Genomic DNA, 115343 nt, shown 5'->3' on the forward strand with positions numbered 1-115343 from the left:
TCTGGCGCGGACGCGGAATATCGACCGGCCAGTTGTTCAGCGTGTTGTCGTTCGCCTTGATGACCTTCACATCCTGGTAGACATACGACGCGACCACCGACAGGTTCGGCGTGACCTTGCCGGTCGCGCTCAGCTCGATCCCGCGCGAACGCACTTCGCCCGTCTGCACGGACTTCGTGCCGGTGTCGTCCTGGCTCGGCAGCGCCGGCGTCAGCACGTTGGTCTGGTTGATCTGGTAGATCGCCGCGTTCAACATCAGGTTCTTGCCGGGCGGCTGCCAGCGCAGGCCGGCCTCGATCTGCTTGCCGCGCGTCGGCTGCGGCAGCCCGCCGCCGAGCAGGTTCACGCCGATCAGCGGATTGAACGACGTCGCGTAGCTGATGTACGGCGACAGCCCGTAATCGCCCTGGTACGTGAGGCCGACGCGGCCGGTGAACGCCGTGACGTCCGCCTTCGTCGACGTGCCGGCCGCGCGGTCGTCCATCCGCATGTTGACCCAGTCCTCGCGGCCGCCGAGCGTCAGCGTCCAGCGGTTCCACTTGATCTGGTCCTGCGCGTACAGGCCGAACGTGTTCATCGTCGTGTACGTATTCGTGCGGTACGTGGTGTTCGGATCCGAGAACACGGCCGTCGTGACCGGCGTATAGACCGGGTTGTACAGGTTCAGTGTCGGCGCGGCGGCCAACCATTCGCTGTCGGTCGTGGTCTGGCGGTTGTACTGGAAGCCGAGCAGCAGCGTGTGCTGCAGCGGCCCCGTCGCGAACCGGCCCTCGAGGTTGTTGTCGATGTCGAAGCGGCTGTAGTTCATCTGGAACACGCCGGCCCAGCGATTGACGGTGGTCAGCGTGTCGTCCGAGAAGCCGTTGCCCCACACCGAACCGTTGTCGAGCGACAGGTGCATCAGGCGCGTGTTCTGACGGAACGTCCAGGCCGGCGTCAGGTTGCGCTCGAACTGGTAACCGACCGACCACTGCTTCTTGCGGTAGTAGTTGAAGTTGCCGTCGCCTTCGTAGATGTCCTTGTCGATCTGGCCGTTCGGATTCGGCAGCACCGTGCCCTGCGCCGGCAGGAAGTTCGACGAGATGTCGCCCCAGTCCTGCAGGTAGGTCGCGGACAACGTCAGCGACGTATCCGCGTCCGGGCGCCAGCGGAACGACGGCGCGAGTGCGACGCGCTGATCGTTGTTCGGTCCCGTCAGTGCATTGCCGTCGCGCGCGACGCCGACGAACCGGTACGCATACTTGCCGTCCGGATCGAGCTTGTCGCCGACGTCGATCATGAACTGCTTGCGTGCGTAGTTGCCGATCTGCACGCCCGCTTCGCGCACGCGCTCGCCGTCGGCGAGCTTGGTGTGCACGTCGATGATCGCGCCCGGATCGCCCGCGCCGTACAGCACCGAGGTCGGCCCGCGCAGCACGCTGATGCTGTCGATCATGTACGGATCGACGCGCCAGCTCGCGAGGTTGATCGTGTTCGGCACCTGCAGCCCGTTCACGTAGGCGGTCGGCGTGAAGCCGCGCAGCGCCGCGTACCAGTCGGAGCGGTTGTCCGATCCGTACGACGAGAAGCCCGGCACGTAGCGCAGCGCCGCGTTCACGTCGGTGGCGCCGGTCATCTCGATCTGCTGCGCGGTGACGACGTTGATCGTCTGCGGGATCTCGTTGAGCGGCGTGTCGGTCTTGGTGCCGGTCGTGCTGCGCTTCGCGACGAGCCCGACCGTGCCGTCTCCCGCCGAGGCCGCGTTGACGGTGATCGCCGGCAGCGTGCCGTTTTGCGCGCCCGTCGACGGATTCGCCGTCGCGCCGTTTTGCGCACTGCTCGCCGACGCCGCGGCGCCTGCGTTCACGGCCGGCGCCGTCTGGGCGTAAGCGTGCCCTGCCGCCGCCGTACCGAACGCCACGCTTGCCGCGGCTGCGATCGCACGCAAACGCGTGCCTGTTGCCCACTCCATCTTCTTCTGCTCCACTTTTTTCATGCGGTCTCCGACCGCGCCTTTGTCAAAGAGCGAAAGCCATCCGGCCCGCGCTCACCCCGTTGTTCGGTCGTTTTTCATGCGTTGCCCGGGCCGCGCCTTCGTCATGCGCGGACGCGATCCCGTCTTCGAGCGACGCGCAGATTTCGTCCGCGCGGCGCGCCAGTACCGACAGCAGCGTGTCGGACAGGCCGTGGCTGTCTTCGCAGCAGCCTTGCAGATAGATGCGCGGCGCGAAGTGCTCGGGCGTCGCGAGCAGGTAGTCGCGCGTCACGTCGCCGCGCGCGAGCGCATCGCCCAGATGCGGCGCGAGGCCTTCGAGCAGCGCCGAATGCGTGTCGCGGCGGTAGCCGGTCGCGAGCACGAGCGCGTCGAAGCGCTCGACGCGCGTGATGCCGCTCAACCGGTCGCGCAACGTCAACTCGATGCGGCCGTCGGCGGTGCGCACCGCGGCCTCGATCGCGCTGTTCGCGAGCAGCGCATGACGCGGCGTGCCGTCGATGCGCTGCAGGTACAGCATTTCGTAGATCTGCTCGATCAGCGGCCGGTCGACCACCGCGTAGTTCGTGTCGCGATAGCGCTCGAGCAGCGCACGGCGCGCATCGTGCGGCTGCGCATAGACGACGTCGGTGAATTCGGGGCTGAAGATTTCGTTGACGAACGGGCTGTCGTCGGCCGGCTTCAGCGCGCCTGCGCGCATCACGAGGCTCGCGTCGACGTGCGGGAAGCGGCGCGCGAGGTCGATGAACACCTCGGCCGCGCTCTGCCCCGCCCCGATCACCGCGACACGGCGTCGCTCGCCGTCGGGCGACGCGACGAGCCGGTCGATGTCGGTCAGGTAGGATGACGAATGGATCACGCGGTCGCGGCCGAGCGCGGCGAACGCATCCGGAATCGCCGGCGTGCCGCCGACGCCGATCGACAGCGCACGCGTGACGCGCTGGCGCTCGTGGCCGGCCGCGTCGCGCGACAGCACGCGCAGTGCGTCGATCCTTGCCCCCTCGCCGCGCACGGGTTCGATCCCGAGCACGGTCTCGCTGTAATGGACGCGATCGTCGAACGCGTCGGCCACCCAGCTCAGGTAGTCGTGGAATTCGACGCGGGTCGGATAGAAATTCTTCAGGTTCACGAATTCGTTCAGCCGGCCGCGTTCGAACAGGTAGTTGATGAACGTGTAGCGGCTTTTCGGATCGCGCATCGTGACGAGATCCTTCAGAAACGAGATCTGCATCCGGCAGTCGTCGAGCAGCATCCCGCGATGCCAGCCGAATTCCGGCTGGCGCTCGACGAAGCAATGGGCGAGCGCGTGCACGCCGCCGCGCTCCGCGAGGCGCACGGCCAGCGCCAGATTCGACGGCCCGAAGCCCACGCCGATCAGGTCGAATACGGTTTCTCTCTGCATGTCTCAGCTCCCTTGTCGGTGAATCCGGCCCGTCAGACGTGACGACCGGAGAAGAACGTCTCGCGCAGCGTGCGCATCCACAGCGGCTGCGCGTCGGCCAGCGCGAGACGGCGCTGCCGCGCGAAGCCGTGCCGCGCGAGATGGTCGGCAACCCGCGTGTGGCCGGCCGGAACGGCACAGCCGACCGCATCGGTACGCAGGTCGTCGAGAAACAGGTAATGCACGACGGACGGCAGCCAGCCGGCTACGCGGTGCGGGCCGCGCCAGCGCGGCTCGCCGACCAGCATCCGCAGCCCGCGGTCGTAGTCGCGCGCAGCGACGTGCGGCGCGAGCGCGTCCTCCTTCAGCCAGAACGCTTCGAAATACGCGAACGGCTCGCCGTCGAAGCAGCCGACGAGCGGCGTGACGTGCGGATCGGTTTCCTGCGGGCCTGCCGCGCCGCATGGCGCGGGCCGTGCGCCCGGCCAGCCGTCGCGCACACGCGGTTCGTCGAACCAGCGCGCGAGCCGCTCGGCATCCTCCGCCGGCTGCCAGCCGCGCAGCGTGAAGCGCACGCCGAGCGCCGGCAGGTCGCGCGCGTAGACGTCGCCGCGCGGCGCGGGCGGCCGGAGCGGATGACGCCGGCCGTCGGTGATCGTCGGCAGCATCGCGCACGGCGGAGGCGCGCCGACGCGCCACAGGTCGGCCTGTTGCGCCCAGCCGTCGCGCACGCAGCGGCCGCCGTCGGCGAGGACGCCGCTCGCGCGCAGCGCGTCGAGCGCGACCGCCGGCCAGGCGGCCGGGTCGAGCCGGATCGCCGCGTGGCGCGCGCTGTCCGAGAACGCCGCGGCCAGCGCGGCCAGCAGCGCCCGCCGCTGGTCGGCCGGCGCCGCGCGATGGTTGTAGGCGACGAGGCGCAGCGCGCCGTCGTCGCCAAGCTGCACGCGCAGCAACTGCGCGCCGATCCCGTCGCCCTGCGCGACGCGGATCTCCACGCCGTCGCGCACGGCGAACAGGCCGTCCGCGAACGCGAGGCGGTAGGTATCGAGCATCGTGAATCCGTCCGGACGCACCTCAGCCAGCATGGCGCGCCTCCTGTCCCGTTTGCGCTTGCGCATCGAGCCGCGCGCCGAGCGCTGCGAGCGTCGGCGCCGCGAACACGTCGGCGACCGTCAGCGCATGGCCGGCACGGCTTGCGGCGTCGACGAAGCGCACGACGTCGAACGACGTCGCGCCGGCTTCGAACAGGTCCGCATCGGGCTCGGGGGCGGCCGTCGCGAACGTGTCCGACCACAGCGCGGCGAGCACGGCAGCGGCATGCGACGGCATGGCGTGGATCCGTGTCGCGCCGTCGGCGCGCGCGCCGAACGCGACGTGCGTATCCGCGCGCTCATCGGGCGCGCCGAGCACGGCTTCCGACGCACCGGCGAAACGCGCGACTTCGTCGTGATACAGATCGACGAGCGTGTCGACGAAATCGCGCGCGAGCAGTTCGTCCGCATACGAGAACGCGGCGCTCACGCGGCCGTCCGGATGCTCGACGACGTCCAACTCCAGCGTAAACACGACACGATGGCGCACGTCGTCGAATTCGGCCAGCGACAGGCCGGCCCAGTCGCGCGCGGCCGCACCCGTCGGGCGCAGGTAGTTGAACATCACCTGGAACAGCGGATTGGCCTGCGCGGCACGCGGCGCACGCAACGCGGCCACCACATCGGCGAACGGCACGTCGGCATGCGCATACGCGGCGAGCGCCGTGTCGCGCACCTGTGCGAGCACGTCCGCGCGGCGCGCGGCCGGGTCGATGCGCGTGCGCACGACGACCGCGTTGATGAACAGGCCGAGCGCCGCGCGGGCCGCGTCGCCCGTGAGCGCGCGCGTCGACGCAAGCACGCCGACCGGCTGGTCGGCCACGCCCGTCGCGCGGAACAGCGCGGTGTTGAGCGCCGCGTGCAGCAGCATCGGCAGCGTGGCGTGCGACGCCGACGCGGCGTCGCGCGCGGCGCGAATCAGTTGCCCATCGAATTCGAACGCGATGCGGGCCGCGCGCCATTGCGGCACGGCCGGCGCGTCGGCACGCTGCGGCAGCACGCGCGACGGCAGATCGGCGAGCGCATCGCGCCAGTACGCGATGCGCGCCGGATGGCAAGGCGCCGGCAGCACGAGCGGCAAGGCCGGCTGCACGGCTTCGGCGGCCGGCACGGCGCTGCGCTGCACGCGGGCGACATAGCGGGCGCGCACCGCGTCGAGCCACAGCTCGATCGATTCGCCATCCGACACGATGTGGTGAATCGTCAGCGACAGCACGTGATCGTCCGCACCGAGCCGCAACACGCGAGCGCGCCACAGCGGCGCGTCGGCCGCGAGGTCGAACGGTGCGAGCGCATCCGCGTCGGTCAGCGCGGCCGCGCGGGAGAGCGCATCGGCGTGGGCCGACAGGTCGGTCACCGGCAGATCGATGGCAACGTCCGCGTCGATCCGCTGGCCCGGCAGCGCGCCGTCGCGAGCGACGAGCCGCGCACGCAGCGCCGGATGCACGGCCGCCGCGTCCGAGAACGCCGCGCGCAGCGCCTCGACATCCAGCGGGCCGCGCACGCGCAGCGCGACCGGAATGTTGTACGCGGCGCTGTCCGGTTGCGCGCGCCACAGGAACCACAGGCCGAGTTGCGCGGGCGACAGCGGCCATACGCCGTGCGCGTCCGGTTTGACCACCGCGACGCCCGGCGCCGCGGCGCCCGCATGCGCGGCGCGCGGCGCATCGGCCACCTGCAGCGCGTATTGCGCAAGCACGGGCGCCTCGAACAGCGCACGCACCGGCACGTCGCGGCCGAGCCGTTCGGTCACGCGCGTCGCGACGCGCACGGCCGCGAGCGAATGACCGCCGAGATCGAAGAAGTGATCGCCGCGGCCGACGCGCTCCAGGTTCAGCACGTCGCACCAGATCGCCGCGAGCACGGCTTCGTCGCCGTCGTGCGGCGCCTCGTACTCACGTTCGATACGCACCGGCGCCGGCAGCCGCGCGCGGTCGACCTTGCTGTTCGCGTTGCGCGGCAGCGCGTCGAGCACGATCAATTGCGAGGGCACCATGTAATCGGGCAGCGTGCGGCGCAGATGCGCGTCGAGCGTCGCGGCTTCGACCGGCTGCGCGGCTGCCTGCGCGTCGGCGGTCAGTTCGACGTACGCGACGAGTTGCGCGAGCGCGCCCTGCCCGTGCACGACCGCGCATGCTTCGCGCACCGCGTCATGTGCGGCGAGCTGCGCTTCGATTTCGCCGAGCTCGATGCGCAGGCCGCGCAGCTTCACCTGGTGATCGACACGGCCGATGAAATCGAATACGCCGTCCGCGCGGCGCCGCACGAGGTCGCCGGTGCGGTACAGTCGCGCGCCCGGCGCGCCGTACGGATCCGGCACGAAACGCTCGGCCGTCAGCGCCGGGCGGTCGAGGTAGCCGCGTGCGACGCCGATCCCCTCGCCGCCCAGATACAGTTCGCCGATCACGCCGACCGGCAGCGGATGCAGCCGCGCGTCGAGTACGTGCGCGGTGCGCGCGCCGACCAGCGTGCCGATCGGCAGATACGCGGCGTCGCCGAGCTTCGCGAGATCGTCGCCGGGGCGAAACATCCACAGCGTCGGCGTGATGACCGTTTCGGTCGGGCCGTAGCCGTTGACCACGCGCACGTTCGGCAGCGCACGGCGCAACATCGCGAACGCCTCGCGCGACGTCGCCTCGCCGCCGACGGTCAGCGAACGCAGCGTCGGCGGCGCGCCGTGCGCGAGCGCCCATTCGGCGAGCTGTGCCGCGCAGCCGGGCGGCACGTAGGTCATCGTCACGCCGTCGCGGATCATCATCGCGCAGGTCTGCGCGGGCGGCCACAGCACGTCGGCCGTCACCGACACGGCGGCGCCCGACATGTATTGCGAAAACCAGCCTTCGTGCGCACCGTCGAAATTGACCGACTGGAACAGCAGGAACACGTCGTTCTCGCTCGCGCCGTAACGCTCGGCGATCGCCGCGCAATGCAGCGCGAACGACGCGTGGTCGACGATCACGCCTTTCGGCTTGCCGGTCGAGCCCGACGTATAGATCGCATAGGCCGCGTGGCCGGGCAGCACGTCCGGCAACGCGACGTGCGCGGCTTCGTCGAGCGCATCGATCGCATCGGCGCGCCACACGCGCAGCGCAGGCAGTTCGGGCAGCGACGCGGCGCTCGCGGCGTCGGTCAGCACGTGCGCGATGTTCGCGTCGCCGACGATCTGCGCGAGCCGTTCGCGCGGGTGAGCCGGGTCGAGCGGCACGAACGCGGCGCCCGACTTCAGCACCGCGATCAGCGCGACGAGCAGGTCGACCGAGCGCTGCAGCGCGACGCCCACGCGCATCTCGGGCCGCACGCCGGCCGCCACCAGATGGCGCGCCAGGCGCGCCGCGCGGTTATCGACTTCGCCGCGCGTCAATGCGCGATCGACATCGGCGACGCCGCGTGCGTCGGGCCGCGCGTGCGCATGCGCGGCGATGCGCACATGCACCGGAACGAACGGCTCGGCAGCGGTCGCGCCGGCCGGCGCGTTCCACGCGAAGAGCTGCGCGCGTTCGTCGGCAGGCAGCCAGTCGAGATCGCCGATCGGCATGTCGGGGCGCGCGAGGGCATCGGTCAGCAGCGTGACGAAGCGCGCGGCCAGCCGTGCAATCGCATCCGCGTCGAACAGATCGAGCGCGTAGATGAAAGCAGCGTCGAAGGTGCCGTCCGGCGTCGCTTCGACGGACAGCGTCAGGTCGAATTTCGCGGACGGCGTGCCCGACGGCAGCAACGCGGCCGATGCCGAGCCGAGTGCCGGCAGCGCGCGGCGTTCGCCGTACGCGGCCATCACCTGGAACAGCGGATGGTGGCTTGCACTGCGCGGCACGCCGAGCGCGTCGACCACCTGCTCGAACGGCACGTCCTGATGCATTTGCGCATCGACGAGCGCGCGCTGCGTACGCGCGACCAGCGACGAGAAATCGCCGTGCGCGGGCACGTCGACGTCGATCGCCAGCGTGTTGACGAAGAAACCGATCAGGCCCGCGACTTCCGCGCGCTCGCGGTTCGCGGCCGGCACGCCGACGCAGATCCGTGCGTCGCCGGTCGCGCGCGCCAGCAGCGCGTCGAGCGCGGCGAGCAGCACCGCGAACGGCGTCGCGCCGGCCGCGGCCGCGAACGCGCGCAACCGCGCACCGATGCGCGCATCGAGCGAAAACACATGACGCGCGCCGCGCGCACTGCGCCGCGCCGGCCGCGCGGTCGCGCCGGGCAGCGTCAGCACGCCGCGCTGCGGATCGAGCCGCTCGCGCCAGAACGCGAGCTGACGGTCGCGCTCGCCGGCGTCGAGCCAGCGGCGCTGCCACAGCGCGTAGTCGGCGTACTGGATCGGCAGCGGCGCGAGCGGCACCGGCTCGCCCGACGCATACGCGCGATAGAACGCCGCGAGTTCGTCCAGCATCACGCCCGACGACCAGCCGTCCGACACGATGTGATGCACGGTGAGCGCGAGCCAATGATGCGTCGCGTCGAAGCGAATCAGATGCGCGCGCACGAGCGGCGGCGCCCCGAGATCGAACGGTTCGGCTTCGTCGGCCGTCGCGAGCGCTTGCGCGCGCGCCACGCGCTGCGCATCCGGCAACGCGTCGAGATCGGTTTCGCGCCACGGGCAGCGCAACGGCGCGTGGATCGTTTGCGCGACGCCGTCCTGCGCTTCGTCGAAGGTCGTGCGCAGCGCCTCGTGGCGCGCAATCAGCGCATCGCATGCGAGACGCAGCGCATGCACGTCGAGCGGGCCCGTCAGCGCCAGGCGCTCGGTGATGTGGTACGCGTCCGGCGCATCGATCAGCCGCGCGTGCAGCCACAGCCGCGTCTGCGCGAACGACGCCGGCACGCGGTCGCTGCGCGGCGTGCGCGGCGGGATCGGCAGCACGCGGAAGTCGATGCCGGCCGCGCCGAGCTTGTCGATGAAGACCGCGCGCTGCGCGTCGGGCAGTTGCGCGAAACGCGTCGCGAGCGCGAGCCAGTCGGGTTGGACCTTCGTCATCCGTCGTCCTTATTGGGTTTCCAGTTCGCCGAGCAGCGCGTCGATCGCGCTTGCCGCATCGGTTGCGCCGCGTGCCGCGCAGGCCGCGTCGATCGCTTCCGCGCAGCGCGCCAGCGTGCGCGTGTCGAACAGCGTGCGCAGCGGCAGCGCGAGCCCCCAGTGCAGGTTGGCCTGCGCGTGGGCCTGCGTCGCGAGCAGCGAGTGGCCGCCGAGCAGGAAGAAATCGCCGTCGCGGCCGATCGCGTCCACGTGCAGCACGCGCTGCCAGATTTCCGCGAGCGCACGCTCGGTATCGGTCGCGAGTTCGACGGCTTCGGTCGCTTCACGCACCGGCGCGGGCAACGCATGGCGGTCGCACTTGCCGTTCGGCGTGACGGGCAATGCATCGAGCTCGATCAGTTGCGACGGCACCATGTACGCCGGCAGTTGCGCACGCAGCGCGTCGAGCAACGCCGCGCGGTCGAGCGGGCCAGCGCCGCCGCGGGCGACGTAGCCGATCAGTTGCTCGTCGCGCACGATCACGACCGCATCGTTGACGCCCGGCGCCGCGCGCAGCAGCGCCTCGATCTCGCCCGGCTCGATTCGCTGGCCGCGCAGCTTCACCTGCGTGTCGACACGGCCGAGGTAGTCGAGCGCGCCGTCCGCGCGCCGGCGCGCGAGGTCGCCGGTGCGGTACATGCGGCCCCCCGGCACGAACGGATCGGGCACGAAGCGCTCGGCGGTCAGCGCCGGACGGCCGAGATAGCCGCGTGCGAGGCCCGCGCCCGCGAGATACAGTTCGCCGGTCGCGCCGGCCGGCACCGGCTGCCACGCGGCATCGAGCACGTGCAGTTGCAGGTTCGCGATCGGATGGCCGATCGGCACCGCGGCCGCACGCGCGTCGTCGGGGCCGCAGGTCCAGTGCGACACATCGATCGCGGCTTCGGTCGGCCCGTACAGGTTCACGAGCGTCGCGTTCGGCAAGAGGCGCGCCATCTTCGCGACGAGTTCGGGCGCCAGCGCCTCCCCGCTCGCGACGATCAGGCGCACGCTGTCGCATTGCGCGGCGGCCGAGAAATCGTCGAGATGCGCAGCGAACGCGGCGAGCATCGACGGCACGAAATGCAGCACCGTCACGCCGTGCGCGTGGATCGCGGCGGCCAGACGCGCCGGATCGCGGTGATCGCCCGGCGCGGCGATCGCGAGCTTCGCGCCGATCGCGAGCGGCCACACGAATTCCCACACCGACACGTCGAAGCCGAACGGCGTCTTGTGCAGCACGACGTCGTCGCGCGTCAGCCGGTACGCATGCTGCATCCACGCGATCCGGTTCGCGAGCGCGCCGTGCGTGTTGCCGGCGCCCTTCGGCTTGCCGGTCGAGCCGGACGTGTAGATCAGGTACGCGAGCTGCGCGTCGTCGATCGCGGCGGCGTGATCGTCGGTATCGCCCGCTTCGTCGGCCAGCAGTTCCGCGACCGTCAGCAGTTGCGTCTCGGCGCCCTCGCCCAGCGCGGCCTCGACCTGTTCGCGCAGATGCGCCTGCGTGATCGCGACGGCCGGCCGCGCGTCGCGCAGCAGGTAAGCAATGCGTTCGGCCGGATAGTCGGGATCGACCGGCAGATACGCGGCGCCGGCCTTCAGCACGCCGACGAGCGCCATCACCATGTCGAACGAGCGCTCGACGCACAGCGCGACCGGCGTATCGGGCTGCACGCCGCGCCGGCGCAGCGCAGCGGCGATGCGCGACGTCGCGGCGTCGAGTTCGCGATAGGTCGCGCGCTGCACATGGCCGCGAGCGTCCGCGTATTCGAGCGCGGTCGCGTCGGGCGTCGCCCGTGCCGCGTCGCCGAATTGCAGGTGCAGCGGCTGCCGTCGTTCCACCGGCCAGGTACGTGCGGTGTCCTGCGCACCCGTCAGCGCATCGCGGGTCGCATCGTCGGCGATCGACAGCGTGCCGAGCCGCGCGTCAGGCGTACGGGCCAGCGCATCGAGCGCGCAGGCGAAGGCGCGGTGCCAGGTCTCGACCTGACGCGCGTCGATGCGCGCGGTGTCGTAGCCGTAGTCGATCGTCAGTTCGACGCCGGTTTCGATCACGAGCGTCAGCGCGAAATCGGTCGCTTCGATGCTGCGTACGCCGCTCAACGCCAGCGCGCGCGGATCGGCATCGCGCGCGGTGTCGTCCACCGGATAGTTCTCGAATACGACCAGCGTATCGAACAGTGCGCCGCCCGCCCCGCGCGCCCAGCGCTGGATGTCGGCGAGCGGGGTGTGCGCGTGTTCGGCGGCGGCCGCGTTCTCGCGTTGCAGCGTTTGCAGCCAGTCGGCCGCCCGTTGCTGCGGCGCCGGCGCGGTGATCACCGGCAGCGTGTTGATGAAAAGACCGAGCACCGAGTCGACGTCCGCGAGCGCATCGGGACGGCCCGCGACGGTCGCGCCGAACGCGACGGCCGGCTGGTGCGTCATCCGCTGCAGCGCGAGCGCCCATGCACCCTGCACCAGCGTGTTGACGGTCAGTTTCAACGCGCGGGCGGTCTGCGCGACGCGCGTCGTCGTGTCGGCATCGAGCGTCGCGCGCCACGTGACCATCTCGGCATCCGCGCGGTCGGCCGTGCGTTCCGCGATCAGCGTGGGCGCGTCGAGCCGCGCCAGGCGCTCGGTCCAGAAGCGCTCGTCGGCGTCGCGATCGCGCGTGCCGAGCCACGCGATGAAGTCGCGATAGCGCAGCGCCGGACGGCTCGCGAACGGCGACACGGCGTCCGGGTCGCGGTAGTCGCGCAGCACGTCGGCGAGCAGCCGCGCGGTGCTCCAGCCGTCGAGCAGCACGTGGTGACGCGTCCATACGACGCGCCATGCGTCGTCCGTCACGCGGATCAGCGTGAGCCGCATCAGCGGCGGCTCGCGCCAGTCGAAGCCGCGTGCGCGGTCGGCCGCGAGCCACGCGTCGAAATCGGCGTCGAGCGTGTCGCCGCGCGTGCGCCAGTCGAGCTGCTCGACCGGCATGCGCGCGTGGCGATGCACGCACTGCAGCGGCGCGGCTTCGTCCGGCATCACGCTCGTGCGCAGGATGTCGTGACGCGCGACGGATGCGTCGAACGCAGCCGCGAGCCGGTCGGCGTCGAGCGCCGTTGCGGTCGCGACGAGCTGGTTCACGTAGCTCGCGTGGCCGGGCGCGAACAGCGCATGGAACAGGATGCCCTGCTGCATCGGCGACAGCGGATACACGTCGTCGATCGCGCGCCAGTCGAGCGGTGCGCGCTCGATCGCGGCCTGCGTGAGACCGGCCGCCTGCGCGAGCGGGAAATCGCCCGGCGTCGCGCCGGCGCCGCGATGCGCGACGCGCGACGCGCAGGCGTCGGCGAGTTCGCGCAGCGCGGCCGCGAAGCGTTCGGCGAACGCGTCGATCGTCGCGCGTTCGAATTGCGGCGCACCGTAGACCCAGTGAACCTTCAGCGTGCGCGCGCCGTCGCCGTCCGCGTCGAGGTACGCGTGGATCGCGAGCGTATTGCCGAGCGGGCCCTGCGGGTCGCGCTCGACGCCGGTGCCGCCGAAACGCGGGACGAGCATTGCATCGCGCGGCGCGTCGAACTGGCCGAGATAGTTGAACGTGACGCGCGGGCGCGGCACGGCGGCCAGCGTCGCGCGCGTCGCCGTATCGCCATGGTGCGCGAGCACGCCGAAGCCGAGCCCCTTGTGCGGCACCGCGCGCAGCGTGTCCTTGACCGCGCACAGCGTGTCGCGGGCCGTCGCTTCGACCGGCAGCGTCACCGGGTAATGACTCGTCAGCCAGCCGATCGTGCGGCTGGCATCCGCGTCGTCGAACAGCGCCTCGCGGCCGTGTCCTTCCAGCTCGATCCGGCACGATGCGGCGCCGCGCGCGCCGGCCAGCGCCAGCGCGAGCGCCGCGCCGAGCAGCTCGATCGTCTGCGTGCGATAGGCCGCGTGCGCGTCGGTCAGCGCGGCGCGGGTCAAGGCCGCGTCGATCGTCTGCACGACGACTGCCGCATCGGCGTTCGTCGCCGCTGCGTCGGGGTGATCGGGCACGATGTCGTCGCCCTGCGCCATGCAGGCCCAGTAGGCGGCTTCGGCTGCGAACGGCGACGCCGGCTCCGTTGCGGCGCGGGCGAGCCGCGCGGCCCATGCGTCCGCGCGCAGGCCCGGTTGCGACAGGCGGATCGGCGTGCGCTCGCATGCGGCGCGATAAGCGGTGTCCAGGTCGTCGAGCAGGATCCGCCACGACACGCCGTCGACGATCGCATGGTGAATCGCGAGATAGAGCCGCGTCGAACCGTCCGGCAGCCGCGCCGCGCACGCGCAGGCGAGCGGCCCGCTGCCGAGGTCGAGACGGCGTTGCAGCGCGTCGAAACGTGCCAGCGCGTCGGCTTCGTCGCGAGCGGCGGCTTCGACGAACGGCAGCGCGTCGTACGGCTTCGCCGCATCGCTCGCGTGCCACGTGCCGTCCGCGCCGCGCGCGAAGCGCTGACGGAATGCGTCGTGATGCGTGAGCAGCGCGTCGAATGCGCGGGCGAACGCGTCCGCGTCGAACGCGCCGCGCACATCGAACGACACCGACTGGTTCCAGTGGCCGCGGTGCGGGATATCGAGCGCGAAGAAGCGTTGCTGCGCGGGCGTCAGGATCGACGTGGCAGCCGGCAGCGCGACGGCAATCGCGTCTGCGCTTGCAGGCCGGGCGGCGATGGCCGTGTCGTCCGTTTTTGCGATGCGTGCGAGTTCGGCGACGGTCGGCCCGTCGAACAGTTGCTTCGGCGTGAAGCGCACGCCGCGCTTGCGCGCACGGGCGATCACCTGCAGCACGAGGATCGAATCGCCGCCGAGTTCGAAGAAATTGTCGTCGCGGCCGACTTTCGGCGCCTTCAGCACGGCTTGCCAGACGTCGGCGAGCACCGTTTCGACCGCGCCCTGCGGCGCATCGCCGGACGCGACCGCGACCGGCACGGCCGCCAGCTCGCGCAATGCCGCGCGATCGATCTTGCCGTTCGCCGTCACGGGCAGGCGCGCCAGCGCGACGAATTGCGCGGGCACCATGTAGTCGGGCAGCTTCGCGGCGAGCGCGGCGCGCATCGCGGCCTCGTCGAATGTCGCGCCGTCGCGCATCACGACGAACGTCGCGAGCCGCAGGCGGCCATCGTGCTCGATCGCGAGCGTTTCGGCCTGCGCGATCGGGCCGGCCGCGCGCACGGCCGCACTCACCTCGCCCGGCTCGACGCGGTAGCCGCGAATCTTCACCTGGTCGTCGATACGGCCGAGGAAAACGAGCCGGCCGTCCGCGCGCAACCGCACGCGGTCGCCCGTGCGATACAGCCGCGCGCCGGGCGTGAACGGATCGGGCACGAACCGTTCGGCGGTTTGCGCGGGGCGTCCGAGATAGCCGCGTGCGACACCCGGCCCGCCCAGATACAGCTCGCCCGTCGCGCCGGCCGGCACGCAGGCGCCGAACGCGTCGAGCACCAGCGCGCGCGCATTCGGCAGCGGCACGCCGAGCGGCACGCCGCTCGCGGGATCGCGCGCGTCGGCGGCGATCGACGCCGTGTCGCACGCGATCGCGCCGACCGTCGCTTCGGTCGGCCCGTAATGGTTGATCACGCGGCAGGCCGGTGCGAGCGCGGCCAGCCGCGCGACCAGCGCCCACGTGAGCGTTTCGCCGCCCGTCACGAGCGCGTGGCGCGGCAGCACGTCGGCCGGCGCGCGCGCATCGAGCAGCGCCTGCAGGTGGCTCGGCACGATCTTCAGCACGCCGACGTCGCGACGGCGCATTTCGTCGGCGAACAGATCGGGATCGAACGCACACGCGGCCGGCAGCAGGTGCAGCGTGCGGCCTGCGCACAACGCGCCGAACAGCGTCGTGTGGCCGAGATCGGCCGCGACGGTCGAGACCATCGCGAACGACGCGTCGGGTGCGAACGCGAGTTCGTCGAGCATCCCCTGCACGTAGTCGGCCAGCGCGCCGTGCGAGACGACGACGCCCTTCGGCGCGCCGGTCGAGCCCGACGTATAGATCAGGTACGCGCCCTGTTCCGGGTGCGGCGCGGTGCGCACGCCGGCCGCATGGGCCAGCGTCGCGTCCTGCACGAGCGCGTCGACGTCGAGCGGCTGCGCGTCGGTACCCGCCGGCCACGCAGCCGGCTCCGCGACGAGCGCCCAGCGCGCACCGCAGTCGGCAGCCGCCGCGGCGAGTCGCGCGGCCGGCTGCGCGGGGTCGAGCAGCACGGCCAGCGCGCCGGCTTTCAGCGCGCCGAGCAGACCGACGACGAAACGCGCCGAGCGCTCGATGCAGACGACGACGGCCGCCTCGGCGGCCACGCCGCGTTGCGCCAGCGCCCGCGCGATGCGGTTCGATGCGTCGTCGAGCTCGGCGAACGTCAGCGAAGTCGATGCGTCGGAAAGCGCGATGCGATGCGGATACGCGGCCGCCTGCCGGGCGAATGCGGCGACGATATCGGCATGTTCGACTTGCAGCGCACGGCCGTCGCGCGGCTGGCGCGACGCGGCCGAAGCATCGCACGGTAGCGTGGCCGTCGTGTGCTGCGGATCGCGCGCGGCCGCGCCGACGAGCGCCGCATAGCTGTCGAGCCATGCGCGCGCGGTATCGGCGTCGATGCAGTCGGTCGCATACGCCGCGACCAGTTCGATCCCGTTCGCGTCGTCGGTGAAATCGAGCGCGAAGTCGAAGCGCGCGGCGAGATCGGGGCCCGGCGTCGCGACCGCCGTGGCGCCCGGCAGCACGCTGTCGTGCCGTGCGTCGAACTGCTGCGCGAACTTCACCCGCAGCCATTCGTCGCCGCGCTTGACGGGCGGCTTCACCGCGTCGACGACACGCTCGAACGGCACGTCCTGGTGCGCGACCGCGTCGAGTGCCGCGGTACGCGCCGCGTCGACGAGCGCGCGGAACGGCAGCGTCGGCGCCACGCGTACGCGCAGCGCGACCGTATTCAGGAAAAGGCCCAGCAGCGCACGCGTTTCGGGACGCTGGCGATGCGCGACCGGCACCGCGACGACGACGTCCGTTTCGCCGGTCAGGCGCGACAGCCATGCGTCGAGCGCCGCCAGCAGTACCGTGAAGACGGTTGCCCGTGCGTCGCGTGCGAGTTGCCGTACGTCGGCCGCGACCGCATCGGGCAGGCGCACCGACACGCGCGCGCCGTGCAGCGTGCGTACCGCGCCCGGCTGGCGATCGACCGGCAGCGCGAGCGGGCCCGGCACGTCGCGCAACGCGCCGCGCCAGTAGTCGAGCTGGCGCTCGCCCTCGCCGCCGGCCAGCACGTCGCGCTGCCAGTCCGCGTAGTCGGCGTACTGGATCGGCAATTCGGGCAGCGACGGTTCGCGGCCTTCGGCATACGCGCGATACGCAGCCGACAGTTCGTCGAACGCGCAGCGCGAGCTCCAGCCATCGGTGATCGCGTGATGCGCGGTCAGCAGCAGGCGATGACGATCGTCGGCGAGCGCGATCAGCGTCGCGCGCAGCAGCGGGCCGCGCGCGAGGTCGAACGGCTCGGCCGCGTCGCGCTCGGCGAGACGGGCGGCTTGCGCGTCGCGGGCGGCCGGCGGCTGGTCGCGCAGGTCGACCGCGACGATCGGCACCGGCAGATGCGCATGAATCCGCTGCATCACGACGCCGTCGTCGTTGTCGACGAGCGTCGTGCGCCAGGCTTCGTGACGGCCGATCACGTGATCGAGCGCCCGCTGCAACGCGTCGCGGTCGAGCGCGCCGTCGATCGTCCAGTGTGCGGCGATGTGATACGCGGCGCTGGCGCCGCGTGTTTGCGCGAGCACCCAGAAACGTTGCTGCGCGAGCGATGCCGCACGGTCGATGTGCGGCGCACCCTGCGCACCCGGCGCCGCCGCATCGGCCGCCGCACGGCGCGCGGCAATCGTGGCCACCGGTTCGCCGGTCTCGCGTTCCGCCCGGTCGAGTGTTGCGGCCAGTTCGGCGAGCGCCGGATCGGCGAACAGCGTATCGAGCCGCAGATTCACGCGCACGGTGGCGCGGATCGCGGCCTGCAACTGCATCGCGGCGAGCGAATCGGCGCCCAGCGCGAAGAAGCGATCGTCGCGCGACGGCGTGACGTCGAGGCCCAGCAGCGTCTGCCAGAGGCCCGCGATCTGCCGTTCGGTCGGCGTGCGCGGCGCATCGCCTGCGCCTTGCGCCGTGTCGCGCGCGGCGGCGATCCGCTCGCGCAGCGCGGCACGGTCGAGCTTGCCGTTCAGCGTGTACGGCAGCGCATCGCAACGCACGAACCGGTGCGGCTGCCAGGCGGCCGGCAATTGCGCGGCCACGTGCGCCTTCAATGCGGCATCGTCGGCCGCCGCGCGCAGCGCGACGCACGCAATCAGCCGCGTCGGCCCGTTGGCGGTTTCGGCCACCACGGCCGCGTCGGCCACGGCCGGGTGCGAGCGCAGGCATGCGGCGATTTCCGCCGGCTCCACGCGCACGCCGCGCACCTGAACCTGATCGTCGAGGCGGCCGAGAAAGTCGAACGCGCCGTCGTCGCGCAGGCGTGCGAGGTCGCCCGTGCGATAGACGCGCGCGCCGGGTTCGCCGTGCGCATCGGGAATGAAACGTTCGGCCGTGAGCGCCGCGCGACCGTGATAGCCGCGTGCGATGCAGACGCCGCCGAGCAGCAGCTCGCCCACGCCATCGGCTGCGGCGCCGCCGATGCGTGCCACGCGCGGGCCGATCGCGCGGCCGATCGGCAGCGACGCATACGCGTCGTCCGCGGCCAGCACCGGCGTTTCGCCCGGTTCGACCGGCCACAGCATCGGCGAGATCACGGCCTCGGTCGGCCCGTAACCGTTGATCAGGCGGACTGCCGGGAACGTGCGGCGCACGAATTCGAACGCCTGCTGCGGCAGCGCTTCGCCGCCGAACGCGAGTACGCGCAGTGCCGGCGGCACGCCGTCGCGCGCGGCGACGGCCGCGAATTCGCGCAGGTACGCGGGCGGAAATGCGGCGACGCTGACCGCTTCGCGCACCATCAGCGCATGCGCGGCGTCCGGCGCGAACGGCTGCGGCGGCGCGACGACGATGCCGGCGCCGACCGCGAGCGGCGCGAGCCAGCATTCGTGCGCGGCGTCGAAATTGACCGACGCGAAATGCAGCAGACGGTCGCCCGCCTCGATCGGCAACGCGGCCGCGAGCGCGTCGCAATGCGCGGCGAGCGGCCCGTGCTCGACGACCACCGCCTTCGGCGTGCCGGTCGAGCCCGACGTATAGATCATGTACGCGGCCGAACGCGGGTGCACGGTCGTCGTGTCGTCATCGAACGCATCGTCCTGCGCGACACCCGATGCGTCGGCCGTCGCGTCGAACGCGTGTTCGAACGGCGTGCCGAGCGCCGCACGGCCGGCGGCGTCGACGATGCCGTGCCGCAGTTGCGCGTCCTGCACGATCCAGTCGAGGCGTGCGGCCGGATGGCGCGGATCGAGCGGCACGAACACGCCGCCCGCCTTGAGCACGGCCAGCAGCGCGACGAACAGTTCGCACGAACGCTCGACACATACGCCGACCCGCACTTCGGCGCCGACGCCGGCCGCGCGCAGGCGCCGGGCGAGTTGCGATGCACGTGCGTCGAGCGCACCGCGCGACAGGCGCAGGTCGTTCTGGAAAGGCACCGCGATCGCAGGTGCGTCAGGCGCGATGCGCGCCAGTGCGCGGATTCGGTGATGCAGCGCAGTCGGGAAACTCGTCATGTGCGTGAAGTCCTTCGGTCCGGCCGCTTCGGCCAAGTCTCGGGGCCGCTTGGGGCGGCTTCACTGGTGTGACGAACGACGCGGCCGATTTTTTACCGTTTTGCGCGCAAAGTGCGTGCGACCGCTTTTTTTGACGACGGGGCTAAATATTTGCGCGGCCCGTTCGTCTATCAGGGAGGAACGCCGCAACGGGGCAAGCTCCGCCCGCTGCGTTCGCGCCAGATTCGCCGTTTTTCGCGTTATTGCCCGCCTTCCCTTTACCGACGTTGCCGATGACAGCCGCCCACGAGCCCTCCTCCCCGCCGTCCCTCGACGCTTCCCCCGCCCGCCCCGCGGCGCGCCTGATCCTTGCGCTGCTGCGCGAAAGCCGCGTGTCGCTCGCGCTGGCGCTCACCGCGTGCGTGCTGAACGGCGTCGCGAGCGTGCTGCTCGTCGCGACGCTGAACCGCGCGCTGTCGCAACCGGGGGCGGCCGATGCATCGCTCGCGTGGCGCTTCGCGTTGTGCGCGGTGATCGCGCTCGTCACGCGGATCGTGTCGGGCACGCTGTTTGCCCGCCTGTCGCAGGACACGATGGCGCGGCTGCGCGTGCATCTGGCGCGGCGCGTCGGCGCGGCCGAATTGCGCGACATCGAGCGAATCGGCGCCGCACCCGTGCAGTCGGTGCTGACCGACGACGCGACCAACGTGTCGATGCTGTTCTTCGCGTTGCCGAACCTGGTCATGCATGGCTCGATCGTGTTCGGCTGCCTCGGCTATCTGGCGTGGCTGTCCTGGCCCGTGTGCGTGCTGGCGCTGGCCGCGATCGTCGCCGGCTCGCTCGGCTATCACACCGGCGACCGCCGCGCGATCGCGTCGCTCGAAGCCGCCGGCCACGCGCAGGACCGCCTGTTCGGCTATCTCGGTTCGCTATTCTCCGGCGCGAAGGAGCTGAAGCTGCACGATGCGCGCGCCCGCCAGTTCGTCGACGGCCAGCTCGGCGCCGCGATCGGCGAGGTGCGCGACCACCGCCGCCGCGCATTCAGCGCGTATGCGGTCGGGGTCGGCTGGATCATCTTCCTGTTCTACGTGTTCCTCGGCGTCGCGTCGTTCTGGCCGCAGCTCGGCGTGCATGCCGACCCGGCCGCGGCCGCCGGCTACGTCGTCGTGTTCCTGTTCATGCTCGTGCCGCTCGACGGCCTGCTCAACAACCTGCCGACCGTCAACGCGGCGCGCGTGTCGCTCGCGCGGATCGAAGGCGTGATGGCCGAATTCGGCGCGCTGCGCACGGTGCCGCCCGCGGCCGATGCGCCCGACGTGCCGCCGGCCGGCGCCGTCACGCTGCGCGGCGTCACGCACGCGTATTTCCACGAGCGCGACGAACGGATGTTCAGCATCGGGCCGATCGACCTGACGATCAAGCCGGGCGAGCTCGTGTTCATCGTCGGCGGCAACGGCAGCGGCAAGACGACGCTCGCCAAGGTGCTGACGGGGCTCTACGAGCCCGAGCAAGGCACGATCGAGGTCGATGGCCGCACGATCGGCTGGCGCGAGCGCGCAGCCTACCGGCAGCGTTTCAGCGCGGTGTTCAACGATTTCCATCTGTTCGATGCGCTGCTCGGCATCGTCGACCCCGACGATCCGTCGCGCGCACAGGCCGATGCGCGGGCGAACGCGCTCGTCGCGAAACTCGCGCTCGACCACAAGGTGAAGGTGGTCGACGGCGCGTTCTCGACGCGCGCGCTGTCGACCGGGCAGCGCAAGCGGCTCGCGCTCGTCGTCGCATACCTGGAGGATCGTCCGTTCTACCTGTTCGACGAATGGGCGGCCGACCAGGATCCGTCGTTCAAGGCCGTGTTCTACGAGCAATTGCTGCCCGAGTTGCGCGCGCGCGGCAAGGCCGTGATCGTGATTACGCACGACGACCGCTACTTCGACCTCGCCGACCGTCTGCTGAAGCTCGACAACGGGCGCATCGTCAGCGACACGCAACCGGCGCGCGTGCGTGCGCAGGATGGCGTCGATGCGCTGAGCGCGTAACGCGGCGGTCGATCGAAACATCGCCGGCACGCTGCACTGGCAGTGTGTCGGCGATTGTCGGATTGTCGTTTCGCAGGGAATGGAGCGCGAAGTGTGGCGAACGGGAAAAAGCGGAAGCCACGCGTCGTCAGCCAGCACGACGCCCTGCCGGCATCCCCCGGCGCCATCCTCCGCGCACTCAGCGCACGGCCGGCAGCTTCAACATCGTGTCGGTCATCACGTCGGCCAGCTTCAGCGCCGACATCGGGCCGCCGAACCCCCAGATGTTGCGCTCGATCAGCGCGATCCGGTGCGCCTTCAGCGCGGGCACGAAACGCCACACCGGCGAATCGAGTTTGGCCGACAACGGCACGTCCATCTCCGACGCGGTCACGAACAGCACGGCGAGATCGCGCTGCCGCAGCAGATCGGCCGACGTCACGTACAGCGTGCCTTCCCGCGTCGGCTTCTTCGGCCACGGATCGAGCCCGAGCGCCCGCGCGAGGCCCGCGGACGTACTGTTGCCCGTATAGGCCCAGTAACGATCGGGCAAGCCGAGATCCTGCAGCAGCGCGACGCGCTCGCCGTTGCGGCCCGCGGCCGCGAGCCGCGCCGCATTGCGCGCGATGCCGGCGTCGAGTTGCGCTTCGACTGCCTGCGCGCGCGCGTCGCGCCCCGTCACCGCGCCGATCGTCCGGAAGATCTGCCGCATCCAGTCGAGCTGCGTGACCGGCACGCCGCCCTCCGACACGTTCGGGCTGAACTGGAACAGGATCGTCGGCGCGATCCGGTCGAGCGCGTCGAAGATCGGCGCATGCCGGAAACCGACGCCGATGACGAGATCCGGCTTGACCGCCGCGATCGCCTCGAGCCCGGGCTCCTGCCGCGAGCCGACGTCGGTCACGCGCGCGAGCTGCTCGCTCCGGTAGCCGAGCCAGCCCGGGTAGAACGCCGTATCGGCCATCCCGACCGGCACGATGTCGAGCGCGATCACGCTTTCCGCGAACATGAAGTCGAGCGCAACCACGCGCTGCGGCCGCACGGGCATCTTCGCGCTGGCCTGCGACACGACGGGATTGCCGGCCAGCGACACGGCGCCTTGCGTACCGCCGGCGCCCCCGGCCTCGGAAACGGCGGCCGCCGATGCGGACAACGCGCCGCAGCACGCGGCGCCGAGCGCGGCGAGTGCGCCGAGCGCGTGCCGGCGGCCGGGGCGCGTCACCGGATCGCGTCCTGCTCGGCCAGCGCCGCGTCGTCCATCGTCAGTAGCAGGGGGCAGCTTCCACACAGTTGCGTTTCTCCAGGAATTTCGTAGCGCAGGCAGCACACGCGGCGCGCGCGAAACGGCGTCGGCAGCAGCGGCGAGCGCGGCAGCGCGTCGCGCACCGGCATGCGCAGCGGATTCGACTCGCCGTGCATGCAGGTCGAACCGAACAGCCAGTTCGCGTCGCCGACGGGATCGGCCGCGCACGGCAACGCACGACAGGTCTCGAGCAGATAGTCGAGCAGATTGCCCGCGTTGCTCCACAGCACGCGCGGCGTGACGCGCCCCATCGCCGCGAGCCGGTCGATCACCGCGCCGAGATGCGCGATGAGCCCCGCATAGCGCGGCTCGGGATCGTCGCACGGCGCACCGAGCGCGTCGCTTGCGAAATACAGCGCGGCCGGCATCCCGCCATCGAGCGCGACGAACGTACGCTCGGGCGTCATGTCGAGCGGCCGACCGAGCGTCAGCGCGGCGACGACGCCGGCCGTCGCCGCGCGGCCGAAATAGTATTTGCTCCACTGCGACATCAGCGCACGCGCATGCTGAGTCGGATCGCCGCCGTAATGGTCGACCATCGCGCCGAGCACGGCGTCGCGGTGCGCGGGCAACGCGCTGACGGGCACGACGATGCGACCCGGCGCGTGGGCATCCTCGGGCATGCCGAGCCACACGACGTCGAGGTGTTCGGCGAACGGTTGCGGCGCGAACGCCGAAAAGCGCATGGCACGCGCGCCGTCGAGCGACGGCGTCATCGCCCCGCGCGCCGGGCGCGGCGCCCCTCGAGAACCAGCAGCCCGAGCAGGTACGGTGCGCCGATCAGCGCGGTCAGCACGCCGGCCGGCACTTCGCGCGGCGCGACGACGATGCGCGCCGCGAGATCCGCGGCGCCGAGGATCAGCGCGCCGCACGCCGCCGCGAGCCACAGCCGCGTGCGATGCCGGCGCGCGCCGAGCATCGTCGCGACGTGCGGCGCCATCAGCCCGATGAAGCCGACCGGCCCGACCGCCGCGACCGCCGCGCATGCGGCGAGCGTCGCGATCGTCAGCGCGAGCGGCCGCAGCGCCGCCACCGGCAGGCCGAGCGCAGCGGCCTGGTCGTCGCCGAGCGCGAGCATGTCGAGCGGTTTCGCGAGCCACGCGAACACCGGCACCGCGAGCGCGCACCACGGCAACAGCATCGAGACCTCGCCCCAACTGCGGCCATACGTGCCGCCGACGAGCCACACGACGAAGCGCGCGGGCTGCACGCTTTCCTGCGTGATCAGCCACTGCGCGAGCGTGGTCCACAACGCGCCGATCACGATGCCCGTCAGCGCGACCGCGAGCGGCGCGTAGCGATGCCGGTGATTCAGCGCGAGCGTGATCGCGAGCGACAGCCCGCCGCCGATCAGCGCGGCGGCGGCAAGCGTCACGTGGCCCATCAGCGGCCACGTCGACAACGCGAACAGCGTGACGAGCCCCGCGCCCTGCGTGACGCCGAGCACTTCGGGGCCTGCGAGCGGATTGCGCACGACGCTCTGCATCGCGACACCGCTGACGGCAAGTAGCGCGCCGGCGAGCAGCGCGCACAGCAGGCGCGGCATGCGCAGGTCGATCAGCATGCGCGCGAGCGCATCGTGACCGGACAGCGCGGCCGACCAGCGCGCGGGCGACAGCCACTCGGGCCCGGCCGACACGCCGACCAGGACCACCAGCACGCCCGTCGCGACGAACAGCGCGGTGCGCAGCGGCCAGCCGAGCCGTTCGAGCCAGCCGACGAGCCGCGTCGAGCTGCCGCCCGCCGCGCGTTCGGCATCCGCGTGCAGCACGCCTGACCACGCGGCGCCGCGCCGGATCATCGCGAGCATCAGCGGCGTGCCGACCAGCGCGATCGCGACGCCGGTCGACAGCGTCGCGTCGAGGCCCGACGCGAGCACCGCGCTGTCGGTGACGAGCACGAGCGCGCCGCCGGCGAGCGCCGACAGCGGCACCAGCACGCCGAGCCGGGCCGCGCGCGCGCCGCGCACCTGGCGCAGCAGGTTCGGCGCGACGAGGCCGACGTACGACAGCGGGCCGGCGATGCTGACGGCCACGCTCGTGAACGCGACCGCGACGATCGTCGCGGCGAGTCGCGTCGCATCGACGCGCACGCCGGCCGCGGCCGCCGCATCGTCGCCGAGCGTGAGCGGATTCAGCGGCCGGATCACCAACGGCAGTGCGATCAGCGGCACCACGAGCCAGCGCACGGCGAGCGCGAGGCCCGTCGCGCCCGGCTGGTACAGGCTGCCGTTGGTCCACAGCGCGGCGCCTGCGATGTTCTGCTCGAAGAACGCGAGCACGAGCGTCGACAGTGCGGCGAACAGCAGCATGCACACGCTGCCCGCGAGCACGAGCCGCAACGGCGTCGCGCGCCAGCCGCCCGCCGCGACGATCGCGCACGCGGCGGCGGCGAGCCCGCATACGAACAGCAGCGGCACCGACGCGACGCCCGCCAGCGCCGGCACGAGCATCGCCGCGAGCAGGCCGAGTTGGGCGCCCCCCGTCACGCCGAGCAGGTCGGGCGATGCGAGCGGATTGCGCGTGAGCGACTGGAACAGCGCGCCGGCGATGCCGAGACAACCGCCCGCGACGAGCGCAGCCGCGACGCGCGGCAGATTGAGGTCGAACAGGAATACGTGCGCGAGCGACGCGGCATCGCTGCCGGGCGCCGCGTCCCACCACACGCGCAGATCGGGGGCAATCCGCAGCGCCGCGAGCAGCGCGATCAGCACGACGAGGCCGAACGCGATCGCGCCGGCCCGCCCTGTCGTCGCCCCGTTGCCCGTCGCCGCGAGGCGCTTGCGCATCGCGAACGTCGTCATACCGCGAGATCCCGGTCGAAGACGCCGGCCGCCTGCGGCGCGCCGTCGGTCGACGGCCCGTAGGCCGGCACGCACATCGGTGCGCCCGTGCGCGGATGCGCGAGCTTCAGCATCTCGACGCCGAACGCCGCGCGCAGCCGCGCCGGGTCGAGCATCGCGTCGGGCGTGCCCTGCGCGACGAGGCGGCCCGCGCGCATCAGCACGATCTCGTCGCTGTACGCAGCCGCCTGGTTCAGGTCGTGCAGCACCCACACGATCGTCAGCCCGCGCGCACGGTTCAGCGCACGCAGTGCATCGAGGATGTCGAGCTGGTGATGGATGTCGAGATAGGTCGTCGGTTCGTCGAGCAGCACGATCGGCGCCTGCTGCGCGAGCGCCATCGCGATCCACGCACGCTGGCGCTCGCCGCCCGACAGCGCGCCGACGTCGCGCTGCGCATCGTCGGCGAGGCCACTCGTTTCGAGCGCCTCGTCGATTGCCGCATGATCGATCCGCGACAGGCCGCGCAGGAAGCCGCCGTACGCATAGCGCCCGTACGCGACGAGCTCGCGCACGGTGAGGCCCGACGGAATCTGGTTGAACTGCGCGAGCATCGTCAGCTCGCGCGCGAGCGCGCGACGGCGAAACGATGCAAGCGGCTTGCCGTTCACTTCGACATGACCGGCGCGCGCGGGCTGCAGGCCCGCCAACGTGCGCAGCAGCGTGCTCTTGCCGCAGCCGTTCGGTCCGCACAGCGCGGTGACGCGGCCGGCCGCGATCGACAGGTCGAGCCCGTCGATCACGACATGGTCGCGATATCCCACCGACAGCCCGCGCGCGGCAAGCGCGGCGGTACTACGCGTCATCGATCCTCCGTTCGGTCGCGCGGGACCGTGTAACTCTGGGCCATCGCGACGACGACCTTGCGCGGCCCCTCGAACGGGTCGCGTGCATGCGCGCTCAGCATGTTGTCGAGCATCAGCACGTCGCCGGTGCGCCACGGGAACACGATGCGCTGCTGGTCGAGCACGCCGCGAATCTCCGCGAGCGCGTCGGCCTCGAGCGGTTCGCCGTCGCCGTAGTACACGTTGCGCGGCACGTTCTCGAGCCCGACCGCGTCGACGAGCGCTTCCTGCATGTCTTCGTCGAGCGCCGACAGGTGAAACAGGTTCGCCTGGTTGAACCAGACGCGCTCGCCCGTGCGCGGATGACGCGCGACGGCCTGGCAACGCTCGCGCGTGCGCAGCAGCAGCTCGCCGTCGTCGTCGGTGCGCCACGCGCATTCGATGCCGCGCGCCGCGCACATCCGCTCGACCTCGGCCGGCTCGTCGGTGCCGAACGACTGCTGCCACGGCAGATCGAGCCCTTGCCCGAAATTGCGCACGTACAGCAGCTCGCGCTTCTCGAAGCGCGCGACGAGCGCCGGATCGAGTGCGCGGTACACGGCGCGGCTGTCCGCGATCGGCGTCGCCCCGCCCTTCGGCGCGGCGAGCGCGCAGTGGAACCAGATCCGCAGCGGCCATTCGCGCGTGTACGACTGTTCGTTGTGCAGCGGAATCGCGCGGTGCGGCGGGTATTCAGTCGACGTGTAGACCGCGCCTTCGACCTGGCTGCGCGGCGTCGACGCGTATTCATAGCCGATCAACGGATCGCCGAACGAAGCCGCGAACTGCTGGAACGCGTCGATCGACGGCACGCGAAAGCCCGTGAACAGCACGCCACCCGCCCGTTCGAGCGTGTCGGCCGCGATCTCGCGCGCCAGCGACGCGACGTCGTCGATCGACATCCCGTCGTTGCCGCGCGGCGACACGACGGTGGGCAGCCCCGGCTCGATACGCAGGTCGTCGAGCGTCGGCAACGAAAGCAGGGTCATGCAAACGTCCTCTTCAGGTGAGGCGCCGCACCCGCGGCGCAGCAGATCACGACGCGCGCGTCGCGCGCTCGCCGTCCATCGCACGGCGCAGGCTCGCCGGGCGCATGTCGGTCCAGACTGTCTCGATGTGCGCGAGACAGTCGGCCTTCGGGCCGCTCACGCCCACTTCGCGCCAGCCGGCCGGCACGGGCCGGAACGTCGGCCAGATCGAATACTGTTCTTCGTCGTTGATGACGACCGTATAGACGAGATCGTCGGTGTCGGCGGAAGGCGTCGGGGCTTGCGTCATGATCGGAAATCGCTGGGCGGTTGAAGGAGGCGAAGCGGCGGATTCGGCCGCTCCTGTCTGATAGACGGTTGGCCGGCGCGTTTTTTTACCGCCGCCGCGCGCGGCCGCCGAGGAACACCGGGCATGCGACGCCGCGATGGCACGCGTCGAGGCATTCCGCGCAATGGCGCTCCGCGTCGCGCACCATGAAATGCACGAGCGTCTGCGACACGTTCAGCGCGCGCGCCGCGGTCTGCAGCGTCTCCTCGCGCAGCCGCACCATCTCGAATGCCGCACGGCTGCGCGCCGGCAGGTCGTCGAGCGCGGCCCACACGCGCCGCAGCGTATCGCGCGTCATCAGCGCGGCTTCCGGCGTCGGCTCGGGCGACGGCACGTCGAAGCCGTCGTCCTCTTCCGTGTGATAGACGTTTTCCAGGCTCTGCCGGCGGCATGCGTCGATCGACGCATTGCGCACCATCCGCGTCACGTACGCGACCGGCTGGCGCACCGCGTCCTGGTTCGGGAATTCGACGAGCTTCACGAACACGTCGTGCACGACGTCCTCCGCGCGGCTCGCGCAACCGACGAAGCCGCGCGCGACGTTGACGAGCATCGCGCGATGGGCGATCAGCACGTCGAGCAGCGCGCCCTGCGCGCGGGGCTCGGACGCCCGGCGCGGACGCGGCGCGGCGCGTGGCGGCAGGTCCGGATAACTGCCGAGGAACGGGTTTGCCGCTGTCGCCGCCGGTCGGTCGAGCACTTCCGCCATGGCCATCGATCTGCTCCGTCAAATTCCGAGATAGCGCAATTTAACGTAAACGCAAATCATTCTCAATCCGATTACGAGATGACCCTTTGGGTCATCAGGATTTGTCTGAACAATTGGTGGAATCGTTGTTGGAGTGGACAGGTGTATATCTGCGCTGCGCAGACGGCTCGCACGCCGCGCACGCATGCTTTCACGTTCCTGACGAAACGCCTGCACGTGTCATCGGCGGTAGCAACTTCTTACTACGTGAAATTTTGGGGGCTCGTACGATCGACCTGCCGTTTCCAAGGGAGAGCAACATGAAATCCATCGTGTTATCCGCAGTCATGGTGGGCGCGCTGTCGAGCGTGATGCTCGCCGGGTGCGTCGCCTACCCTGGCCCTGCCGAAGTCACGATCGGCTGGCATGGCGATCGTTACTGGGACGGAAATCGCTACTGGGAGCGCCGCGACTGGGAAGCCCGGCATCCCGGCCCGCGTGACGACCGCGATCGCCGGGATGACCGCCGTGACGACCGTCGCGACGATCAGCGGCCGCAGTGGTGATGCCGCTGCGCACTCTTGACCCATCATTCAACGACAGGACCTCGACATGAAGACGCTACTCAAAACCCTCACCGCCGCCGCCGTTGCCGCCGCCGTGCTCGTGCCGGCCATCGCCGAAGCGCATCCGCACCGCGTGTGTCACTTCGAGCATCACCATCACAAGGTATGCCGCTGGGTGCGTTGAGCGTCGCGCAGCCGATGCGGAAAAGCGCCGCTTGCCGGCGCTTTTTTTCGTGGTCGACGCCACGCGGCGTCCACGCTAGCGCTGCCACCGCTCCGGCGCGAGCCAGATCGGAAACGACAGGATCACCGCGAGCCCGCGCCCGTCGATACCGGACGTCACGTCGACCGCCCCGCCGTGAGACTCGGCGATGCGCGCGACCAGAGACAGTCCGATACCGCTTCCCGGCTGCGCGGTGCCCGGCACCCGGTAGAAGCGTTCGAAGATTCGCTCGCGCTGATCGATCGGCACGCCCGGTCCGTCGTCCGCGATCCGCAACCCGACCCGCCCTGCATCCGCAACGCCATCGCACGTGATCTCGACCCGCCCGCCTTCACGGCCGTAACGCAGCGCGTTGTCGATCAGGTTGCGCACCGCGATCGCGACTTCGTCCAGGTCGCCCCACACGCATACCGGCTCGACCGCCACCCGCACCGTCTGCCCGCGTGCATGCGCGGCCGCGTCGAAGTCGCTCGCGATCAGCGCAACGAGCCGTGCCAGGTCGACCGGCCCATGCTGCTCCGCACGCGAGCCGGCATCCAGCCGCGCCAGCTCGAGCAATTGCGCCGACAGCCGCGCGCTGCGCTCGACGCCCGTTGCCAGCCGGCGCAGCGCCGCGTCCTTGTCCGTCGGATCGTCCGCCCGCAACGCCACTTCCGCCTGCGCCGACAATGCCGCCAGCGGAATGCGCAATTCGTGCGCCGCATCGCCGATGAAACGGCGCTCGGTATCGACGGCCTGACTCAGCCGCGCGAGCAGCCGATTGAACGATTCGACGAGCGGCCGGAGTTCGCGCGGCAGCATCGCCAACGGCAACGGCGAAAAATCGAACGCGGCCTTGTGCTGGATCGCCCGCTGAACCTCGCGCACCGGCCCGAACGACCAGCGGATCCCCCACCAGATCGCCACGCCCAGCATCGCGAGCATCACCGCCGTATTGAACAGGCCGAGCTGCACCGCATTGCTGGCCTTCTCCTGCCAGGTCGTGGCCGGCCCGCCGGTCTGCACGTGAATCCGGCCGGCCGGATCCGCGAGCGAGTAAACCCGCCAGGTCTCGTCGTGCGCGAGACCGCGTCCGGCGCTCACGCCGTATCCGTCGCGCATGTCGGCCTTGAGCGCCGGCCCCGGCGCATCCGCGCTGTGCATGACGTTGCGGCCGTCGACCCAGATCTGGAACGCGACGTCGTATTTGCTGTACGCCGTTTTCGGCAACACTGCCTGTGTGCGCACTTCGGGCAGGCGATCGATCGTATCGGGCAACGACAACAGCAGCAGTTGCGCGGCGCCCTCGAGCAAGCCGTCGCGCCAGCCGCGCTGTTCGCGCCACAGGCCGATGCCGAGAAACGCGCCCCAGCCGGCCCAGAACACGACGACCATCGCCATCACGGTCGCGAGCAGGCGTACGCGCAGCGACCTCATGCCGTACCCTCCCCGATGCGATAGCCGAAGCCGTGCACCGTCACGATCAGCTCGTCGCCGAGCTTGCGCCGCAATTGATGGATGTACACCGCGATCGTGTTGCTTTCGATTGCGTCGTCGTTGCCGTACACGCGCTCCTCGAGCTGCGCCCGCGTGACGACTCGCCCTTGCCGCTCCATCAGCGCGAGCAGCGTCCGGTATTCGTGGATGCTCAACGCAACCGGTTCGCCGGCCCGCGTGACTTCCCGGCGCGCCGGATCGACGTGGACATCGCGGCAGACCAGCCGCTCCGACACACGGCCCTGGCTGCGGCGCGTCAGCGCGCGAAGCCGCGCATAAAGCTCGTCCAGCTGGAACGGCTTCACGAGATAGTCGTCGGCGCCGGCGTCCAGGCCGCGAATACGGTCGCTCAACTGATCGCGCGCGGTCACGATCAGCACCGGCGTCGCATCGTAGTTCGCACGCATCGCGGCCAGCAGCGTGAAACCGGACGCGCCCGGCAGTTGCAGGTCGAGCAGCACCGCGTCGTAGTCGTGCCCGACGAGCGCGAGCCGCGCCGTCGGCACGTCGGCCGACCAGTCCGCGTGCCAGCCGTTCTGCGCGAGGCCGGCCCGCACGGCGTCGGCCAGCATCGCATCGTCTTCCACCAGCAGGATATGCATCGATATCGCTCCTCGATTGGCGAGGTCGCCAGCCTGACGAACCGCGATTAAAAACTTCTTAAAGCCGAGGGGCCACGATGCGCATCGATCGCCGCATTGCCGGCGCAATGCATCCGGCGCTTTCCAGAGAGGCCCGCCATGACCGTGTTCCGTTCTTCGATTTCGTTGCTGCGATGCAAGACGGCGCGGCGCGCCACCTTCGCGCCGGGCCGGTGCGCGCCATTCTGGCATGGAAGGCCGCACGCGTCGTGCCCGTCGTGCCCGGGTCGCACGGGAGCCGCGCGATGAACCAGTTCGCCACGCTCGTCCCGTTCGGCCTCGCGCTGAGCCTGGCCAGCGCCAACGGCATCGTCTGCCTCGCCGGGCTGTCGCTGATCGAACGACTGATTCCCGTGCTGCCGTCGCACGTGCTGCTCGCGATGATCGGCGTCGCCGGTGCGCAAGGCGCGTGGACCTTGCCGGAAGCGATCGTCGTCACGGTGCTCGGCAGTTTCGCCGGCTGCCTCTTTCATTACGCGCTCGGCAATCTGTGGCCCGAAGACAGCGTGCTGACCCTGCTGCGCCGCCTCGCACCGCTGGGCCGGCTGCAGCCCGCCAGAATCGACGCGCTGATCGAAAGCATCCGCGCGCGGCCCACGCGGCTCGCCCTGTGGTCGCAATTGGCGCCGTTCGTCCGGCTCGTCGCGCCGGCGCTCGCCGGATTGCTGGAAACGAGCTTCACGCGTTTCGCGTCCGGCGCCGCGGCCGGCATTGCGCTGTGGAGCACGCTGTTCATCACGGCCGGCTATCTCGCCGCGCAAGCGGTCGCCTAGCCGCGCCTGTCATTGACCGATCGACCCTCCAGGAGCCTGTCGATGCGAATCCCCGAATGGATGCTGTTTCTGCGTAGCTGGTGGCACAACCCGCGCCGGGTCGGCGCACTCGCGCCGTCCGGTCCGGCGCTCGCCGCGTTGATCACCGCACAGGTACCGTGCGATGGCGCGTCCGTGATCGAACTCGGCGCCGGCACCGGCGTGTTCACGCGCGCGCTGCTCGCACGCGGCGTCGCGAGCGAGCGGCTGGTGTTGGTGGAAGCCGATCCCGCGTTCGCGAACGCGCTGCGGCATCAATTTCCGGCGTTGCGGGTGATGCAGATGGATGCGGCCGAGCTCGGGACGACGGGCGACTTCTTCGGCGGGCAGCGCGCGCACGCGATCGTGAGCGGGTTGCCGCTCGTCGCGATGCCGGTCGAACAAGCCGTCGCGATCGTGCAGTGCGCATTTGCGCGCCATCTGGCTGCCGGTGGCACGTTCCATCAGTTCACCTATGTGCCGCGCTGCCCGATTCCCGCGCGCTATCTGGAAGCCATGCGCGTTCGCGCCGTGCGGGTCGGGGTCGCGTGGATGAATTTTCCGCCGGCCTTCGTGTATCGGTTCGAACGGCTGGGTGAGGTGGTCGGCCGGCACCGTGCCGCTGCGAAGCCGTCGCTGGATGAGGTTGCGCGAGCAACGGCTTCGTAGGGTCGAGACACGGCCCGGCTGTTCGTACTGCCGGGCGCTGCCCCGGCGACGGGCCGCGCGTTCGCTCCGGTCGCACCGATCCCGGTCAATGGATCGATGCCGCCCAACACTCAATACAGGAAAATCCGGATCGTTGCGGCTGCATCGAAAGGCCCGATCTTCGGTGATCCGAACGACTTGAGCACCGCATCGAGCAACACGCTCTGATTCGCGACGTTGGCCGGAAACTGCGTGAGCGTGAACTGCTTGTTGAACTCGATCGCCTTGCCCTGGCTGTCCTCGAGGCCGATGCCGAAGTTGCTCTTGCTTTCAGGCACCAGCAAGCCGTTCTGCACGATGCCTTTCGTCGCTTCGAAGTAACCGTCGACGCGCACCGGGATGCTGCATTTCTTCGTCAGCGACAGCGAAAACCGCCGGCGCGGCACGGCCGGCAGGAAGCCGTTTCCGGACGTCTGCACCTGCCCGAAATTGACGATGCCCGGTTCGGGCGTCACGAGTACGTCGACGAAGCACGGCGTCGGCTTGAGGTTGCGCAGGCCGCTCAGACGGTACTGGAAGCTTGTGCCGAATGCATTCAGCCCGAACTCGCCGTCGAACTGGAACACCGTATAGATATCGCTCGGCGGCTGGACCCAGTTGCCCTTCTTGCGCACGACGACCTGATAGTCGATGCTGATGCGCGTCTGCTGGCAACGCCCGCGGCCGAAGTCGTACCTGCTGCACGGCGGCACCGAATATCCGGTAAACACCCCGCCGCCGCGATTGCTGGTTTTGTCGAAATAGTCGACGCCCTTGTAGCGGATGCCGATCTCGAGCCCCCACGCGGCAGGGTCCGTGCGATTCGGATTCGCGTAGAAGTAAATGTTGTCGACAACCTTCAGGCTGCCGTCGTCACCCAGATCCTTGTAGCAGTACCCCGACGTCGTGCGCACCGGCGACACCCAGATCACATAGCCGTCCGGCGCGTCGGTCGGATACGACGCAACACCGCCGATCGGCTCAGTCAACGACGTCGCGCCGCTGTTGGTCAGGCAGCGCAGCGCCCACGCAGGCTGCACGGCCGCGAGCAGCAGCGCGAGTACGACCCAGCGCAACCATGCCGTCGACGATTCCCGCTGACGCATTCCCCCGCTCATTTCTTCACGCTCTTGCACACACCGGCCTCGCACGCATACTCGACCGCCACCTGGCCGCCGTAATCGTCGATATGCGTGACGAACAGCGTCGACGGCGTCGCCGCCTTGAACGGCACGTCGGCCGTGCTCATCGGGCTCACCATCGTCGGCTCGATCGGCACCGGCGCTTTTTGCGCGCCCGCGCTCACGTCGACCACCGTCACGTGGTAAGGCGTCGGGTTGTCGAACACCAGCTTGTGCGCCGCCGCATCCACCCGCAGCGTCATCGGCAGCGTCCAGTCCTCGTCGCGCGCGGGCTGCACGGCCTTCGGCCGGTAGAACAGCTTCATCTGCGTATGCAGCGCGATCTGCAGCGTGTTCGGCGTGTCGGTCTTCGGCGGCACTTCGCGGATGTTCAGGTAGAACACCGTTTCGCGATCGGCCGGCAGTTGCGCACCGGGCAGCTTCGCGATCCGCAGCACGTTGCGCTCGTTCGCCTCGACCCGCTGCAGCGGCGGCACGACCATCAGCGGCGACGTGATCTTGTTGCCCTTCGTATCCTCGAGCCACGACTGCACGAGATACGGATACGTCGTGCTCTTGTTGGTGATCGTCACGATCGCGGCCTGCTCGCCTTCGTTGAAGATCACGCGTGTGCGGTCGGGCACGATCGCCGCCTGCGCGGCGCCGGCGAGCAGCGCGCCGACGGTTGCGAACGCGCACAGCGCGCGCCGCGGGAAAGAACGGGAAATGGAATGCTTCATCGCTGGATCCGTAAATCATCGTTCGGCCCGCGCGGCCGCTGCATGCGACTCGCCGGGCGGCTGGCACGTCACCGGAATCGGCGTGCCTTCGAGTTGGAGCTGGTTCGGCAGTGCGTCGATCGTGCAGAGCGTCCGTTCGCCCGCCCGCACCGCCAGCGTGGCTTTCGGCTGAACCTGGGTCAGGAACGCCGCGCCGCCTTCGCCCACGATGCCGAGTTCCTTGCCGTTCGCCGCGTCCTGCACCGACGCACCGAACGGCAGCGGCTTGCCGGCCGCGTCGGTCAGCGTCAGGTACAGGTTGCTGCCGCGCGCGGTGGAAAATTTCACGAAGCCGATCGCGCCGTCGGTCAGCACCATGCGCTGGATCGGGTTCGTCACCTGCACTTCGAGCGGCAGCTTCTCGACGTTGACCGTCGCGTCGTACACGTTGTACGGCGAGATGCCGTCGAGCACCGCGTAGCCGCGCGAGTCGGTATGCGTGAGCGTGCCGGACAGCGGCACGTCGGGCACGCCGTCGGTCGACACCAGCAGCCGCGTGTCGCCCGCATTGCCGTTCGCGTGCGCGGACACGCCGTACTGCGTCGCGACGAACGAGCCGTCGACTTCGAGCGACGCGGCCGCATACGCATTGGCGAGCGTCGACGCCTGCGCGGTGAGCTGGTACGCCGACGTGCGCTGGCGGAAGCTCGCGTTCGCCGACGCGCGGCCGTCCGTCGCGCCCGCATTGACCTGGTAGACGCGTCCGGCCGGGTCGTCGTAGATGTAGCCGGCGTTCGCGCTGGTGCTGCCGCTGCCCGTCGTCAGGTTCGACGTGACGGTGTGGTTGCCGCCGATCGGTAGCGTCGCGGTGACCGAGAACTGGTTGCCGCTCGCGCCCGCGCTCTGCGTGCGGAATGCCGACACGCTGACGTTCAGGTTGCGCAGCGTGCCGATCGAGAACGACCGCGTGAGCGTCAGGCCGACCCGCTGCTCGGACGCACGCGCCCAGTAGGTCGTCTGGTCGTACGAGAAATAGGTCGACGTATTGCCGAAGCGTTTCGACATCGTCGCCGAGTAGCGCTGCTTGCTGTTGGCGAGGCCGTACGACGTCGGATCGCCGGAGAATTGCGCGAAGTTGGTGTACTCGCGCTCGGAGAAACGGTAGCCGAAGAAGCGCACGTCGGCATCGAGCCCGTCGAAGTGTTTCGAATAGTTGATGCGATACGAGTTGCCGTTGCGTGTCGCGCCGTTCCACCACAGGCGCGCCCGCGCGTGCGTGACGTCGGCCGACACCGCGCCGAAGGCGCCGAAATCGCGGCCGACGCCGAGCGCGACCGACGTGTAGCCCGACGCCGCGATGAAGCCGCCATACGCGGTGATGTCGAACGGCAGGCCGTACGCGATTTCGCCGAAACCGAAGAACGGTGTGATGCCGGCGCCGCCGAACAGGCGCGGCTTGCCGACCGCGGCCTTGTAGCGCAACTGTCCGGTGCGCGCGAGGAACGGCACGGCGGCCGTCGTCACCTGGAAGCGCTGCACGCTGCCGTCCTCTTCCTCGACCGCGACGTCGAGCGTGCCCTGCACGCTCGTGTTGATGTTCTGCAGCGCGAACGCGCCTGGCGACACGCGCGTCACGTACAGCACGCGGCCGGCCTGCGACACGGTCACGGTCGCGTTGGTGCGCGCCACGCCCGAGATCAGCGGCGCATAGCCGCGCAGCGACGGCGGCAGCATGCGGTCGTCGCTGCGGATCGACGCGCCCGTCAGCGCGAACGTGTCGAAAATGTCCGAGCTCAGGTAGTCGTCGCCGAACGTCACCGTCGACTGGATCGACGGCAGCGCGCGAAATGCATAAAGCCGGCTGAAGCGGAACGTGCGGTCCGCGTACGCCGTGTTACCCACGTTCGATTGCGCCTGGTAGTCGCCGCGCAAGCGCCAGGCATCCCAGTTCGCGCCCACCGTCCCGTAGGCCTGGATCGAGTTCGTCTGCCCGCCGGCCGCACCGAAGTTGCGGTTCGTGTTCGCGATCACGCGATAGTCGAGCATCGCGCCGGGAATCCCTTCGGACCAGTGATCCGGCGGCAGGTAAGTCGAATCGGTGAATTCGAGCGCGGCCTGCGGAATCGTGATCTTGAGCCGCCCGTCGCTTTTCAGGTAACGCACGGTCGCCCCTTCGATCGCCGCCAGGTCGACGCAAGCGCCGCCCCGGAAGCGCGGCAGGTCCTTGACCAGCGACGGCTTCAGGCCGAACCGCGCGACGAGCTCCGGTCGCAGGCACGGCTTGCCCGCGCCCGTTGCATCGACGGTCACGAATTCGATCGGCTGCAGTCCGAGGTACAGGTCGTTGACCTGCACGTCGAGCATGTACTCGCCAGGCAACGTGAAGTCCGGCTGCGAGAACTGCGACAGGTCGACGTTGCTCGTTCCGTCGATGTCGAGGAACGACGAATTGAATTCCGTCGCATGGCTCTGGCTGCCGACGACCAGCACGGAGACGCAAAGGAAGGAATGTCTGATTCGCACGCGGCGCTACCGGGAGTCCAGGGAGAAGGAAAACGGGAGGAAAGACGAAGGAGGAAGGGACGCACGCCTCCCTCCTCCGGTACGGACGCTTACTGGTAGCGGACCGTGAAGTTCGCGACGCCGTCGGCGGTACCCGGCGTCACGCCGGCTGCCGTCGCTTCGTACATCGCCGCGAAGCGCGCGGTGTTCGTGCCGTTCTGCAGCAGCGTCGGTGCCTTCTGCTCGGCGCCGTTGTCGAGGTATTCGCCCGACGCGGACTGCAGGCGGATGCCGACGTTGGTTGCCGAACCGATCGTGGCAAGCAGCTTCGGCTGGCCGGCGCTCGACGTGCCCGTGAACGTGAAGTACGCGTTCTGCGCGATGCTGGTGTCGCAGTCGGTCAGCTTGATGTCGAACGACACCGGGTCCGACTTGTCGCCGGCTTGCTTGAACTTGTTGGTCGGCACCTTGCCGAGCTGCACGGTCTGGTTGACCGAGTTCGAATCGATGCCGCATGCGCCCGCGACGATCTCGCCCGTGAAGTTGATCGTGCCGGTGCCCGCCGCGAAGGCCGAGGTGGACAGGGCCGCGAGTGCGACAGCGGTCAGGAGAGATTTTTTCATGACGTTTCCCGTAAGGAGTGCAAATGGAATGGACGACGTGGCGGACACAAACGGTAGCGTGTGGTGGCTCCCGTCCGACACGAGGCCGCATTATCGAGATAACCGTGAAAGATTTCTGTAAATCATTGTCAAATACATCTGACAATGTTTTATTTATTCCTCTGGAACCTCATTCTTTCCTTTCGATTTCCAATTCCGGATCTTTAATCCGCAGTCCTTTTTTATTTTCCGGAACCGATTGAAGATTAAGGGAATTTTTTGCCGGTAATCGGCTTGGCCGTGCCCCTCGCCGATGGGGCCGGCTTGCACGCTGCCTCCACTCAAAGGACAAAACATTGTCCAGTGCCGCCATCGTTGCCCGATCGCAACACGAATATCGAGTCATTTTCAACTGACAGGAAATTAAAGACGGCATTTCATCAATATGGATTTATCGCGCAAACGATTGCGAAAAGCATACAAACGTTTTACTGCGACACTTTGCCGCCGCCATTGATTCCAATGCATCGATTAATTCGATCGTCAATTACCGATCGGGAATCGACAGCATGCGCGGCTGCCGGAACACGCCTGGCATGCCGGATCGGATGAGATGAGAAACGAAGAGACGCGGCACATGTTTACGCCGGCGGGCGACACGATTGGTCCACGGATGCGGACGCCGCCCCTGCGCGCGGCCGAAAGATGAGAACGATGCGCGGGCCGGCGAAAGGAAGCGCCGATGACGAAAGGCGGTACGACGGGCGGTACGGCGAACAGCACGCCCTGTCGAAGCGGCGGCCGTACGTCGAATCGTACGGTCGCCGTCATGTCGCCCGACACGCTGCGGTATCGGGCGACGAATCGCCCATCACGCGGAAGCCGCGGCCTCCGCCGATGCAAGCGCCCAGCCGCCGCCGAGCGCGCGATACAGCGCGATCGCATTTGCGAGCCTGAGCTGCCTGAGCCGAATCAGCTCCTGCCCCGACTCGTACGTGCTGCGCTGCGCGTCGAGCAGTTCGAGATAAGTCGCGACGCCGCCCGCATAACGACGCTCCGCGAGCTTCAGCCGCGCGCCGTCCGCCGCATACACGTCCTGCTGCGCGGCAAGCTGCCGGTCGATCCAGTCGCGCGCGGCGAACGCATCGGCCACTTCGCGAAACGCGGTCTGCACGGCCTTCTCGTATTCGGCGACCGCGATGTCCTTGCGCGCGTTCGCGACGTCGAGGTTTGCGCGATTGCGCCCGCCCGCGAAGATCGGCAGCGTGATGCGCGGCGCGAAGGTCCACACGCTCGTGCCGGCCGCGAACAGATTCGAGAACGCGTCGCTCACGGAGCCGTAGTCGGTCGTCAGCGCGATGCGCGGGAAGAACGCCGCGCGCGCCGCGCCGATGTTCGCGTTCGCGGCCTTCAGCCGTGCCTCGGCCTGCCGGATGTCCGGCCGCCGTTCGAGCAATTCGCTCGGCGCGCCCGGCGCCACGGGCGCGATCGACAGCGTGTCGAGCGCGGTCGCGTCGGCAGGCACGTTGCGCGCGAAATCGCCCGCCAGCAGTTGCAGCGCCCGTACGGCCTGCGCATGCTCGCGCTGCAGCGCGGCCTGCGACGCGCGCGCGGATGCGACCAGCATCTCGGCCGAGCGCAGCTCGATCGCGTCGCTCGTGCCGGCGGCATAGCGGCGTTGCGTGAGCGCGGCCATCCGCTCGCGCGCATCGAGCGTGCGCTGCGCCAGCGCACGCTGCTCGTGCAGCGCACGCTCCGATACGTACGCACCCGCCACTTCGGCGATCACGCCGATGCGGACCGTGCGCTGCGCGTCGGCCGTCGCGAAGTATTCGGCGAGCGCCGCATCGGACAGGTTGCGCACGCGGCCGAACAGGTCGAGCTCGTACGCGCTGACGCCGACGCCCGCACGATACAGCCCGCTGATCGCGCTTTCGCGCACGACCGGATCGTACTGGCGCGCGCGTTCATAACCGAGCTGCGCATCGACCGACGGCATCCGGTCCGCACGCTGCACGCCGTACAACGCGCGCGCTTCCTCGAGCCGGCCGGCCGCGATCCGCAGGTCGCGGTTGTTCGCGAGCGCCGCATCGATCCACGCCTGCAGCGCCGGATCGGTGAAATACGCATGCCAGTCGTCGAGCAACGCGGCATCCTGCGCCGCGGCCGGGTCGGCCGCCGGCGCGGTACTGCCGTCGACCGGCGCATAGCTTGTCGGCACCGGCGCCACCGGGCGCTCGTAACGCGGCGCGAGCGAGCAGCCGGCGAGCGCGAGTGCAGCGGCCAGCGCGGCCGGAACCCGCCGCGCCGCGCGCGCGTTCAGCGCAAACATCATGGTTGCGAACCCTCCATCGTCGCCGGCCGCGACCCGCCGCGCCGGCGCGGGCCGACGTCGAACAGGCGGCCGACGATCACGAAAAACAGCGGGACGAGAAACACCGCGAGCACGGTCGCCGTGATCACGCCGCCCAGCACACCCGTGCCGATCGCCATCTGCGCGCCGGACGCGGCGCCCGATGCGAACGCGAGCGGCAGTACGCCGACGCCGAATGCGAGCGACGTCATCACGATCGGCCGCAGCCGCAGGCGCGCGGCCTCGAGCGCCGCGTCGACGAGCGACATGCGCTGCGCCACGAGATCCTTCGCGACTTCGACGATCAGGATCGCGTTCTTCGCGGACAGCCCGATCGTCGCGATCAGCCCCACCTTGAAATAGATGTCGTTCGGCATCGCCCGCAGCGTCACGCCGAGCACCGCGCCGATCACGCCGAGCGGGACGACCAGCATCACCGCGAACGGAATCGACCAGCTCTCGTAGAGCGCCGCGAGCGCGAGGAACACGACGAGCACCGACAGCGCGAACAACATCGGCGCCTGCGCGCCCGACAGCCGCTCCTCGAACGACTGCCCCGACCACGCATGGCCGATGCCGGCCGGCAACGTCGCGGCGATCCGCTCGATCGCGCTCATCGCCTCGCCGCTGCTGTGGCCTGCCGCGGCCGAGCCGTTGATCGTGAACGACGGATAGCCGTTGTAGCGCGTGAGCTGCGGCGGCCCGAGCGTCCAGTGCAGCGTCGCGAACGCCGCGAGCGGCACCATCTCGCCGCGCGCGTTGCGCACGCGCAGCTTCCTCACGTCGTCCGGATCGAGCCGGTGCAGCCCGTCGGCCTGCACCATCACGCGCCGCACCTGCGTGCCGTGCATGAAGTCGCCGATATAGTCGGAGCCGAACATCACCGCGAGCGTCGTGTTGATCTCGTCCATCGACACGCCGAGCGCGGACGCCTTCGCGCGATCGATGTCGAGCTTCAGTTGCGGCGCGTCCTGCGTGCCCGCGAACATCAGGTCGGTCAGCGCCGGATCCTTGTGCCCCGCCGCGAGCAGTTGCTCGCGTGCCGCGCTGAACGCCGCGTAGTCGAGCCCGCCGCGATTCTGCAGCCGGAAGTCGAAGCCGCTCGACGAACCGAGATCGGGCAGCGCCGGCGAATTCATCGCGAACACCGTCGTGTTCGGCGTGCCCGCGAAGCGCTCGTTGATGCGTGCGACGATCGACTGCACGTGATCGCGTGCGGCCTTGCGTTCCTTCCAGTTCTTCAGCGTGACGAAGATCATCCCGCCGTTCGGCCCTTCGCCGTACAGGTTGAAGCCGCCGAGCGCATACGTATAGGCGGTCGGCTCGTCGCGGCGGATGCTCGACTCGACCTCGCGCACGCTCTGCATCGTTTCCGCGAGCGGCGTGCCTTGCGGGCGAATCACCATCACCATGAAGTTGCCCTGGTCCTCGTCCGGCAGGAACGCGGTCGGCAACTGCGTGAGCATCAGCGCGGCCGCCGCGGTCAGCGCGCCGTACACGACGAGCCAGCGCAGCGGCTTCTTCAGCATCGTGCCGACCCGCGTCGCGTAGCGCTGTGTCGCGCGCGCGACGAAGCGGTTGAACCAGCCGAAGAAGCCGCGCTTCTCGTGATGGTCGCCGGACACCGGCTTGAGCAGCGTCGCGCACAGCGCGGGCGTCAACGACAGCGCGAGGAAGGCCGAGAAGCCGATCGATACCGCGAGCGACAGCGCGAACTGCCGATAGATGTTGCCCACCGCGCCGCCGAAGAACGCCATCGGCACGAACACCGACGTCAGCACCACGGTGATCCCGACGATCGCGCCGCTGATCTGCCGCATTGCCTTGACGGTCGCGTCGTAGGGCTGGAGCCCTTCCTCGACCATCAGCCGCTCGACGTTCTCGACGACGACGATCGCGTCGTCGACGAGGATGCCGATCGCGAGCACCATCCCGAACATCGTCAGCACGTTGATCGAGAAGCCGGCCGCATACATCACGCCGAACGTGCCCGCGAGCGCGACCGGCACGACGAGTGTCGGGATCAGCGTCGCGCGCAGGTTCTGCATGAACAGGAACATCACGAGGAACACCAGCACGCCGGCCTCGATCAGCGTCGTGACGACCTTGTTCATCGACACGCGCACGAACGACGACGTCTCGTACGGGATCTGGTATTTCACGCCCGGCGGGAAGTATGCGGACAGCTCGTCCATCGTCGCGCGCACGCGCTTCTCGGTGGACACCGCGTTCGAGCCCGGCGCGAGCTTGATGCCCATCCCGGTCGCTACCTTGCCGTTCACGTACGACGGATAGTTGTAGTCGTTGCCGCCGAATTCGACGCGTGCGACGTCGCGCAGGAACAGCGCGGAGCCGTCCGCCCGCGCGCGCAACGCGATCGCGCCGAAATCGGCCGGCGTCTTCAGCGGCGCGTCCGCGAACACGGTCGCCGCGATCGGCGCGCTGTCCGGCACCGCGCTGCGGCCGATGTCGCCGATCGTCACGCGCGCATTGTGCGCCCGCACGGCCGACGCGATGTCCGACGCGGTGAGGCCGTGCCCGGCCATCTTCACCGGGTCGGGCCAGATCCGCATCGCATATTCGGCGCCCCAGAACTGCACCTTGCCGACACCCTCGACGCGGCGCAGCGCCTGCACCACGTTCGCGGACGCGTATTCGCCGAGTTGCACGGCATTCATCCGGCCGTCGTCGGACGTCAGCGACACGACGAGCTGGATGTTGTCGGCCGCCTTCTCGACCTGGATGCCGTCGCGGCGCACGGGCTCGGGCAGGCGCGCATCGACCGTCTTCAGCCGGTTCTGCACTTCGACGGCCGCGAGATCGGCGTTCACGCCCTGCTTGAACGTCAGGTACAGCGACGCCGCTCCGGCGCTGCTCGTCGCGGACGTATACAGCAACCCCGGCGCCCCGTTCATCTCGCGCTCGATCAGCGCGGTCACCGATTCCTCGACGACCTGCGCCGACGCGCCCGGGTACGTCGCATAGATGCTGACGACGGGCGGCGCGATGTCCGGATACTGCGCGACGGGCAGCGCGCGGATCGCGAACAGGCCGCCCAGCATGATGAAGATGGCGATCACCCATGCGAAGACGGGGCGATCGATGAAGAAACGTGCCATGTTGGTTTGAACCGGTCAGGTTTGACGGGCGGCCGGCGAAGCGGCCGCTGCCGGCGCCGCCTTCGACGGCGGCGCCTTCTCGACGGGCTTGACAACCGTATCGGGCGCGAACTGCGCGGCGTCGTCGACGATCACGCGCTCGCCACCCGCGAGGCCGCGCGTGATGCGCCAGTCGTGGCCGCTCATCTGGTCGGCCGTGACTTCGACGTCCTTGACCTTGCCGTTCGCGCCGACCACGCGCACCGACGTCCGGTCGGTCGTGCGCAGCAGCGCGTCGCGCGGCACGAGGATCGCCCGCTGGTCGACCGCCGTGTCGAGCGAGATTCGCACATACGCGCCGGGCAGCAGCTCGCGCTCCGGATTCGGAAACAGCGCGCGCATCGCGACGGTGTCGGTGGTCGGATCGACCGCGAGATCGCTGAACAGCAACTTGCCCTTCAGCGGATACGTAGTGCCGTCGGCGCGCAGCAGCGTCACCGCGACGTCGTGCTGCGCGATGCCCGTCGCGCGCCCGCTCTCCACCGCGCGACGCAATGCGTCGACATCGGCGGCCGGCTGCGAGAAGTTCACGTAGATCGGATCGAGCTGCTCGACGGTCGTGAGCGGCGTCGCCTGGTCCTGGCCGACGAGCGCGCCCTCGGTCACGAGCGCGCGCCGTGCGCGGCCCGCGATCGGCGCGGTGACGGTCGCGTAGTCGAGCTGCAGTTGAGCCCGCGCGAGTTCGGCCTTCGCGGATACGACCTCGGCCTTCGCCTGCGTGTCGGCCGCGACGGCCTCGGTGTGGTCACGCTCGCTCACCGCGCGATCGCGCACGAGATCGTCGTAACGGCGACGCTTGTCGGTCGCCGCGAGCGCGGCGGCCTGCGCCTTCGCGAGCGCGCCCTGCGCGGCATCGCGTGCGGCCTTCAGTGGTGCGGGATCGATGCGGAACAGCACCGCGCCCTGCTTCACTTCCTGGCCTTCCTCGTAGGTACGTGCGGTGACGATGCCCGCGACCCGCGCGCGGACCTCCGCCTGCCGGTATGCGTCGAGCCGGCCCGGCAGTTCGACGGTCATTGGCACGGCCGTCGGGCGTACCGTCACGACGGTGGCCTGCTTCGCGGTCTCCGGCGCGGCGTCCTTGTCGCCCTTTCCGCATCCGGCCACGGCCAGCAAGGCTGCGAGCGCGAACGGCGCCAGCCGCATGCGGCGCCACAGGGTGCGTTTGTTATTCATGTTCTGACCTCGGATCACTCGCCGCCGATACAATGCGGCGGCTCAGGGTGGCCGATTATAATCAGTCACGACTGATTAAATACAGGCGACTTCAATCTGGCCCGCACATTGTCTCAATAAAACGACAGCGAACTGTAAGGAATTTCACGACATGGCCCGCAAGACCCGGGAAGAATCGCTCGCCATCAAGCACCGTATCCTCGACGCCGCCGAACTCGTGCTGCTCGAGCGCGGCGTCGCGCAAACCGCGATGGCGGACCTCGCCGAGGCCGCCGGGATGTCGCGGGGCGCTGTGTACGGCCACTACCGCAACAAGATGGAAGTGTGTCTGGCGATGTGCGACCGCGCGTTCGCGCGCACCTCGGAAGGTTTCGACGCGGGCGACGGCCTGCCGCCGTTCGCGACGCTGCGGCGCGCCGCGTCGCACTACCTGCAGGAATGCGGCGAGCCGGGCCCCATGCAGCGCGTGCTGGTGATTCTCTATACGAAGTGCGAGCAGAGCGAGGAAAACGGTGCGCTGCAACGGCGGCGCATGCTGCTCGAGTTGCAGATGCTGCGCATTACCAAGGCGCTGCTGCGTCGCGCGATCGCCGCCGGCGAAGTCGCCGCCGATCTCGACGTGCATCTGGCCGCCGTCTATCTCGTGTCGCTGCTCGAAGGCGTGTTCGCGTCGATGATCTGGACCAACCGGCTGCGCGGCAATCTGTGGAACGACGCCGAGGCGATGCTCGACGCCGGTTTCGACGCCGTCCGCACCTCCGCCGCCCTCCGCCGACGCGCGCAAAAATTGCCTGACCGGCCAAAATCGTCGTAACAAATGCTGATTTAACCCGATTTACCGCAGTGCGAAACGAATGAGCTGACCCCCTTTAAAATTTTTAACGTTTCGCGGAACATCGGTAGACTGACGCTGTCATTTTTCTTTAGCGTCTGCGTGATACCGGGTTCGACCCGGTATGCACGCCGCCGTTCGAAGCGGGCCCGCCCCGCGCGTTGGGTCGAACGGAAACGACACAGGCCCCTGGCGGGGCCTGTTTTGTTGCACGCCCGCCGCCCGCCCCGTCGCCTTTCGACGATGTGCCGCCGGTGGCCCCCGCCCACACCCCTTTGAACCGCTTTCCTGGATGTGGACACTTTGGTCAAGTCCGTCGTAACCCCTGATGCCGTCGCGCCCGGCCGCGCGCAGCGCGCCGTGCGCGCGCTCGTGCCGGCCGCCGTGCTCGGCGCCCTCGCCGCATTCGGCCTCGCCGCCGCGCTGCCGGCGGTGTCGCAACTGCCGGGCGCCGTCGACTCGGGCACGGCCGCGCTGCCGCAGCGCGTGCTGTCCGATACGCCGTTTCCCACCGCGCAGCATTTCGTGACGAGCGAGCTCGCCCGCACGATCGGCGAGCGCAACGAACACGTCGAGCGCAACGATCGCAGCCTGCAGCCGGGCCTGTTCGCGCCGCTCAGCGCGCATCGCAACGACATGCTCGGCTATGCGAGCCTGTTCCAGTTCGCGTCGCCCGAACAGCAGCACGGGATGCGCGCGGGCGACATCGAGCTCACGCTGTCCGATACGCTGAACCGTCTCGACGTGCCGCCCGAAGTGCGCATCCAGCTCGGCGATCTCGTCACCGGCAAGGTCGCGATGCGCGCGAGTGCGCAGCGCGGCGACTATTACCGCATCGCGTTCGACACGAACGACGGTACGCCGCGCGTCACCGCGCTCGAGCTGCGCGTCGCCGGCCGCACGTTCGGCGCGATCTGGTTCCGCGCGCCCGGCGCCGAGCACGGCGCGTACTACACGCTCGACGGTTCGCCGCTCGAAGCTGCCGCGTTCACGATGCCGGTCAAGTGGACGCGCATCAGCTCGTTCTTCGGCGAGCGCATCCATCCGCTGTCGCAGGCGATGGCGTTCCATACGGGTGTCGATCTCGCCGCGCCCAGCGGCACGCCGGTCGATGCGGCCGCCGACGGCGTCGTGTCGTTCGTCGGCACCGATCCGGGCGGCTACGGCCGCTATGTGATCGTCGATCATGCGGACGGCTATTCGACCTACTACGCGCACCTGTCCGCGTTCGCGCGCGGGCTGAAGGTCGGCGAAACCGTGAAGCAAGGCCAGCGCATCGGCTCGGTCGGGATGACGGGCGCCGCAACGGGCCCGCACCTGCATTTCGAGGTGCGAGTCGCGAACGATCCGGTCGATCCGCTCGTCACGCTCGCGAGCGCGCAGACGGCGCTGTCCGACATGCAGCTCACCGCGTTCCGTCAGGAAGCCGCGCAATGGCGCTTGCGCCTCGCGTCGATCAGTACGACGCCGTTCGCGTTCACGCAGAACGACGGGCCGCTGTGGGGCGATTTCGCGACCGGTTCGTCGACGCTGCGCGCGGTGTTCGATACGCATTACAGCGCGTCCTGACGCGCGAACGCCGGCAATCACGCCAAGAATCGCACCGCGGCCACAGCAGCATGCTCACGCCCGTCGCCGCTCGACCAGCGGCGACGCGGCCCCCATCTTCATCACCGGAAATCCGCCGCCTGCATCGGGCGGCACGCCGTCACCGCGCGGGTTCGGTGCGCTCCGCCGCCTGCGCGATGCGCGGCGCCCTCGGGCGCCGCGACAGCAACCACCGCGCCGCGCCGTCGAGCGACGTGCACAGCACCAGATAGATCGCCGCGACGAACAGGAAGATCGGCGCCGGATACACCATCAGCCGGTTGTTCACCTGGGTCGCGACGAACGACAGTTCCGGCACGCCGACGATATACGCGAGCGACGTGTCCTTCACGAGCGCGACCCACTGGTTGACGAACGACGGCGTCATGATCCGGATCGCCTGCGGCAGCAGCACGTAGCGCACCGTCTGCCAGCGCGTGAGGCCAAGCGACAGCCCGGCCTGCCATTGCCCGTCGCCCGCTGCGACGATCCCCGCATGCACCGCATGCGCGAGATACGCGCCGCCGACCAGCGCCAGCGCGCACACGACCGTCGCGAGCCCCGGCACATCCATGTGCAGCAGCACGGGCATCAGGAAATACGTCCAGAAGATCAGCATCAGCACCGGAATCGCGCGAAAGAAGCCGATGAACGCGAGCAGCAGCACGCGCGCCGGGCCGCGTGCGAGCGCCATCGCGACGCCGAGCGCCACGCCGAGCCCGGCCGACGCAATCGCGGACGCGAGCGCCAGCACCAGCGACAGCGCGGCACCGCCGAGCGGGCCGTCCGGAAACGCGCCGACGAGCAGGTACGGCAAATTGGAGACGAGCAGCGAAAGATCCATCGTCAGCGCCCCGCTCCGAGCCGGTCGCGCCATTGCGTCGCCGCGTACGCACCGGCCTCGATCGCGGCCACCGCCGCGACGTACAGCAGCGTCGCGACGCCGAACGCGGCGAACGTCCTGAACGTTTCGGTCTCGACCTGCCGCGACGCATACGACAACTCGGCGACGCCGATCGCCATCGCGAGCGACGAGTTCTTCACGAGATTCATGTATTGGCCGAACAGCGGCGGCAGCGCGATGCGCACGGCCTGCGGCAGCACCACGTAGTGCAGCGACTGCATCGGCGTGAGTCCGAGCGCGGCCGCCGCATCGTGTTGCGCACGTCGCACGCCGCGCAGGCCGGCTTCGCATTCCTCGGCGACGAATGCCGCCGTATAGGCGCTCAAGCCGACCCAGCCCGCGACGAATTCGAACGACGGCCACGCGAGCGTCAACGGGCCCACGCTCACCGCATGGCGCGCGTTGAGCCACGCGACCCACGTATCGGGCAGCAACGACGCGACGCCGAAATACCAGAACAGCAACTGCACGAGCAGCGGCGTGTTGCGAAACGCGACGACGTATGCGGCGGCGACCGTGCGCGGCGCCCTGCCGCGCGCATGCCGCATCACGGCGAGCAGTAGCCCGCCGACGGTCGCGGCGACGGCCGACGCGGCCGCGAGGCCGAGTGTCAGCAGGAAGCCCTGCCAGAGCCAGGACAGATATTTGGGAGCCAACCCGAGCATGCTGTGGCGCGCGCGAAGCGCACGTTCGGATGAAAACGAAAAGCGCCGCACGGCCGACGTTCAGGCCGATCGCGGCGCACGTGCATGACCGGTCAGGTCTTGTCGCCGATACGGAAAATGCGCGTGAGCGGCGTTTTCGTGGTCGGCCCGAACCATGCGTCGTAGATCTGCGTGGCGCGACCGCTCGCCTCGAGCCCCTTCAGCGTGTCGTTGACGAAGCCGAGCAGGCGCGTCTCGCCCTTCGGCACGCCGACACCCATGTAGTCGTTCGAGATCGTGAACGCCGGGATCTCGTAGTTCTGCTTGTCGGGCACGTTCGCGAGCAGGCCGATCAGTTTCGGGCCGTCCTGCGTGATGGCCTGCACGTTGCCGGCGCGCAGCGCGGCGAACGCGAACGGCGTGTCGTCGTACGCGACGATCGTTGCCTTCGGGAATTTCTCGCGCAGCGTGATCTCGTTGGTCGTGCCCTTGTCCGCGCCGACGCGCAGGCCGTTCAACTGGTCGGCCGATTTCAGCACGCCCTTCTTCGCGAGAAACTGCTGGCCCGACGAGAAATACGGAATGCTGAAGTCGACCTGCTTCGCGCGTTCGTCGGTGATCGTGAAATTCGCGAGCACGAGATCGACCTTGCCGGACGTCAGGAACGGGATGCGGTTCGCGGGGTTCGTCGGTTGCAGTTGCAGCTTCACGCCGAGCTTGTCGGCCAGCGCCTTCGCATAATCGACGTCGAGACCGACGATGCGGTTGCTTTTCGCGTCGACATAGCCGAACGGCGGATTGCTGTCGAACGTCGCGACGCGCAGCACGCCGGCCTTCCTGATGTCGTCGAGACGGTCCGCATGCGCGACGGTGCCTGCGGTAACGAGCGCGACCCCGATGAGCCACGTAGCGAGCGTGTTGATTTTCATGAGCACGACCTGATTTGTTATGGAGGCCGCCGCGGATCGCGCGGCGGCACGGTTCGAAGAACATCGCGACGAAGTGTGTCGTCGCGAAGCCGCTAACGTATCAGCGCGCGCGGCGAACTCGAACCAATAAATGGTGCTTTGCTCTGCGGGTTTCGTGATGAGGCACGCATCGCGCGCCGCGTCACGGAAACGTGAACGAGAATTCCGCCCCACCGCCCGCATAGCCGGGCGCCAGTTCCCCGTCCGCGCCGGTACGGATGTACTGCGCACGCAGCGGCATCACCGCCATGTCGCCCGTGCGTCGCATCGGATACTCGGTCGCTGCGCCCGGCTCGCCGTACGCGATCCGCTCGCCGGTCAGCGCGTTCGTCATCACGATGTTGAATCCGCGCGCGACCGTCTGCCCTGCTGGCGCGCTCAGTTGCAGCAGCGTCTTGTCGGGATTCGGCTGCGCGGCCTTGTCGCGGAAGCTGATCGACGGCTTGGCCGACGCTGCGCACTGGCTGAGCGCGATATCGAAACTGACCGGCTTCGACGTCGCGTTCAGGCTCGGAAAATTGCTGATCGAGAAGTTGCCGAGCGTCACCGGCACGATCTCCTTCGACTGCACCTCGCAGCGGTTCGGCACATGAATCTCGCACTCGCTGCCAATGCACACGTTGCCGACCCCGACGAAAGCCTTCAACTGCTTGCAAAGGTTCGGCGGGCTTGTCTGCTCGGGCACCGCCACGGTGCCGCCGACCGTTGCGACACCTTTCGGCAAGTCGAGCGCGTAAATCGCGACGGTCGGATTGCCCGGCAGGTTCTTGACGACCAGCTTGCCCGGCGGCAATTGTGAAACCGGCTTGGCGAGCACCAGGAATTGTCGGAAGCGCATCATTCGCGAATCGGTACCCCCGGCGCCCGGCTGGATGAGTGCTTGCTTCGCGGTCGCCACCGGCAGCGTGCCTTGCTGCAGCGTGCGCTCGACGCCGTCATCGGATACGCCCGCCCATTTGAAGCCGATGCCATCGACGTTCGTCTGCGCGACGCTGTCCGCGACGATACTGCCCGGCGTCCAATGTGCCGCACTCACGAGTTCGTGTGCCGTCGGAGCCATGCTGCCGTACTTGAACGTCACCATGAGCGAAACGGTGCGCTTGTACAGGATCGCGTTGTTCGGTGTCGTGCTCGTCAACGGCGTCTGCATTTGCCAGGGTGTCGCTTCGACGTTGCTGAAACTGCAATCCAGCGCCGTCGCGTTACTACCGCTTTGCGCCATGACGTGCGTGCCGAACGCAAGCATCAGATATCCCATCATCGTCAGGCGTCGTATCGCCCGGCCGATACGCCCGGGCCTGCACCATTGAATCGTCTTCATGCTGCCCCACCTTTGTATCGCTGGCTGGCGGGCGTGCCGATCGGCACGCCCGCCAGCCATTGCATTACTCGATCACACCGAGATTGAGACCGGCGATCTTTTGCAGCGCAGCTTCGCCGGACGCGATGCTGTTGCGGAAGATGCCTCGGTTGATACCGACGAGGCCGCCGAAGGTCTGGCCCGACGATCCGTTGACCCGCCCGCTCGCGACGGAGCGCTCGACAAATCCGGTGTTCATGCCGATCAAGCCGCCGAGTGTCGAATAGCAGCCGGCGCCGACCATGCCCGATGCCGACGCGTCACGCACCGTACCGAGGTTTTCGCCAGTAAAACCGCCCACCGTGCTCGACCCACCGCCCGTCACGTTGCCGGTTGCCGACGCGGCCTCGATCGTGCCGGACGTCGTGTTGGCGCCGGCAAAACCGCCCACCGACGCGCCAAACCCGCCAGACACGTCGCCGCTCGCATCGACGTTGCCCAGTTCGGCCGCGTTGCTGCCGACGAAGCCGCCCGTCTTGCTGTAGTTGCCGCCCGTCGTCTTGCCGCGCGCGACCGCGTGTACAATCCGTCCGCCGAGATGACTGCCGACGAAGCCGCCGTTGGTGCCCTGGCCGCCTTTCACCGCGCCATGCGCTTCCGCCATGTCGATGATCGCGTTCGGACCCAGGTTCATGCCGACGAAGCCGCCCGTCGAACCCGTCGATGCGCTCCAGACCTCGCCCAGCGCCTTGCTGTCGGTCACGATCCCCTGGTTCAACCCGACGAAACCACCGATCGCTTGCGCATATCGACCGTCGACGATGCCGCTCGCACTCGACTTGACGATCTTGCCGGTATTGCTGCCGACGAGGCCGCCCACCGTACCGCCCGAGCCGCCTGTCACGCGGCCCAGCGCGGCCGAGTCCTCGATCATGCCGAGCAGGTTCGCCCCCACCAGTCCACCCACGTTCACGCCGGCGATATTGGCGCCCGACGTGGTGCCGCGGCTCGTCGACCGGAGAATGTCGCCGCCCCGGTTCACGCCGACGAGCCCGCCGATCGACGCGAGATTCGATGCACCGCCGAATACGGTCGCATTCGATTCGCTGTCGGACACGACACCGGAGAGCTCGCCGACGCGGTTCTCGCCGATCAGGCCGCCGACCGCATACGACATGTGGTTGCCTGTCACATATCCGGCAAACGATGCGCGGGACATCTCGCCCAGATTGGTGCCGACCAGCCCACCCAGCGCATTGCTGCGGTTGGCGTTCGCATTGACCTGCATGCCGGTTGCGGTCACGTTCGAAATCTTGCCGGCGTTTTCGCCCACCAGCCCGCCGATGGACACCGGACCGACGCCCGCCGCGGCGCTGACGCGCAACGACTTCAGGTTGAGGTTGGCAAGCGTGCCGGTGTTGCGGCCGAACAGCCCGGCGTACGGGTCGCTGCTCGTAATGTTGAGGTTGCTGATCGTGTTGCCGAGGCCGTCGAACACACCGGAGAACTGTGCTCCCGAACCAATCGTCTTGAACGCGGAGCCGTAATAGGAACCCGCGATGTCGTTGCCGAGCACGTACAGCCCGTCGAGATTCGCATCGACCGCCTGCAGCTGCTGCAGGTTCTGGATCACGGTATAGCGATACCCGTTCGATTCGAAACCGGCCCGTGCCCCCGACAGCTTCACTGCCGCACCGCCCGTCAGCGATTGCGCGACGCCGTAGTCGAGCGTCAGAAGCGCATTCGCGCCGGTCAGCGCGATCGGCGCCGCGATCCGCACGTTGTCGTGTGCGTTAATCGCGAAGTGTGCATTCGCGCCTGTCGCGCGCAGCGCGCCGTTGATCGACACGTCGCCCTGCCGGCTGGCCAGCGTCAAGCGATTGCCGCCGGCCCAGGTAACGGCTCCGTCGACCGAGGTGTGGCCGCGATCGGCGACCAGCTCGACATCGGTGGTCGCGAGATTGCGCGACAGCGTGTCGGCCACGATCGTACCGGGCTGGTTCGCACCGGCCGTGACCGACACGTCGGACGATGCGATGCGCCAGGAGCCGCCGCGACCGTTGGTCGCGCGCGTATCGACCGTTGCACCGAGCGCCACCTTCACGTCCGCGCCGCGCGTGTCGACCGTGCCGCCGTTGCCCGGTGCCGTCGCGCTCGCATTCAGCACACCAGCGACGTTCACGGTGCCGGCATCGTAGCCATCCAGCGAGATCCGGCCCGCCGTATTCCTGAGCGTGCGCGCCTCGATGGTGCCTTGATTGTTGACTACCGTACGCAGCAACGTATCGGCGGTTTTGGCGTTCATCAGCACCTGTCCGCCGTCGGCTTTCAGCAATTGTTCGTTGCTGACGAGCGCGTTGACGGTTCCCTGGTCGACCTGCACGCTGAGCAGCTTGCCGCCGTCGAAGTTCAGCGTGACGTCGCTGCCCGACGCCAGTGCAACGGTGCCCATCTGTGCCTGGACGATTCCCCTGTTGAACACGCGCGCGCCCAGCAGGGCGACCGACCCGCCTTCGCGCGCCACGAGATTGCCGAAGTTCTGCACTTCGCTCGGACTCCGGCCGGAGAACCGGAAGCGGCCTGCGTCGAAGTCTTCGTTCCTGATGTCCAGCGTCGTCGCCAGCAGCCCGCCGACATTGACCTGCGCACCCTTGCCGAACAGGATGCCGTTGGGATTGACGAGAAACACGCGGCCGTTCGCGTCGATGTTGCCGTAGATCGCGCTGCCGTCCTGGCTGACGACCCGGTTCAGCGCGATCGACGTCGCGGCCGGCTGGTTGAACGTGACACGCTGCCCTTTGTCGACGTTGAACGACTGCCAGTTCGTCACCAGTTTGTCGCTGTGCTGGTTGATCGACATCTGCTGCCCGTTGTCGTAGCGAAGCATGTCGGCTTTCCCGGACACGATCGTCTCGCCCGTCGGCAGCGCATGCACGGACGTCGCTGCGCCGCCCGCAAGCAGCGTCAGCACCGCGACGACACGCGCTCGCGTGCTGGACTTGCCGCGCCGGCGTACCCGTTCGCCGGCGACCTGCCAGGCGCCTTGTCGGTCGTTCCACACCAGAGCATAGGTCTTGTTCACTTTCGTTTTCCCTTGTTGTAGTTGAATCCCTGCCGATACCCCCGGCAGGACGGGTCCTGCAAACATTGACGTGCCGCTCGTCACGGCGGCGCGGCCCGCGCGCGGTATTCGTGCGACGCACCGCTCTCGTCGACGGCGTCGAACACGATCGCGCCCGCGCCGGCCCGCATGCCGATCGGAATCTCGGCCCGGCCGAACGGCGCGACGTCCACCGCGCCGCTCTCCAGCACGACGGGTTCGCCGTTCACCGACAGGCGCGTCAGCGTCACGTAGTACGGTGTGGGGTTGCGCGCGGCGACCGATGCAGCGGCCTGCGTGCCGCCGTGCGTCCATACGAGCCGGTTCGGCGCGTCGTCGGGTTCGCCATCGAGACCGGGCGGCCGAACCAGCAGCTTCATCCTGAGCCGGTACGCGATGCGCAGTACGTGCTCGCCAGTCGGCGCGGCCGGCGGCACTTCGAGCAGATTGATCCAGAAGCACGCCTCGCGGTCCGTGGGAAGGCCGCCGCCGACGGCCTGCACGCGAATGGACAGCGGCTGCCCCGGATCGAGCCGCGCAAGCGGCGGCGCGACGACGAACGGCACGCGCAGACGGCTCGGATCGGCATCCGGGTCGCCGTCGTCGAGCCACGCCTGCACGAGGATCGGGGCGCTCCCGCCGTTGCGGGCGAGGATCGTCAGCGCGCGCGCATTGCCCGGATAGACGAACCGCGTGCCGACCACGGAGAGAGACGCCTCGCACCGGACCGCGCCGACGCTCGCGACACAGGCCAGCACGAGCGCGCGCAGGACGCGACCGGTATCCGGGCGGCGGCACCCACGACGCGACGACAGCCGCGCAAGCGGGACATCACGAAAGCGTGAACGATGCATCGTGTTAGCGCCCTCCGTCGTGCTCGGCTCGCGATGCGACGGCGTCCCGCGTCACCGTCGCCGCGCGGCAGGTACCCGTCAGCATCACGTAGCCCGTCCCCGCACGCTGCGCAGCCGGTATCGTGTAATCGATCACGCACTGCTGGTCCGCACGCGGTCCCCATTCGACACGAATCCGGCCGTCGTCCGCGGCGCTGCGTACGAACAGTCGGCTGCCCTGGCCGACCACGCCGAGCGCCGCGCCGGTGCGTGCGTCGAACGCGCGTGCCGCGAACGCCAGCGGCCGCCCTTCGTCGGTCTGTGCGTCGATCAGCAGCGCGCGCGCCTTCAGCGTGTCGTAAGACAGCATGACGATCGACCCCGAGCGCGGGGCAACACTGCGCGACACCGTCTTCAGCTCGACGTTCTCCGGAATGTCCTTCGGGTCGATGTCGATCTTGTTGAGCTGATACGGAATGAGGCTCGGCACGATCGCGTAGCCGAAGCGGTCGACGCGCGCGCTCGTGTTCGCGACCTGTGCGCCGCGCGCGTGCGGCGCGTGCACGACGCCGATGGTCTCGCTCAACGTGGGTGCCGGCGTCAGGCCGCCCGGATGCAGCACGAGGCCGCCCGTCGCGTTCGCCGAAGCCTGCTGGTAGTCGCGCCCGATGCCCAGATTCGCCGACACGGACACGGCCGGCCGCTGATAGCCGATGCCGAAACTGCCCGACGATGCGCGATTGTTGCCGTCATAGCTCGACGCCAGCGAGTACGATCCGTCGCCCCGCTCGCCGAAGCGGCCCGCGAGGCTCGCCGTGGCGCTCGTGCCGGCGCTGCTGTCATGCGTCACGAGCGAGCTGAAGATCGGCGCACGCCGCGAATTGCGGCCCAGCGGAATCGACACGTTCACGCTCGCGAGCGTGCTGCCTGCGCCACCCCCGAACGACGGCTCGCGTCCGGACAGGTTGCGCACGCGCTGCACCGACGCGGTCACCGTGGCATCGCGCCACTGCGTGCTGTAGCCGAGCGTGAAACTGACCGTCCGCCCGCCGCCCGCCCAGTAGCTGAGCGCCGATCCGTTCGCATAAACGCTGCCCGCACTCCCGATCTGCTGGCTCACGTTGAGATCGACCCGATCGCGCAAACGCGCAAACGTGGCCGCCCCGGCGCCCTGATCGCCCCGGCCGTTCAGCAGCATCGCGTCGCGCAGGCCGAGATAGCCTTTCGTGGAATAGCGATACGCGAGCAGCGAGAAGTTCGTCCCGCTGTTCGGCAGGTTCTTGCTGTACGACACGCGAATGCTCGAACCGGTCAGGCGCTCGCTGCCGCGCGGCTGCGTGCGCGCGATCGTGATGTCCGCCCCGAAGCCGCCGATCGACGTATTGAGCGCGACACCCATCAGCGCGGACTGGTAGCGGCTCGCGAACGCGGCGCCGCCATAAGCCGTCACGGCATTGCTGACGCCGCGCTGCACGGTGAACTGGCCGACGTACTGCTTGCCGATATCGTCGCCGAGTTCGATCGCCTGCCCCGCCATCACGCTGAACCGCGTGCTGCCCGGACGCAGCAGTTGCACCGTCGTCGCGAACGGCACCACGAAGCTGCGCGTCTCTCCGTTGGCCTCGGTCACCGTCACGTTCAGGTCGCCGCCGTAGCTCATCGCCTGCAGATTGTCGATCGCGAACGGTCCGGGCGCGACGGTCGTCTCGTGCACCAGATAGCCGCGTTGATAGATCGACACCTTGGCGTTCGACTGCGCGACGCCGCGCACGACGGGAGCGTAGTAGCGCTGCTCGTCGGGCAGCATCCTGTCGTCGCTCGCGATTTGCACGCCGCGAAACGACACGGCGTCGAACATCGAACCGCTGGTCGAGCTCTCGCCCGCCAGCAACTGCGCGCGCCAGTCGGACAGATCGGTTTGGGCATACACGTAGCCGCGCTGATAGCGCGCGCCGCTGCGCTGCGACCACGTCAGGTTGCCGTTGTGACGGATCCGGATAGGCCCGGCGCTCGCCGCCATCGACAGGCCCGTATAGAACTGCGAATACTCGTAACCGCTCGAACGCGTCGTAAACGCACTCGCGTTGTAGTTCAGCCATGCGGCCGGCACGCCGTTCGTCCAATGCGACGGGTCGACGTATGTGCTCTGGCTCGCGAGCCGCATGTAGAGCTGAGGCGCAGTCAAATACAGCCTCTGCTCGGCCGCGTCGAACGACAGCGCGCCGCCGGGCACGTAGCGGGACAACGCATCGCAGATCGACCCGTCGGGCATCGGATTCGGCGGCTGGCTGCCATCCTGGCCGCGCGCGCTTCGATCCAGATCGATGCCCGCGCGCTGCAGCAGCGCGCGATCGTAGCAAGGCAGCACGTCACCGCGCACATCATGACGGAACATGATGTCTTCCACGCCGCGCCACTGCCCGTTGACGATCAGGTCGACGCGATGCATGCCGGGCACGACCGCGTTCGGCCGTGCGAACGGCGTCGTATCGATCGGCTCGCTGCCCGCGCCGTGCATCAGCATCGAATCGTCGAAGTGCGTGTCCCCGCCTGTCGACACGCTCAATGCCGCGTTCGCGGTCGAGCGGCGCGTGCCGTCCCGCCCGGCCGGCTCGACCGTATCCGCCGTCGCGGCGAAACCGTCCGTCCCCGACACCATCGCGATCGATGCGAACACGGATGTGACGGCCAGCAGACAAGGACGCTGCAGAAACCGCGGCGCACATGAAAATTGAAAACCAGCCGAACTCAGCATGAGGATACAGTTGTTTCGCATGCCGAATCTATTTTCGTGATCCGGCATGCTGTGTCGTGCCTTCGAGATGTGCTATGTGAACCTGTTGCTCAATCGGTCAATTTTTTAGTTATCGTGCTGCGGCCGCCGTAGTCGTCGATCGCCATGTAGCGCACGGCCGTCGGACGCTGCGAACGCGCGGCGGCGGCGGGCAACGGGAAGCGCTGCGACCCGAACGGGGCGACCATCCCGCCGCCGGCCGGGACGAAGGTTCCGCCGACGTCGCCCTCCACCATGCCGAACGACACGTAGTACGGCGTCGGATTGGAAACCTCCAGCGATATCGGCTGCCCGCGCGCAGGCGCCGCATCGGCCGATACTTTCCAGACCAGCTTGTCCGCTGCGGTGTCGGCGTCGTTCGCGAGCGCCGTGGGCCGGTAGAACAGTTTGATGCGGGTCCGGAACGCGAAGCGCAAGCGGTTGTCCGCGTCCTGCGTCACTGCCGGCACCTCGAGCACGTTCAGCCAGAACACCGATTCGCGGTCGGCGGGCAGTTGTGCCTGCAGGTTCGTGATGCGCAGCACGGCGTTGCGTCCGGTTTCGACGCGCACCAAGGTCGGCGCAACCAGGAACGGTGTGCGCATCTCCTCGGGCGGCACATCGGCGCGGCCGTCGTCGATCCAGCTCTGCGCGAGTACCGGCTCGGTACCGGCGTTTTTCATCCGGACCGTCACATCGCGGGCATGCTCCGGAAAAATCACCCGGGTACCGTCCAGCAGCAGTGCCGCCTGTGCCGGCGCGGCACAGGCGGCCCACGCCACGACACCGGCCACGGCTTGCACACGAAGGGAACGAATGGACAGGTTCATGACGTGGAGCAGGGATTGCATCGATCAGTGGTACGCGAGCACGTAGCGGATGAACGAGTTGCCCGAACCGGTCTTGATCGCAGCCGGCGCGGCCGTCGATACGTATTGCGCCGTATAGGTCAGCGTGGCGGTGTTGTTCGCGACCGTCGCGACTTGGGCATCCGCGATGTTCTGCGGCTGACCGAGCATGATCTTGCCGTTCTTGCCGTTGCCCGCATCCTTGAGCTGGATTTCGATGCCTTCCGCCGGCTTGGTGCCGACGAGTTTCAGGTTGCCGGTCACCGGATTGATGTTGATCGACCGCTGATCGAATTCGACCAGAACCTTCGTGCCGTCGGTACACCCTGCATTGCCGCCGATGTTCAGGTTGAACGTGACGGGATTCGAAGTCTTGCCGATTTCGGTGAACGTGTCCGTGCCGATGCGGTCGCCGAGTTGCACTTCCTTGCGGTTGCCGGCGCCCGGCGCTGCGCCGTCGATGTTGCAGGTGACGTCGGAAATGCTGCCGTAGAACGCGAGCTCGCCGTCGAATGCGTGGGAAACCGACGGCACGAGCGCAGCACTTGCGATACCTGCGGCGACGCAACCCCGGAGCAGATTCATCTTCATCGTTGAATTCCTTTAAAAATAGATGTTTTCTCGGAACAACCCGTTCACGTGCCGGCATTCGATCGTTTCGCCGATTGCCCGCAGCACGAACCTGGTCGTCTTATTCCGGAAGAAAGGCTGACCTCATCCGCGAATTTGACGGCCAGCGAAATTCTATTAATCAAAATGATTTATCGATATCGTACGGGTACGAATTATTCCATTCGCTTATCGAAGCATGTGGAATTCGAATGAACGCGGCAATCGCGAGCGGCAGGCAGCCGACGATGCTGGCGCAGCAAGGGCGCACGGCACTTCGACCGATAGTCGATAACGGAACGACGAGGCGAAAGAAGGCCCGGCGAGCGTCCGTTATTGCACGCGCAAAATCCAGGCCAATTGCATTATTTTGTTAACAACAGTTTCAAATCATCTCCCATCCAATAATTTTCTCATTGGAATTGACATGTATTCAGAAAAATCTCATGTGCACGCCCCTCGCGACTCATTTTAAAAGGGTAACCAATCGAGAATATTGCACACCAGAATCAGCATTTTCCTTTTCCATGCCGATTCGTCATTGCGGGCCGCCGGTCGTTTCGCAATCGCATCGATATACGCGTCGTTACCGACTTGTCCCATATGCGTTGTTCGGGTCCGGCGCTGCCTTCCCGCCGCCTCGAGCGGCAACGAACGCAGCGCCAAAAAAAACGCCCGCTGCAAGCAGCGGGCGCGAATCCCAGTCAAGGAGGTGTCACACGAACTACGGGTCCAGCATAAAAGGATCGACCATCGTCGACAACGAAGCGATTGCGATATCGATATCGTCGCCGTGCGGATGAGCTTCCGAGTCGGCGCGCCCCATAAACGAAACGGCGCTCCGCCGTCCGGGAGGAGCGCCGCTGGCTATCCGTGGCGGCGGGCAGCGCCGGCCGCCGGCCGGGCTATGCTCCGCGGCCGATCACGGCTCGTGGCGCAAATACCCTTCCTTGCTCGGATCGCGCATGCGCCACGACACGATCAGGGAGATCGCGCACAGCACGGTCACGTACCAGTAGAAGGTTTCCTCGCTGCCGATCGACTTGAACCACAGCGCGACGTACTCGGCCGAGCCGCCGAAGATCGCGTTCGCGACCGCATACGACAGGCCCACCCCCATCGCGCGCACTTCCGGCGGGAACATCTCGGCCTTGATGAGGCCGCTGATCGACGTGTAGAAGCTGACGATCGCCAGCGCAACCGTGACCAGCACGAACGCGGCCACGGGGCTCGTCACGTCCTTCAGCGCATGCATCAGCGGCACCGTGCCGATCACCGCGAACGAACCGAACAGGATCATCGACGTGCGGCGGCCGATCTTGTCCGACAGCGCGCCGAACACCGGCTGCATCAGCATGTAGACGAGCAGCGCGACGGTCATCACGTTGCTGGCCGTCTTCGCCTGCATGCCGGCCGTGTTCACGAGGTACTTCTGCATGTACGTCGTGAACGTGTAGAAGATCAGCGAGCCGCCGGCCGTGAAGCCGACCACCGTGAAGAACGCCCCCTTGTGCTGCCACACGCCGCGGATCGTGCCGGCGTCCTTCTTGTCGCGCGATGCGCTCGTCGACGTCTCGTCGAGCGACTTTCGCAGGTACAGCGAGATCAGCGCGGCCGCCGCGCCGACCACGAACGGAATGCGCCAGCCCCACGCTTTCAGCTCACCGGCCGACAGCGTCTGCTGCAGGATCACGAGCACCAGCAGCGCGCACAGCTGGCCGCCGATCAGCGTCACGTACTGGAACGACGCAAAGAAGCCGCGACGGCCCTTCAGCGCCACTTCACTCATGTAGGTCGCGCTCGTACCGTACTCGCCGCCCACCGACAGGCCCTGGAACAGGCGCGCGACCAGCAGCAGCGCCGGCGCGAGCGCACCGATCTGCGCATAGGTCGGCAGCACCGCGATCACGAGCGAGCCGCCGCACATCATCAGCACCGAGATCATCATCGCCGTGCGACGGCCGTGACGGTCGGCGATGCGGCCAAACAGCCAGCCGCCGATCGGACGCATCAGGAAGCCGGCCGCGAACACGCCCGCCGTGTTCAGCAGCTGGGTCGTCGTGTTGCCGCTCGGGAAGAATGCCGGCGCGAAGTACAGCGCGCAGAACGAGTAGATATAGAAGTCGAACCACTCGACGAGGTTGCCCGATGAGGCGCCGACGATGGCGAACACGCGCCGCCGGGTGTCATGCGCGGACAGCGCAGCTTGGTCGGTCTGGACGTCCATGGGTTGGTCTGTTCCTTTTAGTACTTTCTGGGCGAGACGGCTGGGGCCGCCGCGTGCGGTCGCACGTGGCACCGGTTCCGGCGCACGGCGCTACGGGATTTTAGCGAAATGTAAAGTAACAAGCGCTCCGGGTTCGTCCGGATGTAGAAAATTTTTCTCCCGCCACGCGTTCGTCACATGAAAACGCCAGCCTTCAGGCTGGCGTCCGATGCAAACATTTTCGCTTGGCGACGATCACACGCGCACTTCCGGCGGCACGTAGCGGCACTCGTAGCGCTTGCGTACGGTGCCGGCCTCGTCGACGCTTTCCAGGTACACGTCGAACTGCCAGAGCCGCGCCATGTGCTTGAGCACCTCTTCGCTGTCGTTCGACAGGTGGCGGTTGTCGGTCATGAAGTGACGCAGCGTAAGGCTACGGTCGCCGCGCGTGTTGACGGCCCATACCTGGATGTTCGGCTCGCGATGATGGATGTCGTACTGCCGCGACAACGCCTGCCGCACGTACTGATAGCCGGAATCGTCGTGGATCGCCGATACCTCGAGCGAGTCGCGCATGTCGTCGTCGAGCACCGAGAAGAGCCGCATCTCGCGAATCAGGTTCGGCGACAGGTACTGCGCGATGAAGCTCTCGTCCTTGAAGTTGCGCATCGCATAGTGCATCGCCGGCAGCCACGGCGTGCCCGCGATCTCCGGAAACCACTTGTAGTCCTCCTCCGTCGGCGCTTCGCAGATCCTTCGGATGTCGCTCATCATCGAGAAACCGAGCGCATACGGGTTGATCCCGCTGTAGTACGGCTTCGTGACGGGCGGCTGGTAGACCACGTTGCTGTGCGAATGCAGGAACTCCATCATGAAGCCGTCTTCCAGCTTCCCCTGGTTGTACAGCGTATTGAGCAGCGTGTAGTGCCAGAACGTCGCCCAGCCTTCGTTCATTACCTGCGTCTGCCGCTGCGGATAGAAATACTGGCCGATCTTGCGCACGATGCGGATCACTTCCCGCTCCCACGGTTCGAGCAGCGGCGCATTCTTCTCCGCGAAATACAGCAGGTTCTCCTGCGGCTCGGGCGGATAGCGCTCTTCCTGCTCCTCCGTCAGCTCGGGCTTCTTGCCGGGCAGCGTGCGCCACAGTTCGTTGACCTGCGACTGCAGGTACGCCTCGCGCTCGCGCCGCAGCGCCGCTTCCTTCGACAGCGACGGTTTCTGCGGCCGCTTGTAACGGTCGACGCCGTAGTTCATCAGCGCGTGGCACGAATCGAGCAGTTCCTCGACGCGATCGAGACCGTAGCGCTCCTCGCATTCCGCGACGTAGTTCTTCGCGTACACGAGATAGTCGATGATCGCGTGCGCGTCGGTCCACAGCCGGAACAGGTAGTTGCCCTTGAAGAACGAGTTGTGCCCGTACGCCGCGTGCGCGATGACGAGCGCCTGCATCGTCATCGTGTTTTCTTCCATCAGATACGCGATGCACGGGTTCGAATTGATGACGATTTCGTAGGCCAGGCCCATCTGGCCGCGGCGGTAGCTCTTTTCGGTCGCGAGGAAGTGCTTGCCGAACGACCAGTGGCGGTAGTTGACGGGCATCCCGACCGACGCATACGCATCCATCATCTGCTCGGCGCTGATCAGCTCGAGCTGGATCGGGTAGATGTCGAGCTCGTATTGTTCGGCGACCTGCGAGATGTGCGTGTCGTATTCCTCGAGCAATTCGAACGTCCAGTCGGACGGGCACGGCAGTGGCTTGCGTTCGGCAACGTTCATACGCGCTTCCTTTTGCCCGGAACCGGGCAAGTCGGCGGCCGGCGGCGACGGCTCGGCCTGCACGCGTTGCTGCGGTGCGGCAGGGCCGGCCGTGTCGTCGCCGGAAGGGCGCGGCTCGTAGCCGCGCGACTCGTTGTGCAGATGGCGGGTCGTCATGACATTTCCACCTGCTTTTCGAACAATTCGCGAAACACCGGGTAAATGTCCGCAGCCGATTCCACTTTTTTCATCGCGAGATGCGGTTGCGACAGGGCCAGTTGCGCGTATTCCAGCCACAGATTCTGCTCTTCCGGCGCGACCTGGATATACGCGAAGTAACGCGTCTTGGTGAGAATATCCTCTTCCAGGATTTTGCGACACTTCGGCGAATCGTCAGTCCAGTTGTCGCCGTCGGACGCTTGCGCGCCATAGATGTTCCACTCGGTCGGCGAGTAGCGCTCGTTCATCACCTTGCGCATCAGCTCGAGCGCGCTCGACACGACCGTGCCGCCGCTTTCGGTCGAATGGAAGAAGGTATCTTCGTCCACTTCCTCGGCGCGCGTGTGGTGACGGATGAACACCACTTCGATGCGCTCGTAGTTGCGCTTGAGGAACAGGTAAAGCAGGATGAAGAAGCGCTTCGCGAGATCCTTGCGCTGCTCGTCCATCGAGCCCGACACGTCCATCAGGCAGAACATCACGGCCTGGCTCGACGGTTGCGGCTGCTTCACGCGGTTGATGTAGCGCAGGTCGAACGGATCGATGAACGGAATCCGCCAGATGCGCCCTTTCAGGTGGTGGATCTCGGCTTCGAGCGTCGCGATTTCCGCGCGGCGGTCTTCGGTGTCGTTCTTCAGCGCTTCGAGCCGCGCCTCGAGCTCGCGCAGCTCGTTGACGAGCGGCGAGCCGAGCGCGATGCGCCGGCCGAGCGCGCTGCGCAGCGAACGCACGACGTCGATGTTGTTCGGCGTACCTTCCGCCGACCAGCCCGCGCGCACGTTCTTCCAGCTCGGCACCGTCAGCAGGTGCGTCTTCACGAGGCGCGGCAGTTCGAGATCGTCGAAGAAGTACTGCATGAACTCGTCGCGCGACAGCTCGAACACGAAGTCATCCTGCCCTTCTCCTTCGTTGCTCGCCTGACTCCCGCCGCCGCCCGAGCCGCCCTGCGGACGCGGAATCTTGTCGCCGCGCACGTAGTCCTCGTTGCCGGGGTGCACGTATTCGCGACGCCCGCCCGGCGCGTGCCGGAAATTCGGCTCCGCGATGTCCTTGCGCGGGATCGTGATGCTCTGCGTGCTCTGGATATCCTTGATGCTACGGTCGCGCACCGCGTCGGACACGGCACGACGAATGTAGTTCTTGACGCGACGCAGAAAGCGTTCGCGATTGGCGATGCTCTTGTTCTTGCCGGCCAGCCTGCGGTCGATGATTTGATGAAGCACTCCCGGTCTCCCGCTCGAAAGTCGATCTGCCGGGGCACTCGCCGCGCATGCCGTCTGCCGTCATGCGGGCGGCGCCTCTGAAAGCGCCCGGGCGGACTCGCCGTCCGGGCGCGATGCCGCGCGTGTCATGACGACTTGCGCACGCGCAGGTACCAGTCGCAAAGCAGCCTCACCTGCTTCGGCGTATAGCCCTTCGCGACCATCCGGTTCACAAAGTCCTCATGCTTGCGCTGCTCCTCCGCCGAACCCTTGGCGTTGAACGAAATCACCGGCAACAGCTCCTCGGTGTTCGAGAACATCTTCTTCTCGATCACGACGCGCAACTTCTCGTAGCTCGTCCACACGGGGTTCTTGCCGGCGTTCGCCGCCCGTGCGCGCAACACGAAGTTCACGATCTCGTTGCGGAAATCCTTTGGATTGCTGATCCCGGCCGGCTTCTCGATCTTCTCCAGCTCCGCGTTCAGCGCGGCGCGGTCGAAGCTCTCGCCCGTGTCGTGGTCGCGGAATTCCTGGTCCTGGATCCAGAAGTCCGCGTACGTGACGTAGCGATCGAAGATGTTCTGGCCGTATTCCGAATACGATTCGAGATACGCCGTCTGGATCTCCTTGCCGATGAACTCCGCGTAGCGCGACGCGAGCACGTCCTTCACGAAGGACAGGTACTTCTGCTCGGTTTCCGGCGGGAACTGCTCGCGTTCGATCTGCTGTTCGAGCACGTACATCAGGTGCACCGGGTTCGCCGCAACCTCGCTCGTATCGAAGTTGAACACACGCGACAGGATCTTGAACGCGAAGCGCGTCGATACGCCGGTCATCCCTTCGTCGACGCCCGCGTAGTCGCGATACTCCTGGTACGACTTCGCCTTCGGATCGGTATCCTTCAGGTTTTCGCCGTCGTACACCTGCATCTTCGAGAACAGGCTCGAATTCTCCGGCTCGTGCAGGCGCGACAGCACCGAGAACTGCGACATCATCTTCAGCGTGCCCGGCGCGCACACGGCCTCGGCCAGCGACGAGTTGCGGATCAGCTTCTCGTAGATCTTGATCTCTTCCGACACGCGCAGGCAGTACGGCACCTTCACGACGAAGATCCGGTCGAGCAGCGCCTCGTTGTTGCGGTTGTTGCGGAAGGCCTTCCACTCCGATTCGTTCGAGTGCGCAAGAATCACGCCGTCGAACGGAATCGCGCCGAAGCCTTCGGTGCCCTTGAAGTTGCCTTCCTGCGTGGCGGTCAGCAGCGGGTGCAGCACCTTGATCGGCGCCTTGAACATTTCGACGAATTCGAGCAGGCCCTGGTTCGCGAGGCACAGGCCGCCCGAGTAGCTATAGGCGTCGGCATCGTCCTGCGCGTACTGTTCGAGCTTGCGGATATCGACCTTGCCGACCAGCGACGAGATGTCCTGATTGTTCTCGTCGCCCGGCTCCGTCTTCGCGATGCCGACCTGCCGCAGGATCGACGGATAGCGTCGCACCACGCGGAACTGGCGGATGTCGCCGTTGTATTCGTGCAGGCGCTTGACGGCCCACGGACTCAGGATGCTTTTCAGGTAGCGGCGCGGAATGCCGTACTGTTCCTCGAGGATCGGACCATCCTCGTCGTAGTCGAACAGCCCGAGCGGCGATTCGTTGACGGGCGAGCCCTTCAGCGCATAGAACGGCACGCGCTCCATCAGTTGCTTCAGACGCTCGGCGATCGACGACTTGCCGCCGCCCACCGGGCCCAGCAGATAGAGGATCTGCTTCTTCTCTTCAAGACCTTGCGCAGCGTGGCGGAAATACGCGACCACCTGCTCGATCACCTCCTCCATTCCGTAGAACTCACGGAATGCCGGATACACCTTGATGACCTTGTTCGCGAAGATCCGCGACAGGCGCGGGTCGTTGCGGGTATCGATCTGTTCAGGTTCCCCGATTGCTTCCAGCATGCGTTCACCCGCCGTCGCATACGCGGATGGATCGTTCTTGCAGAGCGCGAGATACTCCTCCAGCGAGAGCTCTTCCTCTCGCGTTTTTTCGAAGCGGTTCGCGAAGCTGCTGTAAATATCCATGCTACCTCCCTCGCCTGAGTCTGAAGACGTGCCTGCCTTCTATGACTGCGCAGAAGCAAGCGCGTTCGAATTCATCCTAAACCCTTTCTTATTTTTTTTCACGAACTCTTCGTATGAAGTTCGTCATTCTCGACAACACCGCTTGGACAACGCATTTCGTCGTTTTACAATCGACCTCCCGAGCCGCAGAAACTGCATCCGCCGCGTCTCGTCGAACATCGAAACGGCTCGTGCGTTGGACACCTCCGACGTCGCCACCTCTCCCCTTCATCCCTATACGTTCGAGCGGCCGCGCGCGATGACACGCCGCCCGCACCGTTACAAATTTTTTTCGCAGTCCCGTACGGACATACCCGTACGACGAACGCGGGAACACGACGCGCACGCAGCGCCTCCGCGCGAATCCGTCGGTGCGTCACGCACGATGCGCGACGCACGTGCCTGTGCCCGATCGATCGTCCGCGCTGTCACATTCGGCCTGTCGCAGAAACGACGACGCCCGCGGATCGCGGGCGTCGTTCGTCACCAAATGGGGATAGATACGCGGCGCACGCGGATCAGAACGTCTCCCAGTCGTCCCCGCCGGCGCTCGCGACGGCCGGCGCGGGCGCCGGCGCAGCCGATACGGCGGCAGGCTTGCGCGCCGGCATCGCGGCGGTCACGCGTTTCGGCGCGGCATCGCGTTCGACACGCGCAGCGGCCTGTACCGGCGCCGCCGCCGGCGCGGACGATGCGCGCGGCGCATGCCGCGCCACCGCAACGACGGTGTCCGCGCGCGCCGTTTCGTCGTCGAGCTGGAATACCGCCGCCGTTTCGCGCAGGCGCATCGCCTGTTCGTCGAGCGACTGCGCGGCGGCCGCGGCTTCCTCGACGAGCGCCGCATTCTGCTGCGTGACCTCGTCCATCTGCGCGACCGCGCGCGCCACCTGGTCGATCCCGCCGCTCTGTTCCTCGGACGCCGCCGCGATCTCGCCCATGATGTCCGTCACGCGCTGGACCGCACCGATCACGTCGTTCATCGTGCGCCCGGCTTCGTCGACCAGCGTCGAGCCGGTCCGGATACGCTCCACCGACGCGTCGATCAGCGTCTTGATTTCCTTCGCCGCGCTCGACGAACGCTGCGCGAGGCTGCGCACTTCGCCGGCGACGACCGCGAAGCCGCGGCCTTCCTCGCCTGCCCGCGCGGCTTCGACGGCCGCATTCAGCGCAAGTATGTTGGTCTGGAACGCGATTCCCTCGATGATCGCGATGATGTCCGCGATTTTCGCCGAGCTGTCGTTGATTTCGCCCATCGTGCCGACCACCTGGCCCACCACCGTATTACCCTTGTTTGCAATGTCGGACGCATTCGCGGCCAGCGCGCTTGCCTGGCGCGCATTGTCCGCATTCTGCTTCACGGTGCCGGTCAGTTGCTCCATGCTCGACGCGGTTTCCTGCAGCGCAGCGGCCTGTTCCTCGGTACGCGACGACAGGTCGATGTTACCGGCCGCGATCTGGCGGGCCGCGGTCGCGATCGATTCGCTGCCGCCGCGCACGGTGCGCACCGTGTCGACGAGCCCGCGCTGCATCCTCGCGAGGCCTTCCAGCAACTGCCCCATCTCGTCGCGCCGATCGACGACGATCGGCCGGCGCAGGTCGCCCGCGGCGATCGCGTCGAAATGCGACAGCGCATCGGCAATCGGGCGGCCGATCGCGCGGCTCAGCGTCAGCCACGACAGCGCCGCGGCCCCGATGCCGGCCAGCAGCACGACGATCGACAGCACGCGCATCGTCTCGAACACCGATTCCGCCCGATCGAAGCGCGCCTGCGCATTGGTGAACTGAAAGTTGCGCAGTGCTTCGCCGGCCACGGCCAGTTCGTTATAGCGCGCCTGAAGCTGCTTCGCGCCGTCGCCGATCCGGTCGTGATCGCCCGTGCCGATCGCGCTCGCGAACGCGTCGCAGGTATCCTGCAGCACCTTGCGCCGGGCGACGACGTCCTGGGCGAGGCGATCCTCATCGGCGCCGCGCGGCAGCGCGAGGTACTTCTGCCACCATGCGTCGGATTGCGTGCGCATCGCGCGGCTGCGCTCGATGGCAGCCGTGGAATCGGGCGTGCCGACCAGCAGCGCCGCCCGGTCGAGTGCGAGGCGCTCGCGCGCGGCGAACATTTCCGCGACCGACACGTCGACCGCGCTCGGCATCTGGTTCGTGAAAATCTCGCGCGTCGAATCGTTCGAACGCGTCATTCCGTACAGACCGAGCACGCCGGTGATACCCAGCAGTACCGCCAGAAACGCCATCGTCAAACCGATGCGCGCACGAATCGTCAGGTTCCTGAACACCATCATCCATCCTGTATTGCGTCGTCATGAACGGGCCTCGCCCGTTGGCTCGAAGCATTGCTTCACTCGGTGCATTTACGACCGTGTGGCGCATAACTTGATGGTTTTGGCGTCATTATTTCGAATTATTCGTCTGTTTATTACAAATGACTGAATAATTGACGCAATTCGGGTCGGAATGGCGAACAGGAGAAAGGCGCACCGGTACGCGGCCGTCCGTCTCGTGCGACGGACGGGCCGCTAGCGGAACCGGAAAGCGGTGATCCGGCCCTAGTCGGCCAGTTCGATGCGGCTCGGAATCGACGGCTGTGCGCCTGCGCGCGTGACCGACAGCGCCGCCGCGCGTTGCGCGAAGCGGATGGCCGTGTCGACGTCCGCGCCGGCCGCGAGCCGTGCGGAAAAGCCGCCGATGAAGGTGTCGCCGGCCGCCGTCGTGTCCACCGCCTGCACCGCCGGCGCCGGATAGTGTCGCGCGGCGCCGTCGGCCGTCAACGCGAGCACGCCGCGCGCACCGAGCGTGACCAGCACGTTGCGCGCGCCGCCGGCCTGCAGCGAGCGCGCGGCGGCTTCGGCCTCCGCCGGGTCGCGTACCGGCAGCCCGGTGAGCGCGGCCGCCTCGACCTCGTTCGGGATCAGGTAATCGACGAGCGGCAGCCAGCCGTTCGGCAGCGGCGCGACGGCCGGGGCCGGATTGAGCACCACCGTGCGGCCGAGCCGGCGCCCGGCCGACAAGGCAGCGAACACCGCGTCCGGCGGCGTCTCGAGCTGGCAGATCAGCACGTCGGCCGCCGCGAGCGCGGCCTCGTGCCGGGCAATCGTGTCGGTCGTGACCTCGCCGTTGCCGCCGGCGACGATCACGATCGCGTTCTGGCTCGCATCGTCGACGACGATCAGTGCGACGCCGGTCGACGCCGACGCGCTCGTCGCGAGCCCCGTGCAGTCGATTCCCTCGACCTCGAGGCCCGCTCGCAGTGCCGCGCCGTGCGCATCCGCGCCGACGCAGCCGATCATCGCGACGTGCGCGCCAAGCCGGGCGGCGGCGACGGCCTGGTTGCCGCCCTTGCCGCCCGCTGCCTGCGCGAACGCGTGCCCGGCCAGCGTTTCGCCCGGCAGAGGCAACCGCGGCGCCCGCACGACGAGATCCATGTTGAGGCTGCCGACCACCGTCACGCGGCCGGCGCCCGTGGCGGTCGCCGTCATGCGCGAGCGCCCGGCGCGGCCGGCTCGCGATAGACCGCCGTCGATTCGCGCAGCACGAGGCGCGGCGACACGACGCGGCGGCGGCTCGGCACGGCGCTCGAACCGCCGCCGATCCGTTCGATCAGCGTCTGCGCGGCCATTTCGCCGAGCGCGCGCACCGACTGGCCGACCGTCGACAGCGCCGGATACGTGTAGCGGGAAAATTCGATGTCGTCGAACCCGATGATCGAGCAGTCGTCGGGCACGCGCATCCCGCGCTCGGCCGCCGCGCGCAGCGCGCCGACTCCCATCAGGTCGTTGCCCGCGAAGATCGCGCTCGGCCGCACCGATTCGAACAGCCGCGACGCCGCGTGATAGCCGCCCAGGCACGAGAAATCGCTTTCGGCGATCGCGCCCGGCACGATGTCGACTCCGCGCTCGGCCATCGCACGGATGAAGCCGTGCACGCGCATCGCGCTGACGGCGGTGTCGGTCGGCCCGGTGATGCAGCCGATCTTAGCGTGCCCGAGTTCGAGCAGATGGCGCGTGGCCAGATACGCGCCGCGCTCGTGGTCGATCTGTACGAGATCGGCCGCGAGCCCCTCGATGTTGCGATCGACGACGACGAGCGGCGCGTGGATATCGGCGAGCGTCTGCGCGAGCACCGCGTCCTCGCCCGCCGACGCGACGATCAGACCGTCGATGCGCTTTTCCTGCAGCACGCGCAGGTAATTGCGCTGCTTCACGGGATCGTCGTCCGAATTGCAGAAGAACACGCAATAGCCGTTGGCTGCGCACTGATCCTCGATGCCGCGCGCAAGCTCCGCGAAGTATGGATTCGTGCTGTTCGGCACGACGAGGCCGATGGTCGCCGTCGCCCGCGCCTTCAGCGAGCGCGCCACGGCCGACGGCACGTAATTCAGCTCGCGGATCGCGCCCTCGACCTTCGCACGCACATCCGCGGACACCGGCCGCGAATTGTTCACCACGTGCGAGACGGTCGTAAACGACACGCCCGCCATGGCCGCCACATCCTTGATCGTCGCCATTTCCCGTTTCTCTCTGGTCTGTTCTGTGTGTCTTCTTACCGCACGCGCGTACGCCGGCTGCGATACGTATCGAGCACGACCGCCACCACGATCACCGCACCCGTGATGATCCGTTTCGTCGGCTCGTTCGCACCGATCTGCGCCAGCCCCGCGGCCAGCACGGAGATGATCAACACGCCGAAGAACGTGCTGATCACCGAGCCGCGCCCGCCCATCAGGCTCGTGCCGCCGATCACGACGGCGGCGATGACCTGCAGTTCGAGGCCCGCGCCCGCGTTCGGATCGGCCGCCTCGAGCCGCGAAATCTGGAACAGCGACGCGAGCCCCGCGAGCGCGCCCATCAGTGCGAATACGAGAATTTTATACGGCCGCGGGTTAACCCCTGCAAGTCGCACCGCTTCCTCGTTCGTGCCGATCCCGATCAGATAGCGCCCGAACACCGTGCGCGTGAGCACGAACTGGGCCGCGATCATCACCGCGACCGCGATCAGGAACGCCGGCGAGATGCCCAGCGCGATCGGGTTCGACAGGAAATCGAACGCGTCGCCGATATACGCGGTGCGCGAATTCGTCAGCTGGTACGCGAGGCCGCGAGCGGCCTCCAGCACGCCGAGCGACACGATGAACGACGGAATCCGCCAGCCGACCGTGACGGCGCCGGTCAGCGTGCCCGTCGCGGTTGCGACCGCGATCCCGATCAGCGCGGCCGGCAGCGGCCCCCACTGCCATTTCAGCGCGGCGACGCTGACCATCGACGCGGCGAGCGCGAGCACCGAGCCGACCGACAGGTCGATCCCGGCGATGATCAGCACGAAGGTCATCCCGACCGACATCACGACGAGATCGGGAATCTGGTTCGCGATCGTGCTGAACGTGTCGTAGGTCAGGAAGTGCGCGCTCAGCACCGAAAACAGCGCGATCATCGCGGCCAGCGCGCCGGCGAGCCCGAGATAGTTCGACAGGCCGAGCCGCGTGCCGGACAGCGTGCGCGCGCGGCGCCCCGTCACGTCCTGCTGCGCGCCTGCGTCGGTCGGGGATACGGGAGACTGGGTCATTGCTGTGGTCCTGTCGTCGAAGTGCCCGGAGCGGCGCCGCGCGCCTGCCCCGCATCCGGATGCTGCATGGCGGCCGCCGGCGTCTCGCGGCCAAAGCCGGCGAACGCCGCGGCCAGCAGCGCATCCTGGGTCCAGTTGCCGCGCTCGAACACGGCCGTCATGCGGCCGGCCGACATCACGCCGATCCGGTCGCAGATCAGCATCAGCTCGCGCAGGTCGCTCGATACGACCACGAGCGCGCGGCCTTCGCGCGCGAGCGCGCCCATCAAAGTGTAGATCTCGAATTTGGCGCCGACGTCGATCCCGCGCGTCGGCTCGTCGAACAGCAGCACGCCCATGTCGCGCGCGAGCCAGCGGCCGATCACGACCTTCTGCTGGTTGCCGCCCGACAACTCGCCGACCGGCTGCGTCGCCCCGTGCGTGCGGATTCGCAGCGCGTCGATCTGCTGCTCGGCGAGCGCGGTCTCGCGCGCCGAATCGACGATGCCGCCGCGCGCGAGCCGGTCGAGCTGGCCGAGCGACACGTTCGCTGTAATCGACTGCGACAGCAGCAGCCCTTCGCCCTTGCGATCCTCGGTGATCAGCGCGATGCCCTGCTGCACCGCATCGACCGGCGACGCGATCCGCACCGGCTTCAGCGGCTGGCCCACCGCGATCGTCCCGGCATCCGGCGTGTCGGCACCGTAGATCAGCCGCAACAGCTCGGTGCGACCCGCGCCGATCAACCCCGAGATGCCGAAGATCTCGCCCGCGCGTACCTCGAGCGACACGTCGCGCACGGCCGTCCCGCGCGTGAGGCCCGACACCGCGAGCCGCGGCGCGCCGAAACGACGTTCGCCGAGATCGATATGTTCGCCGATCTCGCGCCCGACCATCAGCGTGACGAGCCCGTCGGACGTGGTCGCCGCCATGTCGCCCGCATGCACGAGCCGGCCGTCGCGCAGCACCGCGACGCGCTCGGCGACGCGCGCGAGTTCCTCGAGCCGGTGCGAGATGTAGACGATCGCGACGCCGCGCGCCTTCAGCCGGTCGATCTGCTCGAACAGCAGCTCGACTTCGCGCGCGGTCAGCATCGCGGTCGGCTCGTCGAGAATCAGCACGCGGCAGTCGCCGATCAGGTTGCGCGCGATCTCGACCATCTGCTGGTGGCCGATGCCGAGCGCGCCGACCGGCGTATCCGGATCGACCGCGTCGAGCCCGACCTGCGCCATCGCCGCGCGCGCGTCGTCGCGCAGCCGCGCGCGATCGATGATCCCGAAGCGCCGCGGCAGGCGGTTCAGGAACAGGTTTTCGGCGACGCTCAGCGTCGGCAGCAGGTTCAGCTCCTGCATCACCATGCGCACGCCGAGCGCCTCGGCCTGCGTGCGGCTCGCCGGCGCATAGGCGTGGCCGCCGAGCTGCATCGTGCCGGCGGTCGGGTCGACGAGCCCGCCGATGATCTTCGACAGCGTGCTCTTGCCGGCACCGTTCTCGCCCGTCAGCGCGAGCGCCTGGCCCGCGTCGAGCGTCAGCGTGACGTCGGCGAGCACGGGTTCGGCATAGGTCTTGCCGATGCCGGATACGGACAGCACGGGGTGGGCTGAACGGGAGGGTTGGAAGGTCGGTTCCATCGCGATCCTGGTTGCGGCCGCGCGCACGAGGCGCGCGGATATGACGCTCACAAGTGCATGTGCATGCAGTGGCCGTGATCGCGCTCACACCGGATAACGGCCGCCGCGCCGGATTCTTGAGGGCGGCGGCCGGACCGGTGCGGCGTTACTTCGTCACGAGATCCACCGGCGTCTCGACCACGCCGGACATGTCGGCCTGCTTGCGATGCTCGGCGATCGCCTTGAGCGCCGTGTCGATGCCGAATACGGCCTGCTTCGCCGCGTACTGGTCGGCGGTCGCGAGCACGCGGCCGTCCTTCAGCATCGGCTTGATCGCGTTGATGTTGTCGTAGCCGACCACGAGCACCTTGCCCTGCTTGCCGGCCGCGCGCACGGCCGACACGGCGCCGATCGCCATGTTGTCGTTGCCGCACAGCAGCGCCTTCAGGTTCGGATATTCGTTGAGCATCGCGGCGGCCACCGCATTGCCCTTGTCGATCTCCCATTCGCCCGACTGCACCGACACGACCTTCATCCCGCCCGCCTTCATCGCGTCCTGGAAGCCGGCCGTGCGCTGCTGGGCGTTGGTGGTCGTCGACACGCCTTCGACGATGCCGACCTGGTCGCCCGCCTTCAGCCGCTTCGCGAGGTAATCGCCGACCTTGCGCGCGCCCTTGCGGTTGTCCGGGCCGACGAACGGCACGTTCAGGTTCTTCGACTTCAGCACGTCAGGATCGAGCCGGTTGTCGATGTTCACGACGACGATGCCTGCGTCGACGGCCTTCTTCACGACCGGTACGAGCGCCTTCGAATCGGCCGGCGCGAGCACGATCGCATCGACCTTCGAGACGATCATCTGCTCGACGATGCGGATCTGGTTCGCGGTGTCGGTCTCGTCCTTGATGCCGTTGGTGACAAGGTCGAACTGGTTCGCGTTGTGTTTCTGGTATTCCTTCGCGCCCGTTTCCATGGTCAGGAAAAACTCGTTGGCAAGCGACTTCATCACGAGTGCGACCTTCGGCTTGGCTGCGGATTGCGCGTGGACAGCCGGTGCGGCGGCCACCGCGACGGCGGCGAGCGCGGCGGTCAGGAAGCGACGGCGAAAGCGGACATTCATACACATCTCCTGGCGACTGGCCCGAAGGGCCGGATTGTTATTCGGTTGTTGTTTTAATGTGAGCAAACGTTTGCGCCACACTACCCGGGCAATGGCCATCGATGCTGCTGTCGGTACCACGGAATGGAAGCAAGGCAGACGGCCGACTGCCTGGCGCGCGCTGTCGTCGACGCGCCACCGCCGGCGGGACGCCGGCGGAGTGAAGGCTATGCTGTACCGATTCGCTTCGGCGCGCAACCTGTCTGATCAATATTTAAGGGTTTATTCGGAGCGCGCGAGCGCGCTTCACGACGCGCAAATGCGACAGTCGCGATGCCGAAGGCGGCTCGCCGACGCGCGTCGCCGGCGGCGGGCCGATGATGAAGCGGTTCGGCGCGAACGACGCGATCGGCACGCGGATCGCCGGCATCCACCGCCCGATATGTGGTCGACTGTGACTGAACCGGCGATTCGTATCGCGCTGCTTCGTGAATGAGGATGGTTGCCGATCGTGCGTTCCGCACCGAGATTCGGCGTTGCAGATCGTTCTTGTTTTTCCGTGGGCACGGGAACGCGTGCCGGTCGTCCTGACGCGACGCACCTGATCGGATGCCTCGGCCGATGATTCGGACGTGCCGGCGGCAATCCCCGCCGCCGTCCGGTGCGGTGTACGGCAGGCTATGCGCGGCGCGTGTCGCGCACCGTCCGCGGCATCTGCCCGGACGGCGTGCGACATGCGCCATCAAACGGCTTCGCGCAACAGCCCCGCGATTTCCGCTTCGTTCAGATGCGGCGCGAACATTTCGATCAGCCGGTACGCATACGCGCGCAGGAATGCGCCCTTGCGCAGGCCCACCCGCGTCGTGCTCGCCTCGAACAGGTGCTGCGTGTCGAGCGCGACGAGCCCCGTGTCGCGCTGCGGATCGTAGGCCATCGCCGCGACGACGCCGATCCCCATTCCGAGCTCGACGTAGGTCTTGATCACGTCCGCGTCGATCGCGGTCAGCACGACGTCGGGCACGGCGCCCGCCTGCGCGAACGCCTGGTCGATGTGCGAGCGGCCCGTGAAGTCCTGGTCGTACGTGATGATCGGGTACTCGGCAATCTCCTCGAGCGTCAGGTTCTCGCGGCCGACGAGCGGATGGCCCTTCGGCACGACGACCGTGTGGTGCCACGAATAGCACGGGAACGTGACGATGTCCGGATAGCGGTCGAGCGCCTCGGTCGAGATGCCGAGATCGGCCTCGCCGTTCAGGATCATCTGCGCGATCTGCTGCGGGCTGCCCTGGCGCAGCGCGAGATGCACCTTCGGGAACACGTCGGTGAATTGCCGAATCACCTTCGGCAGCGCGTAGCGCGCCTGCGTGTGCGTCGTCGCGACGACGAGGTGGCCGCTGTCCTGATCGGCGAACTGGCGCGCGACGCGGCGCAGGTTCTCGGCGTCCAGCAGCATCCGCTCGATCAGCTGGTGCACCGCCTTGCCCGGCTCCGTGAGCCCCGTCAGCCGCTTGCCGCGCCGAATGAAGATGTCGACGCCCAGCTCATCTTCCAGATCCTTGATCTGTTTCGACACGCCCGACTGCGACGTGTACAGCACGTTCGCGACTTCCGTCAGGTTCATGTTCTGGCGCACCGCTTCGCGCACGAACCGCAATTGCTGAAAATTCATGGGTATGCCTCTTAGGCTGTCGTTGTTTGATTGTCGAATCGGAGCGAATCCCGCCCTCTGCCCTGCGTTGTCTCGTCAACGTGCGGGAAACACCCGCACGGCGCGCGGCACGGCCGTCGCGCCGTCGCCGACCTGCAGCGAAAGCGCCCGCCATGCGTCGCGGTCGAGTTCCGCCTCGAGCGCGCCGCCCGCGCGCGCCTCGAGCTCCACGCGCACCGAACCGCCGAGCGGAATCACGCGCCGCACGTCCACCGCGATGCCGTCGCGGTGGCCTTCGCCCGCCGGCCACAGCTGCAGATCGTGCGGCCGCACGTAAGCGTTCGCGGGGCCCGCGAAGTCGGCGTCGACCTCGATCGGCGCAGCCGCACCCTCGGCGACGAAGCCACGCCCGGCAACCGTGCCCGGCAGCCGGTTCGCCGCGCCGAGGAACTCGTACACGAACGCGCTTTGCGGATGATCGTAGACGTCCTGCGGGCTGCCGACCTGCTCGACGTGGCCGCGGTTCAGCACGACGATGCGATCGGCCACTTCGAGCGCCTCTTCCTGGTCGTGCGTGACGAAGATCGTCGAGATGTGCAGGTCGTCGTGCAGGCGACGCAGCCAGCCGCGCAGTTCCTTGCGGACCTTCGCGTCGAGCGCGCCGAACGGCTCGTCGAGCAGCAGCACCTTCGGCTCGACCGCGAGCGCGCGGGCGAGCGCGATGCGCTGGCGCTGGCCGCCCGACAGCTCGGACGGGTAACGCTGCGCGAGCCAGTCGAGCTGCACGAGCTTGAGCAGCTCATGCACCTTGTCGCGAATCGCGGCTTCCGACGGCCGCTCGCGGCGCGGTTTCACGCGCAGCCCGAACGCGACGTTCTCGAACACCGTCATGTGGCGGAACAGCGCGTAGTGCTGGAACACGAAGCCGACCTGGCGGTCGCGTGCGCCGACCGACGCCACGTCGAGCCCCTGCAGCACGACCTGGCCGGCGTCCGCGTGCTCGAGGCCCGCGATCACGCGCAGCAGCGTGGTCTTGCCGCAGCCGGACGGCCCGAGCAGCGCGACCAGTTCGCCGGGCGGAAAGTCGAGCGACACGTTGTCGAGCGCCGTGAAATCGCCGAAGCGCTTCTGAAGGTTACGGACGGTGATACCCATTCTGGTTGCCTCTTTACGATTTCGACGAAACGGCGCCGACAGGGCCGGCATGTGCGGGAACGGCGTCGTGCGCGTCGGCCAGTTCGGCCGCGAGATGACGCTCGGCGATCAGCTTGAGCGCGAGCGTGACGAGCGCGAGCAGCGCCAGCACCGACGCCACCGCGAACGCTGCCGCGAAGTTGTATTCGTTGTACAGGATCTCCACGTGCAGCGGCATCGTGTCGGTCACGCCGCGGATGTGGCCGGACACGACCGACACCGCGCCGAACTCGCCCATCGCACGCGCATTGCACAGGATCACGCCGTACAGCAGGCCCCATCTCACGTTCGGCAGCGTCACGCGGCGGAAGATCTGCCAACCCGACGCGCCGAGCACGCGCGCGGCCTCTTCCTCGTCGGTGCCTTGCGCCTGCATCAGCGGAATCAGCTCGCGCGCGACGAACGGGAACGTGACGAAGATCGTCGCGAGCACGATGCCCGGCACCGCGAAGATGATCTGGACGTCGTGATCCTGCAGCCACGGCCCGAGCCAGCCCTGCGCGCCGAACAGCAGCACGTACACGAGGCCCGAGATCACCGGCGACACCGAGAACGGCAGGTCGATCAGCGTCGTCAGCAGCGCCTTGCCGCGGAATTCGAACTTCGCGATCGCCCACGATGCGCACACGCCGAACACGAGGTTCAGCGGCACCGCGATCGCGGCGACGGTCAGCGTCAGCTTGATCGCCGACCACGCATCGGGATCGGCCAGCGATTCGAGATAGAAGCCGACGCCCTTGCGCAGCGCCTCGACGAACACCGCGGCGAGCGGGACGACGAGGAAGAACGCGAGGAACGCCAGCGCGATGCCCGTGAGCAGCCAGCGCACGACGCGCGATTCGCTGACGGGGTCGAGCCGCTTCGCGGCGCGCGCGGTGGGCGACGGGGTTTTCAGCACGACGGTGGCCTTCTGGCTCATTGCTGGCCTCCTGCGGCGACGGCGCTGACGGCGACGGGCGCCGGACCGCTCGCGCCCTTGCTCGTCCTGCGCTGCAGATACCACTGCAGCGTGTTGATCAGCAGCAGCATCAGGAACGACACGACCAGCATCACGACCGCCAGCGCAGTCGCGCCCGCGTAGTCGTACTGCTCGAGCTTCGTGATGATCAGCAGCGACGTGATCTCGGATTTCATCGGCACGTTGCCGGCGATGAAGATCACCGATCCGTATTCGCCGAGCGCGCGCGCGAACGCGAGCGCGAAACCGGTGAGCAGCGCCGGCAGCACGGCCGGCAGCACGACGCGCCGGAACGTCAGCCAGCGCGACGCGCCGAGGCATGCGGCGGCTTCTTCCTGCTCGCGCTCGAAATCCTCGAGCACCGGCTGCACGGTGCGCACGACGAACGGCAGCCCGATGAAGGTCAGCGCGACCAGCACGCCGGCCGGCGTGAACGCGATCTTGATGCCGAGCGGCGCCAGATACTGGCCGACCCAGCCGTTGGTCGCGTAGACGGCCGCGAGCGAGATGCCGGCTACCGACGTCGGCAGCGCGAACGGCAGGTCGACGATCGCATCGACGAGGCGCTTGAAGGGGAACGTGTAGCGCACCAGCACCCACGCGACGAGGAAGCCGAACACGGCATTGATCAGCGCACCGCCGAACGCGGCCGAGAACGTCAGCCGGTACGACGCGAGCACGCGCGGCGACGTGACGGCGGTGACGAACTGCTCCCACGACAGCGTCGCGGTCTTCAGGAACGTGGCGGCGAGCGGAATCAGCACCACGAGGCTCAAATAGGCCACCGTGATGCCGAGTGTCACGCCGAAACCGGGCAGCGCGCTCGGCTTGCGAAAGGTGTACGTCGTCATCGGATGCTCTTGCTGGGTCGATGCTGCTCATGGGCCCGACGCAAACGCCGGCGCAGTGAATCGCGCCGGCGGCCCGTCGGGGATGCGGCGCGCTGTCGTGGCGCGCCGCTTGTCGTTATGGCGTTACTGCGGCTTGTAGATCGAATCGAACACGCCGCCGTCCGCGAAATGCGTCTTCTGCGCATTCGTCCAGCCGCCGAACGTGTCGTCGACCGTGTACAGCTTCAGCTTCGGGAACTGCCTGGTCAGCTCCGCCGGCACGTTCTTCGAACGCGGCCGGTAATAGTTGCGCGCCGCGATTTCCTGGCCCTGCGGGCTATACAGGAAATTCAGGTAGGCCTCGGCCAGCTTGCGCGTGCCCTTCTTGTCGACCACCTTGTCGACCACCGCGACGGGCGGCTCGGCCAGGATGCTCACCGACGGCACGACGATCTCGAATTTGTCGGTACCGAATTCCTTGACCGACAGGAACGCCTCGTTTTCCCACGCGATCAGCACGTCGCCGATCCCGCGCTGCACGAAGCTCGTCGTCGCGCCCCGCGCGCCCGAATCGAGCACGCCGGCGTTCTTGTAGAGCTTCGTGACGAATTCCTTCGCCGTCTGCTCGTTGCCGCCCGGCTTGTGCAGCGCGTATGCCCACGCGGCCAGGTAGTTCCAGCGCGCGCCGCCCGAGGTCTTCGGATTCGGCGTGACGATCGAGATGCCCGGCTTGGTCAGGTCGTCCCAGTCCTTGATCCCCTTCGGATTGCCCTTGCGCACGAGGAACACGATCGTGGACGTATACGGCGACGCGTTGTCGGGCAGACGCTTCTGCCAATCCTTGTTCACCAGCCCCTTGTTCGCGAGCGCGTCGATGTCGTACGCCAGCGCCAGCGTGACGACGTCGGCCTGCAGGCCGTCGAGCACCGAGCGCGCCTGCGCGCCCGATCCGCCGTGCGACTGCTTGAAGTTGACGGTTTCGCCCGTCTTCGCCTTCCACTCCTTGCCGAACGCCTGGTTGAAATCCTGATACAGCTCGCGCGTCGGGTCGTACGACACGTTCAGGAAAGTCGTATCGGCCTGCGCATGCGTCGCGACGCCCAGCGCCGCCGCCGCGCCCAGCGCGAGTGTTGCGATCAGGCGGCCCACCCCGCCCACCAGCCCCGTATTGCGCTTCGCCATCCTTGGTTCTCCAGTGTTGTCGGTATTGCGATGTCGGGCCAGTCTAGCGAACGGGTTACATGATTAAAAATAATCGTTCCTCATTTTTTAATACTCAAAAGTGCTAACGCATACGGGACGGACGGTTGCGGCGGACAAACCGGCGTCCGGGCGTCGCGAAATCACGCCGGAACCGGCGCGATCGCGTCGAACCTCAAGTAACACTTGAAATTCACCAAGTACTGTATAAAAATACAGCTCACTGTCTATCCATACAGTTGAGCCATGACCAAACTCACCGCCCGTCAGCAGCAAGTGTTCGACTTGATCCGTCGCGCGATCGAGCGCTCCGGATTCCCGCCCACCCGCGCCGAGATCGCGGCCGAACTGGGCTTCAGCTCGCCGAATGCGGCCGAGGAGCATCTGCGCGCGCTGGCACGCAAGGGCGTGATCGAGCTGGCCGCCGGCGCATCGCGCGGCATCCGGCTGCTCGGCATCGACGACACCCCGCACCAGTTCACGCTGCCGCACGCCGGCCTGATGCAACTGTCGCTGCCGCTCGTCGGCCGCGTCGCTGCCGGTAGCCCGATCCTTGCGCAGGAGCACATCTCGCAGCATTACGCATGCGATCCCGCGCTGTTCACCAGCAAGCCCGACTACCTGCTGAAGGTGCGCGGCCTGTCGATGCGCGACGCCGGCATTCTCGATGGCGACCTCCTCGCCGTGCAGAAGCGCACGGAAGCGAAGGACGGCCAGATCATCGTCGCGCGTCTTGGCGACGACGTCACGGTCAAGCGCCTGATGCGCCGGCCCGGCGGCCTCGAGCTGATCGCGGAGAACCCGGATTACGAAAACATCTTCGTCAAGGCCGGCAGCGCGGATTTCGCGCTGGAAGGCATCGCCGTCGGGCTGATCCGCTCGGGCGAACTCTGACATTCCATCTCGCCAGGAGAACATCATGGAACGCCTTGCCCGCCTGCTGCCTTTCCGTCAATTCGGTCGCCTGCGTCATCTGCGCGGCCGCACGCCATGCGCACCGCTGTCCGCGGCGGCGCCAGTGCAAGAAGAAGTCGCAGTCGAACGGCAGGCGTCCCTGCTGCCGTCAGCGCTCCCCGCGTTCGCGCGGGTATCGCTGAATGCCGGTCTGAATCACGCGGAACCCGCACGCCGAGCGCCGGTGCGCGTCTATCACGGTCGCTCGCGCCTGATCATGGTGGGTACGATCGATGCCGTGTGCCGCATGATCGATCGCTGCATTGCAGAGGAACGATCGGCCACGCCGGGCGGTCTCTGATTGCGGAACGTTCCCGCACCGGAGGCAACGTGACTGAATCGTCGCGCCGCGCACGGCGCCTCAAGCCCCTGCTGATCGTCGTGCTGGTCGTCGCCGTCATTGCGACGCTCGGCTATGCGTACGCGTCGCCGTATGTCGCGCTCGGCCGCCTGAAATCGGCGATCGATGCGCGTGATGCGCAGGCGATCAGCGAATATGTCGACTTTCCGTCGCTGCGCATCAGCCTGAAGCAGCAGGTCACGGAAGAGTTGATGCGTCGGATCGACGCCGTGAAGAAAAATAATCCGTTCGCGGTGATTGGCGCGCTGATCGGCTCTGCGCTAATCGGCCCGCTGGTCGATGCGTACGCGACCCCGGAGGGCGTGGCCGCACTGATGAACGGATTGCCGCCACGCGGCAATCCGGGCGAGCGCCCGCCTGAATGGTCGAACCCACCGCCAGCAGGCAATGCACCCGGCAACACGCCTGCCGCACCGGCCGCCAATCCGGCGCCGGCAAGTGCCGGCGCACCGGGCGGCAACGCGGCCGCTTCGGCGGCATCGTCGCCGGCACCGGCGCCCGCACCCGCTGCACCGGCCAGCCCGAGCGAAGCAACGCCAGCGCCGCATCAGCAGCAAACCAGCGCGGGCTACCGAAATATCGATGAATTCGTCGTGACGTATCAGCGCAGCGCCGACGGCACGCGTTATGCGGCGATCTTCCACCGCTTCGGGCTGTTCTCGTGGAAATTGTCCGGCATCGACCTGCATGCATAGCAGGCCGCGCTCGACACGCGCACTGCCGGTGCAGTGCGACGTCTGACCGACATGCATCGCCGGTCAGACGGCCATCCGGCCTTTAGATCATTTGCCGCTCGCGATGGTCGCTTCACGCTCGCGTGCGATTTCGGCCTTCTGCTCTTCCGCCGACGAACACGCCACCAGAATGCTGCAGTTCACGCGATCGAGCAGTTGCGTGTTGCCCGACCCCATCCACCATCTCGACAATCCGCTGCGGCACCGGTGCCCGACGACGACGAGATCGACCTTCAGCTCCGACGCGAGATTCGCGATTTCGTCGATCGGATAACCGAACGCGAAATGGCCCTCGGCCTGGACGCCGCGCTCGCGCAGCCAGTTCACGCCTTCCTGCAGAATTTCGCGCGCGGTTTCCTCGAAGCGGCCGCATGCGACATCGGTCAGCAAGCCTGCACTTTGCGCAATGCTCGAACGCATGTCGACGACCGACAGCAAATGCGTTTCGGCCTTCAGGTCCATCGCGAGATTGGCGCCGCAACGCAGCGCCTTGCGCCCCTCGAGCGTGCCGTCGTAACACAGCAAAATCTTGTTGTAGCTAGCCATGGAGCCTCCCTATCGCAACAACGAGCCTACGCATTCATCATGGTGCGCCGCAATTCAGGACGCAAGGGATGGAAAACGCTGATTCGCCCCGCGCGGCGCGTGCGCGATGATGCGGTGCACGATCGGTGCGCACCTGCATCGCACCGTGCAGGCATGCGCTGAAGCGATGCAGCCGATGCACTAGAATGGCCCGTTCCATCTCGAGCGGGCCGCGTCGCGCCGGCATCGTGTGCTTCGACCATGCCCGTGTGACACGCATTCGCGCGATCCGTTCGCCAGCCCGCCACGCACCGGTAGCGGAACGCGCCCGCTTACAACGACAGCCCGCCCATGCCCGTCGCACCGATCGATTTCCGCAACGTCGAAAAGCACTATGGCGACAAACTCGTCGTCAACGGTCTGTCCTTCAACGTGATGGCCGGCGAATGCTATGGCCTGCTCGGGCCGAATGGCGCCGGCAAGACCACGACGCTGAAGATGCTGCTCGGCCTCGCGCATCCCGATGCTGGCGCCATTTCGCTGTGCGGCGAACCGGTTCCATCGCGTGCGCGACACGCACGCCGGCGGGTCGGCGTCGCCCCGCAGTTCGACAACCTCGACCCCGACTTCACGGTCCGGGAAAACCTGCTCGTGTTCAGCCGCTATTTCGGGATGTCGGCGCAGGCTGCACGCGCACTCGTGCCGCCGCTGCTCGAATTCGCGAAGCTCGAGAACAAGGCCGATGCGAAAGTCGGCGAGCTGTCGGGCGGCATGAAGCGCCGCCTTACGCTCGCCCGCGCGCTCGTCAACGATCCCGATGTGCTGGTGCTCGACGAGCCGACGACGGGCCTCGACCCTCAGGCCCGGCACCTGATGTGGGAGCGGCTGCGCTCGCTGCTCGCACGCGGCAAGACGATCCTGATCACCACGCATTTCATGGAGGAAGCCGAGCGCCTGTGCGATCGGCTGTGCGTGATCGAGGAAGGCCGCAAGATCGCCGAAGGCGCGCCGCACGCGCTGATCGAATCGGAGATCGGTTGCGACGTGATCGAGATCTACGGGCCCGATCCGGCCGCGCTGCGCGACGAGTTGTCGGCATTCGCGAAGCACACCGAGATCAGCGGCGAGACGCTATTCTGCTATGTGACCGATCCCGAGCCGGTCAGCGCACGACTCAAGGGCCGTACGGGGCTGCGCTATCTGCATCGCCCGGCCAATCTGGAGGATGTGTTCCTGCGGCTCACGGGCCGCGAGATGCAGGATTGATCGACCATGGACGTCCGTCACTATTCCGCCACCACGCCATCGGCCCCGCCGCGCGAATCGCGCTTCGCGATAGCGATGCCGGCGAACGCCAGCAACTGGATCGCCGTCTGGCGGCGCAACTATCTCGTGTGGCGCAAGCTCGCGCTCGCGTCGATGTTCGGCAATCTCGCCGATCCGATGATCTATCTGTTCGGGCTGGGTTTCGGGCTCGGCCTGATGCTCGGCCACGTCGACGGCGTGTCGTACATCGCGTTTCTCGCGGCCGGCACGGTCGGCTCGAGCGTGATGATGTCCGCGAGCTTCGAATCGATGTATTCGGGTTTCTCGCGGATGCACGTGCAACGCACGTGGGAAGCGATCATGCATACGCCGCTCGCACTCGGCGACATCGTGCTCGGCGAGATCGTCTGGGCGGCCAGCAAGGCGATGTTGTCGGGCGGCGCGATCATGCTCGTCGCGGGTGGGCTCGGCTACGCGCAGTTTCCGTCGATGCTCGCGGTGCTGCCCGTGATCGCGCTGGCCGGCCTCGCGTTTGCCAGCATCGCGATGATCGTCACGGCGCTCGCCCCGTCGTACGATTTCTTCATGTTCTATCAGACGCTTGTGCTGACGCCGATGCTGCTGCTGTCGGGCGTGTTCTTCCCGATCGCGCAGTTGCCGCCGCTCGCGCAGCACGCGGCGCAGGCGCTGCCGCTCGCGAACGCGGTCGAGCTGATCCGCCCTGCGATGCTCGGCCGGCCGGCGACCGACATCGCGTTGCACGTCGCGGTGCTCGCCGGCTACGCGGTCGGTGGGTTCCTGCTGTCCGCATGGCTGTTCCGGCGGCGGATGATGCGCTGACGGCCGGCGCACCGGCCGCCGGCTTCATGCGACGACATTACTCGTCGTCGTCGCTCCACGGAATTTCGACGTCGGTCAGGAACGCGACGGTCGCAAGCGGGCCGCCTTCCTGCCGGCCGAGCTTGCCGTCCGCGCGATGCCATTCGACGCGAAACTGCGTGCCCGGATCGTCGGCCAGCAGATAGACCGTGCGCAACTCTTCCTTGTCGGCTTCGTCCACCGGGCCGTCGAACGACACCAGCATCTTCTGCGGCCACAGGCCGTTGACGGGATCGTAAATCCGATCGCCTTGCGGAATGTCGATGCTGGCCTCGACACCGATCGTTGCGGAGGCCTCGATGATCATCGTGCCGAGTGCCTGCAGCACGGCAGTCGCCCGCGCGGAATTGGCCTGGCGGATCGCGAGATCGCCGCGCGTCAGCGCCTTTTCGAGTCGAGGATGGATCTTCGGTTGGGTCATGCGTTTTCCTGTTTGCTTCTTGTAAAAGGCGCCGCACACGTGAAGCGGCGGCGCCGGATGAATACGACGATGGCGCGCGACGGGCGCGCCGTTTGCATGCATCAGAACCCGAACGCGATCGCGAGCAAGCCGCTCGCGATCCCGAACACGACGACGAGCGCCGCGACGATCGCCAGCACGTAGGGCTTGAACGAACGCGCGAGCATCGCCAGCGACGGCACGCTGATCGGCGGCAGCGTCATCAGCAGCGCGGCGGCCGGGCCGACGCCCATGCCGAGCGACAGCATCGCCTGGATGATCGGCACCTCGCCGGCCGTCGGGATCACGAACAGCATGCCCGCAACCGCGAACGCGACGATCCAGCCGAGATGATTGCCGATGTCCGGGCCGATATGCGGAAACAGCCATGCGCGCGCAGCGCCGAGCAGCAGCACGAGCACGATGTATTCGGGCACGAGCCGCACGGCCATGCGCGCGAGCAGTTTCATCCAGCGGACGAACGGATTGCCGGCTGCAGCCTGCTCGGCCGCCAGCGCCGCGAGCTGCGCATCGTCGATGCTGCGGTCTTCGGGACGCGCGATGCGGTTCAGCAGATAGCCGATCCCGAACACCATCGCGATGCCGAGCACGACGCGCAGCGCGCTCCAGTGCCAGCCGAGCACGAAGCCCATGAACACCAGCGCCGCCGGGTTCAGCACCGTATTGCCGAGCCAGAACGCGACCGCGCCGCCCGGCGACGCGTGGCGCGCACGCAAGCCCGCCACGACCGGCGCCGCGCAGCACGTGCACATCATCCCGGGCAGCGACAGCAGCCCGCCCGCGGCGACGCTGCCGAATCCCGTGCGGCCGAGCACGCGCGCCACCCAGTGCGCGGGCAACAGCGCCTGCACGGCCGAGCCGAGCAGCAGGCCGAGCACCATCGCCTGCCAGATCGCCTTGCCGTACGCCCACGCATAGTCGAGCGCCGCCTTCAGCGACGGTTCGGGCGCGGCCGCGGACGTGCCCATCAGGATCGACTGGCCGATCGAATGGTGCTCGGCGGCAACGAACGCCTTGTTGTAGTACGGGAACCATTTCACATAGAACAGGCCCGCGACCGCGATCAGCAGGAAGGTCATCCAGCCGAGCGCCGGAGTGGGTTGGGTGCGTGTGGTCGTCATCGTGCGGTGGTCGTCGATTGGTCTTTGTCGGTTTCGGATGTCGCGCCGGCGGCAAGCGCGGCCGATGCGGGCAGTCCGGCTCGCGCGAGTTCGGCCAGCAGCCTGCGCGCCTGATCGCGCACGTCGGCTGCGTTGGGCCGGAACGTGAACGTCAGCGCCCGGTTCGGCTTGTTGTACGTCGCGCGGTAAGTGCGCGCATAGGCGGGATCGTAATGCTTGTCGATCAGTTCGGCGAACAAATCGGCCCGCGCGCCGGCATCGATCAGCCCCTTCCAGCGCGTCACTTCTTCGCGGCTGTGCAGGCCGATCAGCCGATGAAGCTGCGCCTTGAACGCATCGGGTTCGTCGAACAGATGCGCGTAATCGTCGAGCAGGAACGCGATCCGCTCGTCGTGGGCCGCCTCGACCTGCACCCACGGCCCCGCGTGAAACGCGTCGATCAGCGCGATCGGTAACTGCACGAGGCCGATCCTGCGGCTTTCCGACTCGACGAACACCGGCCATTCGGGGTCGAAACGCCCGAGCGTCTCGACGAGCCCCGAATCGAACCCCTTTTGCGCCGGCTGTGGTCTGCCCGGCAGCGCGCCGAGCAGCGAGCCGCGATGGCATGCGAGCGCTTCGAGATCGAGCGTCTGCGCGCCCACGTCGCGCAGCGCGTTCAGCAGGCGCGTCTTGCCGCAGCCCGTATGGCCGACGAGCGCGATGTAGCGAAAGCGCGTCGGCAGCGAGTCGAGCGTCGAGCACACCGATTGGCGGTACGCCTTGTAGCCGCCGTCGAGCTGGCGTGCCTTCCAGCCGATCAGGTTGAACCAGGTCGTCATCGAGCCCGAGCGCTTGCCGCCGCGCCAGCAATAGATCAGCGGCCGCCAGTTGCGCGGCCGGTCGGCGAACGTCGTATCGAGATGGCGCGCGATGTTGCGTGCGACGATCGCCGCGCCCACGCGCGTCGCCTCGTACGGCGATACCTGGCGGTACATCGTGCCGACGAGCACACGCTCTTCGTTGCTGAGCACGGGCGCGTTCAGCGCGCCGGGAATATGATCCTCGGCGAACTCGAGCGGCGTGCGCACGTCGATGATCTCGTCGAACTCGCCGGCGCGATCGAGGGTGACAATCAGGTTCTTCAATTTGGCGTCGAACAGGGGCGATACGGCTCGGGGAGCCGCATGGGCACGGAAGGCGGATTGACGATTATCTCACGGGCCGGCGTCCCGGGCGTCGCGCGGCGGTCGGCGGCGGCGAGGCGGCCTGCATCGCGTCGATCAGGTGGTCGCGGAACGCGCGCACCGACGCGGGCAGATCGCGCCCCGCCATCGTCTGCACCTGGATGCTGCGTTCGCGCAATTGCGGGTTCGTCACTGGCACGACGACGAAGCCGTCCGCATCGGAGCGATCGCGCACCGACAACAGCCCGGTGAACATCACCGCGCCCGTGCGCCGCGCGTAGCCGTACATCGCGGCGGTGTTGTTGCTCGTCAGTTCGGGCTCGAGCAGCAGCCCGTCGAGCGCGCACGCGATGTCGATCAACTGACGCACCGTCGTGCCGGCCTCGGGCAGCACGTGCGCGTGCCGCGCAACGTCGGCGAGCGACACCGCGTCGCGCGCCGCGAGCGGATGATCGTGCCGGACCAGCGCAAAGACCGGCGCGCGTTCGGTGTGGTCGACGCGCACGCCCTTCTCCGGCGCGAGGCTGAAGGTCAATGCGATGTCCGCATCGCCGTCGCGCACGCGCCGGGTCGCGTCCGCCGGCGACACGACCCACACGGTGAAATCGACGCCCGGGTGGCGCGCCTTGAAGCTCGCGAGCACGCCGGGCAGGAAATCGATCGCGAACCCCTCCGAGCACGCGATCTTCAGCAGGCTGCCGTGCAGCGCGTCGAGCCCGCCGATGTCCTTCATCACGTGTTCGGCCTCCAGCAGGCTGCGCTGCGCGAACGCCAGCAGCCGCTCGCCGGCCTCCGACAGCGCCATCCCGCGCGGTCGCCGCTCGAACAGCGGCGCGCCGAGCTCGCTCTCCAGTTTCGCGATCTGGCGGCTGATCGCCGACACGGCCACGTGCAGCCGCGCGGACGCGTCGCTGATCGAGCCGGTACGCGCCACCTCGACGAAATATCGCAACGCCAGACCATGCAGGAAAGCCGCCATCGTTCTGTCTCCGCGCCGCATCCGGTCGCGCTGCTTTGCCTTTTCGGCAAAGAAAGGTTCGAAATTCGATCATTGTGACAAAAAAACCGGCTTTCTAGAATCGATCGCACTTCACGTTGCGTACGCGGCCCGCGCGCAGCGAACCCTCGGAGGAGACACGATTTGAGCCGTACCGCCGCTATCCAGCACGCACTGAACCAGTTCGAGTCCGGTGCATTCTTCACGACCCTGAGCCGCCGCGTCGGCCTGCGCACCGAAAGCCAGGAAAGCGGCAGCGGCGCCGCGCTGCGCGCCTACCTGACCGACGAGATCGCGCCCGAGGCCGCCCGCCTCGGCTTCACGTCGCGGATCGTCGACAACCCCGTCGACGGCGGCGGCCCGTTCCTGCTCGCGTCGCGCCACGAAGACGACGCGCTGCCGACCGTGCTGATCTACGGCCACGGCGACGTCGTGCGCGGCTACGACGCGCAGTGGCGCGCGCCGCTGTCGCCGTGGACGCTGACGGCCGACGGCGACCGCTGGTACGGCCGCGGCAGCGCCGACAACAAGGGCCAGCACTCGATCAACCTGGCCGCGCTGGCGAGCGTGCTCGATGCACGCGGCGGCCGGCTCGGCTTCAACGCGAAGCTGCTGATCGAGATGGGCGAGGAAACCGGGTCGCCGGGCCTCGACGCGCTGTGCCGCCGGGAACGCGACGCGCTCGCGGCCGACGTGCTGATCGCGTCCGACGGCCCGCGCATCGCCGCCGCGCGCCCGACGGTATTTCTCGGCTCGCGCGGCGCGGTCAACTTCAAGCTGAGCCTGCACGCCCGCGACGGCGCACATCACTCCGGCAACTGGGGCGGACTGCTGCGCAACGCGGCGATCGTGCTCGCGCATGCGCTCGCGAGCCTCGTCGACGCGCGCGGCGCGATTCGCGTCGCGGGGCTGCGCCCGCCGCCGATCCCGGCTGCCGTGCGCGACGCGCTTGCCGATCTCTCCGTCGGCGGCGGCCCCGGCGACCCGGCGCTCGACGCCGACTGGGGCGAGCCCGGCCTGTCCGCCGCCGAGCGCGTATTCGGCTGGAACACGTTCGAGATTCTCGCGTTCAAGGCCGGCAACCCGGAGCATCCCGTCAACGCGATTCCGCCCGCCGCGTATGCGCACTGCCAGTTGCGCTTCGTCGTCGGCACCGACTGGGAAGCGCTGCATGCGCATCTGCGCGCGCATCTCGATGCGCACGGCTTCGCCGACATCGAGATCGACGTCGAACGCGGCGCACCGGCGACGCGCGTGCCGCCGGACGATCCGTGGGTCCGCTGGGCCGTCGCGTCGCTCGCGCGCACCACCGGCAAGAAGCCGGCGATCCTGCCGAATCTCGGCGGCACGCTGCCGAACGAGGTGTTTGCCCACACGCTCGGGCTGCCGACGCTGTGGGTGCCGCACTCGTACCCGGCGTGCTCGCAGCACGCGCCCGACGAGCATCTGCTCGCGAGCGTCGTCAGCGAGGGGCTGCAGATGATGGCCGGCCTCTTCTGGGATCTCGGCGACGACGCGCCGCCCGTTCGCCGCGCGGCAGCCGCCGCGGCCGGCGCCGCCCTGTAACGCGCTTCGCCCCTTTCACGGGACTGCACACACGATGAATACGACCACCCTGACCTCGCAGGACGCCGCGCACCCCAGCGCCGCGAAGATCCGCCGCATCATCTTCGCGGCGTCGATCGGCAACGCGCTCGAATGGTTCGACCTGATCGTCTACGGCTTCTTCGCGGTCACGATCGCCAAGCTGTTCTTCCCCGCCACGAGCGAAGCGACGTCGCTGATGCTGACGCTCGGCACGTTCGGGCTGTCCTACCTGATCCGGCCGATCGGCGGCTTCGTGCTCGGCGCGTACGCGGACCGCGCGGGCCGCAAGGCGTCGCTGCTGCTGTCGATCGCGATGATGATGGCTGGCACGCTGCTGATCGCGCTGATGCCGACCTACGCGTCGATCGGCATTCTCGCGCCGCTCGGGATCATGCTGTCGCGGCTGATGCAGGGCTTTTCAGCGGGCGGCGAATTCGCGAGTTCGACCGCGTTTCTCGTCGAGCATGCGCCGCAGCGGCGCGGTTTCATGTCGAGCTGGCAGTTCGCGAGCCAGGGCCTCGCGACGTTGCTCGCGTCGGGCTTCGGCGCGCTGCTGACGGCCACGCTGACTTCCGCGCAACTCGAAAGCTGGGGCTGGCGCGTGCCGTTCCTGTTCGGGCTCGCGATCGGTCCGGTCGGGCTGTACATTCGCCGCTACGTCGACGAAGGCGTCGAATTCAAGACGCAGGCGCGCTCCGACGCGCCGGTGCGTGAGCTGTTCGCGGCCCAGAAGTTGCGGCTGCTGCTGTCGATCGGCGCGCTCGTGATCTCGACCGCGATCAACTACATGATCCTGTACATGCCGACCTACGCGATCAAGCAGCTCGGGCTGCCGGCCTCGACGGGATTTGCGGCGACGCTCGCGACCGGCTTCGTGCTGACGCTCGTCACGCCGGTCGTCGGCCATCTGTCCGACCGCACCGGGCGGATCCGCATGATGGCGGTCGCCGCCGTGCTGATGCTCGTGACCGTGTGGCCGACGTTCGCATGGCTCACACGCCACGCGTCGTTCGCGACGATGCTCGCCGCACTGGTCTGGATCGGCGCGCTGAAGGCGATGTATTGCGGCGCGCTGCCGGCGCTGATGGCCGAACTGTTCCCGTCGCAGACACGCGCCACCGGGCTCGCGGTCAGCTACAACACCGGTGTCACGCTGTTCGGCGGCTTCGCGCCGTTCGTCATCACCTGGCTGATCAGCGCGACCGGCAACCGGCTGTCGCCGGCGCTCTATCTGATCGGGTGCGCGCTGCTGAGCCTCGCCGCGCTGTTCGTCGCACGCACGCGGCTGAAGATGCGCTGACGCGGGACACGACGGCGCAGCCATGCGCCGCCGACACGGCCCGTCGTGGCATCGCTGCCGCGCGCGCGGGCCGCGCGCCGTTTACGGCGCCGGATTCGGCTGCCGTTCGTGCAATGCGTCGATCTCGGCGAGAATCTCGTCGGACAGCGTTACGTCGATGCTGCCAATGTTCTCCTTCAACTGCTCGAGCGACGTCGCGCCGACCAGATTGCTGCGCACGAACGGGCGGCTGTTGACGAACGCGAGCGCCAGTTGCGCGGGCGACAGCCCGTGACGCCGCGCGAGCCCGACATAACGCGACGTCGCCTCGATGGCCTGCGGCTTGCTGTAGCGCTGGAAGCGCTCGAACAGCGTGATGCGCGCGCCGGCCGGACGCGCGCCGTTCTCGTACTTGCCGGACAGCCAGCCGAACGCGAGCGGCGAATACGCGAGCAGGCCGACGCCGTCGCGATGCGTGAATTCCGACAGCCCGTTTTCGAACGTGCGGTTCAGCAGGCTGTACGGATTCTGGATGCTCGCGATGCGCGGCAGCCCGAGCCGCTCGGCCGCGCGCAGGAACTGCGCGACACCCCACGGCGTTTCGTTCGACACGCCGATCGCGCGCACCTTGCCGGCCTTCACGAATTCCGCGAGCACGCCGAGCGTTTCCTCGATCGGCACCGTGTATGCGTCGTCGACCCACGGATACGCGGGACGGCCGAACGTGGTCGTGCTGCGATCGGGCCAATGCAGTTGGTAGAGATCGACGTAGTCGGTCTGCAGGCGCTTGAAGCTACCGTCGAGCGCTTCGGTCAGGTTCTTGCGGTCGAACTGGTTGCCCTCGCCGCGGATATGGCGCGGATTGTGCGGCTGCCGCGCCGGCCCGGCAATCTTCGTCGCGAGCACGATGCGGTCGCGCTGCGCGCGATGCTGCGCGATCCAGGTGCCGATGTATTGCTCGGTGCGGCCCTGCGTGTCCGGCTTCGGCGGCACCGGATACATCTCCGCGGCGTCGATCAGCGTCACGCCCTGCCCGAGCGCATAGTCGATCTGTTCGTGCGCGTCGCGCTCCGAATTCTGCTCGCCCCACGTCATCGTGCCGAGACCGATCAGGCTGACCTCGATGCCCGAATCGCCGAGTGTGCGGTATTCCATGCTGTTCCTGTCGCGTCGGTGGAAAGCAGGAACGCTATCACATCGAAGCGGTTGCTTCAGGCTGGCGCCGCGCACGCTTACAAGCGGCTTTTGGGCTGCCCGGCGCGCTCACGCGCCCGCTGCCCGGACGACGCTGCCGCCGCCCTCCGTCACTGCGGCCGCTGGATGAAGCAGGTCGCCGACGCATGCGCGACGATCTTGTCGTCCGGCGTCTTCAGCGTGCCCTCCGCGACGCCCAGCGAACGCGACAGGTGAATCACGCGCCCTTCCGCGATCAGGTCGACGTCGCGCGGCACGGGCCGCAGCATCTTCACGTGCAGATCGACGGTGCCGTAACCGACGCCCGCGTCGAGCATCGAATGCACCGCACACCCGGTGACGGAATCGAGCACCGTCGCGGCGAACCCGCCGTGCACGCCGCCCAGTGGATTCAGGTGGCGGCCGTCCGCCCGCGCCGAAAACTTCACGTAACCGAGCTCGACATCGAGCGGACGCATCGGGATCGTCTCCGAAATCGACGCAAGTGGCACGTCGCCCGACACGGCGGCACGCAGCAAATCGAGGCCAGACAGGGAAAGCGGATTCATCGGGTTGTCTCCGGGTTGAAAGCGCGTCGCCGCGCGAGTAAGTTCTAAATTGGAACCCATTATTGTCAACGATGCCGGCCGTTGTCAACGCGGCTGCGCCCGTTGCAACCGAAGGCGGGTTCTATAATCGAACCCGCTATTTCGCTGAACCGCCGCAAGACCGCCGCAAGAGGCAAGAGACTCGACGATGAAATGGGATGACATCGGCACGCTAAACTGTTCGGTCGCGCGCACGCTCGCCGTGCTCGGCGACCGCTGGACCATGCTGATCCTGCGCAACGCCTTCCTCGGCTGCCGCCGCTTCGATGCATTCCAGGCCCAGCTCGGCCTGACGCGCCACGTGCTGGCCGAACGGCTGGCGCGCCTCGTCGACGAAGGCGTGCTCGTCAAACGCGCGTATCAGGAACGCCCGCCGCGCTTCGAATACCGGCTGACGGAAAAAGGCCGCGACCTCTACCCGGCGCTGCTCGCGCTGATGGCGTGGGGCGATCGCTGGAAGGACGACGGCCAGGGGCCGCCGCTGCAATTGCGCCACCGGACCTGCGGCCAGTTGATGCACGCGGTGACCGTATGCTCGGCCTGTGGCGAGCCGCTCGACGCGCGCGACGTGCAGCCCGAGCCAGGGCCCGGATGGATCGCGCCCGATGAGGCCGGCGCGCCTGTAACCACGGATTGACGATGCGCTACGCGCGGATGTCCGTCAGACGCGCCCGTTGCACGCACGCTTCGGCGACAGGCCGCATGGGGGCCGAGTCAGTCCGACCGGAAGCACGCATTGCTCGCACACGCGGGTCCTGCAACGGCGAATGCAATCGCATGCCATCGCCGGCGCTGTCCGCTGTCCGTTGACCGCCCCGCGCGCATACACGAGTTGCACAACGCAACTTTGCGTCACCCTCATCGCCGCTGCCGATCATCGTGCGGCCCCTCGCTTCGCATCCGCACGTGACCGGGCCGCCACGCGTGCGTTACACTCACGGCCCGCTGTCTCGAAATTATTCGCTGTCCAAGATGTTGTCGCGCAATCGCCTCGCTGCCGCCTGTCTCGCCGCTTCCCTGCTCGCCACCCCCTTCGCCGCCTTCGGCAAGACGCAAAGCGAATCGCTGCTCCAGCAAGCAATCGATCTCGTGTCGCGATGGTTGCCGGCCCCCACTCACGAAGCACCCGCGACGCAGGTCGTCGAATCGGCGTTCTCGCCCGACGGCGGCGCCGAAGCGCTCGTGCTGAAAGCGATCGGGGCGGCGCGCAGCTCGATCCGGGTCGCCGCCTACTCGTTCACGTCGCCGCCCGTCGCGCGCGCGCTGCTTGCCGCCAAGCGCCGCGGCGTGAATGTCGCGGTGGTCGTCGACGACAAGGGCAATCGCGCGAAGAGCAGCAAGCAGGCACTGAACCTGCTCGTCAACGCGGGCATTCCGACGCGCACGATCGACGCCTATGCGATCCATCACGACAAGTACCTCGTGATCGACGCGGAGCACGTCGAAACGGGTTCGTTCAACTACAGTGCGTCGGCCGCCAGCCGCAATTCCGAGAACGTCGTCGTGGTCTGGAACAATCCGCAACTCGCGTCGCGCTACCTCACGCACTGGCAAAGCCGCTTCGACCAGGGCACGCCGTACCGCTCCAGCTACTGACGCGCGACACGCGCTTTCGCCCGACGCTCGACCGCTCGCATTTTTTGCCGCCGCGTGACAGATGATCGGCGAGCATGGCGCGATGCTCAATTCGGCCAAATGGCCAGCATGCCGGCTCGCGAAGCGCCCATCACGGGCGACGCCGCCACGTTCAATGGATTTCGGGCACCCGCCCGATCACTGCGCCGGCATGCGCGCCCGACACGCAGCGGTTCGCGTGCCCGTCCGCATCGCTTGCCGGATTCGCCGACAAGCCGCGATCGCCCATCGGCAGCACGCTGCGCACGCAATCGGTGCTGAACATCAGCGTGTTCTGCACCAGTGGGTAAAGGAGATACAGCGCAAACGCGAGATAGTCCGCGTACAGAATTCGAACCATGGTGCGATGGGATGCGATGAACGATTGGACTTGTCCTGTTTACGGCATCGCGACGCGCACCTTGAGGTATCGCCCGTGCGACGCCGCATCGGAACGAAACACGAGCCGATGACACCCGCTTCTCACAGCATCTTCGCCGCCCCTCACGGAGCCGATCACCGCAGCCGCGAGACGTGCAGCGTGGCGATGCATCGAGGAATGCGGGATACGTGTTCGGAAACGTTGGCGGACGCGCTGCGCGACAGCGACGTCGTCGCGCGGCGCGGCGGCGACGAGTTCGTCGTGCTGTTGAGCGCCACCGATCCGCCGACGTCGCCGAGCCCGTCGAACGGGCGACGCAGACGCTCGCGCAGCGCAATGCAGCCGACGCACGCGGCTACGCGATCCGTTTCAGCGTCGCGCACGTTGCGTACGATCCCGCACGCCATTGCACCGTCGCCGACCTGCTCGCATCGGCCGATCGCCGGATGGACGAACACAAGCAGCGCGGCAAGACGACCGGCGCATGACCGCGGATGAGCCGCGCCGGCGCGGCAGCGCGCAACCCAAGCCGCCGCGCCGCCGCTCGGCCGCGGTCGTGCAGGGACGTCGGTTCAGCTTCCGCAAGGCGGCGCACTAGCCATTGCGTCCGCGATCTGCTCGGGCGTCAGGTCGCGCTGATGCGTCGCCAGCGACCAGCGATGCCCGAACGGATCCTCGACCTGCCCGTAACGATCGCCCCAGAACATGTCGGCGGCGGGAATCGTGATCGTCGCGCCGGCCTCGACCGCCTTCGCGATCGCGGCATCCGTGTCCGGCACGTACAGATGCAGACAGACGGGCGTGCCTTTCAGCGCCTTCGGGCCGAGCGCACCGTGCTCGGGCATTTCATCCACCAGCATCAGCGTCGAATCGCCGATCGCAAGGCACGCATGCGCGAGCCGGCCGTCGGGCATCGCGAGGCGAAACTGTTCGGTCGCATCGAATGCGCGCTTGTAGAAGTCGATGGCTGCGGTCGCACCCGCACAGATCAGATGCGGGGTCAGCGTGCGCATCCCTTCCGGGATCGGCTTGACGGACGTGGACATGGTGTCGCTCCTTCAGTCGGTTGTCGTATCGAAAATCGGGACGGACGCGCGATGGGCACGCCTCCGATGCTACGACGGACGACTCCCGCGGAAATCGACACGACATGCGGGATTTTTTTGTTTGGCCGAGCCACCGAGTGCACAGGACGCCCGGGGCCTCGTCAGCGGGTTCGGGCGGCCTGCTCGTCGGTTGGCCGAAATGACGGCGGCAGGCCTGCAGCAACTCGGCCACCGCGTCGAGCGGAAGATCGACAAACCGGCCGATCGGCAACATCACGCCACCCGGCACCTTCGTGCGCGACGAATGTACGGAGAACTGGTAGCCGATGTAATGATGACCGGCGACGCGGACGATCCGGAATTCCGTGACGTCACACCAACGCGTGACAGGTTTTTCGCGGGCGGAACCGATCAGCCGGAAGCCCGTCTCGTCGACCTGCAGCGCCATCTGGCGCCGCGACGAGATGAACAACGCGGCGCTGGACAGCCCCAGCAGCGCGGCCAGCACCCCCACGGGCCAGAGCGTCGGGGCGGCCGCATAACCGCACCGGCTCGCCGAAGCCAGCCCCGCGCACACGATCTTTCAGCCTTCGGCCGCCGACTGCCAGCGCGACCGGCAACGGGCCGGTGACCGTTTCCGCGACGGGATCGACATGCCAGCCGGAATCCGTCGTTTCGCGTCTGTTCATTGCACGCTGGCCCGTGTCGACGGCCGCCGGGCCATCGACGCGGGCGACATGCCGGCTTTCCGATCCCGCTCGCGCGAATTACGCGCCATTGCGCCGACGTCGGTCAATTACATACCTTGACCGTGCCGTTCGTCGTGCATTGACCGATGGCCCAGTGGCTCTGCCCCGCCAGATGAGGCGCGAGGCCCATGCCGCGGATCGGCGCGGCCGGCGGTGAAGACGCGGGGACGGTCGCCGACGCGGTCTCGGGCGACGGTTGCACGGGCGACGGCCCGGACGCGGTCTGACAGGCGGCAAGCGCCGAACAAAGCGCGAATGCCAGCGAAGCGATGGCGGATCTGGGCATGATCATGGGCGCGTTCGCGCGATTCGTTTTGGGGGACCGGCTCGCAGTCAGATTTGCGGCAGATCGCGCAACGTGCGCGACTCGCTGGTTGCATCGATGTCGAGCTCGATGCCTTCGGACGCATCGCGATACAGCACGCGCTTCAGCCTGGGTCCGATCGCAGTGGTGTCCGATGCCGAGAAGATCGCGCGGACATCGTTGCCGGACGCGAGTGCGCGCGCCACGTCCGCCACCGGGGCCTCGCTGGGCGCCGCCGCCCACGAGCGATCGACCGGGTTCACGGCCGCCCAGCGCACGTGCGTCACGCGCGCGCTGAGCGGATCGATTCGGACACCATTCACCGCAAACGTCGACATCGGCATCTCCTTTGAGTTTTTGCAGCCCGCCGCATGCACGCTGCGGGCTGCGAACGGCCCGGACCTTGCCCGCGCGGCGCGCACGGCCCGCGATCACGTGCGCGGCTCCGGCCAACGCGATTTTCGATGATACATTGGGACGCTTTGCAACCGTCAACAGACGATCGTGTACGGGAGAAACACATGAGCGACGCCTGGGGAACCTTCCCTGCCAGAATGGGCGACCATCAGGCTTTCATCAGCTTCAACCACGGCTTTGCGGAAATCGCGGATGGCGATCCGCGCACGTCGGTGCTCAGCGTGCGCGTTCCCTTCGCGCATCCATCGCCCGACGGTCTGCCGACCGGCGACGAATTCGCCGATCTCGCCAAGATCGAGGATCTGCTCGACGCCGCGATCACCGCGAAAGACGGCGTGCAAGTCGGCCGCATCACCGTCGACGGCAACCGGGATTTTCTTTTCTACGTGCCCTTCGACGAAGAGGCGGCCGCCGAGATCGTCGACTCGCTGGCCGACCGGACGACCTATGCGCTTCAGTACGCCCATCAGGACGACCCGGACAAGACGACATACTGGCAGACGCTCTACCCGACCGAGGACGATTGGCAGATCATGCGCGACATGCGCACGCTGGAGGCGCTGCGGCAGCAAGGCGACGTCGCCGACGTGAGCCGGCGCGTGATGCACTGGGCGTACTTCCCCGACCCGAGCGACGCACACCAGTTCGCGGACTGGGCCGAAGCGAAAGGCTATCCGGTCGAGTCGGTCGCGCCGACCGAAGACGGCAAGTCGGCGGTGCGGTTTTCGCACGAAGGCACGATGGCCCTCGCCGATATCACGCGCCATACGATCGTGCTCAATCGCGAGGTGCGCGCACTCGGCGGCAATTACGATGGATGGGAGACCAGCGTCGAACAGGCCGGCTGAGCGGCGCGCGATGCCCGCGGCGCCTGATGCGACGTCACGCATGCGACGCAAAAAACATCCCGGCAGCGTTGTTGCGCGCTGCCGGGATCAAGGCATCGCCGGCAAAAACCGGCGATGGGCCTGAGGGTTCGCTCAGGCACGAGGAAAGCAATTCGAACGGATCGGGCGAACGGATGTGAGAGTGCGAACGCGTGCCGTCGCGCAGTCCGCCGAACGCCTGTCCGGTTCCGCCGACGCAATTTTCCGGCGTCGGGGGGCAAAAAGCCCCCGCTCCTGCGCGAGCGAGCGGGGAAATGGTTGACCGGGCCGGGGAAGAACGGTCAACCGGTCAAATTGTGATCTCGAGTCGCGCGGCGGTCTGTGCGGCAACTCACCCTTTAGTGACAACGTGACGGCAACCGGCATGCTCGCGTGCCGGCGAATACCGTCACGATTCAAGCACGACGCATTGCTTACCGGCCTCGTTGACGAAAAGCCGGGAGACGGCGTTCGTCTTTTCATCCCGGCGTTTTATTTTTTAATCAAGCCGCTTTTTCAGGCCCAAAGGCGCAGCTTCCGGTAAATCACAAGTATTGTCAAAGCAGGATTATTCTATTTTTTCGCGCGATGCGATTCCCGTCTCGTTTTTCCGTACGGAATTTCTTGCGCGCAATGATCTGCGTCATGAAAATACAAGTTCGTCGCTACAACGAGCCACTGGAAAACCAGTCGGCAGCCATATCGATCCAGTCGAGATTGCTGACGATTTCAATAGCGGCGCCGCCGACGATTTCGGCTGTCGACGAATTTGCCGCCACCGCGCCGGTTGCCCCCGCGCTCATCTTCGCTATCTCGGTCGATGCGACGGGCCTCGGATCGGCAAGCCGCTCCAGCCAGTCGACGATATTGGCGCGCGCGTCCGCCTCGTCGGCGAAATCGTTTCGCTCCAGAAAACGATCAAATACGATCCACGCGAGCGTCTTGCTTCGCACCTCGGACTCGAGCTGCCTGTCGACGACGACGGTACGGCCGGACTCGGCGATTTCGAGCGTCGCCGTGAAGCAGTAATCCAGATATTCGATCTCGAGTTTCAACGACATGGCTTCTCCGCTCAATGCGCCCTCTCATTTTTTACGATGTCCGGCGTGCTTCGCGACACCGTGTGAATCTTGCGTGAATTTCGCGCCGGGTTTCATTCTCGCTGGCAGTATCGCGATATTCTCGCAACCTGTCGATCTGGACCGTCAACACATGATCGTTCCCATTCTTTTTGTCGGTTGAGCCGGTAAGTCGCTCCATTTTCCTGTTTTTGGTATCGAACCGCTGCACAGCCGTCCGCGCTGCTAAACTCGAATCACGAGGGCCGCTTGCGCCACCAGAGGAAATCAATGACGCTCGCTCACGCACGACGAGGCGACGTAGATGTCTGGATCGTCCAGCTTCCCGGGCACGCTCCCTATGCCTACACGCACCTCAAGCGGGTATTTTCGTCCGACGACTCTCGACATCGGGTCGTGACGGTCGACTTGAAGAAACTGCTGACCTGCGCCGACCGCGACACCACCGACTATGTGCTGCCGTCGGTTCAGTATTGGGCACCCGGCAAGGCCGCGGGCATTCGCGAATTCCTCGATCCGGACCGGGACCGGATTCCGGACATGCCGTTCATCACGTTTCGCGAGACGAGAACGCGAACGCTGCTCGGCATTCCCGGCCTGTCGAAACTCGGCGTCGCGTCGTTCCGTAACGGCCAGCATCGCGCACGCTATCTCGCCTATGCCGGCGCGACGGTCCTGCCTGTCGAAATCCACGAGACCGAAGCCGATTTGCTGGTCCGGTATTGCGGCGAATGATGGCGAAGTCCGTTCGGATTTCACCGGCCGCGATGCCGTAGCAGGCCGGCCGCGGCTGCACGCGCGTGCGCGGCACGCCGACGCCGGCAAAGCGTTCAAGCCTGGATCGCGTAAATCCGGTCGGTGACTTCCGTCCGGCCGATGCGGCTCGTTTCGACTCCGGCCAATTGCCAGCCGTTGTGTTCGTAGAACCCAATCGCACGCACGTTGCCCTCCAGCACCTGCAGATGGACCTTGTCCACGCCGATCGACCGGGCCCATGCGCGAACCGCTTCGATCATGCACTTGCCCGTGCCGCTGCCGTGATGCGACGGATGAACGTGCAGGCAGTCAAGCAACACACCCAGCGCCGGATCGACGGGGCGCTCGGCGCTGACGAAGCCGACCGGCTCGCCATTCGACTCGGCGATCAGCACGAAGCCCCAGTCGCGCTCGTTGCGATCGAAATACTTGCGCCACCGGATCGCATGCTCGGTCGGCGCCTCGTCGGACAGATAGGCGGCTGGAAGAATATGGCTATAAGCGGTTTGCCAGCTCAGCGTGTGCAGGCGAGCAATGTCGTTCGCGTCGTGCACCGTCGCGGCGCGCAGTGTGGTCCGGGTGTCCGGCATCGGTAGCAACTCCTTGTGCTCGTTCTCTTGATCGGCATGTGTCTTCGCAAAATATACCGTGCTTGCGGGATGCACTTCGCACGGGCTCGTCGTCGGAAGGTCGGCACGCGGGCAAAAAAATCCCGACACCGCCTGCGGTCGTCGGGATCGAACGGCCCTGCAAAGCATGAGGGCACGAGGAAGGTCACACATTACATGAATGTAAGACTGTCGCGCTTTGTCGGTTTGCGCCAAGCCCCTGTTCGATTCCGCCAATCGGCTTGTTACGCGCGGTCGTAAACGAAAAAAGCCTGCTCGCGTTTTGCGCGAGCAGGCAAGAAAACGGATCAGCATTCGAGGCACGAGGGCTGTCCAGGCAAGATAACGGCACGGCGCGCAGGAACCTTAGGCGAAAAGGAAGCATCGCGGACAAATTGATGCGGCCGTTGCCTGCGCAACGACACGGACGCGCGATACGAAGCACGCTCGGGGGCTCATCGCCATGCCCGTCTCCACATCGGAGGTGCCGGACAAGTGGTGCTATCTATCGGTCGATATCACGCACGATCGATCGCACGCCCGATTTCGATTCCTGCCCGCCTCGCTTCGTCCGCGGTCGGATGTTCGACATCGAAGTCATGTCGCCAAGGCCACTCGATTCCGTCTGTGCGAACCCGAACGTTCGCCATCCACGTGCCGCCGGGTGCCGGCCGCACGAACGAGACGATGATTTCGTAACCGTCGAATTCATCGCTATGGCATTCGATTGTCTTGCGTATAGGGTGTCCGTTTCCATGCGCTTGATGCTGCTGTCGCGCAGTGCGCTTTAGCGCTATCGGTCTTTTGAAGCGCGAGGCCGAGATGGCATCGCGGTTGATTCATTGAATACGGCGCGCCACTTCGTTAAAGACGCCGTGACCAAAACACGTCGTGACCGTGTCCGAACGCCGGAAAGCAAAAAGCCCGGTTCAATGAACCGGGCTTTTTGCTTGAATTCGTTGGGGTGGCTGATGGGACTCGAACCCACGACGACAGGAATCACAATCCTGGACTCTACCAACTGAGCTACAGCCACCACTGATACTGCTTGCTTCGTTTCGCTGTTTTGTTTCAGCAGCGAAGAACAAGATTATACGAACACTTTTGAATCTTGCAAAGCCTTTTTTTCAAAAATTTCTTCGGCTTCGTTCAGATGCGCGCGTGCCTCGTCGAACACGGCCAGATCGCCGCGCGCGAGCTTCTTGTTGTCGGACAGCACACGACGCCAGCCACGCGCGCCCGGCATGCCGCGATACAGCCCGAGTGCGTGCCGCACGATCGCACCGAGGTAGGTGCCGCGCTTCAGCTCGGCCGCGCAATACGCGATCAGTTGCGCCTCGGCTTCTTCGCGCGTCGGCACCGCTGCGGTCGCCCCGTAGAAGCGCGCATCGACCTCCGCCAGCACGTACGGGTTGTGATATGCCTCGCGGCCGAGCATCACGCCATCGACGTGCTCGAGATGCTGCTCGACTTCATCGAGCGTCGTGATGCCGCCGTTGATCACGATCTCCAGCGACGGAAAATCGCGCTTCAACCGATACGCATAGTCATACTTGAGCGGCGGGATCTCGCGATTCTCCTTCGGCGACAACCCCTTCAGGATCGCGTTGCGGGCGTGCACGACGAACGTCTCGCAACCGGCCTCGGCCACCGTGCCGACGAAGTCGCGCACGAATGCGTAGTCCTCGACCGCATCGACACCGATCCGGTGCTTGACCGTCACCGGCACCGACACCGCATCGCGCATCGCCTTCACGCAGTCGGCAACGAGTTGCGGCTCGTTCATCAGGCATGCGCCGAACGCGCCGCGCTGCACGCGCTCGGACGGACACCCGCAATTCAGGTTGATTTCGTCGTAGCCCCACTGCTCGCCGAGCTTCGCCGCGCGCGCGAGATCGTCCCGCTCGCTGCCGCCCAGTTGCAGCGCGATCGGCGATTCGCTCGGCGTGAACGCAAGATGCCGCTGGGCGTCGCCGAACAGCAACGCGCCCGTCGTGATCATCTCCGTATACAGCCACGTGTTGCGCGTCAGCGTGCGGTGAAACGACCGGCAATGACGGTCGGTCCAGTCGAGCATCGGCGCGACGGATACACGGCGGGGAGGAAGCGAGGATGGAACGGACATGGAATCGGGTACAGGCCAGACGGCGCGGAAACAACCGGATATTTTACCGCAATACTGGCCACCCCCGCCCGACGCGTGCGCTAGCCGTCGCCCAGCTCCGCATCGACCGCCCGGCGTGCCTCGTCGAGCACGCATTCGATCACGCGCCGCTCGCTCAACAGCATCCCGTCGACCTTGACCGGCCGCCAGTCGATCCGCACGGCCTCGCCCTGCAGCACGCGATAGTGCGCATGTTCGCCGTCCCAGACCTGCTCGGTCTTCACCTCGATCTCGAAACCGCGGTACGGCTCGCTGAAATCGCCGAGGTCGCTGCCTCTCGGTTCCATCGCACGCTCCGTGACGACGCCGCGCGAGGCCGCCTGAGCGGCCGGCGCCGCGTGCTCAATCGTATTCGTCGGACAAGAAAGACCGGCCATCGGCCGTCAGATCGACCCGGTCGGCCGTCGCCAGATAGATCAGCCCGTCGTTCAGTAACGCATGGACGACGCCGTCGAATGCGGCGGGAACCGGCCGGCTGTCGCCGAACTGGTCGATCCATTTCAGCGCCTCGATGGCTTCGGGGGAAAGGATGGGGGTCATGCGTTCGCCTCCGGCATCGGTGTCGTTCCATCCTAGCACTTCGTCCGGGAGTCGAATACCGAGGCAAACGCGCTGCGCGGATGCAAATGCGGCGCCATCGGGCACGTCGCCAGCCCGGCGGCGCCGCACCGATGCGCGACACACGCGCTCAGAGGCGCGCGATCGACACTTCCGTCGACTTCACGAGCGCGACGACTTCGGCGCCGACCTTCAGTTCGAGTTCGTCCACCGAACGGGTGGTGATCACCGACGTGACGATGCCGAACGGCGTCTCGACGTCGACTTCGGAAACCACGGACCCGCGAATGATCTCCTTGACCTTGCCCTTGAACTGGTTCCGTACGTTGATTGCAGTGATGCTCATCGGGATGATCGCTCCGAAAAAAAAGTCTCAGAACGGGCGGCCGGAGCCGCCCGGAATTAAACGGCCCAGCGGATCTGCCCGACCGGTCGAACCTCGTCTGCTGCTTGTTCCGCGTGTTGATCGGCCGTACCGGCGCCGCCGGCGAGCACGCGTTTCAGCACGCGATCCTCCAGCGCCGCAAATGCAGCCGACGCACGGGCACGCGGCCGGTCGAGCGGCACCGACTGGTCGAGCGCCACGCGCCCCTGCTCGATCAGCAGGATGCGGTCGCCGAGCGCAACGGCCTCCTGCACGTCGTGCGTGACGAGCAGCGCGGTGAACCGGTGCTCGCGCCACAGGCGCTCTATCAGCGCATGCATTTCGATGCGGGTAAGCGCATCGAGTGCGCCGAGCGGCTCGTCGAGCAGCAGCAGTTGCGGCCGGTGCACGAGCGCGCGGGCCAGTGCGACACGCTGCCGCTGCCCGCCCGACAATTGCGCGGGCCAGTCGTTCGCGCGCTCCAGCAGCCCGACTTCGTCGAGCACTGCGCGGGCCTGGTCGCGCGCGCCGCGGCCGAGGCCCAGCATCACGTTCTGCAGCACGGTCTTCCATGGCAACAGGCGCGCATCCTGGTACATGATCCGCGTATCGAGCACGCCGCCGCCCTCGCCGCGCGTCACGAGCGCGCCGCTGCTCGGCTGCTCGAGCCCCGCGACGAGACGCAGCAGCGTCGATTTCCCGCAGCCGCTGCGGCCGACGATCGCGACGAAGCTGCCGCGCGCGATGCCGAGCTCGACGTTGTCGAGCACCGTGCGGGTGCCGAAGCGCTTGCTGACGCCCGACAAGGTGACCGCATCGTCGAGGGCGGAGCCGCCCGCGCGCCGCCGCGCGAGCGGCACGACCGATGCACCGCCGTCGTGTTCGAGGATCGCCGCATCGCGCGCATCGCCATCCGCGACGCGGGCCTGCGCCAGCTCGGCCTCGAGGTCTGCGCCGGCGAGCGGGCCGTAGGCGGCCGCCGAGGTCGTCGCATTCATGCCTTTGCTCCTGATTGATAAGCGGGGTGCCAGCGCAGCGTCACGCGTTCGAGCCATTTCGCCAGCACGTCGGCCAGCTTGCCGAGCACCGCGTACAGCAGGATGCCGACCACCACCACGTCGGTTTGCAGGAATTCGCGTGCGTTCATCGTCATGTAGCCGATGCCCGACTGAGCGGAGATCGTCTCCGCGACGATCAGCATCACCCACATCAGCCCGAGCGCGAAACGCACGCCGACGAGGATCGACGGCAACGCGCCGGGCAGGATCACGTCGCGGTACAGCGCGAAGCCGCGCACGCCGTAGCTCTTCGCCATCTCGATCAGGTTCGCGTCGACCGAACGGATCCCGTGATAGGTATTGATGTAGACGGGGAAGAACACGCCGAGCGCGACGAGGAACAGCTTCGCCTTCTCGTCGATGCCGAACCACAGGATCACGAGCGGGATCATCGCGAGCGCCGGGATGTTGCGGATCATCTGGATCGTCGAATCGAGCGCGACCTCGGCGGCTTTCGACAGCCCGGTCGCAAGCCCCAGCGCGAGGCCGACGCCGCCGCCGATCGCGAAGCCGAACAGCGCGCGCCACGTGCTCACTTTCACGTTCGCCCACATTTCGCCCGACGTCACGAGCGACCACGCCGCGCGCACGACCGCCACCGGCTCGGGCAGCACGCGGGTCGACAGCCAGCCGGTGCGCGCACCGACTTCCCACGCCACCAGCAACGCGAGCGGCACGAGCCACGGCGCGACGCCGCGCCATGCGCGGGCGGCCACGGCGACACCCGTCGCCGACGTTTTCGTTGTCATCGCAAGCCTCCTCGCTCAGCTCTGGCTCGTCTTCGGCAGATAGTTGTTGCCGACGATCTCGCCGAACGGCCCCGACAGGGGGCCGGCCGCCTTCTCGACGCCCTTGCCCTTGATCAGCGGGAACACGAGCTCCGCGAAGCGATACGACTCCTCGAGGTGCGGATAGCCGGACAGGATGAACGTCTCGATGCCGAGATCCGCGTATTCGCGCATGCGTTCGGCGACCTGCTCGGGATTGCCGACGAGCGCCGTGCCGGCGCCGCCGCGCACGAGCCCCACGCCGGCCCACAGGTTCGGATAGACCTCGAGCGCCTCGCGGCCGCCGCGCTTGCCGCCGTGCAGCGCGGCCATCCGGCGCTGGCCTTCCGAATCCATGTTCGCGAACGCCTTCTGCGCACGCGCGATCGTGTCGTCGTCGAGCCGGCTGATCAGCCGCTCGGCGTCGCGCCACGCTTCGTCCTCGGTCTCGCGCACGATCACGTGCAGGCGGATGCCGAACTGGATCTTGCGGCCGCGCGCGTCGGCACGGGCGCGGATGTCGGCGATCTTCTTCGCGACGGCCTCGGGCGGCTCGCCCCAGGTCAGGTAGGTATCGATGTGATCGGCGGCGATCGCGTGAGCGGCCGGCGACGAGCCGCCGAACCACAGCGGCGGATGCGGGTGCTGCACGGGCGGATAAAGCGCCTTGCCGCCTTTCGACTGCAGGTGCTTGCCGATATAGTCGAACCCGCCGTTGTCGTGCGACGCGGCCAGCAGCCCGCGCCAGATGTTCAGGAAATCGTCGGTGATCTCGTAGCGCGTGTCGTGATCGGCGAAGAGACCGTCGCCTTCGAGCTCGGCCGCATCGCCGCCCGTGACGACGTTGATCAGCAGGCGGCCGCCCGACAGGCGGTCGAACGTCGCGGCCATCCGCGCGGCCAGCCCCGGCGAAGCGATGCCGGGGCGCACGGCGACCAGGAACTTCAGGCGCTGCGTTGCCGGAATGAGGCTCGACGCGACGACCCACGCATCCTCGCAGGAACGACCGGTCGGCAGCAGCACGCCGTCGTAGCCGAGCGTGTCCGCCGCCACGGCGACCTGCTTGAAGTAATCGTAGTCCGCGGCACGTGCGCCTTCGGCCGTGCCGAGATAGCGGCTGTCGCCGTGCGTGGGGATAAACCAGAACACATTCATCTGCTGCTCCTGCTTGACTGTCACTGCCGAAATTTGGAAAAACATCGCCCTGCTCGCGTCGTGGATGAGCGACGCATGCATGGTGTGCATTCGAATCGGGATGGCTCGCCGGTCAGGCCGTGCAGCGGACGAGGACGCGATCGCACGGCTGTTTCCGGGAAATCAGTCTAGGGATCGGTACAGGGCTTTGGAACGATTTTTTTGAGCTTAGGTTTTCCGCTTTCGTGATTAGCACGACGCTGGAGCGAATATCGCCGCGGCGGGGCCCTATAATGACGCACCTATCCGAATAACTCCGCGCGCCCGGCCCCAGCCGTGCGCGCCTGCGATGCGCTCATCGATGCAGAAAGTCATCCTGCCCTTCCTGTCCGGCTTCCTGGCCGCCCTGTTCTTCCGCGAGGCCACCCTCGCCCTCCTTCACACGGCCGACCTGATCGCCGCGACCGGCTTCTCGACACAACCGTTCGCGCCGCTCGGCATTCCTGAATTTGTCGCGAATGCGCTGATCAGCGCGTGCTGTGCGATTCCGATGGCGTGGTTGTTGCGCGTCTCGCCGGAACGCGAAGCATCGTGGGTCGGCGCGCTCGTGTTCGGCGGTATCGTGCTGACGGCCGCCCGCGTGTTCGCGATCGATCCGCTGCGCGGTATCTGGCCGTCGGGCAACATGATGCCCGTGCTCGCGGCCGGCTTCGCGGCGAACGCGGTGTGGGGCTTCGGCGCGCTCGTGTTCATGCGCGCCTTCATGTCGGACGACGCGGGCGACGAATAACGCCGGGCCGGACGACACACCCCTCGGGCCTGGACCGGCCGACGTCCATGAAAAAGGCCGCGTGCACATGCACGCGGCCTTTTCGTTTCTGCCTCGCGCGTCGATCGAACGCACGGGTCGTGCCCGATCGACGTCAGTCTTTCAGTTTGCGCAGCGGATGCGTGTCGGGCGCCCACGGGCTGTCGAACATCGCGAGCACGTCGGCACGGTCGACGTCGGCGGCCGACTTGAAACGCCACACGGGCTGGTGATCCTTGTCGACGATCAGCGCACGCACGCCTTCGATCACGTCGCCGCGCGCGAAGGTCGAGCGTGTGAGATCGAGATCGCGCCGCAGGCAATCGGCCATTGTCGCGCCGCGCGCGCGTTCGACGACTTCGAGCGACACGGCCATCGACAGCGGCGACAGCTGCTCGCGCATCGCGTGGGTCGCCTTCTCGACCCACCCGTCGACCGCCGCGCAATCCTGCTCGGCGTCGAGCGACGCGAGGATCGCGTCGAGGTCGGGCTGCGCGAAATGCCGGTCGATCCCGGCGCGCGCGTCGGCGAGCGCCGACGTGTCCGGCGTCGGCACGACCTTGTGCGCGGCGGCCGCCTCGGTCACGCAGGCGACGGCCTGCGCACCGTTGTCGACGCGCACGCTGCGCAGCGTGTCGAGCAACGCCGGCAGCGCGGCATCGGGCAGATAGACGTCGGCGAGTTGCGCGTACAGCGCGCCGGCCGCGTCGAGCGTCGCGCCCGTCACCGCGAGATAACGGCCGATCGCGCCGGGCGTACGCGCGAGGAACCAGCTCATTCCGACGTCCGGGAACAGGCCGATGCGCGTTTCCGGCATCGCCATCTTCGTCGAGTCGGTCACGACGCGCAGGCCGCCCGTATGCCGCGCCGCCTGCGAAATCCCCATGCCGCCGCCCATCACGACACCGTGCATCAACGCGATGTACGGCTTCGGATACGTGAAGATCGCATGGTTGAGCGTGTATTCCTCGATGAAGAACGTGTCGACCGCATCGTGGTCGCCGCGCTGCCACGCGTCGTGAAAGAAGCGCACGTCGCCGCCCGCGCAGAATGCGCGCGGATGCGGGCTGTGCACGACGACCGCGACGACGTCGGGATCGTCGCGCCACGTATCGAGCGCCTGCTGCATCAGCCGGATCATGCCGACCGACAGCGCGTTCAACGCCTTCGGCCGGTTCAGTTCGAGAAAGCCGATGCGGTTCGCGACATACGCACGCACGTCGGGCTGGGCGGATTCGGCGGAAACGGCGGCGGAAGTGGAATCGGTCATGAAGGTCATCCGGCAAACGGCAGGCGCACGCTCAGTGCGCCTGCATCTTCGAAAACAGGTTCAGCACGACGACGCCCGAGATGATCAGCCCGAGGCCGATCACCGCCGGCAGGTCCGGCACCTGGCGATAGAGCAGCATCGCGACGAGCGTGATCAGCACGATGCCGGCGCCCGACCAGACTGCATAGATGATGCCGACGGGCATCGTGCGCAACGTGAGCGACAGGCAGTAGAACGCGACGCCGTAACCGGCGACGACGAGCACCGACGGCCACAAGCGCGTGAAACCGTCCGCCGCGCGCAGCGCGGACGTGCCGATCACTTCCGCGACGATCGCGATCGCGAGCCATGCGTAACCGGGCAGTTGCATCGCTCAGCTCCTTGCGAGAGCCAGTACCGCATAGTCGTGACCGAGCTCGGCGCACAGCGCCTCGACGACGAACTCGTGGTCCGCGCGCTGCGGCAGCCCGGACGCCGTGATCGAGCCGATCACGCCGGCGCCGGCGACGGTCAGCGGAAACGAACCGCCGTGCGACGCATACTCGGCGACCGGCAACCCGTGCTTGTCCGCGAGCGTCGCGCCGGCCTGCTGCATGCGCAGGCCGATCGCGTACGAGCTGCGGCGAAAATGCGCGACGACGTTGCGCTTGCGGCGCACCCAGTCGGCGTTGTCGGGCGTCGCGCCGGCGAGCGCCGCGTAAAACAGCGGCTGGCCGAACGTGACGATGTCGATCGCGATCGCATGACCGCGCGACGTCGCGAGCGCATGCATGCGGTTGCCGAGCGCCCATGCGCGGGCCGGGTCGAAATGGGGAAACACGAGCGCCTGTTCCTGCGCGCCGATCGATTGCAGATCGTGAGCGATGTCCATGAATCCGTCGATGCAGTAGTGAAAGTCGCAACGGCGCCGAGGCGATCGCGCAGGGCCGCTGCCGGAATGACGACACAAACCGCTCGATTCTAGCGCACGTGCTTCCCCGTACCGGCCCCACCGGGGCCCGCCATCCGGTCATCAGAAAACACTTGCACGCATTCGGGTTAGCCCATATAATCTATTTCTTCGACGGACGCGGGGTGGAGCAGTCTGGCAGCTCGTCGGGCTCATAACCCGAAGGTCGTAGGTTCAAATCCTACCCCCGCAACCAACCGTCCAGAATTTCGCAAAAAGCCCGGCTTCGCGCCGGGCTTTTTGCTTTTGCGCGTCCGGGCGCCGCCCCCTCGTCGCACACCCGACCGCCGTTTCGCGCGACACGCCGCGGCATGCGCGGGCGTTCGAGAATGCCGCGGCCCGGTGATACACTCGCATCAACTCGTCCCTTCCACTCGACATGAAATTCTGCTCCGTCTGCGGTCACGAAGTCCTCGCGCGCATTCCTCCGGGCGACAACCGCGAGCGCTTCGTCTGCGATCACTGCGGCACGATCCACTATCAGAATCCGCGCAACGTCGTCGGCACGGTCCCGGTCTGGGGCGACCAGATCCTGCTGTGCCGCCGCGCGATCGAACCGCGCTACGGATTCTGGACGCTGCCGGCGGGCTTCATGGAAATGGGCGAAACGACCGCGGAAGCCGCCGCGCGCGAAACGCTCGAGGAAGCCGGCGCGCGCGTCGAGGTGCAGAACCTGTTCACGCTGCTCAACGTGCCGCACGTGCACCAGGTCCACCTGTTCTACCTTGCGCGGCTCACCGATCCGGGCTTCGAAGCCGGCGAGGAAAGCCTCGAAGTCAAACTGTTCGACGAGGCCGACATCCCGTGGGACGAGATCGCGTTCCCGACCGTCAGCCAGACGCTGCGCTTCTTCTTCGCCGATCGCGCCGCCGGCGACTACGGCGTGCACACCGGCGATATTTTCCGCTCGCTGCGCAACGGCTGAGCCCCGCACCCATGGTTCCCTGGCTCGGTCCGGACGATCCGTTTCCGTCCATCGAACGCGCGCTCGGTCCCGCGACCGGCGCCCCCGGGCTGCTCGCCGCGAGCGCCGACCTGCTGCCGTCGCGCCTCATCGACGCCTACCTGCGCGGCATCTTCCCGTGGTACTCGGACGGTCAGCCGGTGCTGTGGTGGAGCCCCGACCCGCGCATGATCCTCGTGCCGGCCGAATTCAAGGTCGCGCCGTCGCTGCGCAAGACGCTCAAGCGCGTGCTGCGCGAGCCGGAATGGGAGGTGCGCGTCGATCACGATTTTCCCGGCGTGATGCGCGCGTGCGCGCAGGCGCCGCGCCGCGGGCAGCGCGGCACCTGGATCACCGCCGAGATCATCGACGCCTATACGTCGCTCTACCGCACCGGCAACGCGCACAGCATCGAGACGTGGCGCGGCGGGCGCCGCGTCGGCGGCCTCTACGGCGTCTCGTTCGGCCGGATGTTTTTCGGCGAGTCGATGTATGCGGACGTGACCGATGCGTCGAAAATCGCGCTGGCCGCGCTCGTCGCACACCTTCGCGAGCAGGGGCTGGAAATGATAGACTGCCAGCAGAATACGTCGCATCTAGCGTCGCTCGGCGGCCGCGAGATCGCACGCAAGGCCTTTGTCGCTCACGTGCGCCGCGCGGTAGCCGAACCGCCGATTCCGTGGCAGTTCGACAAGCGCGTGCTCGCCGCGCTGACGAGCCCCGCCGAAACGGCGGCGCCCTCCGGGACCGAGCGCTAGCGCGGCACTCCTTCCCTGCATCGAGAGCTGCCCATGACTCACCCGACTGAGCTGCCGCTTTCACCGCTTTCGGCGTTGCAATTCTATGCAACGGCGCCCTATCCGTGCAGCTATCTGGACGGCCGCATCGCGCGCTCGCAAGTCGCGACGCCGAGCCACCTGATCAATTCCGACATCTACACCGAACTCGTGAAGGCCGGCTTCCGCCGCTCGGGCGTCTTCACGTACCGCCCGTACTGCGACGGCTGCCGCGCATGCGTGCCGGTGCGCGTGCCGGCCGGCGAGTTCGTGCCCACGCGCACGCAGCGCAGGATGTGGAAGCGGCACCGCGCGCTGGTCGCGACGGTCTCGCCGCTGCACTACGACGAAGAGCATTACGCGCTCTACATGCGCTACCAGTCCGCGCGCCACGCGGGCGGCGGCATGGATCGCGATAGCCGCGACCAGTACGAACAGTTCCTGCTGCAAAGCCGGATCAATTCACGCCTCGTCGAATTCCGCGACCTCGACGCGCCGGGCGGCGAGCCCGGCAAGCTGCGGATGGTCAGCATGATCGACATCCTCGGCGACGGGCTGTCGTCGGTGTACACGTTCTTCGAGCCCGACGACCGGCACACGAGCTACGGTACCTACAACATCCTGTGGCAGATCGAACAGGCGAAGAGCCTCGGGCTGCCCTACGTGTACCTCGGCTACTGGATCCGCGAGAGCCCGAAGATGGCCTACAAGGCGAACTTCCATCCGCTCGAAGGACTGATCGACGGCCGCTGGAAGGCGCTCGACCCGGAACGGATCGACCTGCCGCCCGTCGACGCGGCGCTGGCGCGCGCGCCATTGCCGGGCGGGCATTCCGGCACGGGCTGACGCGCGTCGCGGCGGCTACGGAGCGAAGCTCGCCCGTGCCGTGCAACTCCCGGTAAAATAGCGGGTTGTCATTCATTCGGCTGTCCGCCCCATTCCCGTGTTCAGTTCCCTCTACCCGCTGGCCCGCGCATCCCTGTTCAAAATGGATGCGGAAGACGCTCACCACCTTACGCTGCGCGCGCTCGGCGCGGCCGGCCGCACAGGCCTCGCCTGCGCGCTGTCGGCCCGCGTGCCCGACGCGCCGCGCACCGTGATGGGGCTCACGTTCCGCAACCCGGTCGGCCTCGCGGCCGGCCTCGACAAGGATGGCGCGGCCATCGACGGCCTCGCGGCGCTCGGTTTCGGCTTCATCGAGGTCGGCACGGTCACGCCGCGCCCGCAGCCCGGCAATCCGCGCCCGCGGATGTTCCGGCTGCCGCAGGCCGAGGCGCTGATCAACCGGATGGGCTTCAACAACCACGGCGTCGACCAGTTCGTGAAGAACGTCCAGGCCGCCCGCTATCGCGGCATCCTCGGCCTGAACATCGGCAAGAACGCCGACACGCCGATCGAGCGCGCGGCCGAGGATTACCTGTACTGCCTCGAGCGCGTGTACCCGTTCGCGAGCTACGTGACGATCAACATCTCGTCGCCGAACACGAAGAACCTGCGCCAGTTGCAGGGCGCGGGCGAACTCGACGCGCTGCTCGCCGCGCTGAAGGACAAGCAGCAGCGCCTCGCCGACCTGCACGGCAAGCTCGTGCCGCTCGCGCTGAAGATCGCGCCCGATCTCGACGACGAACAGGTCAAGGAAATCGGCGACACGCTGCTGCGCCACAAGATCGAAGCGGTCATCGCCACTAATACGACGCTGTCGCGCGCGGCCGTCCAGGGCCTGCCGCACGCGGACGAAGCCGGTGGCCTGTCGGGCCGCCCCGTGTTCGATGCGTCGAACGAAGTGATCCGCAAGCTGCATACGGAAGTCGGCAACGACGTGCCGATCATCGGCGTCGGCGGCATTTTCTCGGGCGAGGACGCGCGCGCGAAGCTGGCGGCCGGCGCGGCGCTCGTCCAGCTCTATACCGGCTTCATCTATCGCGGCCCGGCACTCGTGTCGGAGTGCGTGAAGGCGATTGCCCGCGAACGCAGCGCGTAATATAGTCATAAGCAAACGATATTTAGATATCGATAGCATTTTTGCTATCATCGGCCTCACTATCCGACTCATTGACCCGGACAGGGCAAGGACACACACGATGAAATTTTCGCTGCTGAAGAAGCTGCTGGTGGCCGGCGTGATCGGCACGTCGTTCGCTGCGGCAACCGCGCATGCGGCCGATCTCCTCGATCAGGTCAAGCAACGCGGCACGCTGCGGGTCGGCCTCGAAGGCACGTTCCCGCCGTTCAACTCGAAGAGCCCGCAAGGCGAGCTCGTCGGCTTCGACGTCGACATCGCGAAAGCCGTCGCGGCGAAGCTCGGCGTGAAGGCCGAATTCGTGACGACCGAATGGAGCGGCATCATCGCGGGCCTGCAGGCCGGCAAGTTCGACGTGATCGCCAACCAGGTCGGCATCACCGACAAGCGCAAGGAAACGCTCGACTTCTCGCCGGCGTACACGTACTCGTCCGCGCAGCTGATCCAGCGCAAGGACGACACGCGCCAGTTCAAGTCGCTGGAAGACCTGAAGGGCAAGAAGCTCGGCGTCGCGCTCGGCACGAACTACATGGACATGGCGAAATCGGTGCCGGGCATCGACGTGAAGACGTACCCGGGCGCGCCCGAGTACCTGCGCGATCTCGCGGCCGGCCGCCTCGACGCGGCGCTCAACGACCGCCTGATGCTCGCGTACCTGACGAAGAATTCCGATCTGCCGTTGCGCCCGGGCGCGAACGTCGGCTCGGCGAACCCGTCGGGCATCCCGTTCAAGAAGGGCAACCCGAAGTTCCAGAAGGCGATCGACGACGCGATGGCGCAACTCGAGGCCGACGGCACGTTCACGAAGATTTCCGACAAGTGGTTCGGCATCGACGTGACGAAACCGATCAAGTAAGCACGCCTGCATTTCCCGCCCGACGGCGGGCCGGAAAGGGCGGCATCCGCAACGATGCCGCCCTTTGTTTTATCGGTCCGGTTTATGATTGCGCTTTCGCGCACGCATTCGCTTCGTATTCCATGTCGACAACGTCCCTGCTCGTCCAATCGCTGCCGGTGCTCGCCCAGGGTGCCGTACTGACCGTCAAGTTCGCCGTGCTGTCGATGGTGTTCGGCCTGCTTGGCGCCGTCGTGCTCGCGATGATGGGCATCCGGCAAAGCGAAGCGCTCGACGGCTTCGAGCGCATCTGGGTCAACGCGCTCGCGTGGCTGGCGCGCGCGTACGTGAGCCTGATGCGCGGCACGCCGCTGCTCGTGCAGATCTTCGTCATCTATTACGGGCTGCCGAGCCTCGGCATCTCGCTCGACCCGACGCCGGCCGGCGTGATCGCGCTGTCCGCGAACGTCGCGGCCTACATGTCGGAAAGCATGCGCGGCGCGATCAACGGGATCGCGCGCGGCCAGTGGCTCGCCGCGTACAGCCTCGGGCTGTCGTGGGGGCAGACGCTGCGCTACGTGATCGGCCCGCAGGCGCTGCGCATTGCGGTGCCGAGCCTGTCGAACAGCCTGATCAGCCTGATCAAGGACACGTCGCTCGTATCGGTGATCACCGTGACCGAACTGCTGCGCAGCGCGCAGGAAGTGAT

General features: G+C 67.6%; 95 protein-coding genes, 2 tRNA genes and 1 pseudogene (2 of these 98 only partly in view). 27 read left to right on the forward strand and 71 right to left on the reverse strand.

Going from position 1 to position 115343, the window contains the following annotated elements:
• The 5 genes in view from WS61_RS01550 to WS61_RS01570 are tightly spaced (at most 32 nt apart) and all read right to left on the reverse strand, a layout consistent with a single transcriptional unit that may run on beyond the window.
• Positions 1–1975: the 5' portion of a TonB-dependent siderophore receptor gene (locus WS61_RS01550; RefSeq protein ID WP_059498941.1), read on the reverse strand. Its footprint begins 293 nt before the window's first position; only the first 1975 of its 2268 coding nucleotides appear in the window; it begins with the start codon at positions 1973–1975; its stop codon lies off the left edge, out of view.
• A gap of 22 nt (positions 1976–1997) precedes the next feature.
• The gene (locus WS61_RS01555) at positions 1998–3374 is read right to left on the reverse strand and encodes a lysine N(6)-hydroxylase/L-ornithine N(5)-oxygenase family protein (RefSeq protein WP_059498942.1); all 1377 of its coding nucleotides are present in this window, start codon (positions 3372–3374) and stop codon (positions 1998–2000) included.
• Between the two features lie 32 nt (positions 3375–3406).
• The gene (locus WS61_RS01560; protein ID WP_059498943.1) at positions 3407–4438 is read right to left on the reverse strand and encodes a GNAT family N-acetyltransferase; all 1032 of its coding nucleotides are present in this window, start codon (positions 4436–4438) and stop codon (positions 3407–3409) included.
• A complete protein-coding gene (locus WS61_RS01565; RefSeq protein WP_059498944.1) occupies positions 4428–9413 on the reverse strand; it encodes a non-ribosomal peptide synthetase in 4986 nt (1661 codons plus the stop codon). Before WS61_RS01565 ends, WS61_RS01560 begins: the two co-directional genes overlap by 11 nt.
• Positions 9414–9422: 9 nt before the next feature.
• Positions 9423–19097, reverse strand: a complete 9675-nt coding sequence (locus WS61_RS01570; RefSeq protein WP_059499091.1) for a non-ribosomal peptide synthetase — start codon at positions 19095–19097, stop codon at positions 9423–9425.
• 272 nt (positions 19098–19369) lie between these two features.
• On the opposite strand from WS61_RS01570, the gene WS61_RS01575 reads away from it, so the two are divergent.
• Positions 19370–21115, forward strand: coding sequence for a cyclic peptide export ABC transporter (locus WS61_RS01575; protein ID WP_059498945.1), 1746 nt, complete (start codon positions 19370–19372; stop codon positions 21113–21115).
• A 178-nt stretch (positions 21116–21293) separates the two neighbouring features.
• Here the strand turns inward: WS61_RS01575 and WS61_RS01580 are convergent, their stop codons facing one another.
• From WS61_RS01580 to WS61_RS01610, 7 genes are all read right to left on the reverse strand, one after another.
• Complete coding sequence (locus WS61_RS01580; RefSeq protein WP_059498946.1) at positions 21294–22316, reverse strand: ABC transporter substrate-binding protein; 1023 nt, start codon at positions 22314–22316, stop codon at positions 21294–21296.
• Positions 22313–23113, reverse strand: coding sequence for a siderophore-iron reductase FhuF (fhuF, locus tag WS61_RS01585; protein ID WP_059498947.1), 801 nt, complete (start codon positions 23111–23113; stop codon positions 22313–22315). The genes WS61_RS01580 and fhuF overlap by 4 nt, the downstream gene beginning before the upstream one ends.
• A complete protein-coding gene (fhuB, locus tag WS61_RS01590; protein ID WP_059498948.1) occupies positions 23110–25200 on the reverse strand; it encodes a Fe(3+)-hydroxamate ABC transporter permease FhuB in 2091 nt (696 codons plus the stop codon). Before fhuB ends, fhuF begins: the two co-directional genes overlap by 4 nt.
• A complete protein-coding gene (locus WS61_RS01595) occupies positions 25197–26045 on the reverse strand; it encodes an ABC transporter ATP-binding protein (protein WP_059498949.1) in 849 nt (282 codons plus the stop codon). The genes fhuB and WS61_RS01595 overlap by 4 nt, the downstream gene beginning before the upstream one ends.
• Entirely contained in the window at positions 26042–27052 is a 1011-nt protein-coding gene (locus WS61_RS01600; protein ID WP_059498950.1) for a TauD/TfdA family dioxygenase, read from the reverse strand. Before WS61_RS01600 ends, WS61_RS01595 begins: the two co-directional genes overlap by 4 nt.
• 46 nt (positions 27053–27098) lie before the next feature.
• Complete coding sequence (locus WS61_RS01605; RefSeq protein WP_006476052.1) at positions 27099–27341, reverse strand: MbtH family NRPS accessory protein; 243 nt, start codon at positions 27339–27341, stop codon at positions 27099–27101.
• 85 nt (positions 27342–27426) lie between these two features.
• Entirely contained in the window at positions 27427–28095 is a 669-nt protein-coding gene (locus WS61_RS01610) for an RNA polymerase factor sigma-70 (RefSeq protein ID WP_059498951.1), read from the reverse strand.
• A 293-nt stretch (positions 28096–28388) separates the two neighbouring features.
• Between WS61_RS01610 and WS61_RS01615 the strand changes: the two genes are divergently transcribed.
• On the forward strand, positions 28389–28634 hold the full coding sequence (locus WS61_RS01615) for a hypothetical protein (RefSeq protein ID WP_059498952.1): 246 nt from the start codon (positions 28389–28391) through the stop codon (positions 28632–28634).
• A 46-nt stretch (positions 28635–28680) separates the two neighbouring features.
• On the forward strand, positions 28681–28818 hold the full coding sequence (locus WS61_RS35130; protein WP_014897078.1) for an HHHH-motif protein: 138 nt from the start codon (positions 28681–28683) through the stop codon (positions 28816–28818).
• Between the two features lie 75 nt (positions 28819–28893).
• Here WS61_RS35130 and WS61_RS01620 read toward each other — a convergent pair whose 3' ends face one another.
• Both WS61_RS01620 and WS61_RS01625 read right to left on the reverse strand, forming a co-directional pair.
• Positions 28894–30273 carry an ATP-binding protein gene (locus WS61_RS01620; RefSeq protein WP_059498953.1) on the reverse strand — a complete coding sequence of 460 codons (1380 nt, stop codon included), beginning with the start codon at positions 30271–30273 and terminating at the stop codon, positions 28894–28896.
• Positions 30270–30935, reverse strand: a complete 666-nt coding sequence (locus tag WS61_RS01625) for a response regulator transcription factor (protein WP_059498954.1) — start codon at positions 30933–30935, stop codon at positions 30270–30272. Before WS61_RS01625 ends, WS61_RS01620 begins: the two co-directional genes overlap by 4 nt.
• A gap of 284 nt (positions 30936–31219) precedes the next feature.
• Between WS61_RS01625 and WS61_RS01630 the strand changes: the two genes are divergently transcribed.
• A complete protein-coding gene (locus tag WS61_RS01630; RefSeq protein ID WP_059499092.1) occupies positions 31220–31747 on the forward strand; it encodes a DedA family protein in 528 nt (175 codons plus the stop codon).
• Positions 31748–31789: 42 nt separating this feature from the next.
• Positions 31790–32434 (forward strand): class I SAM-dependent methyltransferase, encoded by a 645-nt coding sequence (locus WS61_RS01635; RefSeq protein ID WP_157692663.1) that lies wholly within the window; start codon positions 31790–31792, stop codon positions 32432–32434.
• Between the two features lie 110 nt (positions 32435–32544).
• Here WS61_RS01635 and WS61_RS01640 read toward each other — a convergent pair whose 3' ends face one another.
• From WS61_RS01640 to WS61_RS01670, 7 genes are all read right to left on the reverse strand, one after another.
• On the reverse strand, positions 32545–33570 hold the full coding sequence (locus tag WS61_RS01640; RefSeq protein ID WP_059498955.1) for a fimbrial protein: 1026 nt from the start codon (positions 33568–33570) through the stop codon (positions 32545–32547).
• A complete protein-coding gene (locus WS61_RS01645) occupies positions 33567–34313 on the reverse strand; it encodes a molecular chaperone (protein WP_059498956.1) in 747 nt (248 codons plus the stop codon). Before WS61_RS01645 ends, WS61_RS01640 begins: the two co-directional genes overlap by 4 nt.
• A gap of 15 nt (positions 34314–34328) precedes the next feature.
• Positions 34329–36782 (reverse strand): fimbria/pilus outer membrane usher protein, encoded by a 2454-nt coding sequence (locus WS61_RS01650; RefSeq protein WP_059498957.1) that lies wholly within the window; start codon positions 36780–36782, stop codon positions 34329–34331.
• A 122-nt stretch (positions 36783–36904) separates the two neighbouring features.
• Positions 36905–37417 (reverse strand): fimbrial protein, encoded by a 513-nt coding sequence (locus WS61_RS01655; protein ID WP_059498958.1) that lies wholly within the window; start codon positions 37415–37417, stop codon positions 36905–36907.
• A gap of 850 nt (positions 37418–38267) precedes the next feature.
• On the reverse strand, positions 38268–39728 hold the full coding sequence (locus tag WS61_RS01660; protein WP_059499093.1) for an efflux transporter outer membrane subunit: 1461 nt from the start codon (positions 39726–39728) through the stop codon (positions 38268–38270).
• Complete coding sequence (locus WS61_RS01665; protein WP_059498959.1) at positions 39728–42868, reverse strand: multidrug efflux RND transporter permease subunit; 3141 nt, start codon at positions 42866–42868, stop codon at positions 39728–39730. The genes WS61_RS01660 and WS61_RS01665 overlap by 1 nt, the downstream gene beginning before the upstream one ends.
• A gap of 15 nt (positions 42869–42883) precedes the next feature.
• Entirely contained in the window at positions 42884–44083 is a 1200-nt protein-coding gene (locus WS61_RS01670; RefSeq protein ID WP_059498960.1) for a MexX/AxyX family multidrug efflux RND transporter periplasmic adaptor subunit, read from the reverse strand.
• 151 nt (positions 44084–44234) lie between these two features.
• On the opposite strand from WS61_RS01670, the gene WS61_RS01675 reads away from it, so the two are divergent.
• Together WS61_RS01675 and WS61_RS01680 are read left to right on the forward strand one after the other, a co-directional pair.
• Complete coding sequence (locus tag WS61_RS01675; protein ID WP_059498961.1) at positions 44235–44897, forward strand: TetR family transcriptional regulator; 663 nt, start codon at positions 44235–44237, stop codon at positions 44895–44897.
• 321 nt (positions 44898–45218) lie between these two features.
• Positions 45219–46484 (forward strand): M23 family metallopeptidase, encoded by a 1266-nt coding sequence (locus WS61_RS01680; protein ID WP_059498962.1) that lies wholly within the window; start codon positions 45219–45221, stop codon positions 46482–46484.
• Between the two features lie 139 nt (positions 46485–46623).
• On the opposite strand, the gene WS61_RS01685 is transcribed toward WS61_RS01680, so the two are convergent.
• The 24 genes from WS61_RS01685 to WS61_RS01800 all read right to left on the reverse strand — a co-directional run bounded on the left by WS61_RS01685 (position 46624) and on the right by WS61_RS01800 (position 80039).
• Positions 46624–47346, reverse strand: coding sequence for an amino acid ABC transporter permease (locus tag WS61_RS01685; RefSeq protein ID WP_059499094.1), 723 nt, complete (start codon positions 47344–47346; stop codon positions 46624–46626).
• 2 nt (positions 47347–47348) lie between these two features.
• Positions 47349–48071, reverse strand: a complete 723-nt coding sequence (locus WS61_RS01690; RefSeq protein ID WP_059498963.1) for an amino acid ABC transporter permease — start codon at positions 48069–48071, stop codon at positions 47349–47351.
• A 92-nt stretch (positions 48072–48163) separates the two neighbouring features.
• Positions 48164–48979, reverse strand: coding sequence for an ABC transporter substrate-binding protein (locus tag WS61_RS01695; RefSeq protein WP_059498964.1), 816 nt, complete (start codon positions 48977–48979; stop codon positions 48164–48166).
• Positions 48980–49160: 181 nt separating this feature from the next.
• Positions 49161–50279: a fimbrial protein gene (locus WS61_RS01700; RefSeq protein ID WP_257126159.1), complete on the reverse strand. Its 1119-nt coding sequence runs from the start codon at positions 50277–50279 to the stop codon at positions 49161–49163.
• Positions 50280–50403: 124 nt separating this feature from the next.
• On the reverse strand, positions 50404–53400 hold the full coding sequence (locus tag WS61_RS01705; protein ID WP_059498966.1) for a GLUG motif-containing protein: 2997 nt from the start codon (positions 53398–53400) through the stop codon (positions 50404–50406).
• Positions 53401–53480: 80 nt separating this feature from the next.
• Positions 53481–54272: a molecular chaperone gene (locus WS61_RS01710; RefSeq protein ID WP_059498967.1), complete on the reverse strand. Its 792-nt coding sequence runs from the start codon at positions 54270–54272 to the stop codon at positions 53481–53483.
• 4 nt (positions 54273–54276) lie between these two features.
• Positions 54277–56928, reverse strand: coding sequence for a fimbria/pilus outer membrane usher protein (locus tag WS61_RS01715; protein WP_059498968.1), 2652 nt, complete (start codon positions 56926–56928; stop codon positions 54277–54279).
• 167 nt (positions 56929–57095) lie between these two features.
• Complete coding sequence (locus WS61_RS01720) at positions 57096–57806, reverse strand: molecular chaperone (protein WP_257126160.1); 711 nt, start codon at positions 57804–57806, stop codon at positions 57096–57098.
• A gap of 72 nt (positions 57807–57878) precedes the next feature.
• Positions 57879–58463, reverse strand: a complete 585-nt coding sequence (locus tag WS61_RS01725; RefSeq protein WP_059498970.1) for a fimbrial protein — start codon at positions 58461–58463, stop codon at positions 57879–57881.
• A gap of 940 nt (positions 58464–59403) precedes the next feature.
• Positions 59404–60708 (reverse strand): MFS family transporter, encoded by a 1305-nt coding sequence (locus WS61_RS01730; RefSeq protein WP_059498971.1) that lies wholly within the window; start codon positions 60706–60708, stop codon positions 59404–59406.
• Positions 60709–60942: 234 nt separating this feature from the next.
• Positions 60943–62622 carry a SpoVR family protein gene (locus tag WS61_RS01735; RefSeq protein ID WP_059498972.1) on the reverse strand — a complete coding sequence of 560 codons (1680 nt, stop codon included), beginning with the start codon at positions 62620–62622 and terminating at the stop codon, positions 60943–60945.
• Positions 62619–63887 carry a YeaH/YhbH family protein gene (locus tag WS61_RS01740; RefSeq protein ID WP_034207259.1) on the reverse strand — a complete coding sequence of 423 codons (1269 nt, stop codon included), beginning with the start codon at positions 63885–63887 and terminating at the stop codon, positions 62619–62621. Before WS61_RS01740 ends, WS61_RS01735 begins: the two co-directional genes overlap by 4 nt.
• A gap of 125 nt (positions 63888–64012) precedes the next feature.
• Positions 64013–65935, reverse strand: coding sequence for a PrkA family serine protein kinase (locus tag WS61_RS01745; RefSeq protein ID WP_027784391.1), 1923 nt, complete (start codon positions 65933–65935; stop codon positions 64013–64015).
• A 557-nt stretch (positions 65936–66492) separates the two neighbouring features.
• The gene (locus WS61_RS01750; RefSeq protein ID WP_059499095.1) at positions 66493–68262 is read right to left on the reverse strand and encodes a methyl-accepting chemotaxis protein; all 1770 of its coding nucleotides are present in this window, start codon (positions 68260–68262) and stop codon (positions 66493–66495) included.
• Positions 68263–68529: 267 nt separating this feature from the next.
• Positions 68530–69459 (reverse strand): ribokinase, encoded by a 930-nt coding sequence (gene rbsK / locus WS61_RS01755; protein WP_059498973.1) that lies wholly within the window; start codon positions 69457–69459, stop codon positions 68530–68532.
• Positions 69456–70487: a LacI family DNA-binding transcriptional regulator gene (locus WS61_RS01760; RefSeq protein WP_034207256.1), complete on the reverse strand. Its 1032-nt coding sequence runs from the start codon at positions 70485–70487 to the stop codon at positions 69456–69458. Before WS61_RS01760 ends, rbsK begins: the two co-directional genes overlap by 4 nt.
• A gap of 35 nt (positions 70488–70522) precedes the next feature.
• Positions 70523–71542 carry an ABC transporter permease gene (locus WS61_RS01765; RefSeq protein WP_059498974.1) on the reverse strand — a complete coding sequence of 340 codons (1020 nt, stop codon included), beginning with the start codon at positions 71540–71542 and terminating at the stop codon, positions 70523–70525.
• Positions 71539–73152, reverse strand: coding sequence for a sugar ABC transporter ATP-binding protein (locus WS61_RS01770; RefSeq protein ID WP_059498975.1), 1614 nt, complete (start codon positions 73150–73152; stop codon positions 71539–71541). The genes WS61_RS01765 and WS61_RS01770 overlap by 4 nt, the downstream gene beginning before the upstream one ends.
• 145 nt (positions 73153–73297) lie before the next feature.
• Positions 73298–74248, reverse strand: coding sequence for a sugar ABC transporter substrate-binding protein (locus tag WS61_RS01775; RefSeq protein ID WP_059498976.1), 951 nt, complete (start codon positions 74246–74248; stop codon positions 73298–73300).
• Between the two features lie 721 nt (positions 74249–74969).
• Positions 74970–75896 (reverse strand): CysB family HTH-type transcriptional regulator, encoded by a 927-nt coding sequence (locus WS61_RS01780; protein ID WP_034207252.1) that lies wholly within the window; start codon positions 75894–75896, stop codon positions 74970–74972.
• A 75-nt stretch (positions 75897–75971) separates the two neighbouring features.
• Positions 75972–77030, reverse strand: a complete 1059-nt coding sequence (locus WS61_RS01785; protein WP_047900604.1) for a sulfate/molybdate ABC transporter ATP-binding protein — start codon at positions 77028–77030, stop codon at positions 75972–75974.
• A gap of 13 nt (positions 77031–77043) precedes the next feature.
• Positions 77044–77988, reverse strand: coding sequence for a sulfate ABC transporter permease subunit CysW (gene cysW, locus WS61_RS01790; RefSeq protein WP_059498977.1), 945 nt, complete (start codon positions 77986–77988; stop codon positions 77044–77046).
• Positions 77985–78878, reverse strand: coding sequence for a sulfate ABC transporter permease subunit CysT (gene cysT / locus WS61_RS01795; protein ID WP_059498978.1), 894 nt, complete (start codon positions 78876–78878; stop codon positions 77985–77987). The genes cysW and cysT overlap by 4 nt, the downstream gene beginning before the upstream one ends.
• Positions 78879–79001: 123 nt before the next feature.
• The gene (locus WS61_RS01800; protein ID WP_059498979.1) at positions 79002–80039 is read right to left on the reverse strand and encodes a sulfate ABC transporter substrate-binding protein; all 1038 of its coding nucleotides are present in this window, start codon (positions 80037–80039) and stop codon (positions 79002–79004) included.
• 264 nt (positions 80040–80303) lie between these two features.
• Here WS61_RS01800 and lexA point away from each other — a divergent pair, with 264 nt between their 5' ends.
• Genes lexA through WS61_RS01815 form a run of 3 tightly spaced genes read left to right on the forward strand, consistent with a single transcriptional unit; the run spans position 80304 to position 82067 of the window.
• Complete coding sequence (gene lexA / locus WS61_RS01805; protein WP_059498980.1) at positions 80304–80951, forward strand: transcriptional repressor LexA; 648 nt, start codon at positions 80304–80306, stop codon at positions 80949–80951.
• Between the two features lie 25 nt (positions 80952–80976).
• Entirely contained in the window at positions 80977–81312 is a 336-nt protein-coding gene (locus tag WS61_RS01810; RefSeq protein WP_006476078.1) for a hypothetical protein, read from the forward strand.
• Between the two features lie 29 nt (positions 81313–81341).
• Positions 81342–82067, forward strand: a complete 726-nt coding sequence (locus tag WS61_RS01815) for a DUF2939 domain-containing protein (protein ID WP_059498981.1) — start codon at positions 81342–81344, stop codon at positions 82065–82067.
• 87 nt (positions 82068–82154) lie between these two features.
• Here the strand turns inward: WS61_RS01815 and WS61_RS01820 are convergent, their stop codons facing one another.
• Positions 82155–82652 carry a universal stress protein gene (locus WS61_RS01820; protein ID WP_059498982.1) on the reverse strand — a complete coding sequence of 166 codons (498 nt, stop codon included), beginning with the start codon at positions 82650–82652 and terminating at the stop codon, positions 82155–82157.
• Positions 82653–82982: 330 nt separating this feature from the next.
• Between WS61_RS01820 and nodI the strand changes: the two genes are divergently transcribed.
• Positions 82983–83897, forward strand: a complete 915-nt coding sequence (nodI, locus tag WS61_RS01825; RefSeq protein ID WP_059498983.1) for a nodulation factor ABC transporter ATP-binding protein NodI — start codon at positions 82983–82985, stop codon at positions 83895–83897.
• Between the two features lie 6 nt (positions 83898–83903).
• Positions 83904–84737, forward strand: coding sequence for an ABC transporter permease (locus WS61_RS01830; protein WP_059498984.1), 834 nt, complete (start codon positions 83904–83906; stop codon positions 84735–84737).
• Between the two features lie 37 nt (positions 84738–84774).
• Here the strand turns inward: WS61_RS01830 and WS61_RS01835 are convergent, their stop codons facing one another.
• The 4 genes from WS61_RS01835 to WS61_RS01850 form a co-directional block, all read right to left on the reverse strand.
• Entirely contained in the window at positions 84775–85197 is a 423-nt protein-coding gene (locus WS61_RS01835) for a hypothetical protein (RefSeq protein WP_034207242.1), read from the reverse strand.
• A gap of 101 nt (positions 85198–85298) precedes the next feature.
• A complete protein-coding gene (locus WS61_RS01840) occupies positions 85299–86357 on the reverse strand; it encodes a permease (RefSeq protein WP_059498985.1) in 1059 nt (352 codons plus the stop codon).
• Positions 86354–87484 carry a tRNA 2-selenouridine(34) synthase MnmH gene (gene mnmH / locus WS61_RS01845; protein ID WP_059498986.1) on the reverse strand — a complete coding sequence of 377 codons (1131 nt, stop codon included), beginning with the start codon at positions 87482–87484 and terminating at the stop codon, positions 86354–86356. The genes WS61_RS01840 and mnmH overlap by 4 nt, the downstream gene beginning before the upstream one ends.
• Positions 87485–87548: 64 nt before the next feature.
• On the reverse strand, positions 87549–88502 hold the full coding sequence (locus tag WS61_RS01850; protein ID WP_059498987.1) for a LysR substrate-binding domain-containing protein: 954 nt from the start codon (positions 88500–88502) through the stop codon (positions 87549–87551).
• Positions 88503–88664: 162 nt separating this feature from the next.
• Between WS61_RS01850 and WS61_RS01855 the strand changes: the two genes are divergently transcribed.
• Together WS61_RS01855 and WS61_RS01860 are read left to right on the forward strand one after the other, a co-directional pair.
• On the forward strand, positions 88665–90086 hold the full coding sequence (locus tag WS61_RS01855) for a M20 family metallopeptidase (RefSeq protein WP_059498988.1): 1422 nt from the start codon (positions 88665–88667) through the stop codon (positions 90084–90086).
• 34 nt (positions 90087–90120) lie between these two features.
• Positions 90121–91407 (forward strand): MFS transporter, encoded by a 1287-nt coding sequence (locus tag WS61_RS01860; RefSeq protein ID WP_059498989.1) that lies wholly within the window; start codon positions 90121–90123, stop codon positions 91405–91407.
• An 81-nt stretch (positions 91408–91488) separates the two neighbouring features.
• On the opposite strand, the gene WS61_RS01865 is transcribed toward WS61_RS01860, so the two are convergent.
• Positions 91489–92541, reverse strand: coding sequence for an NADP(H)-dependent aldo-keto reductase (locus WS61_RS01865; protein WP_059498990.1), 1053 nt, complete (start codon positions 92539–92541; stop codon positions 91489–91491).
• A gap of 149 nt (positions 92542–92690) precedes the next feature.
• Complete coding sequence (locus tag WS61_RS01870; protein ID WP_059498991.1) at positions 92691–93128, reverse strand: PaaI family thioesterase; 438 nt, start codon at positions 93126–93128, stop codon at positions 92691–92693.
• Positions 93129–93315: 187 nt separating this feature from the next.
• On the opposite strand from WS61_RS01870, the gene WS61_RS01875 reads away from it, so the two are divergent.
• Both WS61_RS01875 and WS61_RS01880 read left to right on the forward strand, forming a co-directional pair.
• Positions 93316–93804: a helix-turn-helix domain-containing protein gene (locus WS61_RS01875; RefSeq protein ID WP_059498992.1), complete on the forward strand. Its 489-nt coding sequence runs from the start codon at positions 93316–93318 to the stop codon at positions 93802–93804.
• Between the two features lie 335 nt (positions 93805–94139).
• The gene (locus WS61_RS01880) at positions 94140–94763 is read left to right on the forward strand and encodes a phospholipase D family protein (protein ID WP_027784365.1); all 624 of its coding nucleotides are present in this window, start codon (positions 94140–94142) and stop codon (positions 94761–94763) included.
• Between the two features lie 151 nt (positions 94764–94914).
• Here WS61_RS01880 and WS61_RS01885 read toward each other — a convergent pair whose 3' ends face one another.
• Positions 94915–95142, reverse strand: a complete 228-nt coding sequence (locus WS61_RS01885) for a hypothetical protein (RefSeq protein WP_059498993.1) — start codon at positions 95140–95142, stop codon at positions 94915–94917.
• A gap of 198 nt (positions 95143–95340) precedes the next feature.
• Between WS61_RS01885 and WS61_RS35990 the strand changes: the two genes are divergently transcribed.
• Entirely contained in the window at positions 95341–95661 is a 321-nt protein-coding gene (locus WS61_RS35990) for a diguanylate cyclase domain-containing protein (protein ID WP_373557104.1), read from the forward strand.
• 74 nt (positions 95662–95735) lie between these two features.
• Here the strand turns inward: WS61_RS35990 and WS61_RS01895 are convergent, their stop codons facing one another.
• From WS61_RS01895 to WS61_RS01900, 4 genes and pseudogenes are all read right to left on the reverse strand, one after another.
• A complete protein-coding gene (locus WS61_RS01895) occupies positions 95736–96209 on the reverse strand; it encodes a VOC family protein (RefSeq protein WP_059498995.1) in 474 nt (157 codons plus the stop codon).
• 187 nt (positions 96210–96396) lie between these two features.
• Positions 96397–96898, reverse strand: a pseudogene (locus tag WS61_RS35905) (aspartyl-tRNA synthetase); the annotation flags it as partial.
• A gap of 103 nt (positions 96899–97001) precedes the next feature.
• Positions 97002–97250 (reverse strand): hypothetical protein, encoded by a 249-nt coding sequence (locus WS61_RS35910; RefSeq protein WP_082741804.1) that lies wholly within the window; start codon positions 97248–97250, stop codon positions 97002–97004.
• Between the two features lie 41 nt (positions 97251–97291).
• Complete coding sequence (locus tag WS61_RS01900) at positions 97292–97600, reverse strand: hypothetical protein (RefSeq protein WP_059499096.1); 309 nt, start codon at positions 97598–97600, stop codon at positions 97292–97294.
• A gap of 183 nt (positions 97601–97783) precedes the next feature.
• Between WS61_RS01900 and WS61_RS01905 the strand changes: the two genes are divergently transcribed.
• Entirely contained in the window at positions 97784–98527 is a 744-nt protein-coding gene (locus WS61_RS01905) for a DUF695 domain-containing protein (protein WP_059498996.1), read from the forward strand.
• Between the two features lie 683 nt (positions 98528–99210).
• On the opposite strand, the gene WS61_RS01910 is transcribed toward WS61_RS01905, so the two are convergent.
• A complete protein-coding gene (locus WS61_RS01910; protein WP_059498997.1) occupies positions 99211–99606 on the reverse strand; it encodes a hypothetical protein in 396 nt (131 codons plus the stop codon).
• 288 nt (positions 99607–99894) lie between these two features.
• Here WS61_RS01910 and WS61_RS01915 point away from each other — a divergent pair, with 288 nt between their 5' ends.
• Positions 99895–100359 carry a hypothetical protein gene (locus WS61_RS01915; RefSeq protein WP_059498998.1) on the forward strand — a complete coding sequence of 155 codons (465 nt, stop codon included), beginning with the start codon at positions 99895–99897 and terminating at the stop codon, positions 100357–100359.
• A gap of 95 nt (positions 100360–100454) precedes the next feature.
• Here the strand turns inward: WS61_RS01915 and WS61_RS01920 are convergent, their stop codons facing one another.
• From WS61_RS01920 to ssuD, 10 genes are all read right to left on the reverse strand, one after another.
• Complete coding sequence (locus WS61_RS01920) at positions 100455–100970, reverse strand: GNAT family N-acetyltransferase (protein ID WP_059498999.1); 516 nt, start codon at positions 100968–100970, stop codon at positions 100455–100457.
• A gap of 536 nt (positions 100971–101506) precedes the next feature.
• Positions 101507–101827: a DUF6566 family protein gene (locus tag WS61_RS35915; RefSeq protein WP_306459521.1), complete on the reverse strand. Its 321-nt coding sequence runs from the start codon at positions 101825–101827 to the stop codon at positions 101507–101509.
• Between the two features lie 121 nt (positions 101828–101948).
• Positions 101949–102024 (reverse strand) — tRNA-His (locus WS61_RS01925).
• 54 nt (positions 102025–102078) lie between these two features.
• On the reverse strand, positions 102079–103065 hold the full coding sequence (gene dusA / locus WS61_RS01930) for a tRNA dihydrouridine(20/20a) synthase DusA (protein ID WP_059499000.1): 987 nt from the start codon (positions 103063–103065) through the stop codon (positions 102079–102081).
• 128 nt (positions 103066–103193) lie between these two features.
• Positions 103194–103439 carry a hypothetical protein gene (locus WS61_RS01935; RefSeq protein WP_059499001.1) on the reverse strand — a complete coding sequence of 82 codons (246 nt, stop codon included), beginning with the start codon at positions 103437–103439 and terminating at the stop codon, positions 103194–103196.
• Positions 103440–103494: 55 nt separating this feature from the next.
• Positions 103495–103692, reverse strand: a complete 198-nt coding sequence (locus WS61_RS01940; RefSeq protein WP_059499097.1) for a hypothetical protein — start codon at positions 103690–103692, stop codon at positions 103495–103497.
• Positions 103693–103840: 148 nt separating this feature from the next.
• The gene (locus tag WS61_RS01945) at positions 103841–104056 is read right to left on the reverse strand and encodes a molybdopterin-binding protein (RefSeq protein ID WP_006476104.1); all 216 of its coding nucleotides are present in this window, start codon (positions 104054–104056) and stop codon (positions 103841–103843) included.
• Between the two features lie 56 nt (positions 104057–104112).
• The gene (locus WS61_RS01950) at positions 104113–105072 is read right to left on the reverse strand and encodes an ATP-binding cassette domain-containing protein (RefSeq protein ID WP_059499002.1); all 960 of its coding nucleotides are present in this window, start codon (positions 105070–105072) and stop codon (positions 104113–104115) included.
• On the reverse strand, positions 105069–105881 hold the full coding sequence (gene ssuC, locus WS61_RS01955) for an aliphatic sulfonate ABC transporter permease SsuC (RefSeq protein ID WP_059499003.1): 813 nt from the start codon (positions 105879–105881) through the stop codon (positions 105069–105071). The genes WS61_RS01950 and ssuC overlap by 4 nt, the downstream gene beginning before the upstream one ends.
• Positions 105882–105896: 15 nt before the next feature.
• Positions 105897–107054 (reverse strand): FMNH2-dependent alkanesulfonate monooxygenase, encoded by a 1158-nt coding sequence (gene ssuD / locus WS61_RS01960; RefSeq protein ID WP_059499098.1) that lies wholly within the window; start codon positions 107052–107054, stop codon positions 105897–105899.
• A 340-nt stretch (positions 107055–107394) separates the two neighbouring features.
• Here ssuD and WS61_RS01965 point away from each other — a divergent pair, with 340 nt between their 5' ends.
• Positions 107395–107823: a hypothetical protein gene (locus WS61_RS01965; protein WP_034207173.1), complete on the forward strand. Its 429-nt coding sequence runs from the start codon at positions 107395–107397 to the stop codon at positions 107821–107823.
• 133 nt (positions 107824–107956) lie between these two features.
• On the opposite strand, the gene WS61_RS01970 is transcribed toward WS61_RS01965, so the two are convergent.
• The 3 genes from WS61_RS01970 to WS61_RS01980 are packed head-to-tail and all read right to left on the reverse strand — an operon-like array spanning position 107957 to position 109982.
• The gene (locus WS61_RS01970) at positions 107957–109111 is read right to left on the reverse strand and encodes an enoyl-CoA hydratase/isomerase family protein (protein ID WP_059499099.1); all 1155 of its coding nucleotides are present in this window, start codon (positions 109109–109111) and stop codon (positions 107957–107959) included.
• A 31-nt stretch (positions 109112–109142) separates the two neighbouring features.
• On the reverse strand, positions 109143–109475 hold the full coding sequence (locus WS61_RS01975; protein ID WP_373557105.1) for a multidrug efflux SMR transporter: 333 nt from the start codon (positions 109473–109475) through the stop codon (positions 109143–109145).
• Between the two features lie 9 nt (positions 109476–109484).
• Positions 109485–109982 carry a heme-degrading domain-containing protein gene (locus WS61_RS01980; protein ID WP_006476110.1) on the reverse strand — a complete coding sequence of 166 codons (498 nt, stop codon included), beginning with the start codon at positions 109980–109982 and terminating at the stop codon, positions 109485–109487.
• A gap of 197 nt (positions 109983–110179) precedes the next feature.
• On the opposite strand from WS61_RS01980, the gene WS61_RS01985 reads away from it, so the two are divergent.
• From WS61_RS01985 to WS61_RS02015, 7 genes are all read left to right on the forward strand, one after another.
• Positions 110180–110256 (forward strand) — tRNA-Met (locus tag WS61_RS01985).
• Positions 110257–110439: 183 nt separating this feature from the next.
• Positions 110440–110985 (forward strand): NUDIX hydrolase, encoded by a 546-nt coding sequence (locus WS61_RS01990; RefSeq protein ID WP_006476111.1) that lies wholly within the window; start codon positions 110440–110442, stop codon positions 110983–110985.
• 11 nt (positions 110986–110996) lie between these two features.
• On the forward strand, positions 110997–111761 hold the full coding sequence (gene aat / locus WS61_RS01995; protein ID WP_059499005.1) for a leucyl/phenylalanyl-tRNA--protein transferase: 765 nt from the start codon (positions 110997–110999) through the stop codon (positions 111759–111761).
• Between the two features lie 33 nt (positions 111762–111794).
• Positions 111795–112625 (forward strand): arginyltransferase, encoded by an 831-nt coding sequence (locus WS61_RS02000; protein WP_059499006.1) that lies wholly within the window; start codon positions 111795–111797, stop codon positions 112623–112625.
• A gap of 97 nt (positions 112626–112722) precedes the next feature.
• Positions 112723–113760 carry a quinone-dependent dihydroorotate dehydrogenase gene (locus WS61_RS02005; protein ID WP_059499007.1) on the forward strand — a complete coding sequence of 346 codons (1038 nt, stop codon included), beginning with the start codon at positions 112723–112725 and terminating at the stop codon, positions 113758–113760.
• 100 nt (positions 113761–113860) lie between these two features.
• The gene (locus WS61_RS02010; RefSeq protein ID WP_034207169.1) at positions 113861–114655 is read left to right on the forward strand and encodes a cystine ABC transporter substrate-binding protein; all 795 of its coding nucleotides are present in this window, start codon (positions 113861–113863) and stop codon (positions 114653–114655) included.
• Positions 114656–114777: 122 nt separating this feature from the next.
• Positions 114778–115343: the 5' portion of an amino acid ABC transporter permease gene (locus tag WS61_RS02015; RefSeq protein WP_006484207.1), read on the forward strand. The gene runs 127 nt beyond the window's last position; only the first 566 of its 693 coding nucleotides appear in the window; it begins with the start codon at positions 114778–114780; its stop codon lies off the right edge, out of view.

The organism is Burkholderia sp. ABCPW 11, from assembly GCF_001523445.1.
In the GTDB taxonomy this organism is placed as follows: domain Bacteria; phylum Pseudomonadota; class Gammaproteobacteria; order Burkholderiales; family Burkholderiaceae; genus Burkholderia.

Bases quoted from the DNA above. Each gene is read 5' to 3' on its own strand.
- WS61_RS01555 (WP_059498942.1), bottom strand. From the start codon at position 3,374: ATGCAGAGAGAAACCGTATTCGACCTGATCGGCGTGGGCTTCGGGCCG.
- WS61_RS01560 (WP_059498943.1), bottom strand. From the start codon at position 4,438: ATGCTGGCTGAGGTGCGTCCGGACGGATTCACGATGCTCGATACCTAC.
- WS61_RS01565 (WP_059498944.1), bottom strand. From the start codon at position 9,413: ATGACGAAGGTCCAACCCGACTGGCTCGCGCTCGCGACGCGTTTCGCG.
- WS61_RS01570 (WP_059499091.1), bottom strand. From the start codon at position 19,097: ATGACGAGTTTCCCGACTGCGCTGCATCACCGAATCCGCGCACTGGCG.
- WS61_RS01575 (WP_059498945.1), top strand. From the start codon at position 19,370: ATGACAGCCGCCCACGAGCCCTCCTCCCCGCCGTCCCTCGACGCTTCC.
- fhuF (WP_059498947.1), bottom strand. From the start codon at position 23,113: ATGACGCCGTCGCTCGACGGCGCGCGTGCCATGCGCTTTTCGGCGTTC.
- fhuB (WP_059498948.1), bottom strand. From the start codon at position 25,200: ATGACGACGTTCGCGATGCGCAAGCGCCTCGCGGCGACGGGCAACGGG.
- WS61_RS01595 (WP_059498949.1), bottom strand. From the start codon at position 26,045: ATGACGCGTAGTACCGCCGCGCTTGCCGCGCGCGGGCTGTCGGTGGGA.
- WS61_RS01600 (WP_059498950.1), bottom strand. From the start codon at position 27,052: ATGACCCTGCTTTCGTTGCCGACGCTCGACGACCTGCGTATCGAGCCG.
- WS61_RS01605 (WP_006476052.1), bottom strand. From the start codon at position 27,341: ATGACGCAAGCCCCGACGCCTTCCGCCGACACCGACGATCTCGTCTAT.
- WS61_RS01610 (WP_059498951.1), bottom strand. From the start codon at position 28,095: ATGGCCATGGCGGAAGTGCTCGACCGACCGGCGGCGACAGCGGCAAAC.
- WS61_RS01615 (WP_059498952.1), top strand. From the start codon at position 28,389: ATGAAATCCATCGTGTTATCCGCAGTCATGGTGGGCGCGCTGTCGAGC.
- WS61_RS35130 (WP_014897078.1), top strand. From the start codon at position 28,681: ATGAAGACGCTACTCAAAACCCTCACCGCCGCCGCCGTTGCCGCCGCC.
- WS61_RS01620 (WP_059498953.1), bottom strand. From the start codon at position 30,273: ATGAGGTCGCTGCGCGTACGCCTGCTCGCGACCGTGATGGCGATGGTC.
- WS61_RS01625 (WP_059498954.1), bottom strand. From the start codon at position 30,935: ATGCATATCCTGCTGGTGGAAGACGATGCGATGCTGGCCGACGCCGTG.
- WS61_RS01630 (WP_059499092.1), top strand. From the start codon at position 31,220: ATGAACCAGTTCGCCACGCTCGTCCCGTTCGGCCTCGCGCTGAGCCTG.
- WS61_RS01635 (WP_157692663.1), top strand. From the start codon at position 31,790: ATGCGAATCCCCGAATGGATGCTGTTTCTGCGTAGCTGGTGGCACAAC.
- WS61_RS01640 (WP_059498955.1), bottom strand. From the start codon at position 33,570: ATGAGCGGGGGAATGCGTCAGCGGGAATCGTCGACGGCATGGTTGCGC.
- WS61_RS01645 (WP_059498956.1), bottom strand. From the start codon at position 34,313: ATGAAGCATTCCATTTCCCGTTCTTTCCCGCGGCGCGCGCTGTGCGCG.
- WS61_RS01655 (WP_059498958.1), bottom strand. From the start codon at position 37,417: ATGAAAAAATCTCTCCTGACCGCTGTCGCACTCGCGGCCCTGTCCACC.
- WS61_RS01660 (WP_059499093.1), bottom strand. From the start codon at position 39,728: ATGTTTGCGCTGAACGCGCGCGCGGCGCGGCGGGTTCCGGCCGCGCTG.
- WS61_RS01665 (WP_059498959.1), bottom strand. From the start codon at position 42,868: ATGGCACGTTTCTTCATCGATCGCCCCGTCTTCGCATGGGTGATCGCC.
- WS61_RS01670 (WP_059498960.1), bottom strand. From the start codon at position 44,083: ATGAATAACAAACGCACCCTGTGGCGCCGCATGCGGCTGGCGCCGTTC.
- WS61_RS01675 (WP_059498961.1), top strand. From the start codon at position 44,235: ATGGCCCGCAAGACCCGGGAAGAATCGCTCGCCATCAAGCACCGTATC.
- WS61_RS01685 (WP_059499094.1), bottom strand. From the start codon at position 47,346: ATGGATCTTTCGCTGCTCGTCTCCAATTTGCCGTACCTGCTCGTCGGC.
- WS61_RS01690 (WP_059498963.1), bottom strand. From the start codon at position 48,071: ATGCTCGGGTTGGCTCCCAAATATCTGTCCTGGCTCTGGCAGGGCTTC.
- WS61_RS01695 (WP_059498964.1), bottom strand. From the start codon at position 48,979: ATGAAAATCAACACGCTCGCTACGTGGCTCATCGGGGTCGCGCTCGTT.
- WS61_RS01700 (WP_257126159.1), bottom strand. From the start codon at position 50,279: ATGATGGGATATCTGATGCTTGCGTTCGGCACGCACGTCATGGCGCAA.
- WS61_RS01710 (WP_059498967.1), bottom strand. From the start codon at position 54,272: ATGCATCGTTCACGCTTTCGTGATGTCCCGCTTGCGCGGCTGTCGTCG.
- WS61_RS01725 (WP_059498970.1), bottom strand. From the start codon at position 58,463: ATGAAGATGAATCTGCTCCGGGGTTGCGTCGCCGCAGGTATCGCAAGT.
- WS61_RS01730 (WP_059498971.1), bottom strand. From the start codon at position 60,708: ATGGACGTCCAGACCGACCAAGCTGCGCTGTCCGCGCATGACACCCGG.
- WS61_RS01735 (WP_059498972.1), bottom strand. From the start codon at position 62,622: ATGACGACCCGCCATCTGCACAACGAGTCGCGCGGCTACGAGCCGCGC.
- WS61_RS01745 (WP_027784391.1), bottom strand. From the start codon at position 65,935: ATGGATATTTACAGCAGCTTCGCGAACCGCTTCGAAAAAACGCGAGAG.
- WS61_RS01750 (WP_059499095.1), bottom strand. From the start codon at position 68,262: ATGGTGTTCAGGAACCTGACGATTCGTGCGCGCATCGGTTTGACGATG.
- rbsK (WP_059498973.1), bottom strand. From the start codon at position 69,459: ATGACGGCGACCGCCACGGGCGCCGGCCGCGTGACGGTGGTCGGCAGC.
- WS61_RS01760 (WP_034207256.1), bottom strand. From the start codon at position 70,487: ATGGCGACGATCAAGGATGTGGCGGCCATGGCGGGCGTGTCGTTTACG.
- WS61_RS01765 (WP_059498974.1), bottom strand. From the start codon at position 71,542: ATGACCCAGTCTCCCGTATCCCCGACCGACGCAGGCGCGCAGCAGGAC.
- WS61_RS01770 (WP_059498975.1), bottom strand. From the start codon at position 73,152: ATGGAACCGACCTTCCAACCCTCCCGTTCAGCCCACCCCGTGCTGTCC.
- WS61_RS01775 (WP_059498976.1), bottom strand. From the start codon at position 74,248: ATGAATGTCCGCTTTCGCCGTCGCTTCCTGACCGCCGCGCTCGCCGCC.
- WS61_RS01780 (WP_034207252.1), bottom strand. From the start codon at position 75,896: ATGAATTTTCAGCAATTGCGGTTCGTGCGCGAAGCGGTGCGCCAGAAC.
- WS61_RS01785 (WP_047900604.1), bottom strand. From the start codon at position 77,030: ATGGGTATCACCGTCCGTAACCTTCAGAAGCGCTTCGGCGATTTCACG.
- cysW (WP_059498977.1), bottom strand. From the start codon at position 77,988: ATGAGCCAGAAGGCCACCGTCGTGCTGAAAACCCCGTCGCCCACCGCG.
- cysT (WP_059498978.1), bottom strand. From the start codon at position 78,878: ATGACGACGTACACCTTTCGCAAGCCGAGCGCGCTGCCCGGTTTCGGC.
- WS61_RS01800 (WP_059498979.1), bottom strand. From the start codon at position 80,039: ATGGCGAAGCGCAATACGGGGCTGGTGGGCGGGGTGGGCCGCCTGATC.
- lexA (WP_059498980.1), top strand. From the start codon at position 80,304: ATGACCAAACTCACCGCCCGTCAGCAGCAAGTGTTCGACTTGATCCGT.
- WS61_RS01810 (WP_006476078.1), top strand. From the start codon at position 80,977: ATGGAACGCCTTGCCCGCCTGCTGCCTTTCCGTCAATTCGGTCGCCTG.
- WS61_RS01820 (WP_059498982.1), bottom strand. From the start codon at position 82,652: ATGGCTAGCTACAACAAGATTTTGCTGTGTTACGACGGCACGCTCGAG.
- nodI (WP_059498983.1), top strand. From the start codon at position 82,983: ATGCCCGTCGCACCGATCGATTTCCGCAACGTCGAAAAGCACTATGGC.
- WS61_RS01830 (WP_059498984.1), top strand. From the start codon at position 83,904: ATGGACGTCCGTCACTATTCCGCCACCACGCCATCGGCCCCGCCGCGC.
- WS61_RS01835 (WP_034207242.1), bottom strand. From the start codon at position 85,197: ATGACCCAACCGAAGATCCATCCTCGACTCGAAAAGGCGCTGACGCGC.
- WS61_RS01840 (WP_059498985.1), bottom strand. From the start codon at position 86,357: ATGACGACCACACGCACCCAACCCACTCCGGCGCTCGGCTGGATGACC.
- WS61_RS01850 (WP_059498987.1), bottom strand. From the start codon at position 88,502: ATGGCGGCTTTCCTGCATGGTCTGGCGTTGCGATATTTCGTCGAGGTG.
- WS61_RS01860 (WP_059498989.1), top strand. From the start codon at position 90,121: ATGAATACGACCACCCTGACCTCGCAGGACGCCGCGCACCCCAGCGCC.
- WS61_RS01865 (WP_059498990.1), bottom strand. From the start codon at position 92,541: ATGGAATACCGCACACTCGGCGATTCGGGCATCGAGGTCAGCCTGATC.
- WS61_RS01870 (WP_059498991.1), bottom strand. From the start codon at position 93,128: ATGAATCCGCTTTCCCTGTCTGGCCTCGATTTGCTGCGTGCCGCCGTG.
- WS61_RS01875 (WP_059498992.1), top strand. From the start codon at position 93,316: ATGAAATGGGATGACATCGGCACGCTAAACTGTTCGGTCGCGCGCACG.
- WS61_RS01880 (WP_027784365.1), top strand. From the start codon at position 94,140: ATGTTGTCGCGCAATCGCCTCGCTGCCGCCTGTCTCGCCGCTTCCCTG.
- WS61_RS01885 (WP_059498993.1), bottom strand. From the start codon at position 95,142: ATGGTTCGAATTCTGTACGCGGACTATCTCGCGTTTGCGCTGTATCTC.
- WS61_RS35990 (WP_373557104.1), top strand. From the start codon at position 95,341: ATGCGGGATACGTGTTCGGAAACGTTGGCGGACGCGCTGCGCGACAGC.
- WS61_RS01895 (WP_059498995.1), bottom strand. From the start codon at position 96,209: ATGTCCACGTCCGTCAAGCCGATCCCGGAAGGGATGCGCACGCTGACC.
- WS61_RS35910 (WP_082741804.1), bottom strand. From the start codon at position 97,250: ATGATCATGCCCAGATCCGCCATCGCTTCGCTGGCATTCGCGCTTTGT.
- WS61_RS01900 (WP_059499096.1), bottom strand. From the start codon at position 97,600: ATGTCGACGTTTGCGGTGAATGGTGTCCGAATCGATCCGCTCAGCGCG.
- WS61_RS01905 (WP_059498996.1), top strand. From the start codon at position 97,784: ATGAGCGACGCCTGGGGAACCTTCCCTGCCAGAATGGGCGACCATCAG.
- WS61_RS01910 (WP_059498997.1), bottom strand. From the start codon at position 99,606: ATGTCGTTGAAACTCGAGATCGAATATCTGGATTACTGCTTCACGGCG.
- WS61_RS01915 (WP_059498998.1), top strand. From the start codon at position 99,895: ATGACGCTCGCTCACGCACGACGAGGCGACGTAGATGTCTGGATCGTC.
- WS61_RS01920 (WP_059498999.1), bottom strand. From the start codon at position 100,970: ATGCCGGACACCCGGACCACACTGCGCGCCGCGACGGTGCACGACGCG.
- dusA (WP_059499000.1), bottom strand. From the start codon at position 103,065: ATGCTCGACTGGACCGACCGTCATTGCCGGTCGTTTCACCGCACGCTG.
- WS61_RS01935 (WP_059499001.1), bottom strand. From the start codon at position 103,439: ATGGAACCGAGAGGCAGCGACCTCGGCGATTTCAGCGAGCCGTACCGC.
- WS61_RS01940 (WP_059499097.1), bottom strand. From the start codon at position 103,692: ATGACCCCCATCCTTTCCCCCGAAGCCATCGAGGCGCTGAAATGGATC.
- WS61_RS01945 (WP_006476104.1), bottom strand. From the start codon at position 104,056: ATGAGCATCACTGCAATCAACGTACGGAACCAGTTCAAGGGCAAGGTC.
- WS61_RS01950 (WP_059499002.1), bottom strand. From the start codon at position 105,072: ATGAATGCGACGACCTCGGCGGCCGCCTACGGCCCGCTCGCCGGCGCA.
- ssuC (WP_059499003.1), bottom strand. From the start codon at position 105,881: ATGACAACGAAAACGTCGGCGACGGGTGTCGCCGTGGCCGCCCGCGCA.
- ssuD (WP_059499098.1), bottom strand. From the start codon at position 107,054: ATGAATGTGTTCTGGTTTATCCCCACGCACGGCGACAGCCGCTATCTC.
- WS61_RS01965 (WP_034207173.1), top strand. From the start codon at position 107,395: ATGCAGAAAGTCATCCTGCCCTTCCTGTCCGGCTTCCTGGCCGCCCTG.
- WS61_RS01970 (WP_059499099.1), bottom strand. From the start codon at position 109,111: ATGACCGATTCCACTTCCGCCGCCGTTTCCGCCGAATCCGCCCAGCCC.
- WS61_RS01980 (WP_006476110.1), bottom strand. From the start codon at position 109,982: ATGGACATCGCTCACGATCTGCAATCGATCGGCGCGCAGGAACAGGCG.
- WS61_RS01990 (WP_006476111.1), top strand. From the start codon at position 110,440: ATGAAATTCTGCTCCGTCTGCGGTCACGAAGTCCTCGCGCGCATTCCT.
- aat (WP_059499005.1), top strand. From the start codon at position 110,997: ATGGTTCCCTGGCTCGGTCCGGACGATCCGTTTCCGTCCATCGAACGC.
- WS61_RS02000 (WP_059499006.1), top strand. From the start codon at position 111,795: ATGACTCACCCGACTGAGCTGCCGCTTTCACCGCTTTCGGCGTTGCAA.
- WS61_RS02010 (WP_034207169.1), top strand. From the start codon at position 113,861: ATGAAATTTTCGCTGCTGAAGAAGCTGCTGGTGGCCGGCGTGATCGGC.